This window comes from Vreelandella piezotolerans (assembly GCF_012427705.1).
GTDB classification, from domain to species: Bacteria; Pseudomonadota; Gammaproteobacteria; order Pseudomonadales; family Halomonadaceae; genus Vreelandella; species Vreelandella piezotolerans.
Map to the genome: position 1 here is coordinate 2,987,252 of NZ_CP048602.1, position 115,343 is coordinate 3,102,594.

General features: G+C 58.4%; 102 protein-coding genes and 5 tRNA genes (2 of these 107 running past the window's edge). 38 read left to right on the forward strand and 69 right to left on the reverse strand.

Going from position 1 to position 115,343, the window contains the following annotated elements:
* The 3 genes from GYM47_RS13695 to GYM47_RS13705 all read right to left on the reverse strand — a co-directional run.
* Positions 1 to 105, reverse strand: the start of a protein-coding gene (locus GYM47_RS13695) for an alanine/glycine:cation symporter family protein (protein ID WP_153842555.1). Its footprint begins 1,359 nt before the window's first position; the window shows 105 of its 1,464 coding nt (coding positions 1–105); the start codon lies at positions 103 to 105; its stop codon lies off the left edge, out of view.
* Positions 106 to 346: 241 nt separating this feature from the next.
* Positions 347 to 2,530 carry an OsmC domain/YcaO domain-containing protein gene (locus tag GYM47_RS13700; RefSeq protein ID WP_153842554.1) on the reverse strand — a complete coding sequence of 728 codons (2,184 nt, stop codon included), beginning with the start codon at positions 2,528 to 2,530 and terminating at the stop codon, positions 347 to 349.
* Positions 2,531 to 2,711: 181 nt separating this feature from the next.
* A complete protein-coding gene (locus GYM47_RS13705; RefSeq protein ID WP_139526455.1) occupies positions 2,712 to 3,353 on the reverse strand; it encodes a TetR/AcrR family transcriptional regulator in 642 nt (213 codons plus the stop codon).
* A gap of 89 nt (positions 3,354 to 3,442) precedes the next feature.
* Here GYM47_RS13705 and fabF point away from each other — a divergent pair, with 89 nt between their 5' ends.
* A complete protein-coding gene (gene fabF, locus GYM47_RS13710) occupies positions 3,443 to 4,711 on the forward strand; it encodes a beta-ketoacyl-ACP synthase II (RefSeq protein WP_153842553.1) in 1,269 nt (422 codons plus the stop codon).
* A gap of 51 nt (positions 4,712 to 4,762) precedes the next feature.
* Here fabF and GYM47_RS13715 read toward each other — a convergent pair whose 3' ends face one another.
* Entirely contained in the window at positions 4,763 to 5,647 is an 885-nt protein-coding gene (locus GYM47_RS13715) for an alpha/beta fold hydrolase (protein ID WP_153842552.1), read from the reverse strand.
* A gap of 37 nt (positions 5,648 to 5,684) precedes the next feature.
* Here GYM47_RS13715 and GYM47_RS13720 point away from each other — a divergent pair, with 37 nt between their 5' ends.
* Positions 5,685 to 6,581, forward strand: a complete 897-nt coding sequence (locus GYM47_RS13720) for a helix-turn-helix domain-containing protein (RefSeq protein WP_231125554.1) — start codon at positions 5,685 to 5,687, stop codon at positions 6,579 to 6,581.
* 11 nt (positions 6,582 to 6,592) lie between these two features.
* Here the strand turns inward: GYM47_RS13720 and GYM47_RS13725 are convergent, their stop codons facing one another.
* Positions 6,593 to 7,180: a TetR/AcrR family transcriptional regulator gene (locus tag GYM47_RS13725; protein ID WP_139526449.1), complete on the reverse strand. Its 588-nt coding sequence runs from the start codon at positions 7,178 to 7,180 to the stop codon at positions 6,593 to 6,595.
* Positions 7,181 to 7,395: 215 nt separating this feature from the next.
* Between GYM47_RS13725 and GYM47_RS13730 the strand changes: the two genes are divergently transcribed.
* From GYM47_RS13730 to GYM47_RS13745, 4 genes are read left to right on the forward strand one after another with little or no spacing between them, the layout of a single operon-like run.
* A complete protein-coding gene (locus tag GYM47_RS13730; protein ID WP_153842551.1) occupies positions 7,396 to 8,601 on the forward strand; it encodes an efflux RND transporter periplasmic adaptor subunit in 1,206 nt (401 codons plus the stop codon).
* Positions 8,598 to 11,696: an efflux RND transporter permease subunit gene (locus tag GYM47_RS13735; protein ID WP_153842550.1), complete on the forward strand. Its 3,099-nt coding sequence runs from the start codon at positions 8,598 to 8,600 to the stop codon at positions 11,694 to 11,696. The genes GYM47_RS13730 and GYM47_RS13735 overlap by 4 nt, the downstream gene beginning before the upstream one ends.
* Entirely contained in the window at positions 11,696 to 13,120 is a 1,425-nt protein-coding gene (locus tag GYM47_RS13740) for an ATP-binding protein (protein WP_153842549.1), read from the forward strand. Before GYM47_RS13735 ends, GYM47_RS13740 begins: the two co-directional genes overlap by 1 nt.
* Before the next feature lie 21 nt (positions 13,121 to 13,141).
* Entirely contained in the window at positions 13,142 to 13,888 is a 747-nt protein-coding gene (locus GYM47_RS13745) for a response regulator (protein ID WP_153842548.1), read from the forward strand.
* Here GYM47_RS13745 and GYM47_RS13750 read toward each other — a convergent pair.
* Complete coding sequence (locus GYM47_RS13750) at positions 13,873 to 14,811, reverse strand: alpha/beta hydrolase (RefSeq protein WP_153842547.1); 939 nt, start codon at positions 14,809 to 14,811, stop codon at positions 13,873 to 13,875. The genes GYM47_RS13745 and GYM47_RS13750 overlap by 16 nt on opposite strands.
* Positions 14,812 to 14,992: 181 nt before the next feature.
* Between GYM47_RS13750 and GYM47_RS13755 the strand changes: the two genes are divergently transcribed.
* Positions 14,993 to 15,400, forward strand: a complete 408-nt coding sequence (locus GYM47_RS13755; RefSeq protein ID WP_139526443.1) for a hypothetical protein — start codon at positions 14,993 to 14,995, stop codon at positions 15,398 to 15,400.
* A gap of 217 nt (positions 15,401 to 15,617) precedes the next feature.
* Positions 15,618 to 17,666, forward strand: a complete 2,049-nt coding sequence (gene betT, locus GYM47_RS13760) for a choline BCCT transporter BetT (RefSeq protein WP_153842546.1) — start codon at positions 15,618 to 15,620, stop codon at positions 17,664 to 17,666.
* Positions 17,667 to 17,734: 68 nt separating this feature from the next.
* Here the strand turns inward: betT and exaC are convergent, their stop codons facing one another.
* Positions 17,735 to 19,255 carry an acetaldehyde dehydrogenase ExaC gene (exaC, locus tag GYM47_RS13765; protein ID WP_139526441.1) on the reverse strand — a complete coding sequence of 507 codons (1,521 nt, stop codon included), beginning with the start codon at positions 19,253 to 19,255 and terminating at the stop codon, positions 17,735 to 17,737.
* Between the two features lie 117 nt (positions 19,256 to 19,372).
* Between exaC and GYM47_RS13770 the strand changes: the two genes are divergently transcribed.
* Positions 19,373 to 20,053, forward strand: a complete 681-nt coding sequence (locus GYM47_RS13770; RefSeq protein WP_153842545.1) for a response regulator — start codon at positions 19,373 to 19,375, stop codon at positions 20,051 to 20,053.
* Here the strand turns inward: GYM47_RS13770 and GYM47_RS13775 are convergent.
* The 11 genes from GYM47_RS13775 to GYM47_RS13825 all read right to left on the reverse strand — a co-directional run bounded on the left by GYM47_RS13775 (position 20,050) and on the right by GYM47_RS13825 (position 33,976).
* Positions 20,050 to 21,420 carry an ATP-binding response regulator gene (locus GYM47_RS13775; RefSeq protein WP_153842544.1) on the reverse strand — a complete coding sequence of 457 codons (1,371 nt, stop codon included), beginning with the start codon at positions 21,418 to 21,420 and terminating at the stop codon, positions 20,050 to 20,052. The genes GYM47_RS13770 and GYM47_RS13775 overlap by 4 nt on opposite strands.
* Positions 21,398 to 22,555: a nitric oxide-sensing protein NosP gene (nosP, locus tag GYM47_RS13780; protein ID WP_231125553.1), complete on the reverse strand. Its 1,158-nt coding sequence runs from the start codon at positions 22,553 to 22,555 to the stop codon at positions 21,398 to 21,400. Before nosP ends, GYM47_RS13775 begins: the two co-directional genes overlap by 23 nt.
* Positions 22,536 to 24,779 carry an ATP-binding protein gene (locus tag GYM47_RS13785; RefSeq protein WP_153842542.1) on the reverse strand — a complete coding sequence of 748 codons (2,244 nt, stop codon included), beginning with the start codon at positions 24,777 to 24,779 and terminating at the stop codon, positions 22,536 to 22,538. Before GYM47_RS13785 ends, nosP begins: the two co-directional genes overlap by 20 nt.
* The gene (locus tag GYM47_RS13790; RefSeq protein ID WP_231125552.1) at positions 24,769 to 25,296 is read right to left on the reverse strand and encodes a putative pterin-binding protein; all 528 of its coding nucleotides are present in this window, start codon (positions 25,294 to 25,296) and stop codon (positions 24,769 to 24,771) included. Before GYM47_RS13790 ends, GYM47_RS13785 begins: the two co-directional genes overlap by 11 nt.
* A 150-nt stretch (positions 25,297 to 25,446) precedes the next feature.
* Entirely contained in the window at positions 25,447 to 26,268 is an 822-nt protein-coding gene (locus GYM47_RS13795; protein ID WP_139526436.1) for a DUF2189 domain-containing protein, read from the reverse strand.
* A 281-nt stretch (positions 26,269 to 26,549) separates the two neighbouring features.
* A complete protein-coding gene (locus GYM47_RS13800; RefSeq protein ID WP_139526435.1) occupies positions 26,550 to 26,978 on the reverse strand; it encodes a universal stress protein in 429 nt (142 codons plus the stop codon).
* A gap of 10 nt (positions 26,979 to 26,988) precedes the next feature.
* The gene (locus GYM47_RS13805) at positions 26,989 to 29,589 is read right to left on the reverse strand and encodes a TRAP transporter permease (protein ID WP_153842541.1); all 2,601 of its coding nucleotides are present in this window, start codon (positions 29,587 to 29,589) and stop codon (positions 26,989 to 26,991) included.
* A 135-nt stretch (positions 29,590 to 29,724) separates the two neighbouring features.
* Positions 29,725 to 30,705: a TAXI family TRAP transporter solute-binding subunit gene (locus GYM47_RS13810; protein WP_139526433.1), complete on the reverse strand. Its 981-nt coding sequence runs from the start codon at positions 30,703 to 30,705 to the stop codon at positions 29,725 to 29,727.
* A gap of 430 nt (positions 30,706 to 31,135) precedes the next feature.
* Entirely contained in the window at positions 31,136 to 32,437 is a 1,302-nt protein-coding gene (locus tag GYM47_RS13815) for a TRAP transporter large permease (protein WP_139526432.1), read from the reverse strand.
* A complete protein-coding gene (locus GYM47_RS13820) occupies positions 32,427 to 32,906 on the reverse strand; it encodes a TRAP transporter small permease (RefSeq protein ID WP_139526431.1) in 480 nt (159 codons plus the stop codon). The genes GYM47_RS13815 and GYM47_RS13820 overlap by 11 nt, the downstream gene beginning before the upstream one ends.
* Before the next feature lie 59 nt (positions 32,907 to 32,965).
* Positions 32,966 to 33,976, reverse strand: coding sequence for a DctP family TRAP transporter solute-binding subunit (locus GYM47_RS13825; protein ID WP_153842540.1), 1,011 nt, complete (start codon positions 33,974 to 33,976; stop codon positions 32,966 to 32,968).
* Positions 33,977 to 34,209: 233 nt separating this feature from the next.
* Between GYM47_RS13825 and GYM47_RS13830 the strand changes: the two genes are divergently transcribed.
* Positions 34,210 to 35,073: a DMT family transporter gene (locus GYM47_RS13830; protein WP_153842539.1), complete on the forward strand. Its 864-nt coding sequence runs from the start codon at positions 34,210 to 34,212 to the stop codon at positions 35,071 to 35,073.
* Between the two features lie 9 nt (positions 35,074 to 35,082).
* On the opposite strand, the gene GYM47_RS13835 is transcribed toward GYM47_RS13830, so the two are convergent.
* From GYM47_RS13835 to puuE, 13 genes are all read right to left on the reverse strand, one after another.
* On the reverse strand, positions 35,083 to 35,604 hold the full coding sequence (locus GYM47_RS13835; RefSeq protein ID WP_139526428.1) for a DUF192 domain-containing protein: 522 nt from the start codon (positions 35,602 to 35,604) through the stop codon (positions 35,083 to 35,085).
* Complete coding sequence (locus tag GYM47_RS13840; protein WP_231125551.1) at positions 35,601 to 36,734, reverse strand: ABC transporter ATP-binding protein; 1,134 nt, start codon at positions 36,732 to 36,734, stop codon at positions 35,601 to 35,603. The genes GYM47_RS13835 and GYM47_RS13840 overlap by 4 nt, the downstream gene beginning before the upstream one ends.
* Positions 36,727 to 37,395: a molybdate ABC transporter permease subunit gene (modB, locus tag GYM47_RS13845; RefSeq protein WP_153842537.1), complete on the reverse strand. Its 669-nt coding sequence runs from the start codon at positions 37,393 to 37,395 to the stop codon at positions 36,727 to 36,729. Before modB ends, GYM47_RS13840 begins: the two co-directional genes overlap by 8 nt.
* Positions 37,395 to 38,162 carry a molybdate ABC transporter substrate-binding protein gene (gene modA / locus GYM47_RS13850; RefSeq protein ID WP_153842536.1) on the reverse strand — a complete coding sequence of 256 codons (768 nt, stop codon included), beginning with the start codon at positions 38,160 to 38,162 and terminating at the stop codon, positions 37,395 to 37,397. Before modA ends, modB begins: the two co-directional genes overlap by 1 nt.
* A gap of 3 nt (positions 38,163 to 38,165) precedes the next feature.
* Positions 38,166 to 39,650, reverse strand: coding sequence for a pyruvate kinase (gene pyk, locus GYM47_RS13855; protein WP_153842535.1), 1,485 nt, complete (start codon positions 39,648 to 39,650; stop codon positions 38,166 to 38,168).
* Between the two features lie 84 nt (positions 39,651 to 39,734).
* Complete coding sequence (locus tag GYM47_RS13860) at positions 39,735 to 40,226, reverse strand: ureidoglycolate lyase (protein ID WP_153842534.1); 492 nt, start codon at positions 40,224 to 40,226, stop codon at positions 39,735 to 39,737.
* A gap of 42 nt (positions 40,227 to 40,268) precedes the next feature.
* Positions 40,269 to 41,105 (reverse strand): bifunctional allantoicase/(S)-ureidoglycine aminohydrolase, encoded by an 837-nt coding sequence (locus tag GYM47_RS13865; protein WP_139526422.1) that lies wholly within the window; start codon positions 41,103 to 41,105, stop codon positions 40,269 to 40,271.
* A gap of 120 nt (positions 41,106 to 41,225) precedes the next feature.
* A complete protein-coding gene (locus GYM47_RS13870; RefSeq protein ID WP_058577177.1) occupies positions 41,226 to 41,954 on the reverse strand; it encodes an amino acid ABC transporter ATP-binding protein in 729 nt (242 codons plus the stop codon).
* Positions 41,935 to 42,591 (reverse strand): amino acid ABC transporter permease, encoded by a 657-nt coding sequence (locus GYM47_RS13875; protein ID WP_139526421.1) that lies wholly within the window; start codon positions 42,589 to 42,591, stop codon positions 41,935 to 41,937. Before GYM47_RS13875 ends, GYM47_RS13870 begins: the two co-directional genes overlap by 20 nt.
* Positions 42,588 to 43,265: an amino acid ABC transporter permease gene (locus GYM47_RS13880; protein WP_058577175.1), complete on the reverse strand. Its 678-nt coding sequence runs from the start codon at positions 43,263 to 43,265 to the stop codon at positions 42,588 to 42,590. The genes GYM47_RS13875 and GYM47_RS13880 overlap by 4 nt, the downstream gene beginning before the upstream one ends.
* An 8-nt stretch (positions 43,266 to 43,273) precedes the next feature.
* The gene (locus tag GYM47_RS13885; protein ID WP_153842533.1) at positions 43,274 to 44,128 is read right to left on the reverse strand and encodes a transporter substrate-binding domain-containing protein; all 855 of its coding nucleotides are present in this window, start codon (positions 44,126 to 44,128) and stop codon (positions 43,274 to 43,276) included.
* Positions 44,129 to 44,400: 272 nt separating this feature from the next.
* Positions 44,401 to 45,285, reverse strand: a complete 885-nt coding sequence (locus GYM47_RS13890) for a MurR/RpiR family transcriptional regulator (protein ID WP_153842532.1) — start codon at positions 45,283 to 45,285, stop codon at positions 44,401 to 44,403.
* Between the two features lie 14 nt (positions 45,286 to 45,299).
* A complete protein-coding gene (gene puuE, locus GYM47_RS13895) occupies positions 45,300 to 46,223 on the reverse strand; it encodes an allantoinase PuuE (protein ID WP_153842531.1) in 924 nt (307 codons plus the stop codon).
* A 263-nt stretch (positions 46,224 to 46,486) separates the two neighbouring features.
* Between puuE and GYM47_RS13900 the strand changes: the two genes are divergently transcribed.
* From GYM47_RS13900 to GYM47_RS13910, 3 genes are all read left to right on the forward strand, one after another.
* On the forward strand, positions 46,487 to 47,245 hold the full coding sequence (locus GYM47_RS13900; RefSeq protein ID WP_139526417.1) for an aspartate/glutamate racemase family protein: 759 nt from the start codon (positions 46,487 to 46,489) through the stop codon (positions 47,243 to 47,245).
* 156 nt (positions 47,246 to 47,401) lie between these two features.
* Positions 47,402 to 48,772, forward strand: a complete 1,371-nt coding sequence (locus GYM47_RS13905) for an NCS1 family transporter (RefSeq protein WP_153842530.1) — start codon at positions 47,402 to 47,404, stop codon at positions 48,770 to 48,772.
* A 65-nt stretch (positions 48,773 to 48,837) separates the two neighbouring features.
* Entirely contained in the window at positions 48,838 to 50,310 is a 1,473-nt protein-coding gene (locus GYM47_RS13910; protein WP_153842529.1) for an NCS1 family nucleobase:cation symporter-1, read from the forward strand.
* Positions 50,311 to 50,465: 155 nt separating this feature from the next.
* On the opposite strand, the gene GYM47_RS13915 is transcribed toward GYM47_RS13910, so the two are convergent.
* The 3 genes from GYM47_RS13915 to uraH are packed head-to-tail and all read right to left on the reverse strand — an operon-like array spanning position 50,466 to position 52,771.
* On the reverse strand, positions 50,466 to 51,182 hold the full coding sequence (locus GYM47_RS13915; protein ID WP_139526414.1) for a GntR family transcriptional regulator: 717 nt from the start codon (positions 51,180 to 51,182) through the stop codon (positions 50,466 to 50,468).
* Positions 51,183 to 51,206: 24 nt separating this feature from the next.
* The gene (locus GYM47_RS13920; RefSeq protein ID WP_139526413.1) at positions 51,207 to 52,406 is read right to left on the reverse strand and encodes a urate hydroxylase PuuD; all 1,200 of its coding nucleotides are present in this window, start codon (positions 52,404 to 52,406) and stop codon (positions 51,207 to 51,209) included.
* 11 nt (positions 52,407 to 52,417) lie between these two features.
* A complete protein-coding gene (gene uraH, locus GYM47_RS13925; protein WP_153842528.1) occupies positions 52,418 to 52,771 on the reverse strand; it encodes a hydroxyisourate hydrolase in 354 nt (117 codons plus the stop codon).
* 138 nt (positions 52,772 to 52,909) lie between these two features.
* Between uraH and uraD the strand changes: the two genes are divergently transcribed.
* Positions 52,910 to 53,452, forward strand: a complete 543-nt coding sequence (gene uraD / locus GYM47_RS13930) for a 2-oxo-4-hydroxy-4-carboxy-5-ureidoimidazoline decarboxylase (protein ID WP_139526411.1) — start codon at positions 52,910 to 52,912, stop codon at positions 53,450 to 53,452.
* Between the two features lie 78 nt (positions 53,453 to 53,530).
* On the opposite strand, the gene GYM47_RS13935 is transcribed toward uraD, so the two are convergent.
* The 3 genes from GYM47_RS13935 to GYM47_RS13945 all read right to left on the reverse strand — a co-directional run bounded on the left by GYM47_RS13935 (position 53,531) and on the right by GYM47_RS13945 (position 55,528).
* Positions 53,531 to 53,887 carry a phasin family protein gene (locus GYM47_RS13935; RefSeq protein WP_139526410.1) on the reverse strand — a complete coding sequence of 119 codons (357 nt, stop codon included), beginning with the start codon at positions 53,885 to 53,887 and terminating at the stop codon, positions 53,531 to 53,533.
* Positions 53,888 to 54,065: 178 nt separating this feature from the next.
* On the reverse strand, positions 54,066 to 54,755 hold the full coding sequence (locus tag GYM47_RS13940; RefSeq protein ID WP_139526409.1) for a glutathione binding-like protein: 690 nt from the start codon (positions 54,753 to 54,755) through the stop codon (positions 54,066 to 54,068).
* Between the two features lie 80 nt (positions 54,756 to 54,835).
* Positions 54,836 to 55,528, reverse strand: a complete 693-nt coding sequence (locus GYM47_RS13945) for a glutathione S-transferase N-terminal domain-containing protein (RefSeq protein ID WP_139526408.1) — start codon at positions 55,526 to 55,528, stop codon at positions 54,836 to 54,838.
* 361 nt (positions 55,529 to 55,889) lie between these two features.
* Between GYM47_RS13945 and GYM47_RS13950 the strand changes: the two genes are divergently transcribed.
* On the forward strand, positions 55,890 to 57,581 hold the full coding sequence (locus tag GYM47_RS13950) for an L-lactate permease (protein WP_139526407.1): 1,692 nt from the start codon (positions 55,890 to 55,892) through the stop codon (positions 57,579 to 57,581).
* A 74-nt stretch (positions 57,582 to 57,655) separates the two neighbouring features.
* Here GYM47_RS13950 and GYM47_RS13955 read toward each other — a convergent pair whose 3' ends face one another.
* The 9 genes from GYM47_RS13955 to GYM47_RS13995 all read right to left on the reverse strand — a co-directional run bounded on the left by GYM47_RS13955 (position 57,656) and on the right by GYM47_RS13995 (position 68,200).
* Positions 57,656 to 58,180, reverse strand: coding sequence for a gamma carbonic anhydrase family protein (locus GYM47_RS13955; protein ID WP_153842527.1), 525 nt, complete (start codon positions 58,178 to 58,180; stop codon positions 57,656 to 57,658).
* A gap of 28 nt (positions 58,181 to 58,208) precedes the next feature.
* Positions 58,209 to 61,232: an FAD-binding and (Fe-S)-binding domain-containing protein gene (locus tag GYM47_RS13960; RefSeq protein ID WP_153842526.1), complete on the reverse strand. Its 3,024-nt coding sequence runs from the start codon at positions 61,230 to 61,232 to the stop codon at positions 58,209 to 58,211.
* A 16-nt stretch (positions 61,233 to 61,248) separates the two neighbouring features.
* Positions 61,249 to 62,472, reverse strand: a complete 1,224-nt coding sequence (locus tag GYM47_RS13965; protein WP_153842525.1) for a pyridoxal-phosphate-dependent aminotransferase family protein — start codon at positions 62,470 to 62,472, stop codon at positions 61,249 to 61,251.
* A gap of 92 nt (positions 62,473 to 62,564) precedes the next feature.
* Positions 62,565 to 63,752, reverse strand: a complete 1,188-nt coding sequence (locus tag GYM47_RS13970) for a CaiB/BaiF CoA transferase family protein (protein WP_153842524.1) — start codon at positions 63,750 to 63,752, stop codon at positions 62,565 to 62,567.
* Between the two features lie 52 nt (positions 63,753 to 63,804).
* The gene (locus tag GYM47_RS13975; protein WP_153842523.1) at positions 63,805 to 64,611 is read right to left on the reverse strand and encodes an enoyl-CoA hydratase; all 807 of its coding nucleotides are present in this window, start codon (positions 64,609 to 64,611) and stop codon (positions 63,805 to 63,807) included.
* 10 nt (positions 64,612 to 64,621) lie between these two features.
* Complete coding sequence (locus GYM47_RS13980) at positions 64,622 to 65,905, reverse strand: TRAP transporter large permease (protein ID WP_176558224.1); 1,284 nt, start codon at positions 65,903 to 65,905, stop codon at positions 64,622 to 64,624.
* 9 nt (positions 65,906 to 65,914) lie between these two features.
* Entirely contained in the window at positions 65,915 to 66,475 is a 561-nt protein-coding gene (locus GYM47_RS13985; RefSeq protein ID WP_139526401.1) for a TRAP transporter small permease, read from the reverse strand.
* A gap of 69 nt (positions 66,476 to 66,544) precedes the next feature.
* Positions 66,545 to 67,522: a TRAP transporter substrate-binding protein gene (locus tag GYM47_RS13990; RefSeq protein WP_139526400.1), complete on the reverse strand. Its 978-nt coding sequence runs from the start codon at positions 67,520 to 67,522 to the stop codon at positions 66,545 to 66,547.
* A gap of 204 nt (positions 67,523 to 67,726) precedes the next feature.
* Positions 67,727 to 68,200 carry a GlcG/HbpS family heme-binding protein gene (locus tag GYM47_RS13995; RefSeq protein ID WP_153842522.1) on the reverse strand — a complete coding sequence of 158 codons (474 nt, stop codon included), beginning with the start codon at positions 68,198 to 68,200 and terminating at the stop codon, positions 67,727 to 67,729.
* A gap of 221 nt (positions 68,201 to 68,421) precedes the next feature.
* Here GYM47_RS13995 and GYM47_RS14000 point away from each other — a divergent pair, with 221 nt between their 5' ends.
* On the forward strand, positions 68,422 to 69,102 hold the full coding sequence (locus GYM47_RS14000) for a GntR family transcriptional regulator (protein ID WP_139526398.1): 681 nt from the start codon (positions 68,422 to 68,424) through the stop codon (positions 69,100 to 69,102).
* A gap of 4 nt (positions 69,103 to 69,106) precedes the next feature.
* Here the strand turns inward: GYM47_RS14000 and glcC are convergent, their stop codons facing one another.
* Positions 69,107 to 69,889, reverse strand: a complete 783-nt coding sequence (gene glcC / locus GYM47_RS14005; protein WP_139526397.1) for a transcriptional regulator GlcC — start codon at positions 69,887 to 69,889, stop codon at positions 69,107 to 69,109.
* A gap of 213 nt (positions 69,890 to 70,102) precedes the next feature.
* Here glcC and glcD point away from each other — a divergent pair, with 213 nt between their 5' ends.
* The 4 genes from glcD to GYM47_RS14025 all read left to right on the forward strand — a co-directional run bounded on the left by glcD (position 70,103) and on the right by GYM47_RS14025 (position 74,450).
* On the forward strand, positions 70,103 to 71,602 hold the full coding sequence (gene glcD, locus GYM47_RS14010) for a glycolate oxidase subunit GlcD (protein ID WP_153842521.1): 1,500 nt from the start codon (positions 70,103 to 70,105) through the stop codon (positions 71,600 to 71,602).
* 17 nt (positions 71,603 to 71,619) lie between these two features.
* Positions 71,620 to 72,720, forward strand: coding sequence for a glycolate oxidase subunit GlcE (gene glcE / locus GYM47_RS14015; RefSeq protein ID WP_139526395.1), 1,101 nt, complete (start codon positions 71,620 to 71,622; stop codon positions 72,718 to 72,720).
* Between the two features lie 14 nt (positions 72,721 to 72,734).
* Positions 72,735 to 73,967 carry a glycolate oxidase subunit GlcF gene (gene glcF, locus GYM47_RS14020; RefSeq protein ID WP_139526394.1) on the forward strand — a complete coding sequence of 411 codons (1,233 nt, stop codon included), beginning with the start codon at positions 72,735 to 72,737 and terminating at the stop codon, positions 73,965 to 73,967.
* An 81-nt stretch (positions 73,968 to 74,048) separates the two neighbouring features.
* Positions 74,049 to 74,450 (forward strand): GlcG/HbpS family heme-binding protein, encoded by a 402-nt coding sequence (locus tag GYM47_RS14025; RefSeq protein WP_139526393.1) that lies wholly within the window; start codon positions 74,049 to 74,051, stop codon positions 74,448 to 74,450.
* Positions 74,451 to 74,602: 152 nt separating this feature from the next.
* Here the strand turns inward: GYM47_RS14025 and GYM47_RS14030 are convergent.
* From GYM47_RS14030 to GYM47_RS14055, 6 genes are all read right to left on the reverse strand, one after another.
* Positions 74,603 to 74,679, reverse strand: a tRNA-Asp gene (locus GYM47_RS14030).
* Between the two features lie 68 nt (positions 74,680 to 74,747).
* Positions 74,748 to 74,823: transfer RNA gene (locus GYM47_RS14035), tRNA-Val, on the reverse strand.
* A 51-nt stretch (positions 74,824 to 74,874) separates the two neighbouring features.
* Positions 74,875 to 74,951, reverse strand: a tRNA-Asp gene (locus GYM47_RS14040).
* Positions 74,952 to 74,986: 35 nt separating this feature from the next.
* Positions 74,987 to 75,063: transfer RNA gene (locus GYM47_RS14045), tRNA-Asp, on the reverse strand.
* Positions 75,064 to 75,109: 46 nt separating this feature from the next.
* Positions 75,110 to 75,185 (reverse strand) — tRNA-Val (locus GYM47_RS14050).
* Between the two features lie 106 nt (positions 75,186 to 75,291).
* On the reverse strand, positions 75,292 to 76,011 hold the full coding sequence (locus GYM47_RS14055) for an alpha/beta fold hydrolase (protein WP_153842520.1): 720 nt from the start codon (positions 76,009 to 76,011) through the stop codon (positions 75,292 to 75,294).
* A gap of 190 nt (positions 76,012 to 76,201) precedes the next feature.
* Here GYM47_RS14055 and ccoN point away from each other — a divergent pair, with 190 nt between their 5' ends.
* From ccoN to fnr, 11 genes are all read left to right on the forward strand, one after another.
* The gene (gene ccoN / locus GYM47_RS14060) at positions 76,202 to 77,626 is read left to right on the forward strand and encodes a cytochrome-c oxidase, cbb3-type subunit I (protein ID WP_139526391.1); all 1,425 of its coding nucleotides are present in this window, start codon (positions 76,202 to 76,204) and stop codon (positions 77,624 to 77,626) included.
* Positions 77,627 to 77,645: 19 nt separating this feature from the next.
* Positions 77,646 to 78,254 carry a cytochrome-c oxidase, cbb3-type subunit II gene (gene ccoO / locus GYM47_RS14065; RefSeq protein WP_153842519.1) on the forward strand — a complete coding sequence of 203 codons (609 nt, stop codon included), beginning with the start codon at positions 77,646 to 77,648 and terminating at the stop codon, positions 78,252 to 78,254.
* A gap of 3 nt (positions 78,255 to 78,257) precedes the next feature.
* On the forward strand, positions 78,258 to 78,476 hold the full coding sequence (locus tag GYM47_RS14070) for a cbb3-type cytochrome oxidase subunit 3 (protein WP_139526389.1): 219 nt from the start codon (positions 78,258 to 78,260) through the stop codon (positions 78,474 to 78,476).
* Entirely contained in the window at positions 78,473 to 79,402 is a 930-nt protein-coding gene (gene ccoP / locus GYM47_RS14075; protein WP_139526388.1) for a cytochrome-c oxidase, cbb3-type subunit III, read from the forward strand. Before GYM47_RS14070 ends, ccoP begins: the two co-directional genes overlap by 4 nt.
* Before the next feature lie 223 nt (positions 79,403 to 79,625).
* Entirely contained in the window at positions 79,626 to 81,062 is a 1,437-nt protein-coding gene (gene ccoG / locus GYM47_RS14080) for a cytochrome c oxidase accessory protein CcoG (RefSeq protein ID WP_139526387.1), read from the forward strand.
* Positions 81,063 to 81,069: 7 nt separating this feature from the next.
* Positions 81,070 to 81,594, forward strand: coding sequence for a FixH family protein (locus tag GYM47_RS14085; RefSeq protein WP_139526386.1), 525 nt, complete (start codon positions 81,070 to 81,072; stop codon positions 81,592 to 81,594).
* On the forward strand, positions 81,591 to 84,041 hold the full coding sequence (locus tag GYM47_RS14090; protein ID WP_153842518.1) for a heavy metal translocating P-type ATPase: 2,451 nt from the start codon (positions 81,591 to 81,593) through the stop codon (positions 84,039 to 84,041). Before GYM47_RS14085 ends, GYM47_RS14090 begins: the two co-directional genes overlap by 4 nt.
* Positions 84,038 to 84,256: a cbb3-type cytochrome oxidase assembly protein CcoS gene (gene ccoS / locus GYM47_RS14095; RefSeq protein WP_153842517.1), complete on the forward strand. Its 219-nt coding sequence runs from the start codon at positions 84,038 to 84,040 to the stop codon at positions 84,254 to 84,256. The genes GYM47_RS14090 and ccoS overlap by 4 nt, the downstream gene beginning before the upstream one ends.
* Positions 84,253 to 84,948: a sulfite exporter TauE/SafE family protein gene (locus GYM47_RS14100; RefSeq protein WP_153842516.1), complete on the forward strand. Its 696-nt coding sequence runs from the start codon at positions 84,253 to 84,255 to the stop codon at positions 84,946 to 84,948. The genes ccoS and GYM47_RS14100 overlap by 4 nt, the downstream gene beginning before the upstream one ends.
* A gap of 163 nt (positions 84,949 to 85,111) precedes the next feature.
* Positions 85,112 to 86,539, forward strand: coding sequence for an oxygen-independent coproporphyrinogen III oxidase (gene hemN, locus GYM47_RS14105; RefSeq protein WP_153842515.1), 1,428 nt, complete (start codon positions 85,112 to 85,114; stop codon positions 86,537 to 86,539).
* A 58-nt stretch (positions 86,540 to 86,597) separates the two neighbouring features.
* Positions 86,598 to 87,347 (forward strand): fumarate/nitrate reduction transcriptional regulator Fnr, encoded by a 750-nt coding sequence (gene fnr / locus GYM47_RS14110; protein WP_139526381.1) that lies wholly within the window; start codon positions 86,598 to 86,600, stop codon positions 87,345 to 87,347.
* On the opposite strand, the gene ttcA is transcribed toward fnr, so the two are convergent.
* From ttcA to GYM47_RS14125, 3 genes are all read right to left on the reverse strand, one after another.
* Complete coding sequence (gene ttcA, locus GYM47_RS14115) at positions 87,337 to 88,245, reverse strand: tRNA 2-thiocytidine(32) synthetase TtcA (protein ID WP_139526380.1); 909 nt, start codon at positions 88,243 to 88,245, stop codon at positions 87,337 to 87,339. The two genes, fnr and ttcA, sit on opposite strands and share 11 nt — an antisense overlap.
* Positions 88,246 to 88,320: 75 nt before the next feature.
* Positions 88,321 to 88,971 carry a 3'-5' exonuclease family protein gene (locus tag GYM47_RS14120; RefSeq protein ID WP_153842712.1) on the reverse strand — a complete coding sequence of 217 codons (651 nt, stop codon included), beginning with the start codon at positions 88,969 to 88,971 and terminating at the stop codon, positions 88,321 to 88,323.
* 5 nt (positions 88,972 to 88,976) lie between these two features.
* Positions 88,977 to 90,794: a putative nucleotidyltransferase substrate binding domain-containing protein gene (locus GYM47_RS14125; protein WP_153842514.1), complete on the reverse strand. Its 1,818-nt coding sequence runs from the start codon at positions 90,792 to 90,794 to the stop codon at positions 88,977 to 88,979.
* 606 nt (positions 90,795 to 91,400) lie between these two features.
* Here GYM47_RS14125 and GYM47_RS14130 point away from each other — a divergent pair.
* The 4 genes from GYM47_RS14130 to GYM47_RS14145 all read left to right on the forward strand — a co-directional run bounded on the left by GYM47_RS14130 (position 91,401) and on the right by GYM47_RS14145 (position 98,113).
* The gene (locus GYM47_RS14130) at positions 91,401 to 91,661 is read left to right on the forward strand and encodes a DUF4212 domain-containing protein (protein ID WP_054641318.1); all 261 of its coding nucleotides are present in this window, start codon (positions 91,401 to 91,403) and stop codon (positions 91,659 to 91,661) included.
* 6 nt (positions 91,662 to 91,667) lie between these two features.
* The gene (locus tag GYM47_RS14135; RefSeq protein ID WP_139526378.1) at positions 91,668 to 93,449 is read left to right on the forward strand and encodes a sodium:solute symporter family protein; all 1,782 of its coding nucleotides are present in this window, start codon (positions 91,668 to 91,670) and stop codon (positions 93,447 to 93,449) included.
* A gap of 104 nt (positions 93,450 to 93,553) precedes the next feature.
* Positions 93,554 to 94,084 carry a hypothetical protein gene (locus GYM47_RS14140; RefSeq protein WP_153842513.1) on the forward strand — a complete coding sequence of 177 codons (531 nt, stop codon included), beginning with the start codon at positions 93,554 to 93,556 and terminating at the stop codon, positions 94,082 to 94,084.
* Positions 94,085 to 94,171: 87 nt separating this feature from the next.
* Complete coding sequence (locus tag GYM47_RS14145; RefSeq protein WP_153842512.1) at positions 94,172 to 98,113, forward strand: hybrid sensor histidine kinase/response regulator; 3,942 nt, start codon at positions 94,172 to 94,174, stop codon at positions 98,111 to 98,113.
* Positions 98,114 to 98,194: 81 nt separating this feature from the next.
* On the opposite strand, the gene GYM47_RS14150 is transcribed toward GYM47_RS14145, so the two are convergent.
* From GYM47_RS14150 to GYM47_RS14160, 3 genes are all read right to left on the reverse strand, one after another.
* Positions 98,195 to 98,857 (reverse strand): LuxR C-terminal-related transcriptional regulator, encoded by a 663-nt coding sequence (locus tag GYM47_RS14150; RefSeq protein WP_016916171.1) that lies wholly within the window; start codon positions 98,855 to 98,857, stop codon positions 98,195 to 98,197.
* A 268-nt stretch (positions 98,858 to 99,125) separates the two neighbouring features.
* On the reverse strand, positions 99,126 to 101,075 hold the full coding sequence (gene acs / locus GYM47_RS14155) for an acetate--CoA ligase (protein WP_139526375.1): 1,950 nt from the start codon (positions 101,073 to 101,075) through the stop codon (positions 99,126 to 99,128).
* A gap of 170 nt (positions 101,076 to 101,245) precedes the next feature.
* Entirely contained in the window at positions 101,246 to 101,794 is a 549-nt protein-coding gene (locus GYM47_RS14160) for a SprT family zinc-dependent metalloprotease (protein WP_153842511.1), read from the reverse strand.
* Positions 101,795 to 101,881: 87 nt separating this feature from the next.
* Here GYM47_RS14160 and GYM47_RS14165 point away from each other — a divergent pair, with 87 nt between their 5' ends.
* On the forward strand, positions 101,882 to 102,562 hold the full coding sequence (locus GYM47_RS14165; RefSeq protein ID WP_153842510.1) for a YecA/YgfB family protein: 681 nt from the start codon (positions 101,882 to 101,884) through the stop codon (positions 102,560 to 102,562).
* 5 nt (positions 102,563 to 102,567) lie between these two features.
* Here the strand turns inward: GYM47_RS14165 and GYM47_RS14170 are convergent, their stop codons facing one another.
* The 7 genes from GYM47_RS14170 to ampD all read right to left on the reverse strand — a co-directional run bounded on the left by GYM47_RS14170 (position 102,568) and on the right by ampD (position 111,896).
* Complete coding sequence (locus GYM47_RS14170; protein ID WP_153842509.1) at positions 102,568 to 103,689, reverse strand: phospholipase D-like domain-containing protein; 1,122 nt, start codon at positions 103,687 to 103,689, stop codon at positions 102,568 to 102,570.
* A gap of 37 nt (positions 103,690 to 103,726) precedes the next feature.
* A complete protein-coding gene (locus tag GYM47_RS14175; RefSeq protein WP_139526371.1) occupies positions 103,727 to 104,437 on the reverse strand; it encodes a class I SAM-dependent methyltransferase in 711 nt (236 codons plus the stop codon).
* Positions 104,434 to 105,135 (reverse strand): tRNA (adenosine(37)-N6)-threonylcarbamoyltransferase complex dimerization subunit type 1 TsaB, encoded by a 702-nt coding sequence (gene tsaB, locus GYM47_RS14180; RefSeq protein WP_153842508.1) that lies wholly within the window; start codon positions 105,133 to 105,135, stop codon positions 104,434 to 104,436. Before tsaB ends, GYM47_RS14175 begins: the two co-directional genes overlap by 4 nt.
* Positions 105,136 to 105,247: 112 nt before the next feature.
* Positions 105,248 to 105,901, reverse strand: coding sequence for an adenylate kinase (gene adk, locus GYM47_RS14185; RefSeq protein ID WP_139526369.1), 654 nt, complete (start codon positions 105,899 to 105,901; stop codon positions 105,248 to 105,250).
* A 262-nt stretch (positions 105,902 to 106,163) separates the two neighbouring features.
* Entirely contained in the window at positions 106,164 to 108,179 is a 2,016-nt protein-coding gene (gene aceF, locus GYM47_RS14190; protein ID WP_153842507.1) for a pyruvate dehydrogenase complex dihydrolipoyllysine-residue acetyltransferase, read from the reverse strand.
* Positions 108,180 to 108,237: 58 nt separating this feature from the next.
* Complete coding sequence (gene aceE / locus GYM47_RS14195; RefSeq protein ID WP_153842506.1) at positions 108,238 to 110,910, reverse strand: pyruvate dehydrogenase (acetyl-transferring), homodimeric type; 2,673 nt, start codon at positions 110,908 to 110,910, stop codon at positions 108,238 to 108,240.
* Between the two features lie 410 nt (positions 110,911 to 111,320).
* Positions 111,321 to 111,896 carry a 1,6-anhydro-N-acetylmuramyl-L-alanine amidase AmpD gene (gene ampD, locus GYM47_RS14200; RefSeq protein ID WP_139526366.1) on the reverse strand — a complete coding sequence of 192 codons (576 nt, stop codon included), beginning with the start codon at positions 111,894 to 111,896 and terminating at the stop codon, positions 111,321 to 111,323.
* 82 nt (positions 111,897 to 111,978) lie between these two features.
* On the opposite strand from ampD, the gene nadC reads away from it, so the two are divergent.
* Positions 111,979 to 112,833: a carboxylating nicotinate-nucleotide diphosphorylase gene (nadC, locus tag GYM47_RS14205; protein ID WP_139526365.1), complete on the forward strand. Its 855-nt coding sequence runs from the start codon at positions 111,979 to 111,981 to the stop codon at positions 112,831 to 112,833.
* A gap of 4 nt (positions 112,834 to 112,837) precedes the next feature.
* Here nadC and GYM47_RS14210 read toward each other — a convergent pair whose 3' ends face one another.
* Positions 112,838 to 113,368 carry a GNAT family N-acetyltransferase gene (locus tag GYM47_RS14210; protein ID WP_139526364.1) on the reverse strand — a complete coding sequence of 177 codons (531 nt, stop codon included), beginning with the start codon at positions 113,366 to 113,368 and terminating at the stop codon, positions 112,838 to 112,840.
* A gap of 139 nt (positions 113,369 to 113,507) precedes the next feature.
* Here GYM47_RS14210 and tsaA point away from each other — a divergent pair, with 139 nt between their 5' ends.
* A complete protein-coding gene (tsaA, locus tag GYM47_RS14215) occupies positions 113,508 to 114,278 on the forward strand; it encodes a tRNA (N6-threonylcarbamoyladenosine(37)-N6)-methyltransferase TrmO (protein ID WP_139526363.1) in 771 nt (256 codons plus the stop codon).
* Here tsaA and purC read toward each other — a convergent pair.
* Both purC and GYM47_RS14225 read right to left on the reverse strand, forming a co-directional pair.
* Positions 114,255 to 114,971 carry a phosphoribosylaminoimidazolesuccinocarboxamide synthase gene (purC, locus tag GYM47_RS14220; protein ID WP_139526362.1) on the reverse strand — a complete coding sequence of 239 codons (717 nt, stop codon included), beginning with the start codon at positions 114,969 to 114,971 and terminating at the stop codon, positions 114,255 to 114,257. The two genes, tsaA and purC, sit on opposite strands and share 24 nt — an antisense overlap.
* Positions 114,972 to 115,003: 32 nt before the next feature.
* A protein-coding gene (locus tag GYM47_RS14225; protein ID WP_139526361.1) for an outer membrane protein assembly factor BamC crosses the window boundary here: on the reverse strand, positions 115,004 to 115,343 show its final stretch. It continues 641 nt past the right edge of the window; 340 of the gene's 981 nt are visible here — the last part of the coding sequence; its start codon lies beyond the right edge, outside the window — the gene reads right to left on this strand; the stop codon is at positions 115,004 to 115,006.

Sequence of the window (115,343 nt, forward strand, 5' to 3'; positions counted from 1 at the left end):
GCGAAACTGTACGAAGCGGGAGGCAACGGTAAAACCGATCCCCACTCCCACCAGTAAAACAAGTAATACCTTCCCCCAGAGGAGGTCATTGAGCATATCGAGCATGGAGTACTCTCCGCGTTATTATTGAGCGTTATGTTGTAAGTTGCGTCGTTAACGACCGCGTCTTTGTGCTATTGGGATGCGTGGAGAGTGTTGTACCAAGCCAAGGGCGGGATGAAATTTGGCGCAGCGGTGCAGTTGGTTGCACTCACTGCGCCAATTGCTGCACCACAGTGCATCACATAAAAAAACGGTGCGGGCCAAGGGGCCGCGCACCGCTGTCGTTACTCACCGATAAACGCCGTTAGAGACCCGCTTTAGCCGCTCGCGCTGCGTGAAGCTTCTTGTAGCTTTCGATCAGGCGCTGGTGGCGATCCAAGCCCTCTAACTGCATATTGGTGGGCGTGAGGCCGTGAAAGCGTACCGTGCCGTCTACCGAACCGACGACGGCTTCCATGGTGGCTTCGCCGAACATGCGTTTGAAGTTGGGCAGGTAGTCCTCCAGCGCCAGCTCGTCGTCCAGGGCAATTTCTAGCACCGCGTTCACGGCTTGATAGAACAGGCCGCGCTCGACAGTGTTGTCGTTGTACTGGAGGAACATCTGCACGCAGTCCAGCGCCTCTTCATGGCGTTGCAGGGCCAGGTAGACCAGCAGTTTGAGCTCCAGAATGGTCAGCTGTCCCCACACGGTGTTCTCGTCGAACTCGATGCCGATTAGCGTGATGATATCGGCGTGGTCGTCCATCTGGCTCTCTTCCAGCCGCTCGACCAGATCGGTGAGCTGCTCGTCGTCCAGGCGGTGCAGGTTGAGGATATCTTCGCGGTAATCCAGCGCCTTGTTGGTGTTGTCCCAAATCAGGTCTTCGATGGGGTACACCTCGGAGTAGCCCGGCACCAGAATACGGCATACCGGTGCGCCCAGGTCTTCGTGCACCGCCATGTACACTTCGGCCCCCAGCTCCTCGAAAATGCCGAACAGGGTCTCGGCTTCCTCTTCGTTGCTGCCGGAGAAGTCCCACTCGCTGAACTCGAAATCAGGCTTGGCACTGAAGAAGCGCCAGGAGACCACGCCCACCGAGTCGATGAAGTGCTCGACGAAGTTGTTGGGCTCGGACACCGTTTGCGAGTTGAAGGTCGGCAGCGGCAGGTCGTTCAGGCCTTCAAAGCTGCGGCCCTGCAACAGCTCGGTCAGGCTGCGCTCCAGCGCTACTTCGAAGCTTGGGTGGGCACCGAAGGAGGCAAACACGCCGCCGGTGCGCGGGTTCATCAGCGTGACGCACATCACCGGGAACTGCCCGCCCATGGAGGCATCCTTCACCAGTATCGGGAAGCCTTGAGCTTCCAGGGCATTAATGCCCTCTACAATGCTCGGGTACTTGGCCAGCACTTCTTGGGGTACGTCGGGCAGGGTCAGCTCCTGCTCGAGGATCTCACGCTTCACCGCCCGCTCGAAAATTTCAGATAAACACTGCACCTGAGCTTCCACCAGGGTATTGCCCGCGCTCATACCGTTACTGAGGAACAGGTTCTCGATCAGGTTGGAGGGGAAGTAGACCGTTTCGCCATCGCTCTGGCGCACGAACGGCAGCGAGACGATGCCCCGGTCTTCGCGGCCTGAGTTGGTATCGATCAGGTGCGAGCCGCCAAGCTCGCCTTCGGGGTTATAAATCGCCAGGCAGTGCTCGTCGAGAATATCGGCGGGCAGCTCGTCATTCGGGCCGGGCTTGAACCACATCTCATTCGGATAATGCACAAACGCGCTGCCCGCGATCTCTTCACCGAAGAATTGATCGTTGTAGAAAAAGTTGCAGCTCAAACGCTCGATGAACTCGCCCAGCGCCGAGCAGAGCGCGCTCTCTTTGGTCGCGCCTTTACCGTTGGTAAAGCACATCGGCGATGCCGCGTCGCGGATATGCAGCGACCACACGTGGGGCACGATATTGCGCCAGGAAGCAATCTCGATCTTCATACCGAGGTCGGCCAGAATACCGCTCATGTTGGCAATGGTCTGCTCCAGCGGCAAGTCTTTGCCTTCGATGTAGGTGCTGCTCCCTTCCGGCGCGCCCATCAGCAGCGCCTGGGCGTCCTCGTCGATGTTCTCGACCACCTCGATCTGAAATTCCGGGCCGGTCTGCACGACCTTCTTCACCGTGCAGCGGTCAATGGAGCGGAGGATGCCTTCGCGATCCTTTTCCGAGATATCTTCCGGCAGCTCGACCTGGATTTTGAAGATCTGCTTGTAGCGGTTTTCCGGGTCGACGATATTGTTCTGCGACAGGCGAATGTTCTCGGTGGGAATATTGCGCGCGTTGCAGTACACCTTGACGAAGTAAGCGGCACACATGGCCGACGAGGCCAGGAAGTAGTCGAACGGGCCGGGGGCCGAGCCGTCGCCCTTATAGCGAATCGGCTGGTCGGAGATGACCGTAAAATCGTCGAACCTGGACTCCAGGCGGAGGTTGTCGAGGTAGTTAACTTTGATTTCCATGGGCGGGCGTCCAGAATAATGAGTGTGCCTGAGCGCCAACGCATCAGGCGAATGGCGGCCATTATCCAGTTTTTTGCCCGCCTCGTCTTGGGCCACCGCCTAAATCACCGGCTGCCGTTATGTTACAATGGAAGTGTCGGCTATAGCAGCATCCTGGCGATCCGTTAAAGAGAGTAACGTCTTACTGCGCTTGCAACATACGCTCGGCCTCGGTGTCACTGATCCCTAGCATGAGTAGAATCTGGCGCTGTGTGGCGATCAACACCTGCTTGCGCTCTGCCTCGCTAGGTAGACTTTTCGCAATCGCCACGGCTCCCACTAGAGATGCCAATATTACCCGCGACTTATCCGCAATCGCGTTGCGATCAGCGGCAAAGGGAAGTTGTTTCAACTTGCTAAGCGCCATCAACCGCGTTTCGAGCATCTTTTTCATACTCATGTAAGACGCTTCGAACAGGGTGCGGATTTCGGCTTTTTCACTGCCTATTTCATTGAACAGCACCGCCTCGGGCCCAGGCTTATGCTTCGCTTCCAGCTCTTGGAGATTGCAGTAATTATCGACTAATTCGGTCAGGTGTTTTAACGAAAGAGGGCCTTTTACCAGTCTAGCGGCCCGACTGTTATCGATGGTCAGGCGTACGGATTCATGGTAGAGGGCCTCTTTTGACGCGAAATGGGCATAAAAGGCGCCGTGAGTCATCTTCGCCAGCTTCATGATCTGGCCAATCGATACCTTCTGAAACCCGTTGCGGCTGAATAGCTCGGTCGCCGACGCCAAAATGCGCTCTTTGGTTTTCGATTTATGGCTCTTGGGGTAAGGCATACTCACCTCATCGTGCGTCAGCTAAATATTATCTTGATCATATACTGCCCATTGCTAGGGTGACCACACTACTGATTCAGGAGTCACTTATGCAGTCACCTATTGTGATTACCGGCATGGGCATGGTCAGCCCGCTAGGCAACAGCGTCCATAAAAGCTGGCAGCGCCTGGTTGACGGCCAGTCTGGCATCAGCACCATTGACCGCTTCGATACCAGCAATATCCCGATCAAAATTGCTGGGACGGTACCAAGCATTCACCAGGACCCCAGCGGCGGCGTTGACTTGAGTGCCATCGCCGCCCCCAAAGAGCAGCGCAAAATGGACCTGTTCAGCCTGTACGCGTTAGCAGCCGCCCAAGAGGCACTGTCGCAGGCCGATTGGTTCCCCGTCGAGCAGTCGCAAAAACGCCGAACGGCTACCATCATTGGCTCTGGTATTGGCGGGTTTCCTACCATCACACAAGCACAAAGGACACTTGTCGAGCGCGGCTATCGTAAAATCACCCCCTTCACGGTGCCCGCATTTCTAGCCAATTTGGCCGCTGGTAATCTCTCCATTCGCTATGGATTTCAAGGCCCGCTGGGGTGCCCAGTAACGGCTTGCGCAGCAGGACTACAGGCGATTGGAGACGGCATGCGCATCATCCGCAATGGCGAAGCCGATGTCGCCCTCGTCGGCGGGGCCGAAGCGTGCATCGACCCGCTTTCACTCGCCAGCTTCAACGCTTTAAAGGCCGTTTCCACAGAGGCAGACGCACCGGAGCGTGCCTCCAGACCGTTTGATAACGCCCGTAACGGTTTCGTCATGGGAGAAGGCGCTGGCGTCATGGTGATCGAAACCCTTGACCATGCGATGGCACGGGGCGCCACGCCTTTAGCAGTGATTAGCGGTTACGGTACCAGCGCGGACGCCTACCATCTGACGGCAGGTCCAAAAGATGGATCTGGCGCAGCCGCCGCGATCCAAGCGGCGCTAGGGATGGCCAAACTAGATCCTGATGCGATTGACCATATCAATGCCCACGCCACCTCCACACCCGTTGGCGACCGGGCTGAAATAGCGTCATTGCGCAACGTATTCGGTGAGCGCTTGCCCGCTATTCCCATATCGGCAACGAAAGCCGCCACAGGCCACTTGTTGGGCGCAGCCGGCGGCATAGAGAGTATTTTTTCCGTACTGGCACTCCGGCATCAGCAACTCCCGCCCACCATTAACCTGGAGGCGTGCGACGAGGATATGCAGGATTTGACCTTCGTCACGTCGGCGCATCAGCACGCCACTCAGCATGTATTGTGCAACGGGTTTGGTTTTGGTGGCGTCAATGCGGCACTGATCGTCAGCAGCATGGAACGTTAAGAGTAGCGCTAGCAGAACCGACGCGATGTTCAGTGCTGCTGGCGCCTAATGTCATTCATCCTGGTGTAGAAACGACAGCGCTTCTTCCAGCAGCAGGTCAGGAGCCTCCTCGGCAATGTAGTGCCCGCAGGGCAGCGCCTTGCCCTCTACCTGCGTCGCTACCTTGCGCCATTCAGCCAAGGCATCGAAGCAGGCTTCAATCGCCCCTTCGGCACCCCACATCACGTTGATCGGGCAGGAGAGTTTTACCCCCGCGTCAATATCCGCCTGGTCGTGCTCCAAGTCGATGGTGGCGCTGGCGCGGTAGTCGCCGCAGATACCGGTGGCCGTGCCGGGAAGCGAGAGGCAGCGCTCGTACTCCGCCAGCGCTGCTGGGGCGAAGGGCGCCATGCCCGCGCTGCGGGCGCCCATCACGCTTTGTAGATACTGAGCGGGGTCGGCTTGAATCAGCATTTCTGGCAGTGGCTGAGGGCGAATCAGAAAGAACCAGTGCCAGTAGCTGCGTGCGAACGCTTCATTCGTGCCGCGATACATCGCCAGCGTCGGGGCGATATCTAACAGCACCATCCGCTCGACCCGCTCGGCGTGATCAACGCCTAAACGATGCGCCACCCGCGCGCCACGGTCGTGGGCCAGTACTTTAAACCGCTCAAACCCAAGCGCGCTCATCAATTCAGCCATATCGGCGGCCATGGTGCGCTTGGCGTAATTGAGGTGCTCGGGGTCGTCGTCGGGTTTGCTGCTATCGCCATAGCCGCGCAGGTCGGCGGCAATCACCGTGAAGTGCTGGGCAAGCGTATCCACTACCTTGTGCCAAATCACATGGGTCTGCGGATGGCCGTGAAGCAGCAGCAACGCTGGGCCGCTTCCTCCTACCCGATAGGCAATCTCGACGCCATTGACGCGGCGTGTCTGCTTCTCGAAATGTTCGAACACTCGCTCACCTCCCCCATTCAGCGTGGCGCCCCTTTCCATGGGCGGAAAGTCCGTACAAAGCATTGCACTCGCTGGCGCAAGGCGGCACATTAGCCGCACCGCCACCGCCCAAGAGCTCCGAGTCACGCCCATGCACGATGAATTTGTGGCCAATTTGCGCCTGCTGTGCAGCTACTATCCCTCGATTGCCGACGTGTGCCGTCGTCTACCGATCAATCGGGCACAGTTCAATCGCTACCTCAGCGGACGTTACTATCCCAGCCATGCGGCGCTCCAGCGGATCTGCCACTTTTTTGGCGTAACGCCAGACGATATTGCCCTGCCCCATCACGATTTCCGAGCGCTGGTTCAAACCGGGCAGCTCAACGCCGACACCGCAAGCACCTCACTGCCCTGGCCCAATGCGCTCATCCAGCGGGGTAGCGAAGGTTTGGAACGCTATCTGGGGCGCTATTTCGAGCTTTATCACTCGATGTCGCGCCCCGGCTATTTAATGCGCACACTGGTGTGTTTGGAAAAACGAGAAGGCGGCGTGGTCTACCAGCGTACCGAGCGCATGCAAGTAATACCGGGTAAGCGACCCTGTCATAACCGCTACGTCGGCGCCGCGGTCAAGCTGGCCGATCGGCTGTTTTTGGTCGACCACGAAACCCTCAACGGTCACGAAATCACCCAAACCATTCTGTTTCCCAGCTTTCAGAGCCAGGTCACGCGTCTCACCGGCCTGAAAATGGGCGTGGCGGACAACAGTGAACGCATGCCCTGCTGTGTTCGAGTGGTGTATCAACGCCTGGATGAACAGGTCAGCCTACGCGAGGCGCTAGCCAAGTGCGGTTTGCTAGCCATGGATGATCCGTCGCTAGATGCGTCGCTGCTCGCCGCCGTGAACAACGACGTGCAGAGTGGAGATCACCACTTCCGCGCGCGTCACTGAGCGCTAGCGTGCTAGCGAGGTACCAAGACGTGCTCGAACAAAATGGCTTCGAAGTGTTCCATAGGCGCAACGGATTTGAGGGTTTTGGCTCGTAGAATCGCGCCTTCCCAGCCAGAGAGTATAAAGCTCGCCAGCGACTCGGGCGCGATGGCTGTATTAATCGTCCCGTCGGTTTGGGCGTGGTTTAGGCAGGTGACGAAACGCCTTTCCCAACGCTGAAACACCACGTTCAACGCATCGCGAAAGGTATCGCTCTGACCGGAGAGCTCTTGACCAAGGTTGCCGATCAGACAGCCGGTGGTGTGATCACAATCGAGCATGTGGGCGCGACCGGTGGCGAAGTAGCGGCGCAAGCGCTCGAGAGGCGCCAGCGTCGTATCTTCCAGCAGCGCCGCCAACGACGCATCGTAATCGTCGGCAAAGCGCTCGATGACCGCCAAGCCGAAGTCCTCTTTACTGGAAAAGTAGTGGTAAAACGAGCCTTTGGGGACACCGCAGGTTTTTAATACAGCATTGATACCCGTCGCATTATAGCCCTGCTGGGCAATCAGCTCGGCACCAGAATCAATGAGTTTGTCGCGGGTGGCGGTGTTTTTCATAACGTCGTACAGACCAGGAAGTCTATGGCTTTTCACATGGATGATGGCAGTTATAGCGCAGTTCGTCAGCGCCGGGTGCAAAAAAAGCGCTTCTTGTCGGCTTGCACACTCTTTGCACAAAGCTTACCTAATCGCTGCTCGGCAATCGGTGATGCTAGCATGATACGCCTATTTTTCTGGAATTTTCGCTCTTAGCCAACGGATATCACCCGTCCATGACCCCCTTTCGCTCTTACGCTTTCTTTCAGCAAGGCCGCATCGGTATTGGTGCACTGGCAGCACTGCTGGTGTTCGTCGGTGGTTTGGCGCTCGCGTGGTGGATCGTCAGCCAACCGCCTCGGGTCGAGCGTCGTCCGCCCCCGCCGCCAACGCCGCCGGTGGTCGATGTCATCACCACCGAACAGCGGCTGCAATCCCCCACGCTAGAGGGTTTCGGCCGCGTGGAAGCAGAGAAAGCCACCGAGCTTGCCAGCCGCGTAGCGGGCCAGCTCGAACGCTTTGGCGAGGGCGTGTTGCCTGGGCGAGTCGTGGAACAGGGCGAACCGGTGGCCTATATCGATCAAGCCGACCTGCGTTTGGCTCTCGAAGACGCCGAAGCTCAACTGGCGAATGCTCAGGCGCAGTTAGCATTGGAGCAGGCCGAACAGCAGCGCGCGCGCAGCGAGTATGAATCCTTTGGACGCCAACTCAGCGCCGAACGCCGCTCCCTGGTACTGCGAGAACCACAGCTTCGTCAGGCACAGGCCCAATTGACCCAAGCCCGCGTGGTGCGAGACCAAGCGGCGCTCAACCTGGAGCGTGCGACCTTGACCGCCCCGTGGCGAGCCATGGTCCAAGAGCGTTTGGTGGGCGCTGGCAGTCTATTGAGCCAAGGCACCGCCGTGGTGAGTTTGGTCGGCGTCGAGCAGTTCTGGGTGCGCGCATCACTGCCGGGGGAATCGCTGGACTGGCTGTCGCCGGGGGGCAGCGTCACGCTCTCCAGCCAAGGCTGGCCGGAAGGCGCTTCCAGAGAAGGCACCCTGCTCTCTATTTTACCCAACCTCGAAGAGAACGGCTTGCAGGCCCAGCTATTGATCGCCGTGGACGATCCGCTGGCGCTCGATCACGATGGCCCTGCCCTACGGATGGGCGATGTGCTGCGTGTGGCGTTCCACACCACCGCCGAAGAGCCACTGATCGCGCTGCCTTCGGCAGCGCTGCGCCCCGGCGAGCAGGTGTGGTGGGTAGACGACGAGAACCGCCTACAGCGCACTCAGGTAACGCTGGCCTACCGCGGCCAAGACGACGTGTTGGTGCGCAGCGGCCTGGCGCCCGGCCAACGGGTAGTGGTCGCGGGCCTTGCCCAGCCGCGAGAAGGTCAGGAAGTTCGCCTTCGCCAGCGCGGCGACACGCCCGCTCAGAATGAGGGAGCGGCTCGATGATGCGCAAAGGACCGTTGGCATGGATGGTCGATCATGGCGTTGCTCCTAACCTGTTGATGGTGCTGTTCATCGTCGGCGGTTTGATGGCGTCGCTGGCGATCAAAAAAGAGGTGTTTCCCGAATTCGAGACGGAAATCGTCCAGGTCACCATCAGCTATCCGGGCGCTACGCCAGAGGACGTCGAGCAGAGTTTGCTACTGCCGGTCGAGGCCGCCATTGCCGATGTCGAAGGCATCGATGAGCTAACCGCCAGTGCCAGCGAGGGCAGCGGGGTGGTCAGCGCTACGTTGATCGATGGCATCGACGTGATGCGGGCGTACCAGGATATTCAACAATCCGTGAATGCCATCACTACCCTGCCCGCCGCCGCCGACCCGCCCCGCTTCACCCTGGCAGGCCGCTCACGCAGTGTGGTCAGCCTGCAGGTGTATGGCAGCGTTGGGTTGGCCGCTCTCCACGACGCCGCCGAGAGCGTGCGTGCCGAGCTGCAGGCCACGAGCGGTATTTCACGCGCAGAGCTCTCGGGCAATCGTGAGCGAGAGATTCAGGTGCATTTGGATGAAGAGGCCATCGAGCGCTACGGATTGGATCATCAGCAGTTGGCCAGCCGCATTGCCGAGGAGGCGCTGGATCTTGCCAGCGGCCAGCTCACTACCGCCGAAGGCGAGTGGCTGATCCGCTACCAAGGACGACGCAATAGCGCCGACGAGTTCGCCGAGCTGCCGATCTTGACCACCGCCCAGGGCGCTCCCGTGGTGCTGGGCGATATTGCCAGGGTCAGCGAGGGCTTTGCCGAAACCGACCGAGAGGAGTTCTACAACGGTTTGCCAGGGCTATCGGTGGACGTGTACCAAATCGGCGATCAGACCCCTACTAGCATTTCCAATGCGGTCTATGGCGAGCTGGAGCGACTACGCACCAACCTACCTGATGGCGTTCGCTTGGACGTGTCACGGGATAGTTCGGAGGTCTATGAGGACCGTCTTAGCCTACTGTTGAAAAACGCCTGGATGGGCTTGGCCCTGGTGCTGTTCTTGATGGCACTTTTTTTAGAGGCGCGGCTGGCCTTTTGGGTCACGCTCGGCATTCCCACGGCGTTTTTGGGGGCCATGCTGTTTCTACCCTGGGTCGGCGTGTCGCTCAATATGATGTCGATGTTCGCCTTCATCATCGCCCTGGGCATCGTGGTGGATGACGCCATCATGGTGGGTGAAAACATCTACAGCTATCGGGAGCAAGGCTATTCGCTGCGCGATGCGGCCGTCAAAGGCGCTCAAGAAATCGCCACCCCGCTGACCTTCGCGATTCTCTCCAATATCGTCGCGTTTCTACCGCTGCTATTTCTGCCGGGCTTTTTGGGGCTGATTTTTGCCACCGTACCGGTCGTCGTGATCACGGTGTTCATCATTTCTCTGGTAGAAGCGCTATTCATTCTGCCTGCCCACTTGGCGCATGCCAGCAAGCCCCGCCAAACGCCCGCCTGGCAGCGACCCATCGAAGCGGTGCGCCTGCGCATGCAGCGCGGCTTGCATCACGTTACCTACCGGCAGTTCGAACCCTTGTTGCAGCGCGCGCTCGACCAGCGCCTGCTGACCGTTTCCGTGGGAGTGGCCATTCTCTGCGTGACGCTGGCCTGGGCGATGAGCGGCCGGCTCGGATTCTCTCTGATGCCCCGGGTCGAGTCGGATCAGGTGCAGGCCAGCGTGACGCTGCCGATTGGCAGTCACATCAGCGTGAGCCGCGAGCTGAGCCAGCAGTTGCTCGACGCCGCCGAGCAGCTCAGCGAGCGAGAAGAGACCCTTAGTTTTCGCAGCACTCGCAGTCGTTTGGACGGCGAAAGCCTGGAAGTGCGTCTGGATATCGCGCCAGAAAGCCTGGACGCCTGGCCACCGTCACGTATTGCCCGGGAGTGGCGAGAGCTCACTGGGGATCTTTTAGGCGCGCAGTCGGTTCGCTTCGAATCTGATGTGGGCGGCCCAGGCAGCGGCGCGGCCTTGAGCCTACGCCTTTCCCACCCTGACACCCACGTCTTGGAAGCCGCCGCCGCCCGTCTGGCAGAACGACTTGGCGAGTATGGATTGACCGATATCGACAGCGGCTTGGGCGACGGCAAGCCTCAACTCGAAATGCGCCTATCCGCCGAGGGGCGCTCGTTAGGGCTGACCGGTAGTGACCTGGCTCAGGCGCTGCGCGGCCCGTTGCAAGGCGCCACGGCAGTGGAGCAGTTCATCGGTCGTCAGGAAGTCAGTGTGGAAGTGCGCCTGCCAGAGACGTCGCGTAACAGCCTTAGCGAGCTCTACCGTCTGCCGATCCGCACGCCGGACGGCATGAGCGTGCCGCTCTCGAGAGTCGCCGATATCACACTGAGCCAGGCCTCCAGCAGCCTACAGCGGATCGATGGGCGGCGCATCCTCACCGTCACCGCCGATTCCGAGGGTGACCAAGCGATTAATCAGGTAATCGCCACCCTGCAAGAAGAGGTGTTCCCAACGCTCAGCAACACTTGGCCGGGGCTCGAAGTGAGCATGGGCGGCCGACAGCAGGACACCGCCGACAACCTCGCCACGCTGCGCACCGCCATGTGGCTGATGCTCGCCGCGCTTTACGCGCTGCTCGCCATTCCTTTCAGAAGCTACCTGCAGCCGCTGCTGGTGATGGCTGCCATTCCGTTTGGCATCGTGGGCGCGGTAGGTGGGCATCTACTCATGGGCTTTGGGCTGTCGATCATCAGCCTATTGGGTATGCTAGCACTCTCCGGCGTGGTGATTAACGATGCGCTGGTGTTGATCGACTACGCCAACCGCAAGCGTCGTGAAGGCTTGGCCCCGCGAGAAGCCATCGTGGCGGCCGCAACCCGCCGCCTGCGGCCGATCATGATGACCACGCTGACCACCTTTTTGGGGCTTGCGCCGATGATTTTGGAAACCTCCCGTCAGGCTCGTTTTATGATTCCCATGGCGATTTCGCTTGGTTTTGGCATGCTGTTCGCCACCCTGATTCTGCTGCTGGTGGTGCCGTGCCTCTATCTAAGCCTGGAAAATCTGCGTGAACGGTTGAGCGCACCACACCCGCCTAGCCAAACGGATATGACCTAATGCGTAGATGGAGTCGACTTCGCCAGTGGCGACCGTCGCGGCTGGGGCTAAAGCTGTTCGTCGTGATTCTCAGCGTCAACGTCGCCATTGCGGCCAGCGTGTTTCTGGCCGTGTCGTACAGTATCGACCGCGGTTTTCTCGAGTACCTCAATCAAGCCCAAGAGCGGCGGGCCACGCTGCTCGCCGACGGGCTCATTACCCGCTGGGAGACCCAAGGCGACTGGGCATGGTTGGAAGCGTCTCCAGAGCGCTGGCCCTACATCGTCCGGTTCGAGTTGGGCCAAGAGCATCGTGATCGCCCTTCTCCCTTGGGCGAGGCACAAGACTTCGCACTGCGCGATAGCGACGGTGAGTATGTGATACCGCCGACGGATACCCCGCGCGGCTCGATAGGCTGGCGCTGGCTGATGCTGTATAGCGATATGACCCCAAGCGGCCAGCGAGAAGCGATTGGCGCGCTGGGTTTTCGTCCACCGCAAGAGATGATGGAGCGCATGGAGAGCCGGTTTTTAGAGCGCCAGCAGCGCAATCTGGTACTCATCGTCATCTCGCTGGGGCTTGCCTCGCTGCTTCTAGCAGGAGGCCTCTCCTGGTGGCTTGGGCGACGTACCCGAGCGTTAGCCGGCGCCACCCTGCGGTTGACCGAAGGCGACTACCACACTCGCTTGCCAGAGCGCGGACGAGACGAACTATCGCGCTTGGCACGGGACTTCAACGTGCTGGCCGCCACGCTCGAAGCCAGCCGCGAAGCCCGCGCCCGCTGGGTCTCGGACACTGCCCACGAACTGCGCACACCGCTGGCCGTTCTGCGCGGAGAAATCGAAGCCATGCAGGATGGCATCCGCCCGCTCAACCAAGAAAATCTGGGGTCACTGGCCCAGGAAGTGGTCCAACTCGAGCGGTTGGTGGCCGATTTACGCTTGCTCTCCCAAAGCGACGCGGGCGCGCTGGATATTCAGCTAGCCCCCATGAACCTCAGTGAGAGTCTGGAAAGTCGCTTGAACGATGCCGACCGTTGGCTAGAAGAGAGCGGCCTTTCACTGAGCACCGATCTGGCACCAGACGTCATGATACGTGGCGATGCCCAGCGGCTGCGCCAACTATGGAACAACTTACTGGACAACAGCTGTGCCTATACCCAACCGCCTGGTCAGCTAAGCGTCGCCCTGACCTGCGAACGCGACCACGCAGTGATTACTTGGCAAGACAGCGCGCCTGGCGTACCCCCAGAGGAGCTGTCACGATTGACCGAGCGGCTCTATCGTGTGGAGGGTTCCCGCAACCGCGCCAGCGGTGGCAGCGGCTTGGGGCTTTCCATTGCCAGCGCCCTCGTCGCCGCCCACGGCGGCACACTCACGCCTAGCGCTTCGCCCCTGGGCGGTTTGACCTGGATCCTCCGCTTACCGCTGCTAAGCGCCTCATAATCCGATCATAAGCGAGCCGATATGTCTCAGAGTGCTGCACACCCCGACGCTTCATCTCACGACGGCCTCACAGAGGATACTCCTTTACTGATCGTCGAGGACGAGCCCAAAATCGCCCGGCTCATGGCCGACTATCTGCAAAACAACAACTTCGCCCCGACCATCATCGGCCACGGTGGCGAGGTCATGCCATGGCTCACTCAACACGCGACGTCCCTAGTGCTATTGGACGTGATGCTGCCAGGTAAGGATGGCCTGACGCTCTGTCGGGAAATTCGCCAACAGTGGCCCCAGCTCCCGATCATCATGGTCACGGCCAAAGTCGAGGAGGTCGACCGCTTACTCGGGCTCGAACTGGGCGCCGATGATTACATTTGCAAACCCTTTAGTCCCCGCGAAGTCGTCGCCCGGGTAAAGGCCGTGCTGCGCAGAAGCCAGGCCGCCGCTCAGGGCGATGCTCCGACGACCGTCAAACTCGCCCCGGTCACGCTGGACGAAGAGGGCTGGCAGGCGCTGGTCAATGGTCACGACCTGGGGCTCACGGCAGTGGAGTTTCAGTTACTGCGAGTCATGATGCAGTCGCCCGGACGTATTTTCAGCCGCGAGCAGCTGATGGACCATATGTACCGTGACAACCGCATCGTCTCCGAACGTACCGTTGACAGCCATATCAAGAAGCTGCGTAAAAAAATCACCGAAGCGCTACCCGAGCAGGAAATCATTCGCTCGGTGTATGGCGTGGGCTACAAATATCAGCCCGAGGGGTAAGCCGCTTCCCTAAGTGAAACCTGGCGATTCAAAAACGCAATGCCCGCTTCGATGGCACTGCCACGCAGCAGGAAGCTCGTGACATGGCCTCGCCCACGCTGTAGATAGAGTTCGCTAGGCGTTCCCTGGGCTTTCAACGCCGCGTAGAAGTCAGTGGCGTGGTCGACCGGCACGAGCTGATCCCAACTGCCGTGAAACAGAAAAAAGGGCGGTGCCTTCGCGGTGATCTGGCGTGCCGGAGAGGCCAATGCGTAAGCTTCCGGCCGCTCGGCCCGCGTCCCGCCGATAAAATCGACCACCAAGCGGCCATCGTCGAACTTCAGCAGATCACTGGGTAATCCTCCGGCCATGACCGCAGCCAAGCGTGCGTGCTCACCGCCGTAAGGATCTGCCAGCGGGCCGTCACTGCCCGCAAGCGCCAGCAGGCTGACCAAATGCGCGCCGGAGGAGAAACCGACACCGACAATGCGGTCGGTATCGATCTGCCATGTCGCGGCGTTCGCGTGTATCCAGGCCATGGCCTGCTGAAGATCGTGTAGCTGGGCGGGGAAGCGATAGTCGGGGGCAAAACGGTGTTCGATATTTACCGTCACGTATCCCTGAGCCGCTAACTGCTCTGCGATACGCTCCATATCCTCCGGCCCACGATTCCGCCAGCCGCCCCCATGCACGACGAGCGCTGCTGGGCGAAGCGCGCTGCTTTGCGTACTGGGGAGCAGCACGTGGGCACGTAAGGGTTCGGGCCACGCCTCTGGTGTATAGCGTTGGGGGTCCAGGCGGGTGAACGGCTGGGGCTCACGCAGGGCACTCTGATCGATGGCAGGCTCACCCTGAGTGACTTGATGGGTGGCGCCGCAGCCGCTTAACCATAACGCAAGCGCGCTGAAGCCCACGATTCGTCGAAGACCAAGCATATCGGGCATGCAATTCTCCTTCTGACCATCGGTAGTGGCGTTTCCCCTCACCGCACGATCGCCCCGTGTTCTCGTTGTCGAATTGTCTGAGCAAGATCACGGTTGTTGCACACTTTGTGCAACCGTTTTACACCAAGCCATTGAATACTGACATCGTCAAATTACCACGTATTCACCGATGAGGTATGCCATGAAGATGTCACTTCGCCAACTGTTTGCTCCCGCGTTTCTGGCCGTTGCCCTAATGCCACTCGCCTTCACTGCACAAGCGGATCATCACGACGGACAAGGCATGGATCGAGAAGCCATGAAAGAGCGCATGGAAGAGCGCCGTCAGGAGGTCTACCAGCGCGCGGAACTCAGCGAGGAGCAGCAAGCAGCGCTCGATGAGGCCCACGCCGAGCACCGTGAAGCCGTTCTGGCGCTGCGTGAAGAGCATCAAGCCCGAGTCGCCGAGATTCTCTCCGAAGAAGAGCAGCAGGCTCTCAGTAATGCCATGCACGAGATGCTCGCAGAATATCGCCAGGAGCGCGGCCATGGTGGTCATGGCAAGCGCGGCCACCACGACGATGCTGCCCACGAGATGAACGCTGAGTAAACCTCTATCGAGCAAGCGTTTATTTAGCGTCTAATGCGCTCTTCGCGCCCAGCCTAGCTGGGCGCGTTTGTTTCTATACTCCTCTCATACGCGACCACCCCATCTCTCACCCTCGGCCAACGACTTGAAGCGAGCGTCTAAACCGCGTATTTTATTTGAACGTTCATTCAAAAATAACGTATTTTCTTCTTTGTCTTAACAACAGGAGTCCGCCTCCATGGCGAAAGACAACCCCGTCCTCCCCTCCCGAGACCGCTTGAACCCCGTGGTTTTCCACGGCAGTGTCGCGGGTATTCTCGTGTTCTTGATCATGACGATGCTGTTCACCGAGCAAGCAGGCGCCTTCTTCGATGCAGGTCTCGCCTGGGTGAGCGAAACCTTTGGCTGGTACTACATGTTGGCCATCGTGGCGTACCTGGTGTTCGTCATCCTCATTGGCATGTCCCGTTACGGCAGCATTCGCCTAGGACCCGACCACTCACGGCCCGAGTTCTCGTTACTCTCCTGGTCGGCCATGCTGTTTGCCGCAGGTATCGGCATTGACCTCTTGTTTTTCAGCGTTGCCGAGCCGGTCGCCCACTATTTGGCGCCGCCCGATTTAACTCCTGAAAGCCAAGAGGCCATGCGTAACGCCGTCGTTCAAACCTATCTGCACTGGGGGCTCTCCGGTTGGGGGCTGTACGTGCTGATGGGTATGGCACTGGCCTACTTCAGCTACCGCCACCGTTTGCCGCTGGCGATTCGTAGTGCGCTCTATCCGCTGCTGGGCAAGCGCATTCACGGCCCAATTGGCAACGCCGTGGATATCACCGCCGTGATCTCGACCGTATTCGGGATCGCCACCAGCTTGGGTATTGGGGTGATCCAGCTCAACTACGGCTTGAATTATATGTTCGACGTGCCGGAAACCTTGACGGTTCAGGTCATCTTGATCGTCCTGGTGGTCGTGCTTGCCACGATCTCGGTGGTGACGGGTGTCGAGAAAGGCATCCGCCGCCTCTCCGAGTTCAACATGCTGCTGGCTCTGGCGCTGATGCTGTTCGTTCTTTTCTCCGGTGACACCCTGGTGCTGCTGGATAAAGTGGTCAACAACGCTGGCGACTACCTCTCAGGCTTCGTTGCTGCCAGCTTCGATACTTACGCCTTTGCCGATGAAGGTGCCCAAGAGTGGAAAATGTGGTGGACCATCTTCTTCTGGGGCTGGTGGATCGCCTGGACGCCTTTCGTCGGGCTGTTTCTGGCGCGCATCTCCCGCGGCCGTACCATTCGCCAATTCGTGGCTGGCGCCCTGTTCATTCCGCTCTCGTTCATGATGGTATGGATGTCCATTTTCGGTAACAGCGGTATCGAACTGGTGGCCAACCAAGGCGTTGCCGAACTGGGCGAGCAGGCCTTGAATTCGCCACAGACCACGCTCTATACGCTGTTGGAGTACTACCCCTACGTGGGCATCACCGCTGCGGTCGTGACCGTTCTGGGGATCGTATTCTTCATTACCTCGGCGGATTCGGGTGCGCTGGTGCTGGCCAACTTCACCTCGATCTTGAGCGACGTGAACCACGACGCACCGGTGAAACTGCGTATTTTCTGGTCGGCCGTGATTGGCCTGATCACCGTCGCGCTGTTGATGGCTGGCGGGCTGAACGCGCTGCAAAGCGCCGTGGTGATCACCGCACTGCCGTTCTCGGTGGTGATCTTCGCCATCATGGTGGGGACTTACAAAGCGCTGAAGCTGGAAGGCAGCAAAGCCGACGCCCGCCGCATGATTGCGGGCAGCGCGCCCGGCGGCGACTGGCGCGAGCGCCTGGACCGCGCGCTGGACACTTCCAACCGTGCAGGTGCCGCCGCCACCATCGAGCACTCGATTCGTCCGGCGATGACACAGTTTGCCCAGGAGCTCGAGAGCCGGGGCCAGACGGCCAACGTCACCGAAGAACAGGTCGAGGGGGAATCACTGCCCACGCTGACGCTGCAGGTCGACCTTGGCGACGCGACAAGCTTCGTCTATCAAGTTTGCCCGCACCGCATGCGCACACCGAGCTTCATCCCCGCAGACGATGACTTCTACGTGCGTTTGGATGTGTACCTTGCCGAGGGTGGTCTGGAAAAAGACCTCAACGGCTACACCCGGGGTCAAGTGATTGGAGACCTGGTGGCAGAGTACGAACGTCACCTACACTTCCTCACCCTGGCGGGCCAGCAAATGGGCCATGTGCAGGCTATGCCAGGCACCATCGGCGAACCGCCGGAGGATGCTCAGATGTAATGGCATTCGCTCAATAAGAAACCCCGGTCATATCGACCGGGGTTTTGTGCTTTACGTACTCGCGCGGCTTAGAAGAAGCCCAGCGGATTGATGTCGTAACTGACCAGCAGGTTCTTGGTTTGTTGGTAGTGCTCGAGCGCTACCTTGTGGGTTTCGCGGCCAACGCCGGATTTCTTGTAGCCCCCAAAGGCTGCGTGGGCGGGATACTGATGGTAGCAGTTAGTCCATACGCGGCCCGCTTGAATGCCACGCCCCATGCGGAAGGCGACGTTGATATCGCGGCTCCACACGCCAGCCCCCAAGCCAAACTCGGTATCGTTGGCAATCGCCAGCGCTTCTTCTTCGTCCTTGAAGGTGGTCACCGCCACCACCGGACCAAAAATCTCCTCTTGGAACACGCGCATCTGATTATTGCCTTTCAACAGCGTCGGCTGAATGTAGTAACCGCTATTGATGCTGTCATCCAACGTCTCTTTATTGCCCCCAGTGAGGAATTCGGCGCCCTCGTCACGGGCGATATCCATGTACGACATGATCTTGTCGAACTGCTCTTGGGAAGCCTGCGCACCTACCTGCACATCGGTATCCAGCGGGTTCCCACGCTTGATGGTCTTGGTACGCTCGATGACCTTTGCCATGAACTCGTCGTACATGCTCTCTTGAATCAGCGCACGCGATGGGCAGGTACACACTTCGCCCTGGTTGAAGAACGCCAGTACCAGCCCTTCGACCGCTTTGTCGATGAAGGTCGGCTCGGCGTTCATGATATCGGCGAAGTAGATATTGGGGGACTTACCGCCCAGCTCGACGGTAGAGGGAATGATGTTCTCTGCTGCGCATTTCAGAATGTGTGAGCCCACGGGCGTCGAGCCGGTGAAGGCAATCTTGGCAATGCGCTTACTGGTGGCCAGCGCCTGACCGGCTTCTGCGCCGAAGCCGTTGACGATATTGAGTACGCCAGGCGGCAGCAGGTCGCCAATCAACTCGACCACTTTCAAAATGGAAGCAGGCGTCTGCTCGGCGGGCTTGAGAACGACACAGTTACCTGCCGCTAGCGCCGGGCCTAGCTTCCAGGCCGCCATGAGAATCGGGAAGTTCCAGGGGATGATTTGCCCCACCACGCCCAGCGGCTCGTGGAAATGGTACGCCACGGTATTGGCGTCGATATCGGCCGCGGTCCCCTCTTGGGAGCGCAGGCAGCCAGCGAAGTAGCGGAAGTGGTCGACCGCCAGTGGGATGTCCGCATTGAGGGTTTCACGCACAGCTTTGCCGTTGTCCCACGTTTCGGCCACGGCCAGCATTTCGAGATTTTGCTCGAGGCGGTCGGCGATTTTGAGCAGGATATTGCTGCGCTCTTGCACCGACGTTTTGCCCCAGGCCGGGGCGGCTTTGTGGGCAGCATCCAACGCTTTTTCGATGTCTTCCGCGCTGGAGCGGGGAATTTCACAGAACACTTTGCCATTGACTGGGCTAACGTTGTCGAAATACTGACCGTTCACGGGGGGAACGAATTCGCCGCCGATGTAGTTGCCGTAGCGCTTTTCGAACGATACAACCGAGCCCGCTTCACCTGGGTTGGCGTAGATCATGGTACTGCTCCTGGGTATTATGATTGTTAAAAGGTGCCTACCCAGTGTTGGCCACTTGCGCCGATCACGATATAGCCCGATGGCAGGACGCACCCTCATTCCTTGGTAGGAGACGCCATGTACTCGCTGTTAGTGGCAGATGACCATCCGCTGTTTCGCGATGCGCTGCAGGCAGTGATCGTCAGCGGCTTCACCGATACGCAGCTGTTCGAGGCCGATAGCCTCGCCGCGGCCATGGCACGTATCGATACACAAGAAGGGTTGGATCTGCTGCTGCTGGATTTGAGCCTGCCGGATGCCGATGGGCTGGAGGGGTTGAAAACCCTACGCGAGACCTTCCCCTGGCTGCCGGTGGCCATCGTCTCGGCGCATCAAGAGCGCCAGCTCGTGCTCGATGCCATTACGCTCGGTGCCGTGGGCTACATCCCTAAATCGACCCCGCGCGCGCAGCTGCTGGCTGCTCTGCAGCAAATTCTTCAGGGACAGCTCTACTTACCCGCTGATATCATGCGCCGACCTCCCCCTCCGTCACGCGCGGCCTCGGTCGCTTCCCCTTCGACTACTCCGACAAGCAGGCTGACGCGGCTCACGGAGAAGCAGTTAGACGTGTTGAGCTGTATGAGTCAGGGCATGTCCAACAAACAGATCGCCCGGGAACTGAACATTGCCGAAACCACGGTCAAAACCCATGTATCGGCGATTTTGCGTAAGCTCGGCGCGAGCAGCCGAGTGCACGCCATTGTCATGGCGGGTGAGGAAGATTTGAGCGGCTATTTAGCCAAACGCCCGGCGCGCTAGCCGTTCTCTAACAGCGTGCCCAGCAGCATTTTGAGGCGCAGCGGCTTGAGCGGTTTCAACAGGCAGTGGATGCCCGCTTCGCGGGTGGCCCGCTTTACGGCGGCTTCGTGATTGGCCGTAATGACCACGGCCGCTAATCCGGGATAGCGGCGGCGCAGCCTGGCGGCGAGATCGATACCGTTCTCACGATGCTCGCCGAGGTGGTAATCCACCAACAGCACGGCCGGACGTTCACCGTCGCTGGCCGCTTCCAACGCGCTCACCGTCGCAGCCGCTCGTACCCGGCATCCCCAACCGCCCAAGAGCGCCTGCATACCTTCGGTAATGGCCGGATCATCGTCCACCACCCACACGACGCACCCCTGCAAGGGATCGACATCCCACTCGATGGACGTTCGCGGCTGGGCAGCTTGGTCCTTGCCGATATCGGCATAGGGCACCAAAATCGAGAACAGAGAGCCGTGTCCCAACTGAGAGGCCAACCGAACAGGATGGCCCAGCATCGTGCTAATGCGGTCCACGATGGCCAACCCCAATCCCAGCCCGCGAATCTGGTTCGCCTGAGGATGACTGGCGCGGCGAAACTCCAGAAATATCGCTTGACGCTGCGGTTCTGGAATTCCTGGCCCCGTATCACCCACCATGATCTCCAACCCCTCACGGCGACGGCGGCAGCCTAATAGCAAATGGCCATGCTCGGTGTAGCGAACCGCGTTGCTGAGAAAATTGCGAACCACCCGCGCCAATAGCGCCAAGTCCGACTCCACCCATGCCTGAGAAGGTACGTAGTGGAGAGTTAGCCCGCGCACCCCGGCGACTTGGCGATACTCCTCGGCCAGCGCATCCAACAGCGTGCTAACGGCAAAGGGTGCTTTATCAGCGTGGAGCACACCGGCGTCCAGGCGGGAGATGTCCACCAGCGTTCCCAACAGCCCTTCGACATCTTTCAGCGACCGGCCAATATGGCCGACCAGTGCTTGGGACGCTGCCGGAAGCGCATGGGCTTCCAGGGCACTGGCAAACAGTCGAGCCGCGTTGAGCGGCTGAAGCAGGTCATGACTGACGGCTGCCAGAAATTTGGTTTTCGATGCGTTGGCCGCCTGGGCGTCGGCATTGGCGGCCAGCAGCCGGCCGTTGACCTGGCTTAGTTCATCCAACGTGCGGTGCAGCGCGTCGGTGCGCTCGCGCACCTGCTCGGCCAACAGCACCGAGCGCTCGAAGGCCGCATAGGGCGCCCCGTTAGAAGTACCGCCGGACTCCACGCGCTCCATGAGCGCTGCACACACTTTGCGCAGGCGCTGATTCTCTTCACGCAGGGCCGCCACGTCGTTCGACGACGGCGCATCAGAGAGCTGGAAGAGTGCCAAAGGCCACCCCCGTAAAGGTTTGATTCACATGCATCCCGTGGTGCTGCTCGCCGTAAGTATTGAAACCGATCACTCTTGCCTGGCGCAGTAGTGCGGAGGCTCGATCGAGTTGTTCCATCGACTCCAGAGCCATTCGCCGCAAAAAGCAGTCACAGCCGATGATCGCTGCGGGTTCGCCGAGGCGCTCTTCCACGTCCTGCAGCATACGAGCCAAATCTTCCAATAGCGGCGTGGGTTGCATGGCGGTCAGCACAATGCCGTTTTCCACCGCGCAATAGAAGCTGAGACTACCGTCGTCGTTGACCCGCTGAATCGAGCGAATATAGTGCTGCCCACCTAAATGCACCGCCAGCGGATGCTGGGCAAAGACCGCAGGCGTCAGTGCTTCCACCGGGCATCCTACGAGGGAAGCATACAACTCGGCAGCCGACAGGCCATTGAGTTCCAGCACCCGGCGGCGCTCTCGGTCGACAGCGGTGACTACGAGCTTATGCGCCAGCGGCTCTAGGTGATGGGTAGAGAAGACGTCGAACGGCAGCCGCGTATTGATCATGACCACCACGGCCGCCCGAGTATGGAAGCGACCCTCAGCATACACATGGGTGTGGGTGAGGTGGTTGTCGTCCCCGGCGGAGCCGCCAAAACTTGGAATGCGCCCAAGCGCGGCATCCAGCGTTGCCAGCACCTGCTCTTCACGGCTGGAAAGCCCATCCAGCAATGTCAGAGCAAAGCTATGCTCATTGACCGGCGCCACGGCTTGCCGACGACAGCGCTCCAGTAGCCCATCGACCAGCGGTTGAGCGGTGGGCAAATCAAAGTGTTCGAGGTCATCGATCAGCGCGGTTTCGACGGCAAACAAGCGCCTATCGAAACAGATGGCGACAATAGAGCCGCGATCGTAGCCATCGGGCGTCAGCTCACCCGCCGTCGTGCAGCCACTGACTGGAAGCTCGCCAAACGCCTGACAAAGCGCGTCCGCTAGCTGCGACAGCGGATATTCAGCGCTACAAAAGAACAGCACGAAACCGGCGTGCTCGTGACACAGCGCGAGAGCCAGCGCATGGGCAGCATCCTGAGGGTTGGGCTCACGGCTCGCGGCCGCGCTCAAACCATGATTAGTGAAGCGGGTGGTCACGACGCCATTTCTCCAGCGCGGCATAAGTTCGTGCAGCGCAGTGACGCAGCGTGTCAAAACACGCTGTTAGCGGCTCGAGCGATGCCTCGTCAAGCGCAGCCATGCTCTCCAACCGCTTGGCTTGCGCAGCCAACTGCTCTGCGCCCATGCTCACTGACTCGCCCCGCAGTTGATGCGCTAGCCGCTCGACCTGACGCCAGTGGTCACGACTCGACGTGCTCCCGGCAGCAAAGTAGCCAGAAAGCTGCGCAATGTAGTCACTCGCCTGCTGATGATAGAGCACTGCCAGTTGATCGACACTATCAGCCCCCAGCGAGCCGACGAGGGTGGCCAACGTCGTTTCATTGAGTAGGGCCGCGTCACCTCCTTCCTCACGCAACGCAGAAGGGATCGGCATCATCGGTGTTGGTGTCGTTGATAGCTGCAGCGCCAACACGTTGCCAAGCGCCAACAGCGAGAGCGGCTTGGTGATGTAGTCATTCATACCCGCAGCGAGGCAGCGGCGACGATCATCCTCTGCCCCCCCTGCGGTCATGGCCACGATGGGCACCTCGCTGCACCAGCCGCCCATTTCACGCAATCGCTGAGTCACCGTCACGCCGTCGATATCAGGAAGCTGTATGTCCATGAAAATAAGATGTACCTGCTGGCGTCGTACCATGGCAAGGGCTTCGCGGCCGTTTTCTGCGCACACCACCTCGCAACCAAGTCGCGACAAAAGTCCCACCGCGACTTTGCGATTGACCGCATTGTCCTCGACCAGCAGCAACGAGGTGCCGTCAAAATCTCGCGCTGGCTCAACGGGCAGGGGGGAGCTGACAGGAGAAGCCTCGACTAACGGCAGTTCGCACCAAAACGTACTGCCTTGACCCGGCGTGCTGTCGACACCCAGACGTCCCTGCATGGCTTCGCTCAGCCGTTTACAGATTGCCAATCCCAAGCCGGTGCCGCCGTAGCGGCGTGCGACGCTCTCATCCGCCTGCTGAAAGGGTTCGAAGAGCGTCTCTTGCTGTTCACTGTTCAGACCACAACCGGTATCGCTGATATCAAAGAGCAAATGCTCGACGGTCGAGGAGACGCGTACCGAGACGCTGCCGTAGTCAGTGAATTTGATCGCATTAGCAATGAGATTGAGCAGTATCTGTCGCAGACGCCCCGCATCGATCATGACCCATGCTGGCACGAGTGGGTCCACATGAAGCGATAGTTGCAGCCCTTTTGCTTGCGCTCTTGGCTCGAATAGCGCCATGACACCTTCGACTAGCGGCGTCAGCGCCGTAGGCGACGTCTCCAGGGTCAAATGGCCGGCCTCGATTTTAGAAAAATCGAGGATCTCATTGATCATTGCCAGTAACTGATTGGCACTATCGTGAATAGTGCGAGCATAGTCTTCGACCTGGGCGGGGCTGGCGGGCTCGCGCAGCAGCTCGCTCATGCCAATCACACCATTGAGCGGCGTACGAATTTCGTGACTGACCATGGCGAGAAAGTCTGACTTTGCATGATTGGCCGCTTGGGCCTGCTTCGCTGTGACCTGGAGCTGTTTACTGAGCTGCTCTTGTTCTCGACGCGCCGCTGCGCTTTCGCGCATTTCACGTACCAAAAAGACGATGACCGTCAACACGGCAAAGCTGATTCCAATCAGCAGCGAAATGAGCAGCTTATAGAGCGTACTTAGCAGCGCCCTCTCTTCGGTGGCGGATTCCGCTAGATAACCGTTGATCGCAATCACCAAGCGCTCGGTCAAACGGGTAAGCGATTGAAGCTCGCTCTCCAAGGCCGTGACGGGCAGCCGATCCATCTCCTCGTGGGGTTCGAACATGGGATCGAGGGTGTCGAGCTGCTGCTGAATCTGATCCAACAGCTCGCTCGCTGCACTGATACTTTGCAATAGCGAACTAACCTCTCCCTCTCGCAGCAGGGTGATCCGGCTATAGAGCAATTCGAAGCGAAGATTGAGGGCATCCTGGGCGGCAGGCGATAGGGGGCCCCGCGTGTCGGCCAACAAATGATTGAGCAATTGCACGGCATCGCGGTCGAGTTTATAGACCACCCAGGCGGTGTCCTCTCGCAAACTCTGCGTCAAATTATCCTGCCGCCATGCCGAAAGGCCAGCCACCACCAACGCAGCCGCAAACAGCAGTACGGTGATGATCGCTACCAGCTTGAGGCGGCGCGGGTAGCGTAGCAGGCGGGGTGCCCGAGCGGACTCACTAACGGACATTGATGTGCATGACCTGCCATACGGCCCTGAAACGCATACGCTCGCTCAACAGCGCCTCATCATGGTCGAATGGATATAGCACCCATAGTGGGCCATATTCGCGGATAGGAATGGCCTGCCCGTCCCGCTCTAGTGCCAAAATAACGTCGTAGTCGTAAAAATCCTCAATAGGAATTTCGGCCTCATAACCGTTCAAGGCCGCTACGTTAATGGTGTTGCCTTCGGCCCCTACATGCTCGAGCAGCGTGCGCATCAGCGGGCCGCGGTAGTGGCTCGCTCCCTCGGTCCACGGTGTACCGGTCGTAAAAGCGTGCTGCGGCAGCGCGCCCAACATCTCACGGTCAAAATGGGCCTCTTCCTCGACGTTGGCTGCCGTTACTTCACCATCTATTTTGAGGATGACGGGCCCATCAGGAGCGGCCAATTTATCCACGTCTGCCTCAGCCGCGTCCGCTAGCCCCGTATGGGGAATGCTGAACGCCAGCATAGTCCACCCCAATAACAACGCTTTCACCATCGACTCCTCGTATCGCAGTGCCTGAACGACGCAGCAGCGGCCGCTCCAGGCAATAAAAAAGAGATGGCGTTAGGGTACGCCATCTCGTTTCATTGGTCAGTCGAATGTCGACTTTTTTACTTAGCGATGAGAAATGTAGCGGAGATGTCGTTAAGTACTCAGCTTCTCGACCGGCTCGAACCGAACGAGTTCTTCGTAGGCATGCCAGCTAGCGTGACCAAGCACGGGCAGTATGAGGGCCAGACCGATGTAGAAGGTCATCACCCCAACGACGACGCAGCCGGTTAAAATAGCAGCCCATAGCAGCATGGTCCGGAAGTTACGCGCCACGCAGCGCACGCTGGCCTCGATGCCTTCCATGAACGTCAGATCTTGATCCATCAGAGTTGGAATAGCGACCACGCTAATGGCGAAAGCGCCAAAGGCAAGAATGCCACCTGCCACTGTGCCGACCGCCAGCATGCTGAGCCCTTCCGGTGTGGTGACCAAGGCCGTATAAAGCGTTGCCGGACTAGGTACTTCAAAACCGAAGAAAAGTGCAAACAGCAGCGTAGCCAGACGTATCCAGGCTAGAAAGAAAATCATCATCATCACGCCCATCATGGCCAACTGCCCAGCATGCGGCCGCCAACTGCCGAAGGCATCGCCCAAGTTAGGCACCCGCCCACGCTCGAGCGCCAAGCTGATGCCGTAAGAACCCACCGCCACGAGCGGCCCAATGAACATGAAGCCCGCAATCATGGGCAGCAGCCAGTGCCAATAACCCAGTGTGTAGGCCCCTAACGTGATGGCAATACTCAAACCAACCCAAAACATGCCATACGAAAGACTGACGGCAGTCGCACGGCGGAAGTCTTCCATACCGGCGGCAAGCCAAGCCTTTGGTCTGTCCATCCCGACTTTGTTGATGATGATTTTAACGTTGGGCGCGTCGGCTGATTGGCCGTGTGTTTTTGTTGTTACTGCATTCATGGCGTAACTCCTGTGATTTACCCCAAATGGCTGTCTCTGACCCAAGCACCAAGGTAAATAGCTACCATGTGTGTTGACACCATTAATCCAACGTTAATGGCTTAATGTTCTTTTAATGTAGCTGAGCCAATGCCGACCGAAGAGCTTTACCGCCACTCGGTACAAAAAATCCTCCTTTAGCGCTCTCAACGACGATTAAATCGATGCGTTAGCAATTCACGATATTGATGACAAAAAAAACTCCAGGCCACTGGCCTGGAGCTTCGTTGGGGTGACGGCGTTCAGCGCACGATCATCACTGATACCTTGGCATGATGAACGACATGTTCCGCGTTGGGACCGAGCACATAATCGACGAATTTGCGCTTGGTGTGCGACGCCATCACGATCAGATCAGCATCGATCTTCTTGCCGACCTTGATGATGGCTTCCCACGGTGAACCATCGACGATTACGCTTTGGGTTTTGATCCCTTCCGGCACATGCTCTTGAATGAAGGTGTGCTGCGCCTCTTTCATTGCCAAGTGCGCTTTTTCCGAGAAGTTTTTCGGAAAATAAGCGCCCACCATAGGCATAGTGAATTCTGGAAGAACCGATACCACATGCAGCGACGCACCAAAGGTTTGGCACAGCGTTACTGCCGTAGGCAGCGCTTTCTTCCATGAGGCTTCTTCGTTCAAATCCACGGGGAGTAGCACTTTATGGTACATGGCAACCTCCTTAGGCAGCGGCCACTTCGTTGGATTGCTCATGACGCCGACGACGGCGTTGCATCACCACGACCAAGCCAAAGATGCCCAGTGCAGGGAGCCACATCCACTCTTTGGTCCAGCGATCCATCGGGGCCAGCACTTCGAGAATCTCTTGGTCGAAATCAAAGCCCAGCTCGGCCGCTTGGCTGCCGAACTCGACGAAATCGACCAAGGTTTGGTCACCATCTTCGTAAAGTTCGATACCTAGATTCGCCATGCGCTCTTCACCTGTTTCACCGCGCGGCACGGGGACGAGCATATAGGTGGTCATCGGCGCCCCGAAATCGTCTTCACCGGCAATTTGCACGCGCAGGTTGCTACCGTCATCGACCCGGCCCAGTGCCTCGGCAAATTGCGCAGGTGGCACCGATTCATAGGGGTCGTGGATTTTGTCCATCCAGAAGCCGGGGCGGAACAGCGTAAAGGCGACCAGCAGCAGCAGCAGCGATTCGTACCAGCGGTTGCGGGTCAGCATGTAGCCCTGAGTGCCTGCCGCAAAGATCAGCATGGCAATGGTGGCCACTATGAACACCAAAATACCCTGCATCACCGTGACATCGATCAGCAGCAGGTCCGTATTGAAGATGAACAGGAATGGCAGCGCAGCGGTACGTAGGCTGTAATAAAACGCCTGGAAGCCAGTGCGCAGCGGATCCCCACCCGACACGGCCGCCGCCGCAAAGGAGGCCAAACCTACCGGTGGCGTGACATCCGCCATGATACCGAAGTAAAACACGAACAGGTGCACGGCAATCAGTGGGACGATCAAGCCGTTTTGCTGCCCAAGCAGTACGATGACCGGCGCCATCAGCGCCGACACCACGATGTAGTTCGCGGTTGTCGGTAAGCCCATGCCCAGGATCAGACTCAGCAGGGCCGTCAGCAGCAGAATCATCATCAGGTTGCCGCCGGAAAGAATCTCGACGACGTCTGCCAGCACCAAGCCCACACCGGTTTGCGACACCGCCCCGACCACGATACCCGCTGTGGCCGTCGCGATACCGATCCCAATCATGTTTCTGGCACCCGTCACTAAGCCATCCCACAGGTCTTTAAAGCCTTCTTTAATATCCGCCGCCATCCGGCTACGACCACGGAAGAGCGCAATGATCGGGCGCTGCGTCACCATGATGAAGATCATGAACATGGTGGCCCAGAACGCTGATAGCCCAGGAGATAGACGCTCGACCATCAGGCACCACACCAGAACGACCACAGGGAGAATATAGTGAAGGCCCACCATCACCGTGGGACGGGTTTGCGGCAGCTTAACGACCTCCGAGTTAGGATCATCCATCTCCAGTTCGGGGTAGTTAGCACTCACTTTCAACAGCGCCACGTAGACAATCGCAAGACCGACAGACACCACCCATGGCGTCGCTTCACCCAGCACGGGTTTTAACCATCCCAGGCCATAGTAGACGGCAATCGAGAGCCCCATGAGCAGTAGCAAGCCGGTCATGAAACCGATCACCTTGTTCAACAGCGGGCGCGCCGGGTTGCTGGAAGGCAGGCCTTTCATATTGGCCTTGAGCGCTTCCAGGTGAACGATGTAGATCAGGGCGATATAAGAGATCAGCGCTGGCAAGAAGGCGTGCTTGATCACGTCGACGTAGGGAATACCGACGTACTCCACCATCAAAAACGCTGCTGCCCCCATGACGGGTGGCATGATTTGGCCGTTCACCGAAGACGACACTTCCACCGCGCCCGCTTTTTCAGCGCTAAAGCCGACTCGCTTCATCATCGGAATCGTAAAGGTACCGGTCGTCACGGTATTGGCAATCGACGACCCCGAGATCAAACCGGTCATGCCTGAGGCGACCACGGCTGCTTTCGCCGGGCCGCCTTTGAAGTGGCCAAGCATCGAGAACGCCACTTTGATGAAGTAGTTACCGGCGCCTGCTTTATCCAACAGTGCACCGAACAACACGAACAGGAACACGAAGCTGGTGGAGACCCCCAGCGCAATCCCGAACACGCCTTGTGTGCCCAACCACTGGTGGTTGATCAAACCGCCCAGGCTCACGCCACGGTGGGCCAAAATGCCGGGCATGTAAGGACCAAACAGTGAATAGGCGATAAAAACCGCCGCCACAATCATCAAGGGTGGCCCCAATGCGCGGCGCGTGGCTTCTAACAACATCAATATGCCGACGACGCCCACGACGATATCCTGGGTAATCGGCAACCCAGGCCGCTGGGCCAAATCCGCATAGAAAATAAACAGATAGGCGCCGCAAAAGGCTGCCACTGCCGCAAGAACCCAGTCGGCCAGCGGCACGCGATCGCGCGGCGAACGTTTGAAGGCGGGGTACGCCATAAAGGCTAGAAAGAGCGCAAACGCCAAATGAATCGAGCGCGCCTCTGTGGCGCTGAACACGCCAAAGCCAACGATGTAGGGAAGTGGCGATGCAATCCATAGCTGAAACAGCGACCAAGCGGCTGCAATACTCACTAGCAGCTTACCGGGTACGCCTAGGGGTTTCCTTGCCCCTGTATCGCTGGAAGCGACCATATCCTCCAGGTCGTTCTCAGCGGCTGCCGAAGGGTGTTTGTCATCACGCATACGCTTGCCCTGCCTAATGGTCAGCGCTGACAATCAGCGCTCTCAACAAGAAGCGCGGACACCCAAGGTGCCCGCGCTTTGCAACTCAAAGCGACGCCATTCACCTTTCGTCAATAGCGTCACTCTTTTTACGACTTATTCGATCCAGCCGCGCTCACGGTAGTAACGTGCTGCGCCATCGTGCAGCGGCGCCGTCAAGCCATCAGAGATCATGTCTTCTTCGTTCAGGTTCTCGAACGCCGGGTGCAGACGCTTGAAGCGATCAAAGTTTTCGAAGACGGCTTTCACGGTTTCGTAAACGATGTCTTCATCGACGGCGGTCGAGGAAACGAACGTAGCCGCAACGCCGAAAGTCTCGACGTCTTCGTCGTTACCACGGTAGAGGCCACCCGGAATCACGGAACGGGTGTAATAGGGGTACTCTTCGATCAGGCCGTCGATCTCTTCACCGGTCACGGAGACCAGACGCGCATCGATGGTGGTGGTCGCTTCTTGGATAGAGCCATTGGGGTGACCTACCACGTACACCATGGCATCGATGTTGTTGTCAGACAGGGCAGCCGCCTGCTCGGCCGCGTCGAGCTGAGACGCCAGTGCGAAGGTGTCTTCATCCCAACCGAACGCATCCATGACCACGTCCATGGTGTTACGCTGGCCAGAACCGGGGTTACCGATGTTGACGCGCTTGCCAGGGAAGTCGCTGATGTTTTCGATACCGGAATCCGCGCGGGCCACCACGGTCAGCGGCTCACCGTGCATGGTGAAGACGGCACGCATATCTTCCCAAGCGCCTTCTTCCTCGAAGTTAGCTTCGCCATTATAAGCGCGGTACTGAACGTCGGACTGTACGACACCCATGTCCAGCTCGCCGCTCTTCATGCCGTTGACGTTAGCCACGGAGCCACCGGTGGACGGAGCGTTACAGCGGATGTTGTGCTCATCGCTGCCACGGTTGACCATGCGGCATACCGACTGGCCAACGACATAATAAACACCGGTTTGGCCACCGGTACCGATCGTGATGTAGCGCTCCTGGGCAACGGCCGGAGAGGCGAAGGTTGCCGCCGCGATGAACGCGCCTGAAAAGGCCGCGGTAGAAAATACATGGCGTTTCATGAACACACCTCTTTATCTTGATGTTGTGAGCGTTATGCGCTTTGAAGCCACCTGCAGAACGGTTCCCTTCAGGTGTATAGGTTCCAAAACGTTGTCAAGACAGTCTGTTATCAACCTCGGCATTTAGTGCCGACTGTTCCTACTTTAGCGAAAAAAAAGCTAATTGGCGAAGCGCGATGTCATTTAACCGAGGATGCAGTGCAGCATCGCCACTTGACGTTTCGTTCTTTTCACCAGTGGTGATCGCTGAGATAGGCACTGACAAAGACGCCACTCGGCCTATTGTTCTAAGCCACACCAAGCATCCCCGTGTGCACGTTGGGTGATACTCGACAAGTCTAGCGGCCTGTAACGTTTAGTAAGCGTTAAACATAGGCATAAAGGTATGCCGGTTTGGCATGGGCTATCACTGATCGTATCCCTGCCATGCTCAAACGTTATAGCCCAGCACCGTGGGGAGCCAGAGCGCGATGCTTGGAAAGATGGCGACGAGCGCCAAGGCGCCGCCCATGGCCACCACAAAGAGCAGCGCCCAGCCAAGTGTGTGCTCCAAGCGAATCTTGGCAACTTCCGTGGTCACCATCAGATTCACCGCCACCGGCGGGGTAAACTGACCGATCGCAATGTTCATGGCCAACAATATGCCAAACCACACCGGGTTCCACTCGAAGTGCTGCATTACCGGAATCAGAATCGGCATCATGATCAGGTAAATGGAAATCGCGTCTAGCAGCATGCCCGCTACCAGCACCGCTAACATGATGAGTATTAGCAGCAGCACTCCGTTGTCGGTCAAGCCAATGATCCACTCTGCCAAATGACGGAAGGTGCCCAGCATGGTGCCTGCCCAAGCGAAGATACCTGCCAACGCAATGATCAACATGACCACGCCTGAGATGATCGCGGCCTCCCCTAGCAGCTCCCATACATCGCGTAACGTGAGTTCTCGCGTCAAGAACAGGCCTACTACCGCTCCGTAGGCAACGGCAACCACGGCGGCTTCCGTGGGGGTAAAGAGGCCTGAACGCAGCCCCCCTAAAATCAGCACCGGCGCAAACAAAGCAGGTAGCGCTTCACGGAAGGTGCCTCGTACCGTCAGCCTTTCAGCTCCTTCTACCGGTGTCCCCTCCCAGCCATGACGCTTGGCAGCCAGCATGGCTGGCACCAGCAACGCCAATCCGGCTAAGACGCCCGGGAAAAGCCCCGCTGCAAACAGCGCCCGGAGATCAACGCCGGGTACCACAATCGAGTAGAGAATCAGCGCCACCGATGGTGGAATCAAAATCGCCGTAGAGGCCGACGCCGCAATGAGCGTGGCAGAGAACGGTTTGGGGTAGCCCGCTTTGGTCATGCTGGGTAGCATCACCATCGCCACGGCGGCGGCATCGGCGGGCCCAGAGCCGCTCATCCCCCCCATGATCATGCACACCAATACCGCGACCAGTGCCAGCCCGCCGTGGCGGGGACCAATCAGCGCTTGGGCGAAACGCACTAGGCGTAGCGCGACCCCTGCCCGCTCGAAAATCAGCCCGGTAAGAATGAACAGCGGAATGGCAATCAGAGGATACTTGGCGATGCTGTTGTAGGTATTGGTGCCCAGGGTAGCCAACATATCCGGTGACAGCCCCAGTACGATGCCCACCGCTCCAGACAGGGCCAGCGAGAACGCCACCGGCACGCCAGCAATCAGCAGTCCGGCGAACGCTAAAATCATCCAGATATCAGGTGTCACCGTTGATCTCCCCCGCAAACCGATCACGGGTTTGCTGCACCAAACGCCACAGCATGGCCGCCGACAGCACGGGCAGCCATACCAAATACCACCACTGTGGCAGCCCTAAGCCCGGCGAGAGCGACTCCCATTGGTACTCCTGCCACGCTAGCTTGCCACCGTACCAAGTGATCAAGCCCAGCACGATCAAGCCACACAGGGCTTGAAAGAGAATCAGCGCACCACGCCAGCGAGGTGGCAATGCGCGCTCTAAAAAGCCAATACGGATATGACGGTCGCGCCTCAAAGCAACCGACGCCCCAGCAAAGGTCAGTACAACCAATAGGAAGACGGAAAACTCCTCGGTGAACGAAAACGAGCCGCCTGTCAGATAGCGCGTGACCACATTGCCTAGGCTAATCAGCGCAATCACGATCAACGAAAGCGCGCCAAGCCAGCGTTCGGGGCGCGCATCGGGAAAGCCTTTCATGGCAGCCTCACATCAGCAAGCTGCCGCCCTGTAAGGGCGGCAGCGAAAACATGCGAACATCAACGGGCGTCGATAGCGGCTTGGGCGGCTTCGACCACCTCTTCACCAATGCGCGGGGCCCACTTTTCATAAACGGACTGAGTGGCATCCACGAAGGCTTGGTACTGTGCATCGGTCAGCTCGGTCACGGTGACACCACGCTCTTGAATCGCGGCCAGACGCTCGCCCTCCTGCTCACGAGTCATGGCGATTTCCCAGGCACCCGCCTCTTCGGCCGTCTCGCGCAGCATCGTTTGCTGCTCTTCGCTCAATGTCTGCCAGACTTGCTGGTTGACGGCAAAAATCAGTGGATCGTTCATATAGTTCCAGAGCGTCAAATGCTCCTGGCCTACTTGGTCGATACGCGCCACGTCAAAGACCGACAGCGGGTTTTCCTGGCCATCCACCGCGCCCGTGGTGAGAGCGGGTTGGGCGTCAGTCCAGCTCATCTGCGTAGGGTCGGCACCTAGCGCAGAGAACGTATCCTGGAACAGCGGCGAGCCCACCACGCGGATCTTCAGACCTTCCAGATCCTCTGGCTGACTGATCGGGCCGCGGGAATTGGATACCTGACGAAAGCCGTTTTCGCCCCAGGCCAAAGGAATAACGCCACGTGATTCGATCGCTTCGAACACCATCGTGCCTGCGTCCCCGCCGGTCACGGCATCGACGGCGGCCTCGTCAGGAATGAAAAACGGCAACGAGAACAAGTTCAGTTCCGGTACCTGGGGTGACCAGTTGATGGTGGAGCCAACAGCGGCATCGATCAGGCCAGAGCGCATGGCAGAAAATTCGCGGGTTTGGTCACCCGAGACGAGCTGTGAATTCGGATAGACCCGCAAGGTAAGTTCACCCCCGCTGCGTTCTTCAACCAGCTCTGCCCACTTTTCAGCCGCCTGCCCCCAAGGAAAGGCATCTGAAAGCACGGTAGAGACCGAGAGTTCGCGGGCCTGCGCGGAAAAAGCAGCCGAGAGCAGTGCAGCGCCAGCCAAGCCAGCGGTAAGACGAGCCATAGAGCGTGTCAGCGTCATTATTGTCGATCCTTTTTTCTTTTTTATGGGATGTTCATGAAGTGTCGGGGCAAGCTTACACCTCCTGCCCAAATGTCGCTCAATGGCGGCAATCGCCATAGCGAGCGACACCCCATTGTAGGCACTCGACGAATGAAAGAAAGCCATTGATTAGGCTTTTAACCATCAACTTTCGATGCATCACGTGCTTGCTGATAAGCTGTTGTCTCCTTCAGCGTTTCAAGGATAGATACGTGCCGCTTCGTGATTTTCTCCTGGGCCTGCTGGTCATCGTCATCTGGTCGCTCAACATCATCGTGATCAAAGTGGGCGTAGCGGAGCTGCCGCCACTGTTAATGACGACTCTGCGCTTTATGTTGGTCGCCGCGCTGCTGGTGCCGTTTTACCCGGTCGCTCGGGCACAGCTACCCTTTTTGATATTGCTATCCATCACGTTTGGCAGCCTTCACTTTGCGTTGTTGTTCATTGGGCTAGGGCAAGCCGAAGCAGGTACCGGGGCGCTGCTCGTTCAAATGGGCACGCCCTTTGCCACCCTCTTGGCGGTGATCTTCTTGAAAGAGACACTGGGCCCCAAGCGTTTGGCGGGCTTGCTGCTCTCGTTTGCGGGGGTGGTGGTGCTAGCAGGCGGGCCCACGCTTCCGTCACCGCTGCCATTGACCATTCTGCTGCTAAGCGCACTTGGCTGGGCCGTCTCACAGCTCTTGATCAAGCGCGGACCGCCTATCGCCCCGCTGGCGCTGGCAGGCTGGGTGGCGCTCTTTGCGGTGCCTCAGGTGGCCGTCGGTTCGTGGCTCTTTGAACAACACCAGTGGCAGGCCATCACTCAGGCCAGCTGGTTGGGCTGGGGAGCGGTGGCGTACACCGCGATCATGTCGTCCATAGCGGCTTACGGCATTTGGTACGCGCTGCTACGCCGCCATCCGGTGAATCGTGTGGTGCCGATGACACTACTCACCCCCGTGTTTGCGGTGGGCTTAGGCGCGCTACTGATGGACGACCCGCTGGGGGTGCATAAACTGGTCGGCGGCGGCTTGGTGGTCGCAGGCATCGCCCTGATCGTGCTGAAATTTGGCCAACAGCCGCCAACCAGGGCGTGAGCGTGGGCATTAGTCGGGGCGACAAAAGCCCGCCAACGCAGGTACCGAGACACAGTCGCCTACCTGGATGCCACGCTCGGCAAAGTAGCCCGCATTGACTTCCAGCGCCGCATGATAGGCCGCACCTGCTGGATAAGAGGGGCACTCCTGAGGCGCACTGGATTCGCAAGGCGGCATGGTGTTGATGGCGACGATGCGGCCTTCACCATCGATATAGGCAATATCCAGCGGAATCAGCGTGCGGTACATCCAAAATGCATTGCCTGCAGGCTGCTCACGCTCGAAGCGAAACAGCATGCCTCGTGTTTCTGGCAGATGTTCACGTCCCATCAGGCCGCGCTGGCGCTGGGAAGCGGTTTCGGCGACTTCGACATCCAGACGGTGCGGACCGCCTTCACTGTGTATCGCCAGCGGTAGCGTGTTGGCAGATGTCGATTCCGCGGCCCACGCCGTCAACAAAGGAAGCGGCAAACAAGCCGCAAGCGAAACGCCTAAAGCGGTTTTGAGCAGTTGGCGGCGTGTCAGGGTCATAACAGATTCCTTTTGTTGTAGGGTGCCATATGCATCTGCTGCTCGGGCATGAGGTGAATGCCCTCGGCCAGTAGCGAGACGTGTACCCGCTCTCCCAGTCGAAGCTGATTACGTTTAGCCGCGTGGGTGGCGATGTCGAAACGTAGCATATCTTGATGAGAAACGCGCAGCGAGATGGACGTCATGCCGCCCAATACCACCATTTCGCTGACCGTTGCCGCTACCGGGTTTTCGCGTTCACCTTGAGACGGCCGTCCCCGACGATGCAGCACGATATCCGACGGCGGCAGGTACCAAGCTAGCGGTTTGCCGAGTTCAACACGGTCTAGCCCTTCTGCCACTTCTAGCTGCCACTCTCCCCACTGCAGGCGTCGCCCAGCGTCCGTCTCTACCACTTCCCCGCTAAAAACGTTGTGGCGATCCAGCAACCTAGCGACAAGCGGCGAAGCGGGCCGTCGAAACAGCGCTTCAGGTGTGCCCTGCTGCAGGCTCACCCCGTTATGCAACACGCAGATTTGATCGGCGAGCGCGGTGGCTTCATCCAAGTCATGCGTAACGAGAATGATGGGGATGGAGATGTGTTGGCGCAGCAGTGCCAGCTCGCGCTGCAAGCGTCGACGCGTCACTTGATCCACCGCAGAGAACGGCTCGTCCAGCAGCAGCGCTTGGGGCTCCCTCGCCAATGCTCTCGCCAATGCCACTCGCTGGCGTTGGCCGCCGGAAAGCTCGCTGGGATAGCGCGCTTCGAGCCCTTGCAGGCGCACCCTGCTCAACCACTGCGTAGCCTGCTCGAGGCGCTGGACGCGGGGCAGATGCCCCATGGCGAGCTGCACGTTCTGCAGCGCCGTCAAATGCGGAAACAGCGCATAGTCCTGAAACACCATGCCGATCCGACGCGCTTGCGGCGTCAGCGATCGGCGCTGGCCCTCCTGCGCCCAAAACCACTCCGCGCCCGCGCAGCTCACCCGCCCCTGCTCCGGCTGGTAAAGCCCCGCAATGGTGCGCAGCAAGGTGGTTTTGCCACTGCCGGACGGTCCGACGAGTGCCAAAAGCTCGCCAGGAGCGCAGCAAAACGAGGCATCGAGCGGAATCGGGCCAGCCTGTTGGGCGGTCACTTTCAGGTCATCCACGTGACCACCTGCGCTTGCCAGCGAGCCCATAGACCAGACCTAAGGTGGCCAAAGAAATGGCCAGCAGGAGGGCAGACATATTCGCAGCACCCTGCTCATCGAAGGCTTGCACACGGTCATAAATGGCAATCGAGAGCGTGCGGGTCTCACCATCGATGGCCCCACCGACCAGCAAAATCACGCCAAATTCGCCTAGTGTGTGAGCAAAGGTTAGCGCTGCCGCCGATAGGATGCCCGGCCATACGAGAGGCAGCTCGATACGCCATAGGGTTTGCCAGGGGCTTAGCCCACTGCACCACGCGGCCTCGCGTAAGTTGGCAGGCACGTGCTCGAAGGCGCGCTGAATCGGCTGGATGGCAAACGGAAGATTGGCGATCAGAGACGCCAGCAAAATACCGCTGAAGGTAAAGTTGAGCCCACTCCCCGTCAACGCGGCCCAAGCGCTGCCCAGCGGTGCATCGCGGCCAAACTGCTGGAGAAGATAAAACCCCAACACCGTGGGCGGCAGTACCAGCGGCAGCGCAATCAGCGCCTCGCATAGCCCCTTACCGCGAAACGACGTCGTCGCCAGTCGACGTCCCCACCATATACCGAGGGGTAACAAGAAGAGACAAGTAAACGCCGCGAGCCGCAGCGAGACGGAGAGGGCCGACCAGTCCATCAATCGGTACTGAATCCGTAGGTGTCGAAAATCGCCTTCGCCTCAGGCTGCTGCAACCACTCATAAAAGGCATGGGCTGCCCGGGTGGCCTGGGGCGTTAACACCATGCGCTGGCGCAGCGGCGTGTGCCACGCTTCAGGGATCAATACCGTTTCGCTACGCCCGGTCAGCGCAGGCGCCACGGCTAGCGAGTAAGCCACCAAGCCGCCGCGCGCTTCATCGGACAGGGCAAACTGCATCGCTTGGGAGACGTTCTCACCCTGCACGCGAAGCGGCTCGCTGGTTTCCCAAAGACCCGCTTTTTGTAGCACTTCTTGGGCGGCCACGCCGTAGGGGGCGTGTTCAGGGCTAGCAATGGCGATACGCAGCCGCTGACCTTCTTCTAAAGCGGCAATGGCCTCCTCCACACCGGCGAGTGGCGTTTGTTCGTCGGGTTGGGCATAGCGGCCGACAGGCTGCACCCAGGCCAAACGTCCCCGAGCATAAATCACGCCCGCGTCATCCACGTGCCCCTCGTCGTACAGCGCCTGTACGTACCCTTCATTGGCCGATAAAAACAGCTCAAAGGGCGCACCCTGGGCGATTTGGCGGCGAAAGTTGCCAGAAGAGCCAAAATTGAGACGCAGCGCCTGGCCGGTTTGCTGAGTGAACTGCTGGGCAGCCTCTTCCAAGGCGAACTGCAGGCTAGATGCCGCCGCCACGATGGGCGCGCCCGCCATCACAGGCGCGCTTAACAGCCAACCGCATAGCAACAGCAGTGAGCGCATATGCTAGGCCTTTGCGCTGTCGGCGTGTTGCTCGGTAATAGCCATCACTTTCATGGTATTGGTACCACCGTGGGCGTTCATGTGATCGCCACGGGTCAAGATGACGTGGTCTCCCGGCTTGGCGACGCCCTGCTTCACCAGCAGCGTGAGCGCTTGATCATTCAGCTCGGTGGCGGTCATTTGCGACGTGTCGAATGGAAGCGATACCACGCCCCGGTACAGGGCCATGCGACGCTGGGCAATCGGGTTGTGAGCCAACCCCACGATAGGCAAGCCCGAGCGGATGCGCGAGGCGATCAACGGCGTGTAGCCCGAGGCCGTCATGCAAGCAATCGCCACCACGCCGTTCATGTGGTTAGCAGCGTACATCGCCGATAGCGCAATGGTTTCGTCTGGGCGGGTAAAGCCTTCGTGGATACGGTGGCCCGACTCCTGAGCGACCCGCTCACGCTCGGCGCCAAGACACACCCGCGCCATCGCTTCCACGGTCTCCAGCGGGTAATCCCCTGCGGCGGTTTCTGCCGAGAGCATGACCGCATCGCTGCCATCCAGCACCGCGTTAGCGACGTCGAAGACTTCAGCGCGAGTGGGTAGCGGCGCTGAGATCATGCTCTCCATCATTTGGGTCGCGGTGATCACGGCACGGTTGAGCGAGCGGGCACGCTTGATCATACGCTTTTGCACGCCGACCAGTTTGGCATCGCCAATTTCTACGCCCAGATCACCACGGGCGACCATCACCGCCTCGGAAGCTTCGATGATACCATCCAACGTGGCTTCATCGGCCACGGCTTCGGCGCGCTCTACTTTGGCAACGAGGCCAATCTCCTTGCCCTCTTCCCCTAACAAGCGGCGGGCTTCCAGCATGTCTTCCGCCGAACGCGGGAAAGAAATCGCTAAGTAATCGACGCCAATCTCGACGGCGGTTTTCAGGTCGGTTTTATCTTTGTCCGTCAGCGCGGGGGCCGAGAGTCCTCCGCCCTGTTTGTTGATACCTTTATGGTTAGAGAGCTTGCCGCCCACCACCACCTCGGTATGTACCTGCTTGCCCTCGACACGGGTAACGTCCAGCACCACACGGCCATCGTCCAGCAGCAGGCGGTCGCCTGCGGTGACATCGTCGGCCAGCGTTTTGTAATCGCAGCCAACGCCGTGACTGTCACCGGCATCACTATCCATGGCCATGTCCAGGACAAACGGCTGCCCCTCTTCCAGGTACACCGCGCCGTCTTTGAAACGCGCAACGCGGATTTTAGGCCCCTGTAAATCGCCCAGCGCGGCGACACTGCGGCCAAGCTGAGCAGCAATCTCACGCACACGCATCAAGCGGCGGCGATGGTCGTCAGCAGTGCCATGGGAAAAGTTCAAGCGAACCACATCCACCCCCGCCTTCAGCATGGCTTCCAGCACGCCTTCACGATCGCTGGCGGGGCCGAGGGTCGCGACGATCTTGGTACGACGAAGGGGCGTATGGCTGTGTGCGCTCATAAATGTCCTAACCGTTCATGGAGTGGAGTGTCAGCTTATCAGGATAACCCAACCAAGATGACACTCGCATGCACTTGAGGTGGGCTACTGCGCTAACGTGACGGTAACATCCAGCGGGTACTCGTCACAGTTGTTGCCCTCCCCTCCGCGATCTACCACCAAAAACTCCCCCTCGCGCTCCAGCACCGACTGAATGGCATGCCAAGTCCCGGCGCGGTAGTTCACCCCCTGGCGGCCGTCGGTCACGAACGCCTGCACCTCGTCTAGCACAATGCTGTCGCCCGGCGGTGCCACGACAATGATGAAACGCTCTTGATGCAGCGGCATGAACGCTTGGCTGCCCTGCGGGTGGCGCTCCAAAAACGTGAGGGTTAGCGGCAGCGTCACTGGTTGGCTGACGAAAATATTGATCAGCGTATGGGCGTTCTCGCCCAACGTTTCCACCTTGGCGAGATCGTGATGACGCTGGGTGCGGCCGGCATTAATCGGAAACGAGGCCGATGTTCGGGCATCCAACACATCCCCAAACGGGGCAAAGGCTTCTGCCGTGAGCGGCTTCGCCGTCAGCTCTAACATAGAATCATCCTAGCAAGTGAGGTGGGGGATCGGCTGGCCGACTCAGATTTTTAGCGCCGCGTGGCGGTTAACGTCTTTGTACAGCAGGTAGCGGAACGGGCCGGGTCCACCTGCGTAGCACGCCTGTGGGCAGAAAGCGCGTAGCCACATAAAGTCACCTGCTTCGACTTCCACCCACTGCTGGTTCAAGTGATACACCGCCTTGCCTTCCAGTACGTAAAGACCGTGCTCCATGACGTGGGTTTCATCGAACGGAATGACGCCGCCCGGCTGAAAGGTCACGATATTGACGTGCATATCGTGGCGAACGTCGCTGGGGTCGACAAAGCGCGTCGTCGCCCAGCGACCTTCGGTGCCCGGCATCTCGATCGGCGCGATCTCCTGCTCGTTGGTCACGAAAGCTTTGGGGACATCCAACCCTTCTACATACTCGTAGGCTTTGCGCACCCAGTGGAAACGCACCGGCTCGCGGGCTTCATTGCGTACCTGCCAGTGGCTGCCCGGGGGAATGAACGCGTAGCCACCGGGCCCCATGGTGTGGCGCTCACCCGCCAAAGTAAGCGTTAACTCACCTTCCACAACAAACAGCACGCCCTCCGCCTGGGGGTCCAGTTCGGGCTTATCACTACCGCCTTCCGGCTGCACTTCCATGATGTATTGGGAGAAGGTTTCCGCAAACCCTGACAGCGGCCGCGCCAGCACCCATAGCCGAGTGCCCTCCCAAAACGGCAGATTGCTGGTCACGATATCGCGCATCACGCCTTTAGGAATCAGCGCGTAGGCCTCGGTAAAGACCGCACGGTCAGCGGTGAGCTGGGTTTGCGGCGGATGCCCGCCGGTGAGGGCGTAATAGTGAGCGGGTTGGCGTGTTGTTGGCATTGTCTCTCCCTGAGAGTGTAAGCGTACTCGACGACGATGCAGCCAAGCGTGCTGCATCGTCTTTTTTGTATACAATATTATGGAGTGCGGCTTCAAACAAACCTTAAAGGCCCGCTTCACTTAAAGTACCGCTGAGATAAACTGCCTGAGCTCTGGGGTTTTAGGATTGCCGAACAGCTCGGCAGGCTCGCCCTCTTCGTGAATGCGCCCTTGGTGCATGAACACCACGCGGTCGGCCACATCCCGAGCAAAGCCCATCTCATGGGTGACGAGAATAAGCGTCATGCCTTCTGCTGCCAACGCCTCCAACACGCGCAGCACTTCGCCGACTAACTCAGGGTCGAGAGCCGAAGTGACTTCATCGCACAGCAGCACCTTCGGGCGCATGGCCAGCGCACGGGCGATGGCCACCCGCTGCTGCTGGCCGCCGGAAAGCTGGGCGGGGTAAGCATCGTACTTGTCTGCCAAACCCACTTTATCCAGCACTTCTCGGGCCACTTTCTCGACATCGGCGCGGGCCTCGCCACGCACCACCACGGGGGCGAGGCACACGTTGTCGCCCACAGATTTATGGGGAAATAGATTAAAGCTTTGAAACACCATGCCAACGTTTTCACTCAGCTCTTTGGGCGACATGGAGCCCGCATCGAGCTGCTGTTCGGCAATGGTGATCTCGCCGCTATCGTGCTGTTCGAGCTGGTTCAAGCAGCGCAGCAGCGTACTTTTACCCGAACCACTGCGGCCGATGATGGCGACCACTTCCCCCTGAGCAACGTTGAGGTCGATCCCTTTGAGCACTTCCAGGTCGCCAAAGGCTTTATGAACGTTATTAACGCAGACCAGCGTCATAGAGCTTTTTCTCCAAATGGCGCGCGTAGCAGGAGAGCGGGTAGCACAGCGCGAAGTAAAAAAGGGCCACGAGGGTGAAGATAGTGAACGGTTCAAACGTGGCGTTATTGAGCATCGTGCCCGCTTTAGTGAGCTCCACGAAGCCAATGATGGAAGCCAGCGCCGTACCTTTTATCACCTGTACTGAAAACCCCACCGTGGGTGGAATCGAGAGTCTCAGCGCCTGCGGCAGAATCACATGGCGCATGGTTTGGAAATAGTTCATGCCCAGCACGCGAGCGGCATGCCACTGCCCCTTCGCCACGGCTTCCAGGCAGCCCCGCCAGATATCGCAGAGAAACGCGCTGGTAAAGAGCGTCAGTGCGATGGAGGCGGCCCACCAGGCAGAAATGGGATGCCCCATCGCCGCCGCGCCAAAGAAGATCAAAAAGAGCTGCATCAATAGCGGCGTGCCTTGAAACAGGTCCACGTACAGCGAGGTAAAACGCTGCAGCCAGCGGCGGCTGGAAAGACGCATAAAGGTGAGCACCAGCCCCACGGTAGCCCCGCCGATAAAGGCAATCAGTGACAGCACCACGGTCCAGCGGGCGGCGAGCAGCAGGTTGCGCACGATATCCCATAGGGTGAACTCGATCATCGTTGCTCTCCTTGCTGATACGCGAACACACGCTTACCCACCAGCATAAAGGCGCGGCGCATACCAAACGCCAGCAGCAGGTACACCAAGGTAATCAGCAGGTAGACTTCAAAACTTCTAAAGTTGCGCGACTGAATGAAGTTGGCCGCGTAAGTGAGGTCGAAAACGGAAATCTGCGACACCACCGCCGAGCCCAGCATGACGATGATCGACTGGCTAATCAGTGAGGGGTATACCCTGGCAAAGGCGGGCACCAGCACCACATGGCGGTAACTTTGCAGGGTACTCATGCCCAGCGCTCTGGCGGCTTCTAGCTGCCCTTTCGCCGTGGCGCTAATGCCGGCGCGTAGTATTTCGGCGCTGTAAGCGGCGAGGTTTAGCGTCATGGCGATGAACGCGGCGGTAATGGCATCGATTTTGATACCCAGCCCCGGTAAACCAAAAAAGATAAAAAACAGTTGAACGATAAAAGGCGTGTTACGGGTGATTTCGACATAGCCCCCCAGCCCCCAGCGCATCCAGGGCTGCCCGTTCACCCGCAAATACGCCACCGCTACGGCCAGCCCCAGCCCGGTCAAGGTGGTCACCACGGTCAGCACGACCGTGGTGGTCAAACCTTTGATCAGCTCGCTGGCGTAGGGCAACAGGGTGAGAAAATCGAGTGTTGGCCCCATACCGCCTCTCAGCTACCGAAGTTGTCAGGAAGGTCCGCGCTGAACCAGCGCTGGGAAAACTCGTTGAGCGTGCCGTCTTCCAATGCCTGGGCAATCAAGCGATTCACTTCTGCTTGTAGCGCCGCTTCGTTTTTGTTCAGGCCAATGTAGCAAGGGGAATCTTTCAGCTGATACATCAGCGAAGGCGCACGATTGCTGTTGCGCTCGGCAATTTCGGCGGCCACTACGTTACCGGTGGCAATGTAATCTACTTGGCCAGAAAGAAACGCCGAGATGGTGGTGGCGTTATCTTCAAAGCGCTGAATGGTGGTGGAGTCGGGAGCGACGTTGGAAAGCTCCATATCCTCGACGGCACCGCGAGTCACGCCAATGGTTTTATCGGCGAAGCCTTCGGGTCCTTCTACGCTTTCGTCGGCATCCGCACTAAACACGCCCAGGAAGAACGGCGCGTAGGCATCGGAGAAATCGATCGCCGCTTCGCGCTCCGGATTTTTACCCAGACTCGAGATCACCAGATCCGCCTGACCTGTTTGCAGATAAGGAATGCGGTTGGCGCTGGTCACGGTAATCAGTTCCAGGGTGACGCCCATCTCGTCGGCAATGTAGTTGGCCATGTCGATATCGTAACCGCGCGGCTGTAGGTCGGTGCCTACCGAGCCAAAGGGAGGGAAATCCTGCGGAACCGCGATACGAATCGTGCCGCGAGATTCAATGTCTTCCAGCGCATCGGCGTGAACCGCGCTGCTGGCACCCAGCCCACCCATAGCCAGCGTGGCCGCTATGCCGGTGGCCACCACGCCGGTTTGAAGACGTTTCAAGTAGTGCTGAACCGAATCTTTAAAGCCCTGAAGGGTAGTTCCCATGACGCTCTCCTGAAAGTGTGTCGCAAGCCAATGCCGAGAAGAAGGTGTGACGCGTGTGATGTCGCCCTCTGAAAAGTTCGTTGCACAAATCTCATCAAAGAAACTTTTGTTTCACACGCCCACTAGCATTAGCAATAACGAGACCAGCCGCAGGGAAAGCAGCGCAACAACAGTGCGTTAGGTTACAATCAGGCAGGAGAGCACGCAGGGTAACCCAGCGTGCGTTCAGTAAAGCGATTACATTTGGTGCATCAGGCAGTCAAAGCGCACCATTATTGATGGGCGTCCCAATCGACGCTCATGATGGGCGATGCCAGCTCGTTCAACTCAGCATAGTGGTCGCTTATCGCGCTGATTCGCTCGCGGCCCTCCGCTAAGCGCTGGTGCAAAACGGCATTTGCCAACAGGCAAATCACGCTGTTGGCGGTGGCATAGCTATCGAACGCCGAGAGACTCTCTAACGGTACTTCCAACCACCACGTCACTTGCGAAGCAAACGGCGAGGCGGTGGGGTCAGCGATCAACAACACCTTGGCAGGCGAGCGTTCGAGGGCGTCCACTAACGCGGCAAATGCCGATGGACGGCGGCGAAAACCCAACAGCACCACGGTGTCGTGTTCGGTCAAATCCACCAGCTCTTCGGCCAACGACTGGTTCGGCTGCGGTGCCAAGCGCACGTGGCGACGGGCTTGCACGAGCTGCTGACGTAAGTGCAGTGCCAACGGATAGCTGTTGCGGAAACCGACGATCACGACCTGCTGAGCCATCGCCAACGCCTCGACCATCGCGGCAAATTCCTGGGGGACAAGGCTCGCGAAACAGCGCTGCAGATTCTCCTGCTCCCGCTGCAGGTGGCGCTGGAACGAGGCGCCGCTCTCGCTCTCCTCCTCCATGGCATGGGCATCGATCACCAACGGCACGCCCAAATTACGCAGCTGTCGAGCGTGATCCTTTACCGTGCGATAGCTTTCGAACCCTAGTCGCTTGAATAGACGGCTGACGGTGGACTTTGACACCCCGGTCAAACGCGCCAGATCGGCGGCGCTGTACACGGCCAAATCATCGAAGTGATCCAGAATGAAACTCGCCACGCGCTGTTCTTGGGCGCTGAGCGCATCAAACTGGGCGGCAATCCGTTGTCCGATATGGGGTGTCATAGTGTCCTGTTTCGTTATTTAGCGGCTGGGTGATGCTCTGCCCAGTGACGGGCGATATCGACCCGTCGGGCTACCCACACACGGTCGTGGGCTTCGATATGGTCTAAAAAGCGCTGCAGCGCCCGGAAACGCCCAGGGCGGCCCAGCAAACGGCAGTGCATACCAATAGAGAGCATTTTCGGCGAATCCTCCCCTTCGGCATACAGTACATCAAAGGCGTCGCGCAGATAGGTAAAGAAATGATCCGCCGTGTTGAACCCTTGTGGAGCCGCAAAACGCATGTCGTTGGTATCTAAGGTGTAGGGCACGATCAGGTGGTTATGCTCCGCGCCTTGGCTATCGCTCACCGTGGTCCAGAACGGCAGGTCGTCGCCGTAATAGTCGCTGTCGTAAAGAAAGCCACCTTCGTCCAGAATCAAACGGCGCGTATTGGGGCTGTCGCGCCCGGTGTACCAACCTTGGGGCTTTTCACCGTACAAGCGCTGGAAGATCTCCATAGCCTTTTGCAGATGCTCGCGCTCGATATGCTCGGGTACTTCCTGGTAGTGGATCCAGCGGTAGCCGTGGCACGCCACTTCATGGCCCAGCTCTTTGAATGCCTGGGCCACGTCCGGGTGGCGCTCTAGCGCCATGGCCACGCCAAATACGGTGAGCGGCAACCCGCGGCGCTCGAACTCGCGTAGAATACGCCACACGCCAGCGCGGGAGCCGTATTCGTAGATGGACTCCATGCTCAAATGGCGGTCTGGATAGCTGGCTGCACCAATGATCTCGGACAAAAACTGCTCCGAGCCTGCATCGCCATGCAGTACGCAGTTTTCCCCGCCCTCCTCATAATTCAGCACGAATTGAACGGCGATCTTGGCCTTGCCTGGCCAGTTAGCGTGGGGCGGCGTACGGCCATAGCCGATGAGATCGCGAGGGTAATGAGAGGTCATGGACAGGCTCCTTGATAAAGGCAGAGCGTTTTAGTTTGTATACAAAATAGCCATTTTGAATAGTCATCGCAATTCAACGCAGGGCTAATCAATTGAGATGACGGCGCTTTTCGGCTCAATAGCACGCTAACCCTTTGAAACTTGAACACTTGGTCAACTCTTCCAGCGCCTACACGTCGCATGAAAGGGCTTGCGCATCGCAGAAAAGCGCCCTATTTTCGTATACAAGATAGAAAATATTGTTCACATGCGAGTATCACCCCGTGCATATACGCCTGATTAACCCCAACACGACGGCTGCCATGACAGCGACGATTCGGCAAGCGGCCGAACGATTGGCGGCTCCTTCGACCACCGTGAGCGCCACTCAGCCCGACGCGGGACCGGTTTCTATCGAGAGCCATTTCGATGAAGCCGTGAGCGCGGTGGGCGTGGCCGAAGAGGTTTTGAAAGGCGAGCGAGAGGGCAACATCGATGCTTACGTCGTGGCCTGTTTTGGTGATCCCGGCCTACTGGCTGCCCGCGAACTGACCCGCGCGCCGGTGATCGGCATTGCCGAAGCCGCCTTTCATATGGCGACCCTGATTAGCACGCGCTTCTCGATCGTGACCACGCTAGGCCGCACCGGGATTATTGCCGAACACCTGCTCGAGCAGTACGGCTTTAGCCACCACTGCCGCCGCATTCGCGCCGCTGAAATCCCGGTACTGGATTTGGAAGACCACCCTGACGCCGCCTTCAGCCGGATCGTGCAAGAGTGCTGCCGTGCCCGCGATGAAGATGGTATTGGCGCGATCGTGCTGGGCTGTGGCGGGATGGCGAACCTCACCCACGCCATTAGCCGAGAAGTGGGCCTGCCCGTGGTGGAAGGGGTCAGTGCGGCGTTGAAGCTTGCCGAATCGCTGGTGGGGCTGGGCTTATCTACCAGCAAATACGGCGATTTAGACTACCCGCGCCCGAAACCTTTTACCGGCAAGTTTGCGGATTTTTCAAACCTCACCTTGCCACCTACACGCCGTTGAGACATTCCGCATCACACTAACAATAGGCTACACAGCACGACTAAAAAAGATAACAACACAACGACTACCGCCATCAGCACGCCACGCCGCAAGCGTCTCCTGGGCCAGTAGCGCCCAGGTTACCAATAACATCGATAATCTTGCGAGGACGGTAACATGAGCACTTCAACCTCTGCTCTTACCTCAGATGAAGCGCCGGGAGCAACTAGCCCCGCCACCGCCAAAGCCGTTGGGGCCGAAAGCCTAGCTCCGCAAAGCACCCGCATCATGGGGCGCACCTCCTATTTTTTAGCCTGGTTTGGGGGGTGCGTGTCGATTGGCACCTTCGCCATGGGCTCAAGCGTAGTGGGCACGCTCAATCTACTGCAGGCCACCCTGGCGATTGCCATTGGCTGTTTTGTGATTGGCGTGGCGCTCGCCATTAACGGGGCCGCTGGTTATAAATATGGCATTCCGTTCATGGTGCAGGCCCGCAGTGCATTTGGTTTTACCGGCACGCGTATTCCCGGTTTGGTGCGCGCCGTGCCCGCCATCGTCTGGTACGGTTTTCAAAGCTGGATTGGCGCGGGCGCCCTCAACATGGTGTCGGCGACGCTGTTCGGTTTCGATAACCTGATCTTCTATTTCATTGCCTTTCAGTTTTTGCAGATTGGCCTTTCGGTACTCGGCTTTCAGGGCATCAAGTGGCTGGAGAACATTGGCAGCGCCTTCATTCTCTGCTCGCTGATGTACATGTTTTACGCCACGGTGCAGCGTTACGGCGACGAGCTATCCACCAGCCTGCTGACCATGGAAGGCTCTTGGGGGATGCCCTTCTGGAGCGCCACCATGCTATTTTTGGGCATCTACAGCACCATGATGCTCAACGTTAGTGACTACTCCCGGGAGCATAAAAAGGGCACCGGCCCAGGGCTATTGACCACCATTTACGCGATGTCGATTCTACCCTGCACGCTGTTTATGGGCCTAATTGGCTACATGGTGTCGCAAGCTACCGGCACCGCCGACCCTATTCAGGTGTTCGCCAACGCGGTAGATAATACACCGCTACTCATGATCACCCTGCTGTTCATCGCCTTCGCCCAGGTGACCACCAACGTGCTGAACAATGTGGTGCCGCCCACCTACGTGCTGATGGACGTGTTCAAACTCAAGTTCTCCGTTGCCACCGTTATCGTGGGGCTGCTGGCCTTCGCCACCTTCCCTTGGAAACTGGTGCAGCCGGAATCCGCCGCAGGCCTACAGCTCTTCGTGCAAACCTACTCCGCATTCCTTGGCCCCATCTTCGCTATTCTGGTGGTGGACTACTACGTCATTCGACGCCGCACGCTGGATATCGGCAAGCTCTACGATGAAAACGGCCCCTATCAAGGCATTAACCAAGCGGCGTTAATAGCGACAGCGGTAGGGATTATCGCCGCGCTCTCGTTCTCGGCGGTCTCTTGGTACGCCAGCCTAATTCCTGCCGGGCTGACTTACTACCTGCTGATGAAACACTGGCCCGCCTGCCAGCGCTTCACCCAATAATCCGCCCTACCCGCGCCTGTCACCTTCGTGGGGCAGGCGGCCATTCCCGGATAACGAGCCTTGCCATGAATGAACAGCCCAACCAAAGCGATCTCAACATCCAGCAGATCGATCCAACGCTCTATAACGATGACCTCGCCCCGCTAAAGCCAGAGCACCGCACCTGGGGCGCATTCGAGATTTTCAACGTCTGGTCCAACGACATCCAAAGCCTGTTTGGCTATACCCTGGCAGCGTCGCTGTTTCTCTCTTACGGTCTGAACGGCTGGGCCGTGATGGCCGCGATCATTCTGGCCGGGGTGGTCGTCATGTTTCTAGTCAACCTGACCGGCAAACCCAGCGTGAAATATGGCATTCCCTTCCCGGTGATGGTGCGCGCCAGCATGGGCGTGCGTGGTGCCAACCTGCCCGCCATGCTGCGCGCCATCGTGGGGATCTTTTGGTACGGCGTGCAGACCTACTTCGCCTCCACCGCGGTGGCGCTGCTGATTACCGCGCTGTTTGGTGTAGGCAACGGGGGGACTTTCCTCGGCCTTTCCGGAGTGGCGTGGCTTTCGTTCGTGATCGTGTGGCTGTTTCAGATCGCGATTTTTTGGCAGGGCATCGAGCGCATCAAGCACTTCCTGAACTGGGCAGGCCCACTGGTCTATGCGGTGATGGTGGTGTTGATGCTCGTGGTATGGATGCAAGCTGGTAGCGAGCTGCTCCCCGCCATTAGCACCATCTTTAGCGGCAGCGGTGAGCAGGGTGGCCTGGGGGCGTTTCTCGCCATCGTGGGTACGATGGTGGCCTACTTCGCCGCGGTGGTGATCAACTTCGGCGACTTCACCCGTTTTGTGAAAACCGAGCGCCAGATGAAGCTGGGCAACCTGCTGGGCCTGCCGTTAAACGTGGCATTCTTCTCGTTCATTGCGCTGATCATCACCGCGGGCACGCTGGTGCTGTTTGGCGAAGCGCTCACCAACCCGGCGGATATCGTGGAGCGCGTCGATTCGCTGCCGCTGACCATCGTGGCCGCTCTTACCTTCTTTGCCGCCACGGTGGGTATCAACTTGGTCGCCAACTTCATTCCCCCCGCCTACGACCTCGCCAACCTGTTCCCCAGCAAAATCAGCTTCAAAATGGGCGGCTTGATTACCGCCGTGATTGCCTTTTTCGTCGGTGCACTGTGGATCTCGGTGATCAGCCAAATTGGCGTGCCGGGCTTCGTGAATGCGCTGGGCGCTATCGTCGCGCCGTTCTACGGCATCATCGTGGTGGACTACTACCTGATCAAACGCCAGCACCTCAATATGCAGGAGCTATTCTCCTCAGCCACCGGCAGCGCTTACTACTACGTCAACGGCTGGAACACTCGCGCCCTCATCGCCTTTGGCGTGGCGGCGATGTTCTCGCTATCTACCGTATTGGTACCGGCCTTATCCAGCCTGGGCGGCTACGGTTGGCTGATCGGAGCAGGCTTAGGTGGGATATTTTACTACGGGCTAATGAAGCGGTTTGAGGCAGCACCTGTGATGGCTGAGCAGAAAACGCACTAAGCCATGACGTGATGACTCACAGAAAAACGCAGTAACCACTCAACACGCCACAGGATGAGCTTTGGTGGCGTGTTGACGTTAATAGAAAGCCTCAAAAACGCTGCCTAACCGTCATTGCCGTTGAGTTGAGCAGAGCGAGCAGAGCGGCTACGTCGCTAAACGCCAAAAATCTGCTGCAGATCCGGTACGTTTTCCTCCTCTTCGACCATGGAAAGCGACGCCTCGATGGCTTTGAGATGACGGCTCATGAAAGCTTTGGCGCGCTCTCCGTTGCCGGTTTCCAAATAGCCAATCAGGTCGTCATGGTCGTGGGATTCGCAGCCTAGGTGGCCGCGATGCCCGTAGACGGCGAGGATCAGCGAAGAGCGGGAGCAGAGGCGTTCCACGAACTCCGCCAGGGTGGCGTTGCCGGAGAGCTGAGCGAGCCGCACGTGAAAATCCGCCGAGAGGCGAATGGCCACGCTCTGCTGACCGCTGCGCAGGGCTTGGCGCTCTTGGCGAGCCATCTCGCGAAGCTCCGCCGCTGCGGCGGTGTTCATTCGCCTGGCCACATCGGGCATGAGGCCGCATTCGATCAACTGGCGGGCATCAAACACGTCTTTCGCTTCCTCGGCGGTAGGTCGCGTCACGCTAGCCCCACGACGCGGGGTCAAGGTTACGAGCTGCTCCAGCGCCAGCCGCTGGAGAATTTTACGAATCCCCGTGCGGCTAATGCCGAATACCTCCGCGAGCGCATCTTCCCGCAGCCGAGCGCCGGGTTTGAGGCGTTGCTCCACAATGGCATCGCTCACTGCCCGGTAAATCGCTTCGTGGCGCTCGTCGCCCTCTTTCTCGGAGGGCCGCCGTTTTAACGCCGCCTGCGCATCGCTCATAGTGTCTCCTGTCCGCGACTGTGATCACTCCTTCCAGGCCGCAATGATATCGCGCTCTTCGTCACTCATGTTGGTGATATTACCCAATGGCATGTAGCGACTGCCAACGACCTGCTGGATGTGCGCTTTGTGGCCTAGAATATCGTCCCAGCTATCGAAGGCATAGCCTGCTGGCGGCGCGGAGAAACCGGCGTGCTCAGGGTTGCGGGCATGGCACTGGGTGCAGTGTTGCTCAATCAATCCAGAAATCTGTGCTTGTGTGGGCGCACCGCCAGTGCTTTCTGCGGTGCTACTTGGGCTGGGCGCCGCCACCCAGAACGCGAGCAGAATCAGTCCAACGCCCACCGCCGGGTAAGCAGGCTGAATCTTCCCGGCATGCATCAGCACGAAGAACTGACGAATCAACGCACCGGCAAAGATGAACAGCACCATCACTACCCAAGCAAGTTCATGGGCGTAGATAAAGGAGTAGTGATTACTCACCATTAGCAGTACTACGGGGAGCGTGAAGTAGGTGTTGTGCACCGAACGCTGCTTGCCGCGCTTGCCGTCTAGCGGGTTGGGAGCCTCGCCCGCCTTCATGGCTTTCACCATGCGGCGCTGGCCGGGAATGATCCAGAAAAAGACGTTGGCCGACATGGCCGTGGCCATCACCGCGCCGGTGAGTAGAAACGCCGCACGTCCAGTGAACATCTGGGTACTTAGGTAGGCCACCACCACCATCATCACCGCCACGGCAATGCTCAGCAGGCCATCGCGCTCCATGTTGGGACTGATGCGCTTACATAGCTCGTTATAAACCACCCAGCCGCCGAGTAGGAAGCCAAGCGCCAGCAGGTTCGCCTGCCAACCGGTCAGGTTAGCCGCCCAGGCCCAGTTGCTGTCCGGGTTCACCAAGTAAAAACCGGGATTCACCATGTAAAGAATGACGAACAGCGCAAACCCCGATAGCCACGTGGTATAGGCTTTCCAGAACGACCAGTGCAGGTCGTTGGGCAGCTTGGCGGGGGCCGTCGCGTATTTCTGGTTATGATAGAAACCGCCGCCGTGAACGGCCCACATCTCACCAAAGATGCCTTTCTCACGATCTTCAGCGGCTTTGGGAGTGCGCAGGCCGTTATCGAGCATGACGAAGTAAATCGATTCGCCGATCCAGGCAATGGCCGCAATCACGTGCAGCCAGCGCAGCAGCAGGTTGACGAATTCGATGATGTACGCTTGCATGATCTGCCCTCTTAACTACCGCGATAGGTCGAGTAGCCATACGGCGAGAGTAGCAGCGGCACGTGGTAGTGCTGGCTTGCATCGGCTACGCCAAAGCGCAGCGGAATCACGTCTAAAAAGCGTGGCTCGGCGGCTTCGATACCCTGACGGCGTAAATAGTCCCCCGCGTGGAACACTAACTCATACTCACCGGGCGTGAGCGCATCGCCTTCTAACAGGGGCACATCACAACGGCCATCGCTGTTGGTGACGGTGGAGCCTAAGTGCTCGCGGTGGCCGCTCGCTAGCCGAAAGACTTCAATGGTAATGCCTTGGCCGGGCTGCCCTTTGGCGGTATCCAGCACGTGGGTAGTTAAGCGTCCCATCGTCACTCCTTACATTGGCGAGGTTGTTGGCGTTATGAATAGACGTTATGAGTAGGGTTTGACCTATTGGTCAAAGAGTACCGTCGATGCTATTTATTGTATACAGCATTTCCCTTTTCGCACGCCTGGAGAATTTTTGTGTCAACCGCCACCTCACTCACGTTATTCCCTCTTCCCAGCCAATCCAACTTGGAAACGTTCATTGCCCACTATGGTGATGTGTATGAGCACTCCCCCTGGGTGGCGGAAGCCGCTTGGCAACACGGCTTACGCCAAGAGCATGATGCCCCTGATGCACTGGCCGAATTGATGGGCTTGATGCTTCGACAAGCTACTCCTGAGCAGCAGATTGACGTCATTCGCGCCCACCCCGATCTAGCGGGCAAGGCAGCGTTGGCGGGCGAGTTGACCCACGACTCCACCAGCGAGCAGGCCGGCGCAGGGCTCGACCAGTGCTCGCCCGAGGAATTTACTCGCTTCGAACAGCTGAACGCCGCTTATAAAGAGAAATTCGGCTTTCCGTTCGTGATTGCGGTGAAAGGTCTGGATCGCTACGACATCCTTGCGGCGTTTGAAGAGCGTTTGGATAACGGCTTGGCCCAGGAGCGTGAAACCGCGATTCAACAAATTATTCGCATCGCGCGCTTCCGTCTTCGAGCCCGTGCTGACGAGGCATCCTAGTCATCTTTCCTCCATCCCAAAAAAATGCCGCACCCAGAATCGGTTCTGGGCGCGGCATCTTTGCCATCAGACGGTTGCTTACTGCTTGGCAGTCTCTACCGCTTTCTTGGTGGTTTCTTCGGCCATTTTCTGGCTGTCTTGCATGAAGCTCTGGCTAATGGAGGTGACTTTTTCAGAGTCGCCTTTCATGCGCTCCATTAGATCGGTAGCGGTTTTTTGCTGGCTCTCCATCGCTTTTTTGAAGCTGTCCGCGTCTTTCACGTCTAACCATGTACGCGCTTGGGCGATGGTCATGTCGGAGTAGGCACGGGCTGCATCCATCTGAGCGCCCACTAGCTGCTCGTAGTAGTTCAGCGCAGCGAGCGTGTAAGAACGCATCGGGGACACGAAAACAGAGTCGAACTGTTGGCTGGTTTTTTCTGCGGCCTTGTTCATCACGTAATCTCCTTGAGTGAGATAGTGGTTCGGCCTGCATTGACGCAGGTCGTAAGAGGGGCGTTTGCCTTTGCTACCCACAAAGCTAGCAGCGCTTTTTGTGCAGCGCAACATGATTTTTGGTCATACTGCGCTTGCTCATCTGTCGTTCTCTCGGACGCTCGAAAAGGCCGTTTGATTAACGATTTCCAAACAGGTGCTTACGAGCTTCAGCATCCATCGTCACGCCTGACTCGGGGTTCACATCTTCCACTAAGGCATAGGCTTTACGCACGGCGGGGCGTTGCGAGACGTCGTCGAACCAGCGTTCAAGATCGGGAAACTCCTCAAGCGTTTGGCGCTGCTTCTCCCAGGGAACGATCCAGGGATAAATCGCCATATCGGCAATGGAGTAGCGGTCACCGCCAACAAAATGCTGCTGGGAAAGCCGCTGATCCAGCACGCTATAAAGACGATTGGTCTCACGCACGTAACGCTCGATGGCGTACTCGATTTTTTGCGGCGCGTAGTGGCAGAAGTGGTGATTCTGCCCCGCCATGGGACCCAGTCCGCCCATTTGCCAATGCAGCCACTGCAGCACCACGTAACGTTCGCGCCCTTCTGTCGGTAGAAACTGGCCCGTCTTGTCGGCGAGATACTCCAAAATAGCGCCAGATTCGAATAGCGCCATGGGTTGGCCGCCATCTTTCGGGGCATGGTCCACGATGGCTGGGATACGGTTATTCGGCGCAATGGTCAAAAATTCAGGGTCAAATTGCTCCCCCCGACCAATATTGATCGGCTTGACGCGATACGCCAGTTTGGTCTCTTCGAGCATGATGGAGATTTTGTGGCCGTTCGGGGTTGTCCAGTAGTACAGGTCGATCATCGCCATCTCCTTTCACACCAACGACCTAGGTCGTTGGTGTTGCCTGTGGGTCGTCTGACGGCTTATGGCCGTCTCAACGATTATAGATCACGAACAGTGACGGCCTTGCCTGCCACTGAATCGTGCACCTCTAGCATACGCTTGAACCAAGCCGCGACAGGGTCTTTTTCATCCACTAGTGTTTCGGTTGAAACGGTGTAGGCCCACATCATGCTGCCAAACAGCAAATAATCGGCACCGCTTGGGGTATCGCCATCTAAAAACGGGCTCTCTTTCAACTGAGCATTCACCGGTACCAGCGCTTGCTTCAACAGGTGTCGCCCCTGCTCAGGATCGTTGACGGCCTCTAAAGTAGCTCCAAAGCGCGCCTCACGTGTTTTACGAAAGTAATCACGATCCTCAGGATGAATCGCGGCTAACAGATCTAACGCAACGATCTTGAATAGCGCAGGAGTAATGCTCCGCTCTACCGACTGCTTGAACAGCATCAAGCGCTGCAGACTCATCCCTTCACCCACCACGGGGGCATCTGGGTAAGCGCGGTCTAAGTAGCGCATGATGTCAAAGCTATCGGTGACCACGTTGTCACCATCCGTCAGCACGGGCACTTTGTCGTAATCGGCAAACGCGAGCGCCTCTTTTTCCTGAAAGCGCCAAGCCACGGTGGTGACCTCCAAGCCTTTGTGGGCCAGCGTCATACGTACACGCCAACAATAGGGAGAAAAACGCAGGCGTTCGTCACGGCCGCACAGGTCATAAAGGGTGATTGCCATCGAGTCATACTCCTTTTGTCATTGGGGGGCATCGCCACTACAGTGAGTCTAAGTGATCGACAGCGCAAGCGGCGCGTTTGGCGATGTTGGTGCAAGCGCTTCACACTGTCTATTAGTCTAATGAGGCCCACCTAGCTAGCATGCTAACGCAAACTTTAAAGCTCCATAAAAACAACATCTTATTTTAAAACGACCGCTTGGTTCCCATGCTATCTTGCGCCTATTTACTGGTAAGACCAATTTTCCAATGTAGTCATTCAGCCTGCCTGACCGTATCTTTCACGCTGACCCAACTATCATTGCAATGACGAGTTGGCTTTCGCGGAGCATACCAAATCAATAACAAGGGGCCGTTCCTCCCATGAATGAATCTATACTCGCTCTTCTGGCGTTTCTGCCGCTGTTGCTAGCCGGAATATTGCTCATAGGCTTTAAGATTCCGGCCAAAATAGCGATGCCAATTGTCTTCCTCACGGCAGCCATCATTGGTCTGACCGCCTGGGATATGTCGTTTAGCCGCGTGGCGGCATCCACGGTACAGGGTCTTATCCAAACCGCTGGTCTATTGTGGATTATCTTCGGCGCCATCTTGCTGCTCAACACGCTCAAGCACTCGGGAGGCATTACCGCGATCCGTAACGGCTTCTCGGGCATCAGCCCTGACCGCCGCGTACAGGCGTTGATCGTTGCTTGGCTGTTTGGTTGCTTCATCGAAGGCGCCTCCGGTTTCGGCACACCGGCGGCTGTCGCCGCTCCGCTGATGGTAGCGCTGGGCTTCCCGGCGCTAGCCGCGGTGGTCGTGGGCATGATGATTCAATCCACGCCGGTATCGTTTGGCGCTGTGGGCACGCCAATCGTCGTGGGTGTCGGCAGCGGCTTGAACCGTGCTGACATTACTGCTCAGCTGGAAGCGAACGGCTCCACCTGGGACGTGTTTTTTCAACAGGTGACCAGTTCGGTGGCGATCACCCACGGTATCGTGGGTATTTTGATGCCGCTAATCCTCGTGCTGGTAATGGTGCGCTTCTTCGGTGCCAACCGCTCTTGGAAAGAGGGGCTCTCGATTGCACCGTTTGCCATCTTCACGGGTGTCTCTTTCGTGGTGCCCTACATGCTAGTAGGCGTACTGCTTGGCCCGGAGTTCCCCTCCATGATTGGGGCAATGGTGGGCTTGGCCATCGTGGTGCCTGCTGCTCGTAAAGGCTTCCTGCTGCCCAAAGAGACCTGGGACTTCCCTGAATCGACCTCGTGGCCTGATGAGTGGATCGGTAATCTGCAAATCAAGCTCGACGATGTGGCCGGTAAAGCCCCGATGTCCACCTTCAAAGGCTGGGTACCCTATGTACTGCTAGCACTGTTCCTGGTGGCCTCTCGTACCATCGAGCCACTGCGGGCGGCGTTGACCTCGGTTAACCTGAACTGGGCCAACATCTTTGGCGAAGCAGGCGTGAGCGGTGGCGTTCAACCACTTTATCTGCCGGGCGGCATCATCCTAGCCGTCGTATTCATCACTTACTTCCTGCATAAGATGAACCCTCGCCAGATGAGCGCAGCAGTCTCCGAGTCCACCAAGACCATTTTCGGAGCTGGTTTCGTACTGATCTTTACCGTGCCGATGGTGCGGATTCTGATCAACTCTGGTGTTAACGGTGCCGACTTAGTCTCGATGCCGGTCATGATGGCGCAAGCGGTGGCTAACGGTGTGGGCGGTATCTACCCGTTCTTTGCGCCTGCCGTCGGGGCAATGGGGGCTTTCATTGCGGGCTCCAATACGGTGTCTAACCTCATGCTGGCAGAATTCCAATTCAGCATCGCTGAAACACTGGGACTATCAACGGCCATGATGGTGGCACTGCAAGCCGTTGGTGCTGCGGCAGGTAACATGATCGCTATTCACAACGTGGTGGCAGCATCAGCGACCGTTGGTCTCTTGGGACGCGAAGGTACCACCATTCGTAAAACGATCATTCCGACCATCTACTACCTGGTATTCACCGGCGTTATCGCGATGATTGCGTTTTATGTTTTAGGGGTGACAGATCCGTTGATGTAGTCCTCTTCTCAACCCCGTAAAACGATTTACCCCCAGGCATTGCCTGGGGGTAAATTTTTTACGACTTACTCACCTCAACCAATCCGCTTCAGAGTCGTTGCATGCTGCTGGCCTCGAATCACATAGCTTTGCGCATTGAGCTTCAGTGCCTCCACCGCCTCCGCCGTCAGCTCTCTGACCACTTTGGCGGGTGAGCCGACGATCAACGAGTTTGGCGGAAATACCGCCCCTTCCTTGATGAAGGCCCCCGCGCCTACCAAGCTGTTCTCGCCAATCACGGCGCCGTTGAGCACTACCGCCTGAATGCCGATCAAACAGCCATCCCCTACGGTACAGCCATGCAGCATCGCCTGGTGCCCGACGGTCACCCCCTTTCCCACCTTCAGCGGGTAGCCGGGGTCCGCGTGCAGCACGGCGCCATCTTGAATGTTGCTCTCTTCACCGATGTCCAGATGGTCGCTGTCGCCGCGCAGTACGGCTTGATACCACACGCTGGCGCGAGCCTTCAGGGTAACCTGACCGATAACGTCCGCCGTGTCGGCAATGTATACGTCTTCATGAATAGCGGGCTGATGCTCGCCAAATTGATAGATGGCCACGTAACGCTCCTTTTGTTGGTTGTCGCTATCAGGCTAGCGCTTGCGCCAGCAGGCGAGCAACGTGAATCGCTTGGCGTCCGCTGCCATCCTGAATTTGATGGCGACAGCTGGTGCCATCGGCCACCAACACCGCCTGCTCATTCGCGCTTCGCACGGCAGGCAACAGCGTCAGCTCTGCCATTTTCATCGAGGCTTCGTAGTGTTCGGCTTCGTAGCCAAAACTGCCTGCCATGCCGCAGCAGGACGACTCGATCGTCTCGACCGCCACGCCAGGAATCCAGCTCACCACTTGTTCTACCGGACGCAACGCATCAAACGCTTTCTGGTGGCAGTGGCCATGCAGCATCACGCGCTGGCCTTCCATGGGCTTGAGCGTTAACGACAGCGCTCCTGTCGAGTGAGCATGTAGCAAAAACTCCTCAAACAGATAGGCAGCTTCCGACAATGCCTGCGCCTGTTCGCCAAAGCCATACTGCAAGAATTCATCACGCATGCTGAGCAAACACGAGGGCTCCAACCCCACCACGGCCACGCCACGCTCCACGAACGGCATCAGGAAATCCAGCGTGCGCTGTGCCTCGGCCTTGGCTTTCTCGAACTGGCCCGAAGAGAGGTAGGTGCGGCCACAGCAGAGCGGCCGCTGACCTTGGGTCACGTTAAGATGAACCTGATAACCAGCGGCCTCCAGCACTCGCTTGGCGGCGGAGGCATTGTCGGCCTCCATATAGTTATTGAAGGTATCCACAAACAGCAGGACTTCTTTCTCTGCAATTGGCCTCTCTGCAATTGGCCTCTTAGCGATTGACGAAGAGGCCGCCGTCGCCAGGAAGTTGCCGTTAAACGCGGGGAGCGCTCTTTGCGGGGCGAGCTTGAGCGCCTGCTTGATGCGCTTCGCCAGCCAGGGAGCCCGTTCGATACCGTTCACCAAACCTGAGAACCGGCTAGCCCAAGGGGCGTAACGGGGCATTTCGCCAACCATGCGATCACGCAACGTGAGGCCTTTGGCGCGCACCCGGGCCGCCCGCGCTTCGATCTTGAACTTGGCCATATCAACGCCCGTGGGGCAGTCGCGTTTGCAGCCTTTACAAGAAACGCATAGGTCCAGCGCTTCTTTCACCTCATCGCTGGCGAGTCCTTCATCCCCCAACTGCCCCGAGAGCACCTGTCGAAGCGTGTTTGCTCTACCTCGGGTCAGGTGCTGCTCCTCTTTGGTGATGCGGTAGCTTGGGCACATGGTGCCTGCATCGAACTTGCGACAGTGGCCGTTGTTGTTGCACATCTCGACCGCCATGGCCAAGCCATGGGTCGTGTCTCCGGCACTGCCAGGAGGCGTTTGCTCACCCGTGAGCGGATCTCGCTTCACGTTCCAGGAGGACCAATCGAATACCGGTGTCATCGGAATACGCTGATAGGTGGACGGAAAACGGAAGTAGCGCTCGTCATCCATTTTCGGGGTATCGACGATTTTTCCAGGATTGAGCAGGTTCTGCGGATCAAAGAGCTGTTTCACTTCGCGGAAAGCGTCATTGATGGTCTCGCCAAACTGCCAAGCAACCCACTCGCCACGGCAAATACCGTCGCCGTGCTCACCCGAGTACGCGCCCTTGTACTCACGTACCAGCGCAGAGGCCAGCTCTGCGATTTCACGCATTTTTTGCGCCCCGTCGCGGCGCATGTCCAGAATGGGGCGAACGTGTAGCGTGCCGACCCCCGCATGGGCGTACCAGGTGCCCTCTGTGCCATAGCGATTGAATACCTCGGTGAGCTTTGCGGTGTACTCGGCAAGGTGCTCGAGAGGAACGGCGCAATCTTCGATGAAGGAGACCGGCTTACCATCGCCTTTCATGCTCATCATGATATTGAGCCCAGCCTTGCGCACGTTCCACAGCGCTTTCTGCTCGGCCGCCTCCGGCATATTCACCACGCTGCCGGGCAGTCCTAAATCACTCATCAACTCATTCAAGCGGCGTAACGCTTCAAGCTGGGCATCTCGGTCTTGCCCGGCAAACTCCACCAGCAAAATGGCTTCCGGCTTGCCGATCAGCGCTTTTTCGATCACCGGCCTGAACGCCGGATTCTCAAGCGAGAGCTCGATCATCGTGCGGTCGACGAGTTCGACTGCCATCGGCCCCAGCTTGACGATATGCTGGGTAAAATCCATGGCTTGATAGAACGTGGGGAAGTTGACGACCCCCAGCACTTTTTGTTCGGGGAGCGGCGACAGCTTCAGCTTGATACGGCGGCTTACCCCGAGCGTCCCTTCAGAGCCGATAAGCAAGTGCGCTAAATTCGCCCGCCCATTCGGGTCATAGGGGATAGGGTTTTGGCAGTCGAACAGGTCGAGGTTATAGCCCCCCACGCGACGCAACACTTTGGGAAAGTGGTCGCGAATATCATGGCCGACCCGCTCGGCAATGGCTTTTACCTGCTGGGCAAGTTGGTGTTCTCTTGTGCCCTCAGCGAACCCATCTACAAAGCTGAAATTCACGTCGCATCCATCGGCCAGCGTGGCTTCGATGCCCTCGACGTTGTGCACCATGTTGCCGTAGTAAATAGAGCGCGACCCGCAGGAGTTGTTGCCTGCCATGCCGCCAATGGTGCACTGGGCACTGGTGGAGACATCCACCGGATACCATAGCCCATGGGGCTTGAGCCAAGCATTGAGATGATCCAGCACCATGCCTGGCTCCACCACCACGGTGCGTGCGTCGGGGTCGAACTCCACCACTTGGTTCAGCCAGCGCGTGGTATCGATGACCAATGCCTCACCCACGGTTTGACCACACTGGCTGGTGCCTGCCCCACGTGCCAACACCGGCACGTGGGCGTCACGGGCAATGTCCAGGGCAATTTTCAAATCTTCCTGATGGCGTGGGAGTATCACGCCCACGGGGGTTACCTGATAAATGGATGCGTCAGTGGCATAACGCCCCCGAGTCGCCTGATCAAATAAGACATCGCCTGTGAGCTCTCGTGAAAGCCGTTCAGCCAGACCGCTGATCGGCTTGATCTTGGCATCTCTAGGCGCAGGTTGGCTGGTCAGTGACGTCATGACACTTCTCCCCTTTTTAACGCGCCTGATGGTCGCTTGACGCTTGCAACGGGTTTGCCGCGAAGTACTCCAACGCTGCCAAGACACCGCTGCCGCGCAGTGAAACGCCTGCCAGCTTCATGCCCGCTTCGCAGCCGCCCAGCGTGGCAATCAGGGTCAAGTCGTTGCAATCCCCCAGGTGCCCGATCCGGAACATCTTGCCTTTCGCCTTGCCAAGGCCCATTCCCAGCGACAGGTCAAAACGCTCATAGATGATCTTGCGCACGGCATCCGCATCCACGCCTTCCGGCATCACCACCCCGGTGAGTACCGGGGAGTACAGCGCGGGGTCCTGGCACTGAATCTCCAAGCCCCACGCTTGTACCGCCGCACGCACCCCTGCCGCCCAGCGCTGGTGGCGGGCCAGTACCTGTGGCATACCCTCATCCAGCAGCATGTCGAGCGCCTCGTTAAGGCCGTACAGCAAGTTGGTGCTGGGGGTATAGGGCCAATAGCCGTTCTGGTTGGCTTCCAGGATTTCATCCCAGGCCCAGAAACTCTTGGGCAGCTTGGCCTGTTTGCTCACCTTGATCGCTTTGGGTGAGAGCGCATTGAAGCTGATGCCCGGTGGCAGCATCAGGCCCTTTTGTGAGCCGGACACCGTGACATCCACGCCCCACTCATCGTGGCGGTAATCGGCACTGGCCAACCCGGAAATGGTATCCACAATCAATAAGGCCGGATGATTGGCCTCATCGATGGCGCGACGAACCTCAGCGATGTCACTGGTGACCCCCGTGGAAGTTTCGTTGTGCACCACACAGACCGCTTTGATCTCGTGGTCAGGGTCGTCTTTTAGCCGCTCTTTGATCATCTCGGCCTGCACGCCTTGGCGCCAGCCTTCATACCCCGGCAGACCAATGAATTCCGGCGTTAGATCCAGACGCAGCGCCATCTTGTGCCACAGCGTAGCGAAGTGGCCTGTTTCGAACATCAGCACCCGGTCGCCAGGCGACATGGTGTTGGCAAGCGCCGCCTCCCATGCGCCCGTGCCTGAGGCGGGGTAGATCACTACCGGGTGCTCGGTCTTGAATACCTGCTTGGTCTTGGCCAGCAGTTCGCGGCCCAGCGCGCCGAACTCTGGCCCGCGGTGATCGATCGTTGGCAGGCTCATGGCGCGCAGGATGCGGTCGGGCACCGGCGATGGGCCAGGAATCTGCAGAAAATGACGACCGGAGGGGTGAAAATCGAGTTTCAACATGATGTCGCTTCCTATTGTTGTTTTGAGGCGGTTGTCGCGAAACAGCACGGCACAAAATTGGATAATGAATTCAAACTGTATTTTTAAAAAAACTACTTTATGCACCCTTCGGCACGCAGTGTGTCACGCTCTTCATCCGACAGGCCCAATTGCTCGAGCACCTCGTCGGTATGCTGAGCAAAGAGCGGTGCTGAAGAGCGGATCTGAGCAGGTGTGCGTGAGAACTTGCTGGGAAAGCCGATGGTTTTCATTTTGCCGATCACCGGATGGTCCATCTCCTCCACCATGCCACGGGCCAAGTAGTGCTCATCCTGCATGGCCTGGGCAAAGTCATTGATGGGGCCTGCCGGTACGCCTGCGGTATCGCAGAGTGTCAGCCACTCATCGACGGTCTGGTGGGCCATCAGCTCTTCGAGCAGCGCCTCCAGTTCATCCACATGCTGGCCACGGTCATAGTTGGTCAGAAAGCGGGGGTCTTCCATCAGTGCGGGACGTTTCAATACATCGCCGCAAAACCGCTCCCAGGTTCGTTGGTTGGCGCAGCCCAGCATCAAATAACCATCCTTGGCCTTCACCGCCTGATAAGGCGCAGACACCCGATGGCGCCAGCCAGTGGGGCCAGGCACGGTGCCTTCAGAGAAGTAAGCCGCCGCTTCCCAGGTAAACCAGGGCAACCCGCATTCGGTAATGGCGATATCGATATGCTGCCCTTCCCCCGTCTTCATCTTGTGGATGTGGGCGGCCAAAATCGAATAGACCGCCGTGATGCCACCGCCAATGTCGTAGACCGCGATACCGGTTTTTAGCGGGCGCCGCCCGGCTTCGCCGGTCATCGACATCAGCCCGGTCATTCCCTGCGCCACCAGATCGAATCCGCCTCTGTGGCTGTAGGGCCCGGTTTGGCCATACCCCGAAATGGAGCAGTAAACGATACCTGGGTTGATGGCTTTGATGGTGTCGTAGTCGATCGACAGTGACTGGGTGACCCCCGGCCGATAGTTCTCGACGATGACATCCGCATCGGCTGCCAGTCGATAAAAGATCTGGCGGGCACGCTCGTCTTTCAGGTTGAGTGAAATGCTTTTCTTGTTGCGGTTGATTTGCGAAAAGCAGGTCGACTCGCCGTTCACGTATGGCCCCATCTGACGGCTGTCATCACCGCCATTGAGTTTCTCTACCTTGATGACCTCGGCCCCCATATCCGCTAGCACCATGGTGCAGTAAGGGCCAGCCATGATTTGTGACACATCGAGGACTTTTATATCTTGTAAAGGAAGCATGCGCTTTCCTCCTCAAGCCTGTGATAGGCATCTACTGAGCAGAGCGGCAGCCTTACTGGCCGCGCCACTCAAAAGGCGTTTTATTGACGAATTTGTTCACCGCTGCCGAGAAATCCTGGCTCAGGTAGCAAGTGGCCACCCAATCGTCGCTGGCATCGGCCGGGAGCCGCCGCTGGGCCTGCACGCGATTGATCAGCGCCTTGCTGGCCTGCAGGGTCAGGGGTGCATATTTGGCAAATTCGGCGGCAATGGTGGCGACTTCGGCGTAGATATCCGCCCCATCGAACAGCTGATTGACCAAACCCGCGCCCAGCGCCTCTTCTGCCGTCACCAGTTTCGCCATCATCAACACTTCTTTCGTGCGCGGGATACCGACCATATCCACCAGCCGAGACACGTTGGTAATGGAGAGCGTGTTGCCCAGCGTCTTGGCAATGGGCACGCCAAATTTCAGCGTGTCGGTGGCATAGCGAAAATCACATACCAGCGCCAACGCCGCGCCGCCGCCTACACAGGCCCCATCGATCAGCGCCAGCGTGGGTTTCGGAAAGGTTTCCAGCTTTCCCACCACGCGGTCGATGCGCCGCTCGTAGCCAATGGCATCCTCCGCTTCCGCAAAATGTGCAAACTGGGTGATGTCGGTACCCGCCACGAAGGCGTCTCCGCCGACACCGTGAAGCACCAGAGCGTGGATATCGGTATCGTCGGCTAACGTGTCGCAGTAGTACTCCAAGGCGTTGTACATTTCCCACGTCATGGCATTGCGGCTTTGCGGACGGTTGAACCCTAACCAGGCCACACCGTCTTTCACCTCGAAGCGCACACTCTCAGTGGTGGGTGCTTGTCGTTGCTGTGTCATGGAGCACCCCTTATCCGTAGATGAAGTTGACCAATGCCAGGGCAAAGGCAGGAATGTAGGTATTGATCATCAAAATCGTGAACAGTACGGCAATGAACCAGAGATTGGTTCTGGACGTGGCCCAGATGTCTGATTTCGCAATGGAGCAGGAGGCAATCAATACGCTGGCAACCGGCGGGGTCTGCTGCCCAATGGCCAGGTTCAGCGTGACGATCAGACCGAAGTGCAGCGGGTCGATACCCACTTCCAGTACCAGCGGCAGCACGATAGGGACGACCAGAATGATGGCGGCTGCCGAGTGCAGGAACACACCGAGAATCAGGAAGATGATGTTCAGCAGTGCCAGGATCACATACTTGTTGCTGGTCAGGTCGCTGATTTGCAAAGCAATGGCCTGAGGAATACGGGTTTCGGTCAGATACCCGCCCACCACCGCAGACGCCGCCACGAGCAGCATGACGACGGCAGTTTGCACACCAGCGCTTTTGCACGAGTCGATGAAGTTCTTGAGGGTAAACTCGCGATAGACCACCGCACTGATGAAGATGGCGACACACACTGCCAGCGCAGCACCCTCCGTCGCCGTCACGAAGCCGCCGAAAATCCCACCCAGAATGATGACCGGAATCAACAGCGCCCAAACGGCCTCTTTCAGTGCCTTCCAGAGTTGCGACACCCGGAAACGACCTTCAGAGGGGAAGTTGTACTTACGCGCCAGGTAGTAGCACATGGCCGCCAAGCCCATCGCCCCCAGCAGGCCAGGAAAGATACCGGCCACGAACATCTGAACGACCGACTCCCCCGACATGACCGCGTACAGAATCATGGGTATGGAAGGCGGAAGGATAATTGCCAGACTGGCCGCCGAAGAGGAAATCGAGGCGGCAAACTCTTTGGAGTACCCCTTCTTGCGCATGGCAGGAATCAAGATACTGCCAATCGCCGACACGCCCGCCACCGATGACCCGGAAATTTCGGCAAAGAACACCGACGCACCGATGGTCACCATCGACAGGCCACCCTTGATGAACCCCACCATGGCCATGGCCAGATCGATCAAGCGTCGCGAGATGCTGGAGGCGTTCATGATGGCACCTGCCAGAATGAACAGCGGGATGGCAATCAACGGAAAGTTGGTTGCCCCCTCGAACATCGTCATACCCACCGTCGGCATCGCCATGCTGCCGTAGGTAATGAAGGTGGCGATCGTCCCCACCAATGCCAGAGCGACCGCCACCGGCACATTGATCAAGATCAGCGCAATCAGTGCAATGAAGATATAGAGAATGATCATGATGGTTACTTATCCTCGCGGCTGGGTGCTAACGGCTTCAATGTCGTCGGCATCGATACCGGCCTCTTCAAGCTCGTGGTCGATGAAGCCTTTTCCGCGGGCACTTCTCACTATGTCGGGTAGCCGTAGCAGCTCCGCGATGATGAACAGCACCGATGCAATGGGAATGGCCGACTGCACCACTTGCATGGAAATAGCCGGCAGACTCACCATGTTCATGCCGTCGAGAATCAGCATGACTTGATAGCTCGCCAGCCCCAGAAATATGAAAAAACCAATGGTGATCGCTTCGGCGAGTAATGCGACTGGCACACGAATGGAGGGCGGACACATATTCAGTACACTAGGACATGTAATGTGAGCCCCTTTAGCGGCCGCCAAAGCCGCCCCGTAATACGTTACCCAAGCCAATAGAACGGCCGCCAATTCGTCATACCAACTCAACGGAGAACCTAAATAGCGAGAAACGAAGCCAATGGTGACCACCCCCGCTAACGCAATCACCAACACCACAACGATACCTTCAAGAAATGCAAAGTAAGCATTCTTGAATTTGGTATAAGCGCTCATTGAAACCTCCTTTAGGAAGAGACGCCCACCTCCAAAGAGGTGGAACGCCGCTTCGAGATGATGGCTTGGTTATTCGCGCAGGGCAGCGACGGCATCCAGCATTTCCTGGCCGCCTTCGACATCATTGGCAAAGGTGTCATAAATGGACTGAGAGGCGGCCACGAAGGCATCGAAGTCTACTTCGTTCACTTCCATTCCCGCATCACGCATCAGAACCAACGTCTCATCATCCAGACGCTGCCCCTCTTCCAGAGCAAAGTCTTCGAGTTCAAGAGCGACTTCCTGCAGCACGTTACGGACATCGTCAGGTAGGCGATTCCAACTGGCACCGGCGGTTAAATAGGCGGGGGTATAAACGTGATTGGAAATAGAGAGATAGTCTTGCACTTCGTGAAAACGCGAGGAGTAGGTTTGAATCAGCGGGTTCTCTTGACCATCCATGGCTCCTGTCTGCAGGGCCACGAATACTTCGGAGAGCGACATGGGAGAAGGCGCGGCACCATAGCTGCGGAACATCTCTATCCGCCAAACACCGCTCGGGGTGCGTAATTTGATGCCGCCAAGATCTTCAGGAGTGGTAATAGGGCGTACGTTATTGGTGATTTGGCGGAAGCCATTTTCCCACACGGCAATAATGTTAAAGCCCTTGGCTTGGGCCGCCTCATAGAGCGGGCCACGGACGACTTCATCGCGAACGCGTTTCATGTGCTCGCGATCCTCAATCAGATAAGGCATTTCAAACAGTGCAAACTGCTCGGCTTCTGAGCTCATGACCGTTGAGGGAATCGCAAGATCGAGCGAACCAAGACGCAGACGACGCATCATGGACTCGTCGCTACCTAACTGGCTATTGCCATAGACATTCACTTCGGCAGCGCCGTCCAAGCGTTCATTGGCCAGCTCAGCAAAGCGGTTAGCAGTAATTTCAAACAGCGAGCCAGGCCCACCGACGTGGCCAAGCCTCACCTCGAGGTTAGCGCTGGCAACCGATGCGTGTAGCCCGAAGGTAACGGCAGCTGCCGCTAGCGCAGTCTTGATAAATTTCATGGGGTACTCCAAGTGAACCGTTGTTGTTGTTGGGTCTTCACCATTTCAATTTGAATTCAAAATTCAAAATTAGGTATTAAACTTTCGTCTTGAAGCAGCCTCCTAAGCGTCAACTTACTGATACACCTAGCATTTAAAAAAGTGATGACATAAAAAAAGCAGCGTTCGACGAACGCTGCCTGCTTGAACGACCACCTCGTTGGCCTAATGCTCTTCGCCACCGGGCGCTAACCCCCAGTGCAAATCGGCCGCTTTGATACCGGCAATGGCGACTTGCTGATCCTCTTCTGACGAAGCGCCACTCACCCCCACGGCACCTATGACACATTGCTCTCCATCAAGAATAGGCACGCCTCCCGCCACCGGCACAAAATGCCCTTTCGAAGCCGCTGCAACGCTAGCAAGAAACGCAGGGCGTTCGATATTGCGTTCCCCAATAATGCCGCTGGCAATGCCCATACCCAGTGCGGCGTGTGCTTTTCCCTGAGCCACCGGAAAACGTAGTGGCGCGCAGCCATCTTCACGCTCGGCAGCCACCACATGGCCACCTCCATCCAGCACTACCAGCGTGAGAGGCGGAAGACCGACTTTTCTCGCCCGTGCCCTCGCCCCGTCTAAGATGGCTCTGGCCTGCTCTCGACTCAACTGAACGCTACACATGAAAATATTCATTGCCATACATTGGCTCCTACATGGTTATTGATTGTTATGGGGAGCAGTTGGGTCACTGCCGCCTATCTAGCATAGCTCGACTTGCTACAATTGAATTCATAATTACTTTTGCGAATCATACAAAGAGTCGCCAATATAAGCGTATGGCTTTGTGTTCAAATGGTGTTTACAAAGCGGCACCCGTCGCTTGGTGGATACCAAGCGGATACACAAGAAGGGACAGAACAATGACGAAAATTTTACAGCGTAATCTTTATCGTGAAGTCGCTGACCGCATTGGTGAGCTGATTGAGCACGGTGAACTGGCCCCGGGTGAGCGGATCTCAGAAAAGCAGCTTTGCGAACGGTTCGGCGTATCACGCACGCCGCTTCGAGAAGCACTCAAGGTGCTGGCCACAGAGGGGCTTATCGAGCTGCTGCCCAATCGAGGTGCGCGGGTGGTGCGCTTGACGTTCAAAAAAGTGAAAGATACCTACGACTTAATGGCAGCATTGGAAGGTTTGTCCGGCGAGCTCGCCTGCCAGCACATCAGCGACGCTGAAATTGCGGCTATACGTGCCTTACACGATGCCATGCTCGAACACTATCGCCATCGAGATCTGGCCACTTATTTCGAGATCAACCAGCAGATCCATGAAAGCATTTTGGCCGCTTCGCGTAATGAGGTGTTGCAAGAGATGTACAGCAACCTCAGTCAGCGCGTAAAGCGAGTGCGCTACTCGAAAAAAATGACCCAAAAATTTTGGAGCCAAGCCGTTCAAGATCACGAGAACATGATCTCCGCGCTCGAGCAGCGCGACAGTAAACGACTTGGGCAAATTTTACGCGACCACCTGTGCAACAAGCTGGAAGTGGCCACCTTGGCAGGCGTCATTGAGGATGACAGCCTGAGTGCGGCCAACGCTTAACCTGCTATTGCCACTGTTCGAGGCGCATTGCTGAACGCTCTAAACGATCATGCTCCGCTTCTAGCTCACGAAGTAGCTCGCTGATACTGGTCAAGTGTTCCAACGCAATCTGTCGCGCCTGCTCGGCATCACCACTTACCACCGACTCATGCAGCCGAGCGTGCTGCTGATTGATCATCTCGCGAGGACCAGGCCGATGGTAGAGATGCTTTACCGAAGCAAACACGGAGCTGAGCAGCAAATCGGTCAAACTCTGTAAGGTATGCACCAAAACCGGGTTATGGGAAGCTTGCGAAATGGCGAGGTGAAACGCATGGTCTAGTCGAGCCAGATGCTCTACCTCTAACTCATCTGGCGAGGCAGCAGCATACGCCGCCATTTCGCGGTAGCGGCGAGTGATCAATACTCGATCCATCGATGTTCCCCGCCGTGCGGCCAGATAGGCGGATTCTCCCTCCAATAAGGCACGCACTTCGAGCAAATCAAACAGGGTACGCGGATGGTCGTTAAACAGGTGCATCAGCGGGCTTTGCTGGTGCATGGGGAGCAGCGACGCCACGGTCGAGCCGTGACCCTGGCGGGTATTGATAATGGCTTTACTGCGCAGAATGCGCAGCCCTTCCCGCAGCGAAGCCCGCGAAACGCCTAGTCGTTCGCACAGACGCCGCTCGGAAGGCAGCAACTGCCCAGGCCGAAAAACACCTTCCAGTATCAACTCTTCCAGGCGAGCAGCCACATGCTCGGGCGTGCGCCGCCCCATGGAGATATCGTCTCTGCTAAACGCCATACGCCGCTCCCTTGGATCAATTGGCCATCTCAACTGGGTAAGACCAAGTCATTCAGGCTCTTCTTCAAACTTACCACCGCCCTACTATCGACCAATTACTGGTCAGACCATTGCACCACAACCTAGACAGGCGCACAAAAAAAGCTCAAATTGAGCGCCATGGTAAAGCAACGCTACCGTTACTTTTAATGATAAAAACTTAGGGATGTCGTTATGAATATCCTTTTCGACGAGCGCCTCGATGGCGAGCTTGTCCACCGTGATAAAGCTGACGTACTCAGCGACCTGCAAGGCGCTGTCCCCTCTTTGACGCTATTGCATCGCGAGGAAGATTTACGTCCTTTCGAGTGCGATGGCCTCGCCGCCTATCGCGTGCTGCCCATGTTGGTGGCGCTACCGGAAACGCTGGAACAGGTCGAAGGCCTGTTGAAGCGCTGCCACGCGCTGGGCGTACCGGTGGTTACCCGCGGCGCAGGCACCGGCCTGTCCGGCGGTGCGCTACCGCTCGAACAGGGCGTGCTGCTGGTCATGTCGCGGTTCAACCAGATCATCAGCGTTGATCCTGATGCTCGCATTGCCCGCGTGCAACCAGGAGTGCGCAATCTTGCCATTTCAGAGGCGGCCGCCCCTTACGGGCTCTACTACGCCCCGGACCCCTCCTCACAAATTGCCTGCTCGATTGGCGGCAACGTGGCTGAAAATGCAGGCGGCGTGCACTGTCTGAAGTATGGTCTTACCGTGCATAACGTCATGCGCGTGGATGTCCTGACCATTGAAGGCGAACGTATGACGCTGGGCTCTGAAGCCCTGGATGCCCCCGGTTTCGACCTTCTGGCTTTGATGAACGGGTCAGAAGGCATGCTAGGCGTGGTCACGGAAATTACCGTGAAGCTGCTGCCCAAACCGGAAACCGCCAAGGTATTGATGGCCAGCTTCGATGATGTGGAAAAAGCGGGCCGCGCGGTGGGCGACATCATTGCCGCAGGCATTATCCCCGGTGGCCTGGAAATGATGGATAAGCTCGCCATCAAAGCGGCGGAAGATTTCATCAAGGCAGGCTACCCCGTGGAGGCCGAAGCCATTCTGCTCTGTGAGCTGGATGGTGTGGAAGCCGACGTGGACGACGACTGCGAGACCGTGCGCCGCGTACTGGAAAAGGCTGGCGCCACTAACATTCAACAGGCACGTGACGAAGCCGAGCGCGCCAAGTTCTGGGCCGGGCGCAAGAATGCCTTCCCTGCCGTAGGCCGCATGTCGCCGGACTACTACTGCATGGATGGCACCATTCCCCGCCGCGAGCTGCCGCGCGTGTTGAAAGGCATTGCCGCACTTTCAGAAGAGAGCGGCCTGCCCGTGGCCAACGTCTTCCACGCGGGTGACGGCAATATGCACCCGCTGATCCTGTTCGATGCCAACAAAGAGGGTCAGCTTGCCCTGGCGGAAGACGTAGGCGGCAAGATCCTGGAGCTATGCGTGGCCGCCGGTGGCTCGATTACCGGCGAGCATGGCGTAGGTCGCGAAAAAATCAACCAGATGTGCAGCCAGTTCCAGCCCGATGAGCTGACGGTCTTCCACGCGCTGAAAGCGGCGTTCGACCCCAAACGGCTGCTCAACCCAGGGAAAAACATTCCAACCCTGGCGCGCTGTGCCGAATTTGGCGCGATGCATGTGCATAACAACGAGTTACCGCATCCGGAGCTGCCACGCTTCTGATGCTATAAGGAACCACCATGACCGAACTAGCGATACACGCTGCCGACCGAGACATTGCCATTGAGCTGAGCGAACAGGTTCGCAGCGCCTACCACGACCGCACTCCGCTGCGCATCGTGGGGGGCAATACCCGGGCCTTTTATGGTCGTCCGGTGGAAGGCACGGAACTCAGCGTCGCTGCCCATAGCGGCATCGTCTCTTACGACCCTATAGAACTCGTCGTCACGGTTCGGGCAGGCACCCGCCTGAGCGCGCTGAACGCGGCGCTGGCAGAAAAACATCAGATGCTGCCTTTCGAGCCGCCCATTTTTGGCGACGCCAGCACCATTGGCGGCGCGGTGGCCACCGGTATGTCCGGCCCTCGTCGCCCTTGGGCAGGTGCCGCACGGGATTTTGTCCTGGGCACTCGAGTGATTACCCAAGAGGGCAAACTGCTGCGCTTTGGCGGCGAAGTCATGAAAAACGTGGCGGGCTATGACCTGTCCCGCATGATGGCAGGTGCCCAGGGCACGCTGGGCGTGCTGGCCGATATCTCGTTTAAGGTGCTGCCCATTCCCACCGCCAGCCACAGCCTGCGCCTTGACATGGGCTTGCAAGATGCCTTAGCGAAGCTCTCTGAGCTTGGCCGCCAGCCATTGCCCATCACCGCTGCGGCATGGCACGCAGGCGAGCTTTTTATTCGGTTGGAAGGCGGTGAAAGCTCCGTCAAGGCCACCAAAGAGCGCCTAGGCGGTGAAGAACTATCTGCGGATTTCTGGCAGCAGCTGCGTGACCAGCAGCATGGCTTTTTCAGCCTCAATGAAGAGCAAGCACTGTGGCGCCTCTCGCTACCGCCCCATACCCCAGCGCTAGAACTCGCCGTTGATGAAAGCGATATCTTCTATGATTGGGGCGGCAGCCAACGCTGGGTGAAAACCGCACTACCCGCAGACACGCTGCGCGATGCATGCCAGAAGGCCGGTGGCCACGCTACCTGCTATACCCCGCATGCCCAAGGGGGTGCAGAGTCACCCTTTACGCCACTGAATCCTGTGGTCGAGAAGTACCATCGCAACCTGAAGGCCGAGCTGGATGCCCACGGCATTTTCAACCCTGGTCGTCTTTATGCGGCATTTTAATCAGGAGAGCTGACATGCAGACGCACTTTACCGATGCCGACCGCCAGAAACCGCATATCCAGGAAGCCGAGCGCATTCTGCGCACCTGCGTACACTGCGGCTTTTGTAACGCCACCTGCCCTACCTATCAGCTACTGGGCGATGAGCGAGACGGACCGCGCGGGCGCATCTACTTGATGAAAGAGTTGCTGGAGAGCCGCGATGACGATGACCAAGTCACCGAAGAGACTCGTCTTCACCTCGACCGTTGCCTAACCTGCCGCAACTGTGAGACGACCTGCCCCTCTGGCGTGGAGTACCACAAACTTTTGGACATTGGCCGCGCCGAAATCGACCGCCGCGTGCCGCGACCAGCCGCCGAGCGCGCCCAGCGCTATGCGCTGCGCAAAATGCTGGTGGACCCGAAACGCTTCAAAGCGCTACTAACGCTAGGGCAAACCTTCAAGCCTCTAGTGCCCGGCAAACTGCGTAGCAAAATGCCGCCCGCACCGGTCGATGCAGGCCAGCGACCCAACAGCCAGCGCCATGCCCGCAAGGTGTTGATTCTAGAAGGCTGTGTGCAGCCCGGCCTGTCGCCCAACACCAACGCAGCCACGGCGCGCCTGCTCGACCGTTTGGGCATTAGCGTCACACCGATTAGTGAAGCTGGCTGCTGTGGTGCTATCGACTTCCACCTCAATGCCCAAGAGGCGGGCCGCGAGCGGATGCGCGCCAACATCGATGCCTGGTGGCCGCAAATCGAGCAGGGCGCCGAAGCCATCGTACAAACCGCCAGCGGCTGCGGCGCGTTCGTCAAAGAGTATGCCGACATGCTCAAGGACGACCCCGCCTACGCTGAAAAGGCCAAAAAAGTCAGCGCACTGGCGAAGGATATCGTCGAAATACTGCGCGACGAGCCGCTCGAGGCGCTGCAGCTTAAAGAGCACCAGCGCCTAGCCTTCCACTGCCCCTGCACGCTGCAGCACGCCCAGAAACTCAACGGCGCAGTGGAAGGCGTGCTTAGCAAACTCGGCTTTGCACTAACGCCCGTGAAAGATGCTCACCTGTGCTGCGGCTCAGCAGGCACCTACTCGGTCACACAGCCAGAGCTCGCCACTCAGCTGCGCGATAACAAGCTGAATGCGCTGGAGGCAGGCAACCCTGAGGTGATCGTGACCGCCAACATCGGCTGTCAGACGCATCTCGCCAGCGCCAACCGAACGCCGGTACGTCACTGGGTGGAAGTCGTGGACGCTGCCCTGGTATAAACCTCTAACACTTGCGGCGCTCGGCACAACGCTAACCGTCGTGCGCCTCGCTTCACCCCCGATGACAAAAAGGAATCTTCGATGCAAACCAAAGCTGTTTTAGGCCAAGCCGACGTTATCCAAGTTCTCGACGCTGCCCAGAAAGAAGCTGACAACAACGGCTGGCCGGTCACCATTGCCGTTACTGACGATGGTGGCCACCTACTGGCACTGCGCCGTTTAGACGGTGCTGCCCCGTTCAGCGCCGATGTTGCTACCCAAAAAGCGCGTAGCGCGGCCCTGGGTCGTAAGGAGACGCAAGTGTTTGAAGAGATGATTAACGGTGGCCGTACGGCGTTTGTCTCTGCACCGCTACAGGGTCTGCTATCTGGCGGCGTGCCGATCATCGTGGATGGTCACGTCGTCGGCGCTGTCGGCATCTCTGGCGTCAAGCCAGATCAAGACGTGCAAATTGCCAAAGCAGGCGTCAGCGCGATCGCCTAACGCTTACCTAGTCAGTAACAGCAGCGTGCAGCGCATTGACTGCACGCTGTTCGTTAACGTGTGGTGTACACGCAATAAAAAAGCCCGAATCATAGATTCGGGCTTTTGGGAATTTGTTCGGCTTTATCAAACGATTGCCGATGAGTGCTTAATGGCGGACCGGACGAGACTCGAACTCGCGACCTCCGGCGTGACAGGCCGGCATTCTAACCGACTGAACTACCGGTCCACTATAAGACACATAACCATTCAACAAACAATTTAAGCGGTTCAGGGGCGCATAAATGTGAAACTGAATGGTGGGTGGTACTGGGTTCGAACCAGTGACCCCCAGCTTGTAAGGCTGGTGCTCTCCCAACTGAGCTAACCACCCGAAATACTGAAAGCTCATTGCTTATCAATATTGCTACTTATCAAGTTATCGTGGCGGACCGGACGAGACTCGAACTCGCGACCTCCGGCGTGACAGGCCGGCATTCTAACCGACTGAACTACCGGTCCGAATAGCGATAACCAACTGCAGGCTTATATGATGATGGCGGACCGGACGAGACTCGAACTCGCGACCTCCGGCGTGACAGGCCGGCATTCTAACCGACTGAACTACCGGTCCACTAATGCATCATTAACTGCGTTACGTTTCCAGGGCACCAAATAAGTGGTGGGTGGTACTGGGTTCGAACCAGTGACCCCCAGCTTGTAAGGCTGGTGCTCTCCCAACTGAGCTAACCACCCGCTGGTCACGTGGCGCTGCATTCTACAGAAGCCTGCTTGAATGTCAACACATCGTGTTTAAATTTTTGATTTAAACCAGTGTGCTGCACCTACTCAAGGCAACCGCTTACTGAGCGCGGACGAAGGATGCCGCAACTATGGCGGCTTCGTCAATCAAAACCTGTTGATTGACGCCAGAACGTCGTCGCGGCTTAAAGTCATGGTCACCATCGGTGAGCCAATGAATGCGTAGCGAGTCAGGTAACGCATAACAGGCTACCTCTTCACGCGTGCCGAATGGGTCACGCTCACCTTGTAGAATGAGCATGGGCACCGAGAGATGAGAAAAGTGGCCGGTGCGAAGTGACTCAGGCTTTTTGGGAGGATGAAATGGATAGCCTGCTGCGATGACGCCTGCGCAAGGATATTGGGTGGCAAGCAGCGAGGCCACTCGACCGCCCATCGATTTCCCTCCCAACCAAAGCGGCGTATCGTGCAGCGGCGCGAGCAAGTCATACCAAGCGGCAAAATGATCGACAGATGTCGCCACGGGCGGTGGAGGCCGACGTTTCGCTTGCTCGCTCATCTGCTGCATATAAGGAAAGTCGATGGCCCAGACTTGAAGCCCTTGGCTAACCAGCATCGCGGCAAATTGCCGCATGAAATCGGACAGGTGACCTGCACCAGCACCATGGGCCAGAAGAATTCTTCCCCCTACGGGCATTCCCGAAACGCTCACCGGTCCAACACCCTCCACGACGAACCGCTGAACTGCGGGGCTAGCGGGCCGTGCCTTCAGGTCATTTGGAGCGACAGCCTCGAAACCATGATCGGCGTAGTACGACACCCTGCTCTCCTAATAATTCAGCGTTACATCCATTGGCGTGTTCAGCTTAGGGCGCGGCTGCGATAGAATCTAGGCCGGATCTTGACCTGCATCATCAAGCGGGTGGCCGCACCCGTGCACAATGCGATGGCAGCGTGCGATTGCAAAATGCCACGGGTTACCCCCTAACCGCGTTCGATGGGAACATGAAATGAGCACAGCATTGGAACACCCGACCTACAATTACAAGGTAGTTCGGCAGTTCGCGATTATGACCGTTGTGTGGGGCATCGTAGGTATGACGCTTGGCGTTATCCTTGCCTCCCAGCTGGTCTGGCCGCAACTCAACCTCGGCCTACCTTGGACGAGCTTCGGGCGTCTTCGTCCGTTACACACTAACGCCGTTATTTTCGCCTTTGGTGGTTCAGCGCTCTTTGCGACGTCTTACTACGTCGTGCAGCGTACCTGTCAGACTCGCCTGTTCTCTGACAAGCTCGCAGCATTCACCTTTTGGGGGTGGCAAGCGGTGATCCTGTCGGCGGTAGTCTCTTTACCGCTGGGCTACACCACGACCAAAGAGTACGCAGAGCTCGAATGGCCGATCAACATCCTGCTGGCGGTGGTGTGGATCAGTTATGCGATCGTGTTCTTGATGACGATCAAAAAGCGCACCACGTCGCATATCTATGTGGCCAACTGGTTCTTTGCTGCGTTCATTTTAACGGTTGGCGTTCTGCACATCGTGAACAACGCCGCGATCCCCGTCACGCCCATGTACTCCACCTCCATTTATGCCGGTGCCGTCGACGCCATGGTGCAGTGGTGGTACGGCCACAACGCGGTGGGCTTCTTTCTGACGGCGGGCTTCCTGGGCATGATGTACTACTTCGTACCCAAGCAGGCTGAGCGTCCGATCTACTCTTATCGTTTGTCCATCGTCCACTTCTGGGCGCTGATCATGATCTACATGTGGGCGGGCCCGCACCACCTACACTACACCGCACTGCCGAACTGGGCGCAGTCGCTGGGCATGATCATGTCGATCATTCTGCTGGCACCGTCTTGGGGCGGCATGATCAACGGTATGATGACCCTGTCGGGCGCTTGGCATAAGCTGCGCACCGATCCGACCCTGCGCTTTTTGGTCGTCGCGCTGTCGTTCTACGGCATGTCGACGTTCGAAGGCCCGATGATGGCGATCAAGACCGTCAACGCGCTATCGCACTACACTGACTGGACCATCGGTCACGTCCACTCAGGCGCACTGGGCTGGGTAGCGATGATCACCATCGGCTCCATGTACCATCTGATCCCGCGTCTGTTTGGCCGCACCGAAATGTACTCCGTCAACCTGATTGCCGTGCACTTCTGGCTAGCGACCATTGGCACCGTACTCTACATTGCCGCCATGTGGGTCAACGGCATCATGCAGGGCCTAATGTGGCGCGCCATCAATGCTGACGGCACGCTAATGTACACCTTCGTGGAATCGGTCGAGGCCAGCGGCCCAGGCTATTTCGTGCGCATGGTGGGTGGCCTTTTCTGGGTAACCGGTATGCTCTTGATGGCCTTCAACGTGTATATGACCGTGAAGCGCCGCGAAGCCATTGGCCTCACTGCGCCACAAGCCGCCTAAACCGGGGAAGTTAAGACCAATGAAACACGAGATTGTCGAAAAGAACGTTGGCCTACTCGCCGTATTGATCCTGGTCGTGATCAGCTTTGCCGGTTTGGCCGAAGTCGTTCCGCTGTTCTTCCAAAAACAAACTACCGAGCCGGTCGAAGGGCTACGCCCGCTGACGGCGCTCGAATTGGAAGGTCGCGATATCTACCGCCGCGAAGGGTGCGTGGGCTGCCACTCACAGATGGTCCGCCCCTTCCGCGCCGAGACCGAGCGCTACGGCCACTACAACGTTGCCGGCGAGCAGGTGTATGAGCACAATTTCCTGTGGGGCTCCAAGCGCACTGGGCCAGACCTGGCGCGCGTAGGCGGTCGTTACAGTGATGATTGGCACCGAGCCCACCTCTACAACCCGCGCGATGTGGTGCCAGAATCGATCATGCCAGCCTACCCCTGGCTGTTTGAGCGTACCCTCGACGGCGAAGCCACACCGGATAAAATGCGCACCCTGCGTCAGCTCGGCGTGCCCTACACCGATGAGGACATCGCCAATGCTACCGCTGACGTACGCGGCACCCAGGAAATCACTGCCCTGGTCGCCTATTTACAACAGTTAGGAACCGTGCTCGAGGGCACACGTTAAGTTATGGATACGGGAACTTTCCGCGGCCTGATCACGCTGATTTTGATCTTCGCTTTTATTGGCATCTTTTTCTGGGCCTACTCGAAGCGACGCAAGCCAGACTTCGACGAAGCGGCTAACCTGCCCTTTGCCGACGATGATGAGCAGCCGACCCGTGACAAGCATGCTTCGACCAAACACGAAGCGGATTCCCGCCACGACAGGGGAGATAAGAATAGATGAATAATTTATGGGGTGACTCCCTATCCAGCTTCTGGAGCGCCTGGATCATCGTCATCACACTGGGCACGATCGCGCTAAGCGTTTGGATTTTGCTAGCCAACCGCCGCACCGACAAAACCCCAGACGCCGATGGCAATGTCGAGACCACTGGCCACGCAGCTGATGGCATCGAAGAGTATGACAACCCGCTGCCACAGTGGTGGTTCAAACTCTTCATCTTGACCGTGGTGTTTGCGCTCGGCTACTTGGTGCTCTACCCCGGCCTGGGTAACTATGCCGGTATCCTGGGCTGGTCCCAGGAGAGTCAGTGGGAAGAGGAAGTGGCCGAGGCCGAAGAGCGCTTCACGCCCATTTTTGCTCAGTATCAGGAAGTGCCCATCCCCGAGCTGGCGCGTGATGGTGACGCCATGCAGGTGGCCGAGCGTATCTTCCTGAACAACTGTGCCGTGTGTCACGGCTCGAACGCCCAAGGCGGCTACGGCTTCCCCAACCTGACCGACGATGACTGGCTTTACGGTGGCGAACCCGAGAACATTCTGACCACGCTGAACAACGGCCGTAACGGCCTGATGCCGTCCTGGCAGCAGCTCGGTGAGAACAACATCGAAAACCTGACTCAGTACGTGCTGTCACTCTCCGGTGAGGAGCATGACGCCGAGCGCGCTGCCAGTGGTGAAAGTACCTTCCTGGCCGCCTGTGCGGCGTGCCACACGCCCAGCGGCACGGGGAACACTGCGCTTGGTGCGCCGAACCTGACCGACGACGTGTGGCTCTACTTGGCCCCAGGCCAAAGTGTGGCCGACTCGATTCGTCAAACGCTGCGTAACGGCCGTAACGGCCACATGCCTGCCCAGGCAGCGTATATCGGTGAGGAACGCGTCCATCTCGTCGCCGCTTACGTGTATAGCCTGCGCTTCAACGACTAGTCCCGTTGACAGGCGTTTAACGCAAGCGTGAACGAAGGGGTGCGGTTACATACCGCACCCTTTCTACATCTAGCGACCGCTCAGCCGCCCGACGATCCGTTACACTATCGCTAGTCATGTGCGAACAACGACTCGGCATAGCACAACGCAACCTGCGCTGTGTGTTGACGTCGAGTTTGCCGGGCTGATGTCCACTCCTGCCTATTGAGCTGCGATCACCGCCATGGAAAAAATACCTAGCCACGATATTACGCCGCCAACCGTTGGGCACCACACGCCGGGTGACACCACCACGCAAGAGATGTACGCCAAGCGGCGACATATCTATGTGCGTGAGATCAAAGGGCTGTTTCAAAAGGTACGACGCAGCGCCAACTGGGCGCTCATGTTGGGCTTCTTTTTGCTGCCTTGGGTGAACTGGGGGGATCGCCCCGCCGTATGGTTCGATCTGCCTGGCCGCGAATTTCATATTTTTTCGGCGACCTTCTATCCGCAGGAATTCATCCTCTTATCGTGGCTGCTGATCATTTGCGCCTTTGGATTGTTTTTTATTACCGTTTTCGCTGGGCGCGTTTGGTGTGGCTATACCTGCCCGCAGAGCGTCTGGACCTTTCTGTTCATCTGGCTCGAACATCGCATCGAAGGGTCGCGCAATCAGCGCATGAAGTTGGATAACCAACCAATGAATGCCCATAAAGCCTGGCGCAAAGGCGCCAAACACGCCGCCTGGTTGCTGATCGCCCTGGCCACCGGCGTGACGTTCGTCGGCTACTTTACGCCGATTCGTGACCTGGTCACGGAGCTCCCCACTTTGGAAGCCCACGGCTGGTCCTATTTTTGGGTAGGCTTCTTTTTAGTCTTCACCTATCTCAATGCGGGCTGGCTGCGCGAGCAGGTGTGCATCTATATGTGTCCCTATGCCCGCTTCCAGTCGGTGATGTTCGATCGCGATACGCTGATCGTTTCCTATGACGCCGCGCGCGGCGAACCCCGTGGCCATCGTAAAAAATCCCTCGACCACGCCCAGGTTCGTGAAGCGGGCTTGGGCGACTGCATCGATTGCGAACTCTGCGTTCAAGTTTGTCCTACCGGTATCGATATCCGCGACGGGCTGCAGTACGAGTGCATCACCTGTGCAGCCTGTATCGATGCCTGCGATAGTGTGATGGACAAAATGGGCTACCCCCGCGGCCTCGTTCGCTACACCACCGAAAACGCGCTGGAAGGTAAAAAGAGTCATATCCTGCGTCCGCGTTTGATCGGCTATTTCGTCGCACTGCTGGTGATGATAGCGACCTTTGCCTGGGCGGTGAACGATCGTACGCCGCTGAGTTTCGATGCCGAACGCGAGCGAACGCAGCTCTATCAAGTCACTCGCGATGGGCTGATCAGCAACGTTTATAGCCTCACCGTACGCAACCTGGATTCGCAAGATCACACCTACGTGATCAGCGCCGCCGGGCTACCCAACCTACAGGTGGACAACACCTCGCTGCGGGTACCCGCAGGCGAGTCGCGCATTCAGGTCATTACCGTACTGGCAACCCCGGATACGTTGAGCGAGCCTAGCCACGCCATCACCTTGACGCTGCAAGCGCAGCAAGACGAACAGATTCAACAGACCCGTGAAGCGCGGTTCTTGAGCGACATCAGGAGATAAGTACGTCATGTCCGACACCCCCATTCCGCCTTGGTACAAACAGTTCTGGCCGTGGTTTTTACTCGGACTGCTGTTTTCGTCCATCCTCTTCAGCACTGGCTTCGCCATCATGTCGATCAAAAGCTACGACGGCATGGTGGTTCAGGAGGATTACTACGAGCACGGTAAAGCCATCAACATGGTGCTAGCGAAGCAGGAGCGCGCACGCGAACTCAACTTGAGCGCCGATCTGCGCATCGATCCACTCACCAGCGATATCGTCATCGACCTGACTGGGGACGCTCGGCCAGATAAGCTCTATCTCGATCTGATCTTCCCCACCGAAGATGATCGCGATCAATCCTTCGTACTGGAGCACGTGCGGGAGGGCCGCTATATCACGCAAGGTCCAGATAACCTGCGCTACCGGTGGTACCTTCAAATTCAGCCCGAGCAAGGCAACGACGCGGACTGGCGTCTCATTGGCGAAGCTCGCTTTCCCAATGAGCAGACTATTGCGCTGCTACCGGGAGGGCGGTCAGAGAGCGAATGAGCACCCACCCGCAAAGCTGCTACCACTGCGGTAGTCAGGTGCCTGACGGGGCGACATGGCGCATCGTCGTCGATGACACGTCCCACCCCTTGTGCTGCCCCGGCTGCGAAGCCGTGGCACACGCCATTGTGGATGGCGGGCTAGAGAGCTACTACCGCTACCGCACCGAACTACCCGAGCGGCCCGACGAGCGCCAAGCGGCCAAAGCGGAAACCTGGTCCGTGTTCGACGACCCTGGACTTCAGGCGCAGTTCGTTCACCCGGACGGAGAAGAGGGCCACGTCAGGGCAACGCTGGCCATCGACGGCATTACCTGTGCCGCCTGCGCCTGGCTCATCGAACACCGCCTGAACGCACTCGAAGGAGTCGCTTCCAGCGCGGTCAACCTGACCCATCACCGCCTACGCGTCTCCTGGGATCCCAGCGCCATCAAGCTCTCCCAGCTCTTTGCCGAGCTTGCCGCCATCGGCTACGAGGCACAGCCCTACGAGCCCGACCACGCCCAAACGCGCTTGCAGCACGAAGAGCGCATGAACGTGCGCCGGTTAATCGTGGCAGCGGTAGGGATGATGCAGGTGATGATGTTTTCCATCCCGATCTATGTGTCAGGGCCTGGGGAACTCAGTGAAGATTTCTTTGCGCTTTTTCACTGGCTCTCGTTTGCGTTGGCCACTCCGGTGGTCTTCTTCTCAGCACTACCCTTTTTCCGCAACGCCCTTCGTGATCTCAAAACGGGCGTCTTGGGCATGGATGTGCCCGTCTCACTGGCCATCGGCGGTGCCTATCTAGCCAGCAGCTATGCCGTACTGTTCAACGTTGGCGAGGTCTATTTCGACTCTGTCGCCATGTTCACCTTCTTCCTACTATTTGGCCGCTACGTGGAAGGACGCGCGCGGCGGCGCAGCGGCCACAGCGGCAATGCATTAAGTGGTGTGCTGCCGGTTTCTGCTACCCGACTGGAGGCGGACGGCAGCGAACGCATCCTACCCGCCAGCGAGCTAGCTCCCGGGGATCGAGTGCTCATCAAGCCCGGCCACGGTGTGCCCGCCGATGGCATCATAGAAGATGGTGAATCCAGCCTGGATGAGTCGATGCTAACCGGCGAATATCTACCCGTCACTCGCCGAGTAGGCGAACAGGTCGTGGGCGGCAGTCAAAACATGGAAAACCCGCTTACGGTGCGGGTTACCCATTCAGGTAGCCATGCGCGCGCGGCGGGTATCGTGGATTTGACCGACCGGGCCTTTGCCAGCCGCCCAAGGCTGGCCCAGATGGCAGCGCGAATGGCGCACCTATTCGTTCTACGCCTACTGGTGGTCACCGCCTGTGTCACCGTGGCATGGTGGTTCATCGACCCGTCCCGTATGCTCTGGGTGCTGCTGTCGGTGCTCGTGGTCACCTGCCCGTGTGCACTGGCGCTCGCCACTCCAACGGCTCTCACGGCAGGGCATGGACAGTTGCGCCAGCGCGGCGTCCTGATCACCCGAGCCGATGCTATTGAGTCACTTTCGAACGTGACACGGGTGATTTTTGATAAGACCGGCACGCTGACCCGTGGCGAGATGCAGCTCACCCAGACGCATCCGTTAACCGAGCAGAGCAGCGAACGGCTACGCGCGATCGCTGCCGCACTAGAAGCTCACTCCGAGCACCCGATTGCCCGCGCTTTTCGACCGTATAGGGACGCCACGCTGCAAGCGCGGCAGGTCAAAAGCGTTACCGGCAGCGGACTGGAGGGCATACTCGACGGCGCCACATGGCGCTTGGGCAAGCCCGATTTTGCAACGAGCCAAACACTCAGCACTCCTGGCCGCGGTCAGTGGCTACTACTTAGCGAAGACGATGCACCACGCGCCTGGTTCAAGCTCCATGACGGTGTCCGGGAAGACGCTGCGCACACCGTTGCCGCCCTACAAGCGAAAGGGCTTACTGTGGAGCTACTCTCCGGCGATACCCAAGAAGCGGTAGAAAGCCTGGCCGAGCAGCTCGATATCCCCGTATGGCACGCGGGCAAGTCACCGGAAGGCAAACTCGAGCGGCTGCGCGAGCTGCAGGCCCAAGGCGAGCGCGTGGTGATGATTGGGGATGGCATCAACGATGTGCCAGTCTTGGCCGGCGCCGATGTGGCCATTGCCATGAACGGTGCCACCGACTTGGCGCGTACCCGCGCCGATGCGGTCTTGCTCAGCCCACGTTTGATGCGTATTTTCGAGGCCATCGAGATTGCCAACGCGACGCGACGCATCATGCGTCAAAACATGATCTGGTCGGTGTGCTACAACTTCTCTGCACTGCCTCTGGCTGCGATAGGGTTGGTGCCGCCCTGGCTGGCGGCTATTGGCATGTCGCTCAGCTCACTCGTGGTCGTGGGCAATGCGCTGCGCTTGACCCGCTGGCGTAGCTCGACCGTTTCCCAGGTAGCTCCCGCGAGACCGGTGACCGCATGACGATTCTCTATTTATTGATTCCACTGTCGCTGATTTTGCTAGGGCTCGCAGTGTGGGCCTTCTTCTGGGCGGTGAAGAATGACCAGTTCGACGACTTGGAAGGCCCTGCCCATCGCATTCTGTTCGACGACAATGAGAACGATCTCACCCCCGAACAGCGCGCCGAGCGCAAAAAAGGCACCAAGCCACCCCGTGACCGTGAGCCACCGCCGTGAACCCGACCGGACTTGACTTGCCGCCACTGCTGGCAGCCTTCGTATTTGGCTTGATGGGGGGTGCCCACTGCATTGGCATGTGCGGCGGCATCATGAGTGCGCTCACCTTTGCCGTGCCACCCAGCATGCGACACCCTGCCCGTATGGGTGGATTATTGCTCGGCTATAACCTAGGGCGCATCATGAGCTACATGACGGCTGGCGCTTTGGTAGCCGGACTGGGCACCTTGATCTCACTATCGCCTCATGCACGTCTCGCGCTACAGGTCGTCGCGGCGGTGATGCTGATGTTGATGGCGCTGTATATCGCTAACTGGTGGAAAGGCTTATTGAAAGTGGAAGCGATAGGGCGCAGGCTTTGGCGCCATATCGAACCCATCGGCAGGCGCTTGATGCCCGTCGTGTACCTGCCCCAGGCGTTTGCTTTAGGCGCCCTGTGGGGCTGGCTACCCTGCGGATTGGTCTACTCGATGCTTGCTTGGAGCTTGGCCATTGCCGATCCGTTACAAGGGGCGCTATTGATGGGTGCCTTTGGTTTGGGCACCCTGCCCGCGCTGCTTGCGACGGGCCTAGCGGCACGCCAGCTCAGCCACTTGATTCGCCACCGTGCCACACGCAGTATCGCCGCGCTGACCATCATCAGTTTTGCGCTGTGGCAGCTCTGGACGTTGTTCTCCCCTACCGGGCACTGAGCCTATCGACGGGCCGCACTTTCTCACCTTTCTAACTAGCTTAGCCGCTTCGGCATGGGCTTTTACGCCATTGCTTGATACAGCTCAACGCATTGCGCTGCCCCCTGGCGTAGCATGAACGCATCCGTTCACTCGCTTGTTCTGTTACACCGGAGCGTTGCCTATGCCCGTTCATGCTACTGCTGCCCACGCTCAGCCCACTTCATCAGTGGCTGAGGCCACTGCATGGGACGACGCCCTGTTACGTCGTTACGACACGAGCGGCCCGCGCTATACCTCTTACCCGACAGCGCTGTCGTTTCACGACGGCTTCACCGCCGACGATATGGCCCAGGCACTAGAACGCAGTAACGCCAGCCAAAAGCCACTGTCGCTCTATGTCCACGTCCCATTTTGCCGCAAGATCTGCTTCTACTGCGCGTGCAACAAAATCGCTACGAAAAATACGTCGCTGGCCGAGCCCTACCTGTCTCGGCTAGATCGTGAGATGGTGCTCACGTCGCGCCATTTAGATACCCAACGACCGGTGCAGCAACTGCATTGGGGCGGCGGCACGCCGACGTTTCTTACCTTGGCGCAAATGAGCGATTTGGTCGACCGGCTTGATGCCCGTTTTGGGTTATCGAACGCGCCAGATCGGGACTATGCCATTGAAATTGACCCACGCGAAGCGGATGTCTTTACCCTGCGACATCTCCAATCGCTAGGATTTAACCGCCTAAGCCTTGGCGTTCAAGATCTCGATCCGCAGGTTCAAGCGGCGATCAATCGCGTGCAGCCCCGGGTGCTCACCGAAACGCTCATGGACGAAGCGCATCGGCTCGGCTTTCGCTCGCTCAACCTCGATTTAATCTATGGCCTTCCCTTTCAAACCGAACGGCGTTTTGCCGAAACGCTTCGTCAGGTCATCGAGCTGGGACCAGCACGATTATCGGTCTTCAACTACGCCCACATGCCGACCCGCTTTGCACCCCAGCGACGTATCCAGTTGGCCGACCTGCCCAGCGCCGATGAAAAGCTGGCCATGCTGCACACCACTATCGAGATGCTCACCCAGGCGGGCTATGTGCATATTGGCATGGACCACTTTGCACGCCCCGACGACAGCTTGGCCCAGGCGCAGCGCAACGGCACGCTGCAGCGTAATTTTCAAGGCTACTCTAGCCACGCCGAGTGCGATTTGATTGGTTTGGGCGTATCCGCCATTTCTCGGGTCGACGATATTTACGCCCAAAACCCTACTCAACTCGCCCACTATGAAGCCGCTTTGGATGAAGGTAGGCTGGCAACGATAAAAGGACTACGCTTAAATAAGGATGACCTAATAAGAAGAGACGTCATCGAGCGGTTCATGTGCGATATGGTCATCGATCTCGACGCGATCGGTCAGCGTTGGCATATCGATGCGGCAGACTACTTTGCCACTGCCTTCGAGCGACTGGCGATCGCCGAACGGGATGGCCTCGTACAGCGTGAGGGCCTTCGGCTGAGCGCCACGCCGATCGGGCGATTGCTCATTCGGCATTTGGCCATGGCCTTCGACACTCACTTACAACGTCAGGATGGTCAGCGCTACTCGAAGATCGTGTGAGCGCCTTGAGCCGCCTGCCCCCTGTGCCTATGATGGCGAAAGAAGAAGGGAGACTCCTATGCCATATCCTGCCAGCCAACGACGTTCACTGCTGCAAGAGGCGCGCTGCCAGACGTGTAGTCTAAGCTCGCTGTGCTTACCGCTCGCCTTGGAGCTCGAGGATATGAGCCAGTTCGATGCGATCATTCGCCGCCGCTCGCCGTTGAAGAAAGGCGAACCCCTGTTCCGCCAAGGGGACGCTTTCACCAGTGTCTATGCGGTGCGCTCGGGTAGCTTGAAGCAGGTCACCAGCGAAGGCAACGGCCATGACCAGCTCACCAATTTCTTTCTACCCAGCGAACTAGTGGGTTTGGACGGCATCGACGAAGAGCACTACCCCGGCACGGTGATGGCTCTGGAAACGACGACGGTGTGCGAAATTCCGTTCGACCGCCTGGACTCGCTCTCCGAGGAGCTGCCCGAGCTGCGCGGCCAGCTCTATCGCAGCATGAGTAAAGAGCTGCGCGACGATCGGCGAATGATGCGTCTACTGTCGCGTAAGACCGCGGATCAGCGGCTGGCGAGCTTTTTGATTACGCTCTCTGATCGCTTCCGGCGGCGGGGCTACTCGCCATACAGCTTCCGCCTATCCATGTCCCGGGCCGATATGGGTAACTACCTGGGCCTAGCGGTCGAAACGGTCAGCCGCATTCTTAGCCGCTTTCAGCAGCAGGAGGTCGTGGCCGTCTCAGGGCGCGAGGTCAATATTTTGGACATGCAGCGCCTCATTACCCTGGCAGAAGAGGAGGCGCCAACGATCACACGTTGAAGGCTTGGATGCGTCCTTCCATCAAGGCCGCCTGCTTGGCTTCGAGACCGGCAAAGTCGAATAGCTCGCGATCGGCAAGCTGCGAGGGTGCCACGTTGGTGACTGCTTTGAACATGCTCTCCAAGCGCCCAGGATGCTTCTTGTCCCACTCCGCCAACATCTCTTTGACGATTTGTCGCTGCATGTTCGGCTGCGACCCACACAAATTACAGGGAATGATGGGAAACGCCATCTGCCGCGAAAACTCAGCAATATCCGCCTCTTTACAGTAGGCCAGCGGGCGGATCACGATGTTTTTACCGTCATCCGAGAGCAGTTTCGGCGGCATGGCTTTTAGCGTACCGCCGAAGAACATGTTCAGAAACAGCGTTTCTAGAATGTCTTCGCGATGGTGGCCGAGGGCAATCTTGTTCGCGCCGATCTCTTCGGCAAACCCATACAGCGAGCCGCGGCGCAAGCGCGAGCAGAGCGCGCAGGTGGTTTTACCCTCCGGGGTTTTCTCCTTTACCACCGAGTAGGTGTCACGCTCGAGAATGTGATACTCCACCCCCAGCTTATCCAAATACTGGGGCAAGACGTGCTCTGGGAAACCAGGCTGTTTTTGGTCCATGTTGACCGCCACCAGCGAAAAATCGACCGGCGCGTTGCGTTGCAAGTTGCGCAAAATCTCCAGCATCGTGTAGCTATCTTTGCCGCCGGAGAGGCACACCATGACCCGATCGCCATCCTCGATCATGTTGTAATCGATGATCGCGTTTCCCACTTCGCGCCGCAGGCGTTTTTGCAACTTGTTGAATTCACGCTTCTGCTTGGCATCCTGCAGCTCGTGCTGCGTGGCGGTAGGCTCGTCAGACGCGCTGTCTGACAAAGTAGGGTCAAAGTAGTCAGGTGATAACATGGTCGTCGCACTGCCGGTGGGTAAAGGAGCAGTGTGTATTCTAACAACACTCCGAAGCTCTACCCAATACAAACCCTAGGCGGTCAGGGCGATCTCGCGCTGCAAACGTAGATACAGAAGTGCACTCGCGGTGGCTTCGCTGGTCACGCTAGGCCAGATCAGCCGTGGCAGCCGCCAACGGGTCAGTGCCTCGCCAAGCGATTCGAGGGTATCGACCTGCGGATGCAAACGCCGTAGCTGTCGCCCGTGCAACTTGGCAACGTCGACCTGGGCGTTGGGTAAACCGAACCCCAATACGCGTTTGAATAGCCCGTTGAGCGGCTCGATCGTGCGCTCTAACTGCCAACCGACGAGCGGCCGATTCCCGATGAATTCGGCCAGCTCTGTCAGGCATTCGATATCTGGGGAGCGCGGGGTATCCGTCGCGTGTAACTGCTGATGGCGGCGCAAGGTGGCAGACACCGGCACGGGAGATTCTGACAGTGTGGCCCACCAGATACGGCTTGTGTGCACACGCCGCGGACTGAGCACGACGGCCGCCACGCTAACGACATTGGGCTGACCGTCACTCACCTGGCAGGCCATCGCGACCGACTCCTCGCCCATGTACGGCTGAAATAGCCACGCGTAGGGCGAATCGGCCCATCGGCGTCGATCGCTTTCCCGCTGCAGCAGCGTTCTTAACGAGCCGCTCAGCAGCGTCATGTGTCGATCTAACAAGCGCATTCCGCTCACGAATACTCCAAATGATAGCGGTGGGAAAGGCGCTGCTTGAAGTCCTTCACAATGTGGAGGGCTTCTCGCAGCAGGTCTCGCTCCAGCGAAGAGAGCTCTTGCACTACGACCCGGTTAGTGCGCTTGGCGTGGGCGTTATCCAGCTCCTGAAGCTGCTGACGCAGGCGCAGCTCGGTGAACAGTGCCAGCGCCTCACCCACATCGTCGGCAAAGCGTCGATCCAGACGCCCGTCGGTGGCCAGATCATCCAAACGATCCAGCGTCGAAGTGACCGTTATCCGCCGCTCGAGGGCCATGGTGCGCACGCCGTGCACGATGGGGAAAATCCCGCCTTTTTTGATATCGATACCGTGCTGCGGCTTCTTCAGTGAGCCAAATAGGGTCAGCGGCGTCGAGAAGCGCAGTGCCGCACGGGCAAAGTACGAGAGCAGCAGCTCATCGTGGGAGCAGTGCTCGAACAGCGCGTGGCGGACTTGGTCGAGCAGCGTCGGATTGCCCGCCACGCCATGAGAGTCGAGCAGAATGGCCAGTTTCATCAAACTGTCACCATCGCGGGCACTGACCCATTTGGCGATACGCTGCTGCCACTGGGAGACCGTGCCCACCCACTCAGGGTTGGACACCATGATATTCCCCGGACAGGGCGGGTAACCCAGCGTTATCAACGTTTGGGTCAAGGTCGCCATGTCGTCAGCGACCGTGGGCCACTGGCAGTCGTCAGCGAGGATCAAACCGTTATCCTGGTCGGTTTTTAGGATTTGCTCGCCGCGCCCCTCACTGCCCATCACCATCAGGCAACTTTGGCGGTGATACTGCTCGGGCACCGTAAAACCCCAGGCTTTACTCATGATGCGGCCATTGAGCGCTGCCAGTAACTCCATGGCAAAGCGCAGCTTCACGCCCTGCGCCATTAGCGCGTTGACCAACTCTGGGGTACGTTGGCTGGCAGCCGCCAAAGCTTCCAGGCCATTGGCTTGCTCGACCTGTAAACTCACCACGTAGCTACGGCTGGAGAAAAAGCTCAGCACGTCCATCAATTCCACGACGCCTCGGGCGTGCTCATCCTCCATTACCACTACGCGAGCGACCTTATGCCGAGTCATCATAATCAGTGCTTCGAACAGGTATTGATCGGGCGCGACGGTGACCAGTGATTGGTTGGCCAGCGACGCCACAGGCGAGTGCTGGGTACTCTCCCCCAATACCAACCCATTGAGCAGGTCGGTTTTAGTGACCATGCCCAGCGCCTCTTGCGTATTCACCAGCAGGCTATCGGCATGGCTATCGTTCAGTTGGCGAACGGCGTCGTGAATGGTGCTCGATGCATCGATGAGTACCGGCTCGCGCATACATTCGCGCACTTTGGCCAGCATGAAACCCGCCATCGTGACGCCACCATCAGCGCGTTTTTCCGTTAGCAGGCGCGCTTTGTGTGACAGCGACTGCTTGAAAAACTGTTCAAACGGTGGGTAGTGACGGCAGAGCTGGGTAAACAGTGCTTTGGGCATCACATAGCACAAGCACTCCTGCTCGGCTTGGAAGCGGTAACGGCTCTTGCCATTGAGAATACTGATCGCTCCGAACAGATCACCGGCGGTGTAGTGACCAATTCGCGCGCTAGCGGCAGGCAGCGTGGGGTCCAACTCAGCGACCTCCCCCTTATGAATCAGAAACACCGACTCGCCTGCCTGCCCCATCTCGAGGATGACTTCATCGCGATCGAAGAAGGCAAGATCCATCCCACGACGAACATGATCACGCCCGGCGTCATCGATCAGCGTAAACGGCAGCTGGGAGAGATCCACGTCTACCATGGGCGACCTCGCTTAAGGGCAGTGATTGAGACATACCACCCACGGGGTGGCGAACGTTAGACATATCGACTCATTATACTTTTAGCTATAGCGCTTACGTCTTAACGACCTTTGTTTAGCGACGAAAGTAGTGACTTTCCCGAACGTTTTAAATTCGGCTAAACACCTTTGGTTAAGGTAGCAAACATTGTTTTTAAGCGAGCCATAGACCATTGTCCTATCGCGACATGAATGGCGTTAAAATAACGCTTAAAATTCATCAAAAATAATGCTTTATGTCTTCACGCCCGGCTCTTACCCCGCCATTTAAACACCCTGATACCAAAGTCTGGGATTTATTTTTGGTGATTATTGCCCAGTATTACCCATGAGTCATACAGGGTAATCGCATGCCGCTTGTCTTATGCACTTCAAGCCGCTAACGATAACTTGCCGACCACCCCTTAACGACATAAACGGCTTAACAATAAGAAGGTGACGTGTTTGGCAGCACTGTTTTACCGCTCACTCAACAGCGCGGTTTTCCATGCGGGGTTGCCCTGATGAACCACACGCTATCTTGAGTTCACTTTCCAACCCTAAAAATCACAACTGGAGAGCAACACAATGGCAGACGATAAATCCAATGCTGCTGAATACTGGAAGGCCAACGTCCGGCTGATCTTCGGATGCCTCGTAGTCTGGGCATTTGTCTCCTACGGCTGCGCCATCCTCTTTCGCCCACTGCTCGCGGGCATTCCCGTCGGCGGTACGGATCTGGGCTTCTGGTTTGCTCAGCAAGGCTCCATTCTCACCTTCATCGTGCTGATCTTCTTCTACGCCTGGAGAATGAACGCGCTCGATAAAAAATACGGCCTGGGGGAGTAAGCCAGCATGAGCCAGTTTGCAATCAACTTACTGTTCGTTGGCGCCTCGTTTGCGCTCTATATCGGCATTGCGATATGGGCGCGAGCAGGCTCCACCAAAGACTTCTACGTTGCCGGCGGCGGCGTACACCCGATCACCAATGGTATGGCCACGGCGGCCGACTGGATGTCGGCGGCGTCGTTCATCTCCATGGCGGGCCTGCTCGCGTCGGGCGGCTACGCCAACTCCACGTTCTTGATGGGCTGGACCGGTGGCTACGTCATTCTGGCGATGTTGCTGGCCCCTTACCTGCGTAAGTTCGGCAAGTTCACCGTGCCAGACTTCATTGGTGACCGCTTCTACAGCAACACAGCGCGTTTGGTCGCGATCATCTGCTTGATCGTGGCTTCCGTCACCTACGTTATCGGTCAGATGACTGGTGCGGGCGTCGCGTTTTCCCGCTTCCTGGAAGTGAGTAACACCTGGGGCATCTGGATTGCCGCTGCCATCGTCTTCATGTATGCCGTATTCGGCGGTATGAAAGGCATCACGTATACCCAGGTAGCGCAGTACATCGTACTGATCATTGCCTATACCATTCCGGCGGTGTTCATCGCCATGCAGCTCACCGGCAACCCGATTCCGATGTTCGGCATGTTCAGCACCCACACCGAGTCCGGTATCCCGCTGCTGCAAAAGCTGGATGACGTCGTGAATGCACTCGGCTTCCGTGACTACACCGCCGACGTGGACAACAAGCTCAACATGGTGCTGTTCACCCTGTCGCTGATGGTCGGTACCGCCGGTCTGCCCCACGTGATCATTCGCTTCTTCACCGTACCGAAGGTCGCCGATGCACGCTGGTCGGCAGGCTGGGCACTGGTGTTCATCGCCCTGCTCTACCTGACAGCCCCCGCGGTTGGCTCCATGGCACGCCTGAACCTGATGACGACCGTTTATCCGGAAATGGCTGGCCAAACGGAAAACTACGAAGAAGCTGCACGTAACCCGATCCTCTACGAAGATCGTCCGGAATGGTTCCGCACCTGGGAAGAGACCGGCCTGATCACCCACAACGATCTGAACGACGATGGCCGTATCCAGTTCTACAACGGTGCTGCTGACTATTCAGACCGCGGCTGGGAAGGCAACGAACTGGAGGTCAACAACGACATCCTAGTACTGGCCAACCCTGAAATTGCCAACCTGCCCGGCTGGGTAGTGGGCTTGATCGCGGCAGGTGGTATCGCAGCGGCACTCTCCACGGCAGCGGGTCTGCTCTTGGCGATCTCGTCAGCGATCAGTCACGATTTGATCAAAACCATGATCAACCCGAAAATCTCTGAAAAAGGCGAAATGCTGGCAGCCCGTATCTCCATGGGCGGCGCGATCTTACTGGCGACCTACTTAGGGCTCAATCCGCCTGGGTTTGCCGCACAAACGGTAGCACTTGCCTTCGGTATTGCCGGTGCCTCGCTGTTCCCTGCGCTGATGATGGGTATCTTCTCTAAGCGCATGAACAACAAAGGCGCGGTTGCCGGTATGCTGGCGGGTCTCATCTGCACCCTGCTCTACATCTTCACCTACTTGGGCTGGTTCTTCATTCCGGGCACCAATATGCTGGCCAACACGCCGGATAACTGGATGCTGGGTATCTCACCGCTCTCGTTTGGTGCCGTAGGTGCGATCATCAACTTCGCCGTGGCCTTCATTGTCTCCAACGCCACCGATGCACCGCCGCAAGAAATTCAGGACCTGGTGGAAAGCGTACGTTATCCGAAAGGTGCTGGTGCCGCGGTCGATCACTAAGTCATAATCGTTCCACTCTATTGCGCCGTGGGCCAATAGCGAACGGAACCACCCTCCATCGGGCTTCCTTAGGGAAGCCCGATGGCTTTTCAGAAGGAAAACGTATGATTTGGCACTTAGTGGCCGCCGTGTTTGCAGGTCTTGCCGCGGCTGGGATTGGCCTTCTGCTTCGCACTTTGAGCCGCAAGCGGCTTCCCAAATGGATTGTGCCAGTGTTTGGCGGACTGGGCATGCTGGGCTATCAAATACAGTTCGAGTACGGCTGGTATGAGCATAAACAACAGCAGTTACCGGAAACGGCCAAAGTGATCTCCAGCGATACCACTCGCCAGATCTGGCGGCCGTGGACACTACTGTTTCCCATGACGACTACCTTCAGCGTGGTGGATAGCGACAACGTGCGTTCGCAAACCGTCGAGGGCGACATCATCGCCGAGTTCATTTTGTACCAGTTCGAGCGTCGCCATACCGACCTGATCACCACGCAGCCCTATCTTCTCAACTGCGCTAGCCGAGAGCTGATTCCCCTCAACCCAGAGAGCGGAGAAGCGGATCTCAACGAGCTTCGCCCTCTACGGGAAACGTCCCCCCTACTGACCACCGTTTGCCAACTAGCCAACGAACGGCAGACGTAGCGCCTCACCTTCGCCTAGAATGGAGCCCTTTACTGGGCGAAGGGCGGTTTAAAGCTCCGTTCAAAGCATGATGGGTGAGGAGACACTATGTTTCATGGCGGGCTGCTGGTCGCAGTGTCACTGCTCTATATTGCAGTGCTGTTTGGAATTGCTTGGTTTGGCGACCGGCGGGCGCGTACTCATGGCGCCAGCCGCCGCCGCCCCCTCATTTACAGTCTGGCGCTCGCCATTTACTGCACCTCGTGGACCTTCTATGGCGCGGTCGGCCAGGCTGCCACGGCGGGCTGGTCGTTTGCCAGCATCTTTGTCGGGCCCATTCTGACGTTTTTGCTCTTCTGGCCCGTGCTGGCGAAGATGATCCGCGTTGCCAAGCACCAGAACGTCACCTCCATTGCCGACTTCATCGCTTCTCGCTACGGTAAAACCCAATCTCTAGCAGCCTTTGCGAGCCTAGTAGCCCTGATCGGCACGCTGCCTTATATCGCGCTTCAGCTAAAGGCCGTCTCGACGACCTTTAGTGTCTTGACCGACGCCCCCGACATGACCCACGCCCCTCTGTTTGGCGATACGGCCTTTTACGTAGCGGTGGTGATGGCCATTTTTGCCATTCTGTTTGGCACCCGGCACACCGATGCCACCGAGCATCACGAAGGGTTGATCCATGCGGTCGCCTTCGAGTCGCTGGTCAAACTGGTAGCGTTCTTGGTGCTGGGTGCCTTCGTCACCTGGGGGATGTTCGACGGCCTTGGCGAATTGATGGGCCATGCCGAAAGCCAGCTCGAGTTGCAGCGCCAGCTCGCCAACCAAGACTTTGGCCAAAGCTTCTGGGCGCAAACATTGCTCGCCATGCTCGCCATTTTGTGCCTGCCGCGCCAGTTTCACGTGGCCGTGGTGGAAAACATCCATCCAGACGATGCCACCAAAGCGCGCTGGTTGTTTCCACTCTATTTGCTGGCCATTGCCTTCTTCGTCGTGCCACTGGCGGCCGCTGGCTTGCTGCTGTTCTCAGAAAGCGGTGTAGAGCCCGATACCTATGTGCTTGCCCTCTCCATGGCCTCCGGCCAGCAGTGGCTCACGCTGCTGACCTTCATCGGCGGCTTCTCTGCCGCCACCGGCATGGTCATCGTGGCGGCGGTAGCGGTCTCGATCATGATCTCGAACGAGATCGTGATTCCCGCGCTCTTTAGATTGCGCTGGTTCGACACCAAGGCCCGCGACTATGGCCGTTTGGTACTGCGCACTCGCCGCTTGACCATCGTGGCCGTGCTGGCCATGGCGTACGGCTTTTACCAGCTGATTGGCGAGTTCACCTCGCTGGCCTCCATCGGCATGCTCTCGTTTGCCGCAGCGGCCCAGTTTGCCCCCGCGCTGATTGGCGGGCTGTACTGGAAGCGCGGCAACCGCTTGGGCGTGATCGTGGGCATGAACGTGGGCTTTGCCATTTGGGCGTATAGCCTGCTGATGCCCGCCATGATCAATGCCGGCGTGCTGCCACAAGCATGGTTAGCGGGCGGCCCGCTGGGGCTTAACTGGCTGTCACCCACGGCGCTATTTGGTTTGAACCTGGGGGACACCTTTACTCACGGGGTCATGCTGTCACTCGGCATCAATCTGTTTTGCTATATCTTCGTCTCTCAGGTGACGTCTCAACGAGTGGTAGAGCGCATTCAAGCGTCGCTGTTCGTCGATAGCGTCGAAACCCGACAAACCTCGGTGAATCGCCCCTGGACGGGGGCCACGACGGTGGGCGATTTGAAAGTGCTGTGCGAGCGCTTCCTGGGTGCAGGTCAGGTCGACCGCGCCTTCGATGATTACGCTCGCCGAGCGGGCAAGCCGCTGGATGATGGCACCCGCGCCTCCATCGACGTGATCCAATTCACCGAGCGGTTTCTCGCCTCTGTCTTGGGGGCATCGTCGGCGCGGATCGTAGTGAACTCGGCCCTTCAGGGGCGCGGTATCGGCATTTCCGATGTGATCTCCATCGTGGATGAAGCCTCCCAAGTACTCGAGTTCAACCGCGCCCTGCTGCAGGCGACCATCGAGAACATCAATCAGGGCATTAGCGTGGTCGACCAGAACTTACGCCTGGTGGTGTGGAACCAGCGCTATCTGGAGCTCTTTCGCTTCCCCGACCACATCATTCGCGTTGGCGCACCGATGGACCGTATCTTTCGCTACAACGCCCACAACGGCGAGTACGGGCCCGGCGATCCCGAAGAGCACGTTCAACTGCTGCTGGACAACATCCGAGAAGGCCAGCCCCACCGCTACGTGCGTTACCGCCAGGACGGAAGCGTGCTGGAAGTACAGGGCAACCCCATGCCCGGCGGCGGCTTCGTCTATACCTATCAAGACATCACCCAGCAAAAGCGTATCGAAGAAGCGCTGATCCGCTCAGAAAACAATATCCGTATCTATACCGATAACGTCCCGGCCCTGATCGCCTACTTCGATAAAGAGAGCCGCTACCTGTTTACCAACCGTGCCTACGAGCAGGCCTTCAACATCGACCGCAACGCGGTGATCGGGCGTCGCTACGAGGACGTGCTACCGGTGAAGCAAGCCGAAGAGCGGGTGCCCTGGGTACAGCGCACGCTGGCCGGTGAGCGGGTGAGTTTTGAGGTCTCCATGCGGGTCAACGACGCCATGCGCTATATGTTGGTGACCTACACCCCGCACTTTGGCGATAGCCAGTCGATTCTGGGCTTCTTCGCGCTGTATCAAGACATTACCGAGCGCCGCCAAGCAGAAATTGCCCTCAAAGAGACCAACGAAACCCTGGAAGAGCGGGTGCGCGAGCGTACCCAGGCGCTCTCCGAAGCCAACGCCGCGCTTCGCCAAGAGAACCGCGTGCGTGCCGAAGCGGAGCAGGCCCTGCGCCAGGCCAAACAGCTAGCGGAAGACGCCAATGCTTCGAAAACGCGCTTCCTGGCGGCCGCCAGCCACGACTTGTTGCAGCCTCTGAACGCGGCGCGCTTGTTTACCTCGGCACTGATGCAGAACGTCACCGCCAGCGATACCCAGCGCACCATTGGCCATATCGACAACTCGCTACAGGCCGCCGAAGAGCTGCTGGGCACGCTGCTGGACATCTCCAAGCTGGATGCAGGGGCGCTGACGCCTCGGCGCAGCCACTTTGCCCTGGCCGATATTTTTCGCCCGCTGCGCGCCGAATTCGACGTCATGGCGGACGATCGAGGGCTCGATTTGGTCGTGGTGCCCACCCAGCAATGGGTGGATTCCGACCCGCAGATGCTGCGCCGGATCGTGCAGAACTTCCTCTCCAACGCGATTCGCTACACTCAAGAGGGGCGCGTGCTGCTTGGCTGTCGCCGCCAAGGAGGGCGACTGCTGATCGAAGTATGGGACAGCGGGCCAGGGATACCTGAATCCAAATTAACGGAGATCTTTCAGGAGTTCCGACGCCTCGATCAGGTTTCCCGTCATAAAGAGAGTGAAAAAGGCCTGGGGCTGGGGCTCTCCATCGCTGATCGCATGAGCCGAGTGCTCGACCACCCCATCAAAGTGCGCTCCTGGGAAGGCGTTGGTACGGTGTTCTCGGTCAGCGTGCCTATCGTAGCCGCTCGGGAAGTGTCCGTTGCCGAGCAGGAACCCAGTAGCCGTCGCAGCGGCAATAAGCTGGCCGGTACACGGATCGTGTGTATCGATAATGAGACGCTGATTCTAGAAGGAATGACCGCCATGCTCAGCGGCTGGGGCTGCGAGGTATTCACTGCCACCAGCATTGGTGGGGCCAAATCCATTCTGCGCAACATGGATGGCGACCCTGATGCTATCTTGGCGGATTACCATCTGGATAACGAGGTCACCGGCCTGATGGCGCTAGAGGCTCTGAGCGAGCGTTTTGCTGGTGCCGTTCCTGGGATTGTGATCACCGCCGATCGCACCGAAGCAGTCGCCGAAGAGGTCAAGCGTGCGGGCTACCAGCTGCTGCTGAAACCGGTGAAGCCCGCCGCACTTCGCGCACTGCTCACCCGCACCCTCCAGGCCAGCCGCGCCAAAGCGTGACTGGACAAAGAGTTCCAACCAAAACGACGGCGCCGCGCTTAGCATTCTCTAAGCGCGGCGCCTCTGATCGACCGTCCGCCGTTACGACTCGACTTTTGGCGGCTCCACTTCCAGTTTCTGTGCCGCGATCACCGCTTGGGTGCGTGAATGGACACCCAGCTTGCGCAAAATGGCCGTCACGTGGGCTTTGATGGTCGCCTCCGAAACGTTTAGCTCGTAGGCAATCTGCTTGTTCAACAGCCCTTCGGTGAGCATATTGAGCACGCGGAACTGCTGCGGCGTGAGCGAGGCGATCGCCTCGGCAAAGCGCGACTCCTCTTCGCTGGTCTCTTCGAGGACGTTGGCCAGCGCCTCCGGCAGCCACACCTCCCCCTGCAGAATCTCACCCACCGCCTCGGCAATCAGCTGCAGCGATGACGACTTGGGAATGAAGCCAGAAGCACCGTAGTCGATGGCACGACGTACCACGTAGGGTTCATCGCTGCCAGATACTACGGCGACCGGAATATCCGGCATCTGACCGCGCAGTTGAATGAGGCCCGAAAAGCCGTGGGCACCAGGCATGTGCAGATCCAGCAGAATCAAATCTGCATCGGGGTGTCGATTGACGACCTCAGTGGTGGCTTCCATGGTGTCGGCTTCGACAATCTCAGCCTGGGGGGCCAACTGGCGCAACGCCTGGGTGAGTGCTGCACGAAACAGCGGATGGTCGTCAGCGACGATAAACTTATGGGCTACTGCCATGGATATTCCTCCGGTTCCTCGAGCAGCGGGGTTGCCTGCCGCCGCGACGCTAGGCTCATACGGTTGAAGCATGGTACCCCATGGGCTTCATCATGCCCAAGCATCACATGCACAATTTGTCATTGAGACGTCATCCGCACAAAAACAGCAGTGCCGGCCCTGTGGCCGGCACTGCATCGGGTAAGCGCAGTTTGCCTGACAGCAATGCGCCAATGCTTGACGCCCGTCATTGAATACCCCCACTGCCATGGGCAGCGGGGCGAGTCGATTACTGATTGGCCCGATGCTCGATCAAATCGTCGACGACCGACGGATCCGCCAAGGTACTGGTATCGCCCAGACCATCGCACTCGTTGGCAGCAATTTTACGCAAAATACGCCGCATGATTTTACCCGAGCGCGTTTTCGGTAGCCCCGGAGCCCATTGAATCACGTCGGGTGATGCAATCGGCCCGATATCTTTGCGTACCCACTGGGTCAACTCTTTCTTCAGCTCGTCCGTGGGATCGATACCGTCGTTCAGGGTCACGTAGATGTAGATGCCCTGGCCTTTGATATCGTGGGGGAAGCCCACTACCGCCGCTTCGGCCACGGCAGAGTGCGCCACCAGCGACGACTCGATCTCGGCGGTGCCCATGCGGTGGCCGGAGACGTTCAGCACGTCGTCCACCCGGCCGGTGATCCAGTAGTAGCCATCCTCATCACGACGGCAGCCGTCGCCCGTGAAGTACATGCCGTCGTAGGTAGAGAAATAGGTCTGAACGAAGCGCTCATGATCGCCCCAGATAGAGCGCGCTTGCCCCGGCCAGGAGTCCAGAATCACCAGGTTGCCCTCGGTGGCTCCTTCGAGTTGGTGGCCTTCGTTATCGACCAGGGCAGGTTTGACGCCAAAGAAAGGCGTGGTCGCCGAGCCTGGTTTCAGGTCGGTGGCCCCCGGCAGCGGTGCAATCATGATGCCGCCGGTTTCGGTCTGCCACCAGGTATCGACAATCGGACACTTCTCATTGCCGATGACGCGGTAGAACCACTCCCAGGCTTCGGGGTTGATCGGCTCACCTACCGAGCCCAACAGTCGCAGTGAATCGCGTTTGCTAGAGTCCATCACGCCGTCACCGTGAGCCATTAGCGCACGCACGGCGGTGGGCGCCGTATAAAGGATATTGACCTGATGCTTGTCGACGATCTCGCCCATGCGGCCGTGGGTCGGATAGCTCGGTACGCCCTCGAACATCAGCGTCGTGGCGCCGTTTGCCAGCGGACCGTAAACGATATAGCTATGGCCGGTCACCCAACCCACGTCCGCCGTACACCAGTAGATTTCACCCTCTTGGTAATCGAAGACGTACTGATGCGTCATGGCCGCGTAAGTCAGGTAACCGCCGGTGGTGTGCTTCAAGCCTTTTGGCGCGCCGGTGGAACCGGAGGTGTAGAGAATGAACAGAGGATCTTCGGCGTTCATCGCCTCGGCCGGGCACTCGGTTGACTGCTTATCGACCAGCTCGTCGAACCAGATATCGCGACCTTCCTGCCAATCGATATCGCCGCCGGTGCGCTTCACCACCAGGACGTTCTTGCATACGTCGGTGCCGTCACGCTTGAGCGCGGAGTCGACGTTCTCTTTGAGCGGTACATGCTTGCCACCACGCACTGACTCATCGGCAGTGATGACCAGCTTGGAGTCCGCACCGATGACCCGCTGGGCCACCGCGTCGGGGGAGAAGCCGCCAAACACCACCGAGTGCACCGCGCCGATACGGGCACAAGCCAGCATGGCCATGGCCGCTTCGGGAATCATCGGCATGTAGAGCGTGACAGTATCGCCTTTCTTTATACCCAGCGATTTCAGGCCGTTGGCTAGCTGGTTCGTTCGCTCGTAGAGCTCACGGTAGCTAATGTGCTTGGATTCATTGGGATTATCGCCTTCCCAAATGATCGCCGTTTGGTCACCGCGCTTCTCCAAGTGACGATCCAGACAATTCGCCGCGACATTCAGCTCGCCATCTTCGAACCAGCGAATATCAACGTTATCGCGGGCAAAGGAGGTGTTCTTGATCTTGCTGGGCGGTTTGATCCAGTCAAGGCGTTTGGCCTGCTCGCCCCAGAAACCTTCCGGGTCGTCCATGGACTGCTGATACATTGCCGCATATTTATCTTTATCGGCCCATGCCTTGGCTGCGATGCTATCGCGCACTGGATAGACGTTGTTATGCTCGCTCATGAAATTGCCTCTGTCCGTGAAGTTGCACTCTCTGGTAAGTGTGGTCGGTTTTGTTATTGGCTGCACCGACGCGCGTAATATTTACCTAGCATAAACCTGTCCCGATCGGCTTCCCTTTAGACATTGGTATTAACAATTTTTATTTAAAAAACAGTAGCTTAAAATAAAAATTACGGACTAACGAAAGCACGATAGACCAAGGTCTGATCGCAATGACGGCAGCGGTAGCGACGCCCCTTTGCGACTAAGGCATGACGTCTCGACGTAAAGCGATGCACCCGACAGCCACACTCATAGTGAAAAGGGCGCGGTTGCGAGCGCTGAATATCGAAACGGTGGGTGACCCTAGGCGCGAGCCCAAACAGATCCCGCATGACCGTCTGCCACTCGCGGCCATGCGGTTTAAAGCGAGTCCCCTGGGCCAGATGAAAGACCAGCCAGTGGGCCATCTCATGAGGAATCACCTCATCGAAAAACGCCTCGCGATTATCGGCCAGCAGCACCGGGTTGAAGCGCAGCCCGCCCCGCCCAAGATGCGCCTGCCCTGCCGATGCGCCCTTCAGGTCGAACCACACCTTGGGCGTGGGCAGCGCGGGATCTACCTCACGACAGCGTGCCAGGGCCTGCGCGACCCGCTCTTGGGCGGCACAAAGCAGCGCTTCATGGGACAGCGCCAATAATTCATCGCGCGGCCAAGGGGGGAGTGGAGACGTCTTCATTAGTGATAAACTAGCCATTAGTGACGTTGATCGATTGTGATGGATCGACAGCGGTTTTCAAACATGACGTTGATAACGAGGCTCCCCATGGCAGAGCGCAATACCATGACCGACGCTAACTCGCCCGACAGTGCCCCGCCTCAGCCGCTGCTTGACGACGAACAGCTCGACAGGCTGGACGATTTTCTCGACTCTGAACAAGTGGGCGAAGATGCCCTCGACCTGATTTCGGCCCATGGCTTTCTGGTCGCCCTGGCAGTCGCGCCTAGCGAGCAGCCCACCGAGCAGTGGCTGGAGGAGCTTTTTCAAGGCGAACCCAACTACCGCGATGCCACCGAGCGCGATGAGATCGTCCGACTGCTGACACTGCTGCGCGACAACGCCATGGCGGTCCTGGAGCAAGGGGGCCTACCGGAACTGCCCTTCGAACTAACGCTGGATGGTCTGCCCGCAGAAGAGACGCCGATTGGCGACTGGTGTGCAGGCTTCATGGAAGGCGTGTTCAGCGACGAGAGCGCTTGGTTCCAGGATGATGAAGAGGCTGCCGCCACGCTGCTGCTGCCGTTCATGTCGCTATCGGGGCTCTTCGACGACGAACCCGACATGGCCGAGATGGCCAAAGATCAGGCCAGCCAAGAATCCTTCGTCGCCCAGCTGCCCGAGCTCGTCCTTGACCTCTACCTGCACTACCGGGTACCACCAGAAACGCCCAAACCCAAACCGCGCAAAAAGACGCCCGCCAAAGCGAAGGGCAAAAAGCGCCAGTAGCCGCGTTATTTCAGGCGCATCACCAAACCGTCCACGACACCATACACCCACTCCTTGGCCCGCTGCCCCCAGGGGCGCGCGGCCCAGGCGGCAGCATCCACCTCTTGGCTGGCAGCAAAATTACGTTCGAAAAGCGCCTGCACGTCGCTGGCGAATCCTGGATCGTCTATCTCCTGGTTGGCCTCTAGGTTCCAGTGCAGGTTCCAGTGATCGAAATTACAAGAGCCTAGGCTAACCCACTCGTCGGCCAGGACGAACTTGGCATGTATGAAGGTCGGCTGGAACTCGAAAATGCGCACGCCCGCTTTCAGCAGTGCCTGATAAAAACGCTGGCCCGCATAGCGCACGCCGGGGTGGTCGTGCTTGGCGCCGGGCAGCAGCAAACGTACATCCACGCCTTGTCGAGCGGCGCGGATCAAGCGGCGGCGCAGCGCAAACGTGGGCACGAAGTAGGGCGTGCATAGCCACAGCCGCTGACGCGCACGACTGACCCGGGCATACAGCGAGTGGCGAATTGCTTGGTAGCGATAGCCTCTGGCCGACATTACTCGCCCACGCACGCCATCGGCATGGGACGTCGCGCTGCGCTGAGGCGGGAGCGGAAGGGGCGCTGGGTCCCCCGAGGCCTGGCGGGTCAGCCGGGAACGCCACAAACGGCGAAACAGTGCCTCCCAGTCTGCAACGGTCGGTCCGTCGATGCGTAGCGCGATTTCGTACCACGCCTGCAAAAACTCATCCACCGCGCCAAAACCGCCGGTAAAGGCAATTTCGCCGTCCACCACCACTATCTTACGGTGATCACGGCTCAGATTGCGGGCCAACGAGTGAAAGCCAATCGGGTTGAACAGCTGCAAGGCTACGCCAGCGCTCTGCAAGCGTTCACGGTCGCGTCGCTCCAGCCCCATCGCACCGTAGCCGTCCAGGAGTAGAAACACCTGCACGCCGCGCCTAGCGGCGGACGCCAGCGCGTCGATGACTTGGGTGGCAAGCTCCCCCGACTCCATCAAGTAGAGTTCCACCAGCACGTAGTGCTGCGCTTGGCTCACCGCGTCGAACATCGCCGGTAAAAAGCGCGACGCTTCCGGCAGCAACACCACCCGGTTCCCTTCTCGCCACTCGTGCTGCATAGAGACTCCTTCTCTGGCTCCGCTGTGTCATCAACGCTCAGCGACTTAGGGAGCGATGGACATATAGATCGTAGCGGCTCGTTTTGCCTTCCAACGTGTGCTGCGGCGCGGGCCCTGCAATAGGCGGCGCTTTACGGGGGCGTTTCACTACCACCCGGTGGGTCGCCACGTCGAGCGCGGCTTCCAACAAGCGAGGAGCATCGTCGTCGTCTCCGGCCAGCTCGCGAAACACGCGCATCTCTTTTTTCACCAGCGCGGACTTGTCGCGATGGGGGAACATGGGATCCAGGTGGACGACTTGGGGCGTAAACTCGGCGTCCGCCACCAGCCTCGCCAACCGCTCGGCGGCATCGCCATGACGCAAGTACATGCGCGCGGCAATCGCGGCGGTGTCCTCTGCGGCCGCCGCACGCGCTAGGCCGTCGCTGAGCAAGGCGGCGATGGCCGCGACCCGCTCGATCATCAGTACCGGCGCCCCGAGGCTGGCCAGTACGAAGGCGTCGCGACCCAGGCCCGCCGTGGCATCGACCACGCTCGGCGTCACGCCTTTGGCTAGCCCGCAGGCCTTTGCCACCAGCTGTCCACGGCCGCCACCGAACTGACGACGGTGCGCGGCCTTGCCCGAGACGAAGTCGACGCTGAGCGGTTTGCCGTACTCGCGCTCGTCTCCCGCCAGGGCAAGCCGACCCTCCATGTAACCCAGCGTCAGCCCAGGTGGTAGCAAAACCTCCGGTACTGCCTGGCTCATGCCGGTTTCTTCCAAGCCACGTCATTTCGCAGATACACCGGCTGTACCTCATGGGCCGCCTGGCCCAGACCTGCGTCCAAGTCGCGCGCGGCCAGCCACGCCATCTCCTCCGCGCGTGGCTCTAGATCCGTGAGATGTTGCGACAAGCTGGCCTGCACGCCGACGGCAAATTCGTCCCACAGATTAAAGCCCGAGCCCACGCCCACCCAATCGGTTTCACCGGCTGGCAAACGGAATGCACCGGGCGGGATGACGACCTCGTCACTCTGTAAGCTTAGGGTATCGTTCAGGCAGTGCCAGGTAGCGGCATACACTTCGCCCATGCGCGCATCCAGCGCGGTGACCACATGGCGAAAGTGATAACGCCGATGCGCCTGAAGCGCGAGCGCTTCCAGGGTCGACACGCCGAGCAATGGGCAGTCCAAGCCAAACGCCAATCCTTGCGCGGCACCGGCCGCAATGCGCAGGCCGGTGAACGAGCCGGGGCCGCGCCCAAAGGCGACGGCATTCAACGCTTGTGGGGCAATGCCCGCATCGGCAAGCAGCTCATCCACCATTGGCATCAAGCGCTTGGTGTGCGCGCGTGGCGTCATCTCGAAGCGTGCCAGGCAGTCACGTTGGCCGCCTGTATGGCGGAGTAGTGCCGCAGAGCAGGCGCTGGAGGAGGCATCCAGTGCCAGAAGGTATAACGACGACATAGCGGTATTGCACTCCGTAAAAATAGGCCTCTAGTATACCGCCGCACGCCTGAAACGACGATGGCCCGCAGGAAACCTGCGGGCCATCGAGGCACGTAACACTGAGGCGCGCTTAGCTGAGCGCTTCTTTCACCTGGCGGGTGATGTCTGCCACACTGCCTACGCCTTCGACGCGGTGATACTGCGGTGCAGTCGCCGGATCCTCTTTCGCCCACTGCTGGTAGTAGTCCACCAGCGGAGCGGTTTGGTCGTGGTAGACCGACAGGCGATTACGCACCGTGGACTCCTGATCGTCTTCACGCTGGATCAGCGATTCGCCGGTTACGTCGTCTTTACCCGCTTCTTTGGGCGGATTGTGCTCGATGTGATACACACGACCAGAGGCCGGATGCACGCGGCGACCCGCCAAGCGACTGACGATCTCTTCGTCCGGCACGGCGATTTCCAGCACGTGGTCCAGTTTGACGCCGCCCTCTTTCATGGCGTCTGCTTGGGGGATGGTCCGCGGGAAGCCGTCGAACAAGAACCCATTCTCACAGTCCGGCTGGCTGATGCGCTCCTTGACCAGGTCGATGATGATGTCGTCCGACACCAGTCCCCCGCTGTTCATAATCTCTTTGACCTTCAGGCCCAGCTCGGTGCCGTCTTTGATGGCGGTGCGCAGCATATCCCCGGTGGAAATTTGGGGAATCTTGAACTGCTCACAGATGAATTGAGCTTGAGTCCCCTTCCCCGCGCCGGGGGCACCCAACAGGATTAAACGCATGGCACTGCTCCTTGAATGATCGTCTTGAATGATAGTGATCGTTGAAATCAATGAATCGACAATAACCGTGCCGTTCAGGCGACACAACTCCCCAAAAGCCTGAGAGCACGATTATTTTGTGTTTTTTTGAGTAAAAACAGCAAAGTGGCCAGCGTTAGTACTTTGGTCACCCTGTTTTAATCAAACTATCGTTTAAGTGGCCTAGCTATAAACACAAGCGGCGCCCCTCAGGGCGCCGCTTGTGGCTTGCTCGGTCGACCGCTTACAGCAGTAAGCGACGGATATCGGTGAGCACGTCCGCCAGGAAGGCGGTGAAGCGCGCTGCATCTGCCCCGTTGATCGCGCGGTGATCGTAGGAGAGCGATAGCGGCATCATCAAGCGCGCTTGGAAGGCGTTGCCATCCCAAACCGGCTTCATCTGCGCTTTCGACACACCCAAGATCGCGACCTCGGGGGCGTTGACGATCGGTGTGAAGGCCGTGCCGCCAATCGAGCCCAGGCTCGAAATGGTGAAGCAGCCACCGGTCATCTCTTCCCGCTTGAGCTTCTTGCTCTGCGCTTTCTTGCCTAGCTCCGCCATCTCCTTGGCAATCTCGATCAAGGATTTCTTATCGGCGTCTCGCAGCACGGGCACCATCAGGCCGTCCGGTGTATCCACCGCGATGCCGATATGGACGTACTTCTTCCACACCAGCGTATCGCCGTCGCCTTTCAAGCTGACGTTGAACTGCGGGAACTTACGCAGTGCAAAGGCACACGCCTTGACCAGGAAGGGCAGCGGCGTGAGCTTGGCCCCCTGGGCTTCGGCCTCGGCCTTCATGGCCTTGCGGAAGTCCTCGAGCTCGGTGATGTCGGCTTCGTCGAACTGGGTCACGTGGGGCACGTTGAGCCAGCTACGATGCAGGTTCGTCGCGCCCATCTTGAGCAGGCGACCCATCGGCTTCTCTTCCACTTCACCAAACTGGCTGAAGTCGACGTCCGGCACGGCGGGAATGCCTGCTCCACCGCTGGCCGCAGGAGCGGCGGCCTGGGCTTTACCCTGATTGGCCATCGCCTGTTTGACGTAGGCCTGCACGTCCTCTTTCAGCACGCGGTCTTTCGGGCCGCTGGGCTTCACGAGGCCCAGATCGACGCCTAGCTCACGGGCCAGCATACGCACGGCGGGGCCTGCATGCACCAGCTTGCCGTCGCGAGGCTTGTGAGACGCCATTTGCGCTTCGGGACTGGGGGAACCCGCCGGAGACGCCTGCTTGGCGCTGGGCGCGCGCTGCGGCTTGCTATCCGACTTTTCAGGAGCCGCTTTTTTGGGTGCGGCTTTCTTGGCACCCGCGACTTCCATATAGCCGATCACGTCGCCTTCAGAAACGGTGTCACCCTCTTTGACGGTGAGCTCCAGAATCTTGCCCTTGAAGGGGCTCGGCACGTCCATGGAGGCTTTATCGGACTCCAGGGTGATCAGCGGATCTTCGACGTCGACCTCGTCACCGGCGGCAACACCAATCTCGATGATCGGCACGTCGGAAGAGCCCGACAGATCCGGCACGCGAATCTCTTTGCGTTCGGGCTCGCCGCTGCCGCTATCGTCGTCAGCCGCATCGTCTTCGGCGTTGGCAGATTGGTTAGCGGAGGCAGACTCGTCAGCCTGCTCAGGCGCGTCCGCGTCGTCGGTATCGTCACCTTCGCCCGCGATCTCCATCTGGCCAATCACGTCACCTTCGGAAACGGTATCGCCCTCTTTCACCGTCAGCGACACGATCTTACCGCTGTGCGGGCTAGGCACGTCCATGGAGGCCTTGTCAGACTCCAGGGTGATCAGCGGGTCTTCGGCGTTGACGTCATCGCCTTCGCTCACGGCGACTTCGATGATTTCGACGTTATCGGAGCCGCCAAGGTCAGGCACCTTGATGTCGACGGTCTGCTTGCCACCGCTGGCTTTCTTCGGCGCCGGAGCGGCGTCTTCTTGCTGTTTGGCGGGCGCTTCGTCTGACGACGACGCTTCGTCGGCTTCCGCTTCTGGCTCGGCATCGCTCTCACCGCCACCTTCCACTTCCAGCTCGACGATATCGTCGCCTTCCGAGACTTTATCGCCCTCTTTGACCAACACTTTGATCACCTTGCCGCCTTTCGGGGCCGGTACGTCCATGCTGGCTTTGTCGGATTCCAGAGTGATCAGGGTGTCTTCCGCTTCGATGACGTCGCCTTCTGACACCGCAATCTCGATGATTTCGACATCGGTATCCCCACCGATGTCGGGAACTTTGATGATTTCGCTACTCAAGGTCGCGCTCCTTCCAAATCGGATCGAGCCGGCGGACATCTGTCCGCCGGGCAGCGGTTTAGCTGGTCAGCGGGTTCGGCTTGTTGGCATCGATGCCATACTTCTTCAGCGCTTCGCCAACCTGCTTGCGATCAAGCTCACCACGGTCGGCCAGCGCACGCAGCGCAGCAACGGTGACGAAGTAGCGGTCTACTTCGAAGAAGTAGCGCAGCTTCTCGCGGGTATCGGAACGACCAAAGCCGTCGGTACCCAACACGGTGTAATCACTGGGCACCCAAGCACGTACTTGATCCGCGTAGAGCTTCATGTAGTCGGTAGACGCAATCACCGGACCATCACGACCTTCCAGGCACTTGGTAACGTGGGGCTTGTTGGCCTCGGCATCCGGGTTGAGGAACGCTTCACGCTCCAACAGCAGCGCTTCACGACGCAATTCGTTGAAGCTGGTCACGCTCCAGATGTCGGCACCGATGCCCCAGTCGTTGGCCAGCAGTTCGGCGGCGGCTTCCACTTCGCGCAAAATGGTGCCCGAGCCCATCAGCTGAACGCGACCTTTGTCACCCTTCGTCTCTTTGAGCAGGTACATGCCCTTGACGATATCGTCGGCCGGTACGTCCTCGAGTTCGGGGTGCTCGTAGTTCTCGTTCATCACGGTCAGGTAGTAGAAGCAGTTCTCCTGATCGGTGAACATGCGCTTCAAACCATCCTGAACGATGACCGCCACCTCATGACCGTAGGTCGGGTCGTAGCTGCGGCAGTTAGGGATGGTGGACGCCTGAATCAGGCTGTGGCCATCCTGGTGCTGCAGGCCTTCACCGTTGAGCGTGGTACGCCCAGCGGTACCGCCGACCATGAAGCCACGCGCCTGCAAGTCGCCTGCGGCCCAGGCCAAGTCGCCGATACGCTGGAAGCCGAACATCGAGTAGTAGATGTAGAACGGCAGCAGCGTGACGTTGTTGTTGCTGTAGGAGGTCGCAGCGGCAATCCACGCCGACATCGCGCCTGCTTCGGAAATCCCCTCTTCGAGAACCTGACCTTTCTGGTCCTCGCGGTAGTACATGATCTGGCCCTTATCGACCGGCTCGTACTTCTGACCTTCAGAGGTGTAGATACCGAGCTGGCGGAACATACCTTCCATACCGAAGGTACGCGCTTCGTCCGGAATGATCGGCACGACCTGTTTGCCCAGCTTCTTATCTTTCACCAGGCCGTTCAGAATACGCACGAACGCCATGGTGGTAGACACTTCGCGCCCTTTGGAGCCGCCCATTTGCGAGGCAAAGGTCTTGTCTTCCAGGGTCGGAATGTCCAGCGGCTCGAACGTGCTGCGGCGACTCGGCAGATAGCCGTTAAGACGCTCGCGCTGCAAGTGCATGTACTTGAGTTCGGGAGAGTCCTCTTCCGGCTTGTAATACGGCACGTCCTTGAGCTGCTCGTCGGTGAGCGGAATACCGAAACGGTCGCGGAATTTCTTCAGCGCTTCGTACTCCATGCTCTTGACCTGGTGCGCTTCGTTGGCCGCTTCGCCATCGCCGCTGCCCATGCCGTACCCTTTGATGGTGTGCGCCAGGATGACGGTGGGCTTGCCATTGGAGGTATTGACCGCTTCGTGATAGGCCGCGTAGACCTTGAACGGGTCGTGACCGCCACGGTTGAGCTTCCAGATATCTTCGTCGGAGAGGTCTTTGACCATTTCTTCGGTTTCCGGGTACTTACCGAAGAAGTGCTCACGGGTGTAAGCACCGCCGTTCGCCTTGTAGTTCTGGTACTCGCCGTCGACCGCCTCGTCCATGCGTTTTTGAAGGATGCCTTTCTTATCCTTCTCGAATAGCGGATCCCAGTGACGCCCCCAAACGACCTTGATCACGTTCCAACCGGCACCGCGGAAGACGCCTTCGAACTCGTCCATGACGCGGGAGTTACCGCGTACCGGGCCGTCCAAGCGCTGCAGGTTACAGTTGATGACGAAGATCAGGTTATCGAGGTTCTCACGGCCCGCCAACGAGATCGCGCCCAGGGATTCCGGCTCGTCACACTCGCCGTCGCCCATGAAGCACCAGATCTTGCGGTCGTGCATGTCTTTCAGCTCACGGTGATGCAGATACTTCATCACGTGGGCTTGATAGATGGCCTGAATCGGGCCCAGACCCATGGACACCGTGGGGAACTGCCAGTAATCCGGCATTAGCCACGGGTGCGGGTAAGAAGAGAGGCCGTCGCCGTCGACTTCGCGACGGAACTTGTCCATTTGCTCTTCGGTCAGGCGACCTTCCAGGAACGAACGCGCGTAGATACCCGGCGCTACGTGACCCTGAATGTAAATCAAGTCGCCTTCGAAATCGCCTTTAGGGGCACGGAAGAAGTGGTTGAACCCCACATCATATAGCGTGGCAGACGACATGAAGCTTGCAATGTGACCACCCAAGCCCGGGTTGGCCCGGTTGTTACGAATGACCTGTGCAATGGCGTTGTAACGGATCAAAGAGCGAATACGGCGCTCCATGAACAGATCGCCAGGCATGGGCGCTTCGCGGTGAACCGGAATCGTATTACGGTGGGGGGTTGTCACCGAGAAGGGCACCTTCATCCCGTCCCGGCGCAGGCGATCCGCCAGGCGGGTCATCAGGTAGCGGGCACGATCTTCGCCCTCACGATCCAGTACCGATTCCAGGGATTCCAGCCACTCCGTGGTTTCGACCGGATCGAGATCTTCTCTTGTCTCCAGACTCATAGAGGTCTCTCCGAATGACGATAAATGACAATGAGCCCCGCCAACCCTTCGGGCCTGGGGCGGCTGCGGTGTTGGGCCACCACAGGCCATGCAATGGCACGACGCGTTTGCATCGTACGGGGGTTTTCGTTCTACATTCAACGAGCTACGCTCGCCTTGATGTAGTAAAGCTACACGTATAGAGTGAAGGTTAGCCTTTTGTATATGCGAAGATACCGCAAAGTCGCCACGCTGCCAATTCCAGTGAAACGTAAAAGGCTATCCAAAACAAACTATTGCACTGCAACATAAGCGCTTTATAAGACCTTTGTCGCTACGACTAACACCCCCAAAATGTAGTTAAACTACCGTTTTATTACCTGCCTCAAGAATCACTTAACATGGCTTTTTAACCAACGGGCTTACTCTAATTAAAAGGTAGCAAGTGTCAGCTGTTGGCGAAAATACGCCCAGTCGAAAGCGGGCCCTGGGTCGGTCTTACGCAGCGGCGCCACCTTGGCGTGGCTGGTGATACGCTGCGGCGTCACATTGGGGTAGCGGGCCATCAGCCACCCCACCGCTTCCACCAGCGCTGCATACTGCGCCCGGGTAAACGGGGTGACGTCATCGCCTTCGAGCTCGATGCCCACCGAGAAATCATTGAGCCTGGATCGCCATTCGCTCAGCGCTGGGTCCCACCACAACGAGCGTCCTGCGTGCCAGGCGCGACGGTCGGTATCGACGAACTGGACGCACGCGCCGTCGCGGCGAATCAAAAGATGTGCCGACACCCGCAAATGGGCGATCTCGGCAAAAAAAGGGTGCTCGCCTGGATGGAGCCGATTGGTGAACAGCGCCTCGATGGCATCGCCTGAAAACTGCCCAGGCGGCAGGCTAATGGCGTGCAAAAGCAGCAGCGAGACCTCGTTTTGAGGGCGTGCGTCCTGGTTAGGCGATGGCAGCTGCCGCGCCTTGGCCCACTCCCCCGGCCGGTTTTCTTGGTTCATGCGCGCACGCACTCCTCTACGTTGGCGTTCCCTTTCACTATAATGCCCGTCATCGAAGACGACGCCCAGAGACCTCACCGCTATGGATTATCAAACTGCTCTTGCTGAAGAGATTCGCGCTTGTGCCGCCCGCCTGCTAGCAGAAGACGTAGGAGCGGGCGATATCACGGCTCAGCTGATTCCTGAGAACCAGTGGGCCACCGCCAAGGTGGTGACCCGGGAGCCCGCCGTGCTCTGCGGTGTTGCCTGGGTCGACGAGATTTTTCGCCGATTGGATGCCCGCGTCACGCTGCGTTGGCAAGCCGCCGACGGTGACCGTTTGGCGGCCGACGAGTGCTTTCTCGAATTAGAAGGTCCGGCGCGTAGCTTGCTCACTGGCGAACGCGCCGCGCTCAACGTGCTGCAAACGCTGTCGGCGACCGCGAGTGCGACGCGACGCTATGTCGACTTGCTCGAAGGCACCGGCGTACGCTTGTTGGATACTCGGAAAACCCTTCCCGGCCTGCGACTGGCTCAAAAATACGCGGTCACCTGTGGAGGCGGCCACAATCACCGCATCGGCCTATGGGACGCTTTCTTGATCAAGGAGAACCACATTGCCGCCTGCGGTGGCATTCAGGCGGCCGTAGCGCAAGCCCGCAAAGTGGCCAGCGACCTGCCCGTAGAGGTAGAAGTCGAAACCTTTGAGGAGCTCGACCAAGCGCTAGCGGCCGGGGCGGATATCGTCATGCTGGACAACTTCGCCATCGAGGATCTCCACGTGGCCGTCGAAATCAACGGCGGGCGAGCTACCCTAGAAGCCTCTGGCAACGTAAAGGATGCCACGCTAAGGGCGATTGCCGACACAGGGGTCGACTGCATCTCCAGCGGCGCACTGACTAAAGACGTCACCTCCATCGACCTGTCGATGCGGATCACCCAAACCTTCAACGTTTAGCGCGCTACGTTTCTATTGCGCTGAGCCGCTTCACTAATCGGTAACGACGCAGCATTTCACCACTGCGTTCGACCCACTGCTCGCCGAGGTTGTCGAAGCCTCGACGCAGCAGGCGCTCATAGAGGACCAGGCTCGCCTCGATCTCTATGCTAGACACGCCGTTCTCAAGCAGAATGCGCTCGGCGTGGATCAGTAGCGTGGTACCGATCCCTCGCCCCGCCAGCGATGGCCAGACGTAGAGCGTTTCGATACGACCTGCGCTAATGTTGAGTTCCAGGAAACCAACACAACGGCCATCGCAAGCCGCCACCAGCGTGGTATAGAGCGCTTGGCGCGCCGCCCAAGCGCTCGCCTCGCGAGGTAGCGCGTTGGCCCAGGCGCGGCGCTCATCCAACCCGTAGTGAGTGGCCGCCCCCTGCATGACCGCATGATAGAAGACTTCCGCCTGGTCAGCGGCATCTTTGGCTAGCGCCGCGCGGTAGGTCACACGGGCCGTCGGCGCAGCAGAGGGTGCGCGTTCGTTCGTTTTCAACATGCTTCGCCTCAATGCGATTTAGCGGCTGGTAACGATAGCGGACTGTCGGTCACCAGCGAGCTATTTTATACTCGTTGCCACGTTACGAAAGTACCACCTCGTCGACCCCGTCGGTGTCGGTCAACCACAAGGCAGTGCTATGCATGATCGCTCGGACAGCGCGTCGTTTACACTGACGCCCATTGGCCATATCGTCAGCGACTATCCGGATAAGTTCGGCGTCCCCCGCCAGCCTGGGCTCGCGCCAGCGGCCAACGCGCGTTTGCTACTGACTGCACCGTTCGATGATCCTCTCACCGTACGAGGCTTGGAAGCGTTTAGCCACCTGTGGGTGACGTTTATCTTTCATCACAGCCCGACCCGCTGGACGCCCTTGGTGCGCCCACCCAGGCTGGGCGGCAACCGCAAAGTCGGCGTCTTTGCTAGCCGCAGCACTCACCGTCCCAATCGACTTGGGCTGTCATTGATCGAGCTGTCGCACATCGACACTCGGCAAGGCGTGAGCCTGCACCTCGCCGGGTGTGACTTGATTAGCGGTACGCCCGTGGTCGACATCAAGCCCTATCTGCCGTGGGCCGAAGCCAAGCCTGAAGCACGGGGCGGGTTTGCTCCCCATGCACCGACACTGCTGCCCGTGCACTTTAGCCAGGCCGCCCAAGCAAGCCTTGCCGCTCGTGCCGATGGGGCGTCACTCCATGCGCTGATCGAGCAAGTATTGGGCCAAGACCCCCGCCCTGCCTACCAGAAAGACCTCCAGAGCGAGCGCATATACGGCGTACGGCTGCGGGATGTGGACGTCAAATTTCAGGCGACTAATGCCGCCTCTGGAAACGACGCCACCACCTTCAAGGTGGTGGCAATCGATCCGCTGACTGACGAAACGGTCCTAGGCGGGAAAGGTAATGCCTAGACGACGACCCACCTCTTCGTAGGCCTCGATCACACCACCTAAGCCCTGACGGAAGCGGTCTTTATCCAGCTTCTCGCGGGTGTTGGCATCCCACAGGCGGCAACCGTCCGGTGAGAACTCATCGCCCAGTACCACCTCGCCGTTGAATACGCCGAACTCCAATTTGTAATCCACCAGCAGCATGTCGCCTTCGGCAAATAGCTGCTTGAGAATGTGGTTCACTTTGAATGTCAATGCCTTCATTTTGGCAAGCTGCTCGGGCGTTGCCCATCCAAACGTTTCTGCCAGCGACTCGTTGATCATCGGATCGCCCTTCTCGTCGTTCTTCAAGAACAACTCGAAAGTCGGCGGATTAAGGGCGATCCCCTCTTCCACTCCCAAACGCTTCACCAAACCGCCCGCTGCAATGTTGCGCACCACGCACTCGACCGGAATCATCTGCATTCTCTTGACCAAGCTCTCGTTATCGGAAAGCTGTTTCTCGAAATGCGTGGGGATACCCCCCTCTTCCAAGCGCTCCATGATGAAGGCGTTGAAGATGTTGTTCACCATCCCCTTGCGGGCGAGCGCCTCTTTCTTCTTACCATCGAAAGCGCTGGTGTCATCACGAAAGTGCAGTACCAGAAGGTCAGGATCGTCAGTGGTGTAGACGGATTTTGCCTTGCCGGCATAGAGTTCTTGGCGCTTTTCCATGGAGGCTCCGTGAGAAAGTGAGAATCAAAAGGTTAACGTAAGTAGCCGGAGACACGCTCAAGCAACTCGCGCTGATCATCAGCACTAAAATTACGCTCGCTGGCGTTGATGGCACGCAGTACGGTTTGGTCGCCGTTGGGCTCGAGCGCCAAACGAATCTGCTGGGACATCCGGCGTACGTCTGGGCTAAAGACGATCTGCAACGGGTTACGTCCACGCTCGGTTTCGGTCATGTACTCCACCAAGAACTCGTAGTCATCAGCGGAGGTCGCGAGCAGGTCGCGCTGACCCTCTTGGGTGAAATCGAGCGACAAATAGTGGTTCAGCTCGGCCCATACACGGTCGATGGGCTGCGGAATGACGACTTCCCAC

Bases quoted from the DNA above. Each gene is read 5' to 3' on its own strand.
- GYM47_RS13700 (WP_153842554.1), bottom strand. From the start codon at position 2,530: ATGGAAATCAAAGTTAACTACCTCGACAACCTCCGCCTGGAGTCCAGG.
- GYM47_RS13705 (WP_139526455.1), bottom strand. From the start codon at position 3,353: ATGCCTTACCCCAAGAGCCATAAATCGAAAACCAAAGAGCGCATTTTG.
- fabF (WP_153842553.1), top strand. From the start codon at position 3,443: ATGCAGTCACCTATTGTGATTACCGGCATGGGCATGGTCAGCCCGCTA.
- GYM47_RS13720 (WP_231125554.1), top strand. From the start codon at position 5,685: ATGGGCGGAAAGTCCGTACAAAGCATTGCACTCGCTGGCGCAAGGCGG.
- GYM47_RS13725 (WP_139526449.1), bottom strand. From the start codon at position 7,180: ATGAAAAACACCGCCACCCGCGACAAACTCATTGATTCTGGTGCCGAG.
- GYM47_RS13730 (WP_153842551.1), top strand. From the start codon at position 7,396: ATGACCCCCTTTCGCTCTTACGCTTTCTTTCAGCAAGGCCGCATCGGT.
- GYM47_RS13735 (WP_153842550.1), top strand. From the start codon at position 8,598: ATGATGCGCAAAGGACCGTTGGCATGGATGGTCGATCATGGCGTTGCT.
- GYM47_RS13740 (WP_153842549.1), top strand. From the start codon at position 11,696: ATGCGTAGATGGAGTCGACTTCGCCAGTGGCGACCGTCGCGGCTGGGG.
- GYM47_RS13745 (WP_153842548.1), top strand. From the start codon at position 13,142: ATGTCTCAGAGTGCTGCACACCCCGACGCTTCATCTCACGACGGCCTC.
- GYM47_RS13750 (WP_153842547.1), bottom strand. From the start codon at position 14,811: ATGCCCGATATGCTTGGTCTTCGACGAATCGTGGGCTTCAGCGCGCTT.
- GYM47_RS13755 (WP_139526443.1), top strand. From the start codon at position 14,993: ATGAAGATGTCACTTCGCCAACTGTTTGCTCCCGCGTTTCTGGCCGTT.
- betT (WP_153842546.1), top strand. From the start codon at position 15,618: ATGGCGAAAGACAACCCCGTCCTCCCCTCCCGAGACCGCTTGAACCCC.
- exaC (WP_139526441.1), bottom strand. From the start codon at position 19,255: ATGATCTACGCCAACCCAGGTGAAGCGGGCTCGGTTGTATCGTTCGAA.
- GYM47_RS13770 (WP_153842545.1), top strand. From the start codon at position 19,373: ATGTACTCGCTGTTAGTGGCAGATGACCATCCGCTGTTTCGCGATGCG.
- GYM47_RS13785 (WP_153842542.1), bottom strand. From the start codon at position 24,779: ATGTCCGTTAGTGAGTCCGCTCGGGCACCCCGCCTGCTACGCTACCCG.
- GYM47_RS13790 (WP_231125552.1), bottom strand. From the start codon at position 25,296: ATGGTGAAAGCGTTGTTATTGGGGTGGACTATGCTGGCGTTCAGCATT.
- GYM47_RS13795 (WP_139526436.1), bottom strand. From the start codon at position 26,268: ATGAATGCAGTAACAACAAAAACACACGGCCAATCAGCCGACGCGCCC.
- GYM47_RS13800 (WP_139526435.1), bottom strand. From the start codon at position 26,978: ATGTACCATAAAGTGCTACTCCCCGTGGATTTGAACGAAGAAGCCTCA.
- GYM47_RS13805 (WP_153842541.1), bottom strand. From the start codon at position 29,589: ATGCGTGATGACAAACACCCTTCGGCAGCCGCTGAGAACGACCTGGAG.
- GYM47_RS13810 (WP_139526433.1), bottom strand. From the start codon at position 30,705: ATGAAACGCCATGTATTTTCTACCGCGGCCTTTTCAGGCGCGTTCATC.
- GYM47_RS13820 (WP_139526431.1), bottom strand. From the start codon at position 32,906: ATGAAAGGCTTTCCCGATGCGCGCCCCGAACGCTGGCTTGGCGCGCTT.
- GYM47_RS13825 (WP_153842540.1), bottom strand. From the start codon at position 33,976: ATGACGCTGACACGCTCTATGGCTCGTCTTACCGCTGGCTTGGCTGGC.
- GYM47_RS13835 (WP_139526428.1), bottom strand. From the start codon at position 35,604: ATGACCCTGACACGCCGCCAACTGCTCAAAACCGCTTTAGGCGTTTCG.
- modB (WP_153842537.1), bottom strand. From the start codon at position 37,395: ATGGACTGGTCGGCCCTCTCCGTCTCGCTGCGGCTCGCGGCGTTTACT.
- modA (WP_153842536.1), bottom strand. From the start codon at position 38,162: ATGCGCTCACTGCTGTTGCTATGCGGTTGGCTGTTAAGCGCGCCTGTG.
- pyk (WP_153842535.1), bottom strand. From the start codon at position 39,650: ATGAGCGCACACAGCCATACGCCCCTTCGTCGTACCAAGATCGTCGCG.
- GYM47_RS13860 (WP_153842534.1), bottom strand. From the start codon at position 40,226: ATGTTAGAGCTGACGGCGAAGCCGCTCACGGCAGAAGCCTTTGCCCCG.
- GYM47_RS13865 (WP_139526422.1), bottom strand. From the start codon at position 41,105: ATGCCAACAACACGCCAACCCGCTCACTATTACGCCCTCACCGGCGGG.
- GYM47_RS13870 (WP_058577177.1), bottom strand. From the start codon at position 41,954: ATGACGCTGGTCTGCGTTAATAACGTTCATAAAGCCTTTGGCGACCTG.
- GYM47_RS13875 (WP_139526421.1), bottom strand. From the start codon at position 42,591: ATGATCGAGTTCACCCTATGGGATATCGTGCGCAACCTGCTGCTCGCC.
- GYM47_RS13880 (WP_058577175.1), bottom strand. From the start codon at position 43,265: ATGGGGCCAACACTCGATTTTCTCACCCTGTTGCCCTACGCCAGCGAG.
- GYM47_RS13885 (WP_153842533.1), bottom strand. From the start codon at position 44,128: ATGGGAACTACCCTTCAGGGCTTTAAAGATTCGGTTCAGCACTACTTG.
- GYM47_RS13890 (WP_153842532.1), bottom strand. From the start codon at position 45,285: ATGACACCCCATATCGGACAACGGATTGCCGCCCAGTTTGATGCGCTC.
- puuE (WP_153842531.1), bottom strand. From the start codon at position 46,223: ATGACCTCTCATTACCCTCGCGATCTCATCGGCTATGGCCGTACGCCG.
- GYM47_RS13905 (WP_153842530.1), top strand. From the start codon at position 47,402: ATGAGCACTTCAACCTCTGCTCTTACCTCAGATGAAGCGCCGGGAGCA.
- GYM47_RS13910 (WP_153842529.1), top strand. From the start codon at position 48,838: ATGAATGAACAGCCCAACCAAAGCGATCTCAACATCCAGCAGATCGAT.
- GYM47_RS13915 (WP_139526414.1), bottom strand. From the start codon at position 51,182: ATGAGCGATGCGCAGGCGGCGTTAAAACGGCGGCCCTCCGAGAAAGAG.
- GYM47_RS13920 (WP_139526413.1), bottom strand. From the start codon at position 52,406: ATGCAAGCGTACATCATCGAATTCGTCAACCTGCTGCTGCGCTGGCTG.
- uraH (WP_153842528.1), bottom strand. From the start codon at position 52,771: ATGGGACGCTTAACTACCCACGTGCTGGATACCGCCAAAGGGCAGCCC.
- GYM47_RS13935 (WP_139526410.1), bottom strand. From the start codon at position 53,887: ATGAACAAGGCCGCAGAAAAAACCAGCCAACAGTTCGACTCTGTTTTC.
- GYM47_RS13940 (WP_139526409.1), bottom strand. From the start codon at position 54,755: ATGATCGACCTGTACTACTGGACAACCCCGAACGGCCACAAAATCTCC.
- GYM47_RS13945 (WP_139526408.1), bottom strand. From the start codon at position 55,528: ATGGCAATCACCCTTTATGACCTGTGCGGCCGTGACGAACGCCTGCGT.
- GYM47_RS13950 (WP_139526407.1), top strand. From the start codon at position 55,890: ATGAATGAATCTATACTCGCTCTTCTGGCGTTTCTGCCGCTGTTGCTA.
- GYM47_RS13960 (WP_153842526.1), bottom strand. From the start codon at position 61,232: ATGACGTCACTGACCAGCCAACCTGCGCCTAGAGATGCCAAGATCAAG.
- GYM47_RS13965 (WP_153842525.1), bottom strand. From the start codon at position 62,472: ATGTTGAAACTCGATTTTCACCCCTCCGGTCGTCATTTTCTGCAGATT.
- GYM47_RS13970 (WP_153842524.1), bottom strand. From the start codon at position 63,752: ATGCTTCCTTTACAAGATATAAAAGTCCTCGATGTGTCACAAATCATG.
- GYM47_RS13975 (WP_153842523.1), bottom strand. From the start codon at position 64,611: ATGACACAGCAACGACAAGCACCCACCACTGAGAGTGTGCGCTTCGAG.
- GYM47_RS13980 (WP_176558224.1), bottom strand. From the start codon at position 65,905: ATGATCATTCTCTATATCTTCATTGCACTGATTGCGCTGATCTTGATC.
- GYM47_RS13985 (WP_139526401.1), bottom strand. From the start codon at position 66,475: ATGAGCGCTTATACCAAATTCAAGAATGCTTACTTTGCATTTCTTGAA.
- GYM47_RS13990 (WP_139526400.1), bottom strand. From the start codon at position 67,522: ATGAAATTTATCAAGACTGCGCTAGCGGCAGCTGCCGTTACCTTCGGG.
- GYM47_RS13995 (WP_153842522.1), bottom strand. From the start codon at position 68,200: ATGGCAATGAATATTTTCATGTGTAGCGTTCAGTTGAGTCGAGAGCAG.
- GYM47_RS14000 (WP_139526398.1), top strand. From the start codon at position 68,422: ATGACGAAAATTTTACAGCGTAATCTTTATCGTGAAGTCGCTGACCGC.
- glcC (WP_139526397.1), bottom strand. From the start codon at position 69,889: ATGGCGTTTAGCAGAGACGATATCTCCATGGGGCGGCGCACGCCCGAG.
- glcD (WP_153842521.1), top strand. From the start codon at position 70,103: ATGAATATCCTTTTCGACGAGCGCCTCGATGGCGAGCTTGTCCACCGT.
- glcE (WP_139526395.1), top strand. From the start codon at position 71,620: ATGACCGAACTAGCGATACACGCTGCCGACCGAGACATTGCCATTGAG.
- glcF (WP_139526394.1), top strand. From the start codon at position 72,735: ATGCAGACGCACTTTACCGATGCCGACCGCCAGAAACCGCATATCCAG.
- GYM47_RS14025 (WP_139526393.1), top strand. From the start codon at position 74,049: ATGCAAACCAAAGCTGTTTTAGGCCAAGCCGACGTTATCCAAGTTCTC.
- ccoN (WP_139526391.1), top strand. From the start codon at position 76,202: ATGAGCACAGCATTGGAACACCCGACCTACAATTACAAGGTAGTTCGG.
- ccoO (WP_153842519.1), top strand. From the start codon at position 77,646: ATGAAACACGAGATTGTCGAAAAGAACGTTGGCCTACTCGCCGTATTG.
- GYM47_RS14070 (WP_139526389.1), top strand. From the start codon at position 78,258: ATGGATACGGGAACTTTCCGCGGCCTGATCACGCTGATTTTGATCTTC.
- ccoP (WP_139526388.1), top strand. From the start codon at position 78,473: ATGAATAATTTATGGGGTGACTCCCTATCCAGCTTCTGGAGCGCCTGG.
- ccoG (WP_139526387.1), top strand. From the start codon at position 79,626: ATGGAAAAAATACCTAGCCACGATATTACGCCGCCAACCGTTGGGCAC.
- GYM47_RS14085 (WP_139526386.1), top strand. From the start codon at position 81,070: ATGTCCGACACCCCCATTCCGCCTTGGTACAAACAGTTCTGGCCGTGG.
- GYM47_RS14090 (WP_153842518.1), top strand. From the start codon at position 81,591: ATGAGCACCCACCCGCAAAGCTGCTACCACTGCGGTAGTCAGGTGCCT.
- ccoS (WP_153842517.1), top strand. From the start codon at position 84,038: ATGACGATTCTCTATTTATTGATTCCACTGTCGCTGATTTTGCTAGGG.
- hemN (WP_153842515.1), top strand. From the start codon at position 85,112: ATGCCCGTTCATGCTACTGCTGCCCACGCTCAGCCCACTTCATCAGTG.
- fnr (WP_139526381.1), top strand. From the start codon at position 86,598: ATGCCATATCCTGCCAGCCAACGACGTTCACTGCTGCAAGAGGCGCGC.
- ttcA (WP_139526380.1), bottom strand. From the start codon at position 88,245: ATGTTATCACCTGACTACTTTGACCCTACTTTGTCAGACAGCGCGTCT.
- GYM47_RS14120 (WP_153842712.1), bottom strand. From the start codon at position 88,971: ATGCGCTTGTTAGATCGACACATGACGCTGCTGAGCGGCTCGTTAAGA.
- GYM47_RS14125 (WP_153842514.1), bottom strand. From the start codon at position 90,794: ATGGTAGACGTGGATCTCTCCCAGCTGCCGTTTACGCTGATCGATGAC.
- GYM47_RS14130 (WP_054641318.1), top strand. From the start codon at position 91,401: ATGGCAGACGATAAATCCAATGCTGCTGAATACTGGAAGGCCAACGTC.
- GYM47_RS14135 (WP_139526378.1), top strand. From the start codon at position 91,668: ATGAGCCAGTTTGCAATCAACTTACTGTTCGTTGGCGCCTCGTTTGCG.
- GYM47_RS14140 (WP_153842513.1), top strand. From the start codon at position 93,554: ATGATTTGGCACTTAGTGGCCGCCGTGTTTGCAGGTCTTGCCGCGGCT.
- GYM47_RS14145 (WP_153842512.1), top strand. From the start codon at position 94,172: ATGTTTCATGGCGGGCTGCTGGTCGCAGTGTCACTGCTCTATATTGCA.
- GYM47_RS14150 (WP_016916171.1), bottom strand. From the start codon at position 98,857: ATGGCAGTAGCCCATAAGTTTATCGTCGCTGACGACCATCCGCTGTTT.
- acs (WP_139526375.1), bottom strand. From the start codon at position 101,075: ATGAGCGAGCATAACAACGTCTATCCAGTGCGCGATAGCATCGCAGCC.
- GYM47_RS14160 (WP_153842511.1), bottom strand. From the start codon at position 101,794: ATGAAGACGTCTCCACTCCCCCCTTGGCCGCGCGATGAATTATTGGCG.
- GYM47_RS14165 (WP_153842510.1), top strand. From the start codon at position 101,882: ATGGCAGAGCGCAATACCATGACCGACGCTAACTCGCCCGACAGTGCC.
- GYM47_RS14170 (WP_153842509.1), bottom strand. From the start codon at position 103,689: ATGCAGCACGAGTGGCGAGAAGGGAACCGGGTGGTGTTGCTGCCGGAA.
- GYM47_RS14175 (WP_139526371.1), bottom strand. From the start codon at position 104,437: ATGAGCCAGGCAGTACCGGAGGTTTTGCTACCACCTGGGCTGACGCTG.
- tsaB (WP_153842508.1), bottom strand. From the start codon at position 105,135: ATGTCGTCGTTATACCTTCTGGCACTGGATGCCTCCTCCAGCGCCTGC.
- adk (WP_139526369.1), bottom strand. From the start codon at position 105,901: ATGCGTTTAATCCTGTTGGGTGCCCCCGGCGCGGGGAAGGGGACTCAA.
- aceE (WP_153842506.1), bottom strand. From the start codon at position 110,910: ATGAGTCTGGAGACAAGAGAAGATCTCGATCCGGTCGAAACCACGGAG.
- ampD (WP_139526366.1), bottom strand. From the start codon at position 111,896: ATGAACCAAGAAAACCGGCCGGGGGAGTGGGCCAAGGCGCGGCAGCTG.
- nadC (WP_139526365.1), top strand. From the start codon at position 111,979: ATGGATTATCAAACTGCTCTTGCTGAAGAGATTCGCGCTTGTGCCGCC.
- GYM47_RS14210 (WP_139526364.1), bottom strand. From the start codon at position 113,368: ATGTTGAAAACGAACGAACGCGCACCCTCTGCTGCGCCGACGGCCCGT.
- tsaA (WP_139526363.1), top strand. From the start codon at position 113,508: ATGCATGATCGCTCGGACAGCGCGTCGTTTACACTGACGCCCATTGGC.
- purC (WP_139526362.1), bottom strand. From the start codon at position 114,971: ATGGAAAAGCGCCAAGAACTCTATGCCGGCAAGGCAAAATCCGTCTAC.